Annotated in this window: 109 protein-coding genes, 1 tRNA gene and 1 pseudogene (2 of these 111 cut by a window edge); 42 read left to right on the forward strand and 69 right to left on the reverse strand. The window is 71.3% G+C overall.

The features are described 5' to 3' along the window. The 13 genes from ACBJ32_RS41660 to ACBJ32_RS41720 form a co-directional block, all read right to left on the reverse strand. Positions 1–1180, reverse strand: partial view of a hypothetical protein gene (locus tag ACBJ32_RS41660; protein WP_375131492.1) — the 5' portion only. Its footprint begins 152 nt before the window's first position; the window shows 1180 of its 1332 coding nt (coding positions 1–1180); the start codon lies at positions 1178–1180; its stop codon lies off the left edge, out of view. 98 nt (positions 1181–1278) lie between these two features. Then, on the reverse strand, positions 1279–2844 hold the full coding sequence (locus tag ACBJ32_RS41665) for a hypothetical protein (RefSeq protein ID WP_375131493.1): 1566 nt from the start codon (positions 2842–2844) through the stop codon (positions 1279–1281). A 65-nt stretch (positions 2845–2909) separates the two neighbouring features. Continuing rightward, positions 2910–3302: a (deoxy)nucleoside triphosphate pyrophosphohydrolase gene (locus ACBJ32_RS41670; RefSeq protein WP_375131494.1), complete on the reverse strand. Its 393-nt coding sequence runs from the start codon at positions 3300–3302 to the stop codon at positions 2910–2912. Further along, positions 3299–4393, reverse strand: a complete 1095-nt coding sequence (locus ACBJ32_RS41675) for an NlpC/P60 family protein (protein WP_375131495.1) — start codon at positions 4391–4393, stop codon at positions 3299–3301. Before ACBJ32_RS41675 ends, ACBJ32_RS41670 begins: the two co-directional genes overlap by 4 nt. Continuing rightward, positions 4390–5010, reverse strand: coding sequence for a hypothetical protein (locus tag ACBJ32_RS41680; RefSeq protein WP_375131496.1), 621 nt, complete (start codon positions 5008–5010; stop codon positions 4390–4392). The genes ACBJ32_RS41675 and ACBJ32_RS41680 overlap by 4 nt, the downstream gene beginning before the upstream one ends. Before the next feature lie 2 nt (positions 5011–5012). Then, the gene (locus tag ACBJ32_RS41685; RefSeq protein WP_375131497.1) at positions 5013–7406 is read right to left on the reverse strand and encodes a type IV secretion system protein; all 2394 of its coding nucleotides are present in this window, start codon (positions 7404–7406) and stop codon (positions 5013–5015) included. Then, complete coding sequence (locus tag ACBJ32_RS41690) at positions 7403–9880, reverse strand: ATP-binding protein (RefSeq protein WP_357876970.1); 2478 nt, start codon at positions 9878–9880, stop codon at positions 7403–7405. The genes ACBJ32_RS41685 and ACBJ32_RS41690 overlap by 4 nt, the downstream gene beginning before the upstream one ends. Before the next feature lie 47 nt (positions 9881–9927). Continuing rightward, positions 9928–13089 carry a TcpE family conjugal transfer membrane protein gene (locus ACBJ32_RS41695; protein WP_375131498.1) on the reverse strand — a complete coding sequence of 1054 codons (3162 nt, stop codon included), beginning with the start codon at positions 13087–13089 and terminating at the stop codon, positions 9928–9930. Positions 13090–13143: 54 nt separating this feature from the next. Next, positions 13144–13395, reverse strand: a complete 252-nt coding sequence (locus ACBJ32_RS41700; protein WP_225276234.1) for a hypothetical protein — start codon at positions 13393–13395, stop codon at positions 13144–13146. 81 nt (positions 13396–13476) lie between these two features. Further along, complete coding sequence (locus ACBJ32_RS41705) at positions 13477–14238, reverse strand: conjugal transfer protein (protein WP_375131499.1); 762 nt, start codon at positions 14236–14238, stop codon at positions 13477–13479. Positions 14239–14823: 585 nt separating this feature from the next. Continuing rightward, positions 14824–15123: a hypothetical protein gene (locus ACBJ32_RS41710; RefSeq protein WP_357876961.1), complete on the reverse strand. Its 300-nt coding sequence runs from the start codon at positions 15121–15123 to the stop codon at positions 14824–14826. A gap of 201 nt (positions 15124–15324) precedes the next feature. Beyond that, entirely contained in the window at positions 15325–16401 is a 1077-nt protein-coding gene (gene ychF / locus ACBJ32_RS41715) for a redox-regulated ATPase YchF (RefSeq protein WP_357876958.1), read from the reverse strand. Positions 16402–16412: 11 nt separating this feature from the next. Further along, on the reverse strand, positions 16413–17138 hold the full coding sequence (locus tag ACBJ32_RS41720) for a hypothetical protein (protein WP_375131500.1): 726 nt from the start codon (positions 17136–17138) through the stop codon (positions 16413–16415). A gap of 95 nt (positions 17139–17233) precedes the next feature. Here ACBJ32_RS41720 and rmuC point away from each other — a divergent pair, with 95 nt between their 5' ends. Both rmuC and ACBJ32_RS41730 read left to right on the forward strand, forming a co-directional pair. Next, positions 17234–18490: a DNA recombination protein RmuC gene (gene rmuC, locus ACBJ32_RS41725; protein WP_375131502.1), complete on the forward strand. Its 1257-nt coding sequence runs from the start codon at positions 17234–17236 to the stop codon at positions 18488–18490. Positions 18491–18504: 14 nt separating this feature from the next. After that, complete coding sequence (locus ACBJ32_RS41730) at positions 18505–19017, forward strand: DUF6542 domain-containing protein (protein WP_375131503.1); 513 nt, start codon at positions 18505–18507, stop codon at positions 19015–19017. 10 nt (positions 19018–19027) lie between these two features. Here the strand turns inward: ACBJ32_RS41730 and ACBJ32_RS41735 are convergent, their stop codons facing one another. Next, a complete protein-coding gene (locus tag ACBJ32_RS41735) occupies positions 19028–19993 on the reverse strand; it encodes a 4-hydroxy-3-methylbut-2-enyl diphosphate reductase (protein ID WP_375131504.1) in 966 nt (321 codons plus the stop codon). 101 nt (positions 19994–20094) lie between these two features. Between ACBJ32_RS41735 and ACBJ32_RS41740 the strand changes: the two genes are divergently transcribed. Together ACBJ32_RS41740 and xseA are read left to right on the forward strand one after the other, a co-directional pair. Further along, the gene (locus tag ACBJ32_RS41740; protein ID WP_375131505.1) at positions 20095–21186 is read left to right on the forward strand and encodes a hypothetical protein; all 1092 of its coding nucleotides are present in this window, start codon (positions 20095–20097) and stop codon (positions 21184–21186) included. Between the two features lie 17 nt (positions 21187–21203). Next, complete coding sequence (xseA, locus tag ACBJ32_RS41745) at positions 21204–22415, forward strand: exodeoxyribonuclease VII large subunit (protein WP_375131506.1); 1212 nt, start codon at positions 21204–21206, stop codon at positions 22413–22415. 52 nt (positions 22416–22467) lie between these two features. Here xseA and ACBJ32_RS41750 read toward each other — a convergent pair whose 3' ends face one another. After that, positions 22468–23076 (reverse strand): TetR/AcrR family transcriptional regulator, encoded by a 609-nt coding sequence (locus ACBJ32_RS41750; protein ID WP_375131507.1) that lies wholly within the window; start codon positions 23074–23076, stop codon positions 22468–22470. A gap of 84 nt (positions 23077–23160) precedes the next feature. Between ACBJ32_RS41750 and ACBJ32_RS41755 the strand changes: the two genes are divergently transcribed. Then, positions 23161–23574, forward strand: a complete 414-nt coding sequence (locus ACBJ32_RS41755) for a nitroreductase family deazaflavin-dependent oxidoreductase (protein ID WP_375131508.1) — start codon at positions 23161–23163, stop codon at positions 23572–23574. A 225-nt stretch (positions 23575–23799) separates the two neighbouring features. Here ACBJ32_RS41755 and ACBJ32_RS41760 read toward each other — a convergent pair whose 3' ends face one another. Genes ACBJ32_RS41760 through ACBJ32_RS41770 form a run of 3 tightly spaced genes read right to left on the reverse strand, consistent with a single transcriptional unit; the run spans position 23800 to position 25231 of the window. Then, complete coding sequence (locus tag ACBJ32_RS41760) at positions 23800–24045, reverse strand: exodeoxyribonuclease VII small subunit (protein ID WP_357876932.1); 246 nt, start codon at positions 24043–24045, stop codon at positions 23800–23802. 32 nt (positions 24046–24077) lie between these two features. Further along, positions 24078–24608 carry a DUF4245 domain-containing protein gene (locus ACBJ32_RS41765; protein WP_375131509.1) on the reverse strand — a complete coding sequence of 177 codons (531 nt, stop codon included), beginning with the start codon at positions 24606–24608 and terminating at the stop codon, positions 24078–24080. Between the two features lie 11 nt (positions 24609–24619). Continuing rightward, positions 24620–25231, reverse strand: coding sequence for a TetR/AcrR family transcriptional regulator (locus tag ACBJ32_RS41770; RefSeq protein WP_357876927.1), 612 nt, complete (start codon positions 25229–25231; stop codon positions 24620–24622). Between the two features lie 172 nt (positions 25232–25403). On the opposite strand from ACBJ32_RS41770, the gene glpX reads away from it, so the two are divergent. Beyond that, on the forward strand, positions 25404–26438 hold the full coding sequence (gene glpX, locus ACBJ32_RS41775) for a class II fructose-bisphosphatase (protein WP_357876922.1): 1035 nt from the start codon (positions 25404–25406) through the stop codon (positions 26436–26438). A gap of 111 nt (positions 26439–26549) precedes the next feature. Here the strand turns inward: glpX and ACBJ32_RS41780 are convergent, their stop codons facing one another. After that, entirely contained in the window at positions 26550–27200 is a 651-nt protein-coding gene (locus ACBJ32_RS41780; protein ID WP_375131510.1) for a DUF1707 domain-containing protein, read from the reverse strand. A gap of 54 nt (positions 27201–27254) precedes the next feature. Next, positions 27255–27512 carry a TetR/AcrR family transcriptional regulator C-terminal ligand-binding domain-containing protein gene (locus tag ACBJ32_RS41785; protein ID WP_375131511.1) on the reverse strand — a complete coding sequence of 86 codons (258 nt, stop codon included), beginning with the start codon at positions 27510–27512 and terminating at the stop codon, positions 27255–27257. Between the two features lie 136 nt (positions 27513–27648). On the opposite strand from ACBJ32_RS41785, the gene ACBJ32_RS41790 reads away from it, so the two are divergent. Beyond that, entirely contained in the window at positions 27649–28323 is a 675-nt protein-coding gene (locus ACBJ32_RS41790; protein ID WP_357876913.1) for a DUF998 domain-containing protein, read from the forward strand. Here the strand turns inward: ACBJ32_RS41790 and ACBJ32_RS41795 are convergent. Next, positions 28287–28877 (reverse strand): TetR/AcrR family transcriptional regulator, encoded by a 591-nt coding sequence (locus tag ACBJ32_RS41795; protein ID WP_375131513.1) that lies wholly within the window; start codon positions 28875–28877, stop codon positions 28287–28289. The two genes, ACBJ32_RS41790 and ACBJ32_RS41795, sit on opposite strands and share 37 nt — an antisense overlap. A gap of 95 nt (positions 28878–28972) precedes the next feature. On the opposite strand from ACBJ32_RS41795, the gene ACBJ32_RS41800 reads away from it, so the two are divergent. After that, complete coding sequence (locus ACBJ32_RS41800) at positions 28973–30133, forward strand: MFS transporter (protein ID WP_375131514.1); 1161 nt, start codon at positions 28973–28975, stop codon at positions 30131–30133. A gap of 116 nt (positions 30134–30249) precedes the next feature. Here ACBJ32_RS41800 and ACBJ32_RS41805 read toward each other — a convergent pair whose 3' ends face one another. Together ACBJ32_RS41805 and ACBJ32_RS41810 are read right to left on the reverse strand one after the other, a co-directional pair. Continuing rightward, positions 30250–31188: a Gfo/Idh/MocA family oxidoreductase gene (locus tag ACBJ32_RS41805; RefSeq protein ID WP_375131515.1), complete on the reverse strand. Its 939-nt coding sequence runs from the start codon at positions 31186–31188 to the stop codon at positions 30250–30252. Between the two features lie 51 nt (positions 31189–31239). After that, positions 31240–32652 carry a PLP-dependent aminotransferase family protein gene (locus tag ACBJ32_RS41810; protein ID WP_375131516.1) on the reverse strand — a complete coding sequence of 471 codons (1413 nt, stop codon included), beginning with the start codon at positions 32650–32652 and terminating at the stop codon, positions 31240–31242. 68 nt (positions 32653–32720) lie between these two features. Between ACBJ32_RS41810 and ACBJ32_RS41815 the strand changes: the two genes are divergently transcribed. Together ACBJ32_RS41815 and ACBJ32_RS41820 are read left to right on the forward strand one after the other, a co-directional pair. Beyond that, a complete protein-coding gene (locus ACBJ32_RS41815; protein ID WP_357876898.1) occupies positions 32721–33620 on the forward strand; it encodes a DMT family transporter in 900 nt (299 codons plus the stop codon). Between the two features lie 55 nt (positions 33621–33675). After that, positions 33676–35328 carry a fumarate hydratase gene (locus tag ACBJ32_RS41820; protein WP_357876895.1) on the forward strand — a complete coding sequence of 551 codons (1653 nt, stop codon included), beginning with the start codon at positions 33676–33678 and terminating at the stop codon, positions 35326–35328. 132 nt (positions 35329–35460) lie between these two features. Here the strand turns inward: ACBJ32_RS41820 and ACBJ32_RS41825 are convergent, their stop codons facing one another. Next, entirely contained in the window at positions 35461–35649 is a 189-nt protein-coding gene (locus ACBJ32_RS41825; RefSeq protein ID WP_375131517.1) for a DUF5999 family protein, read from the reverse strand. A gap of 413 nt (positions 35650–36062) precedes the next feature. Between ACBJ32_RS41825 and ACBJ32_RS41830 the strand changes: the two genes are divergently transcribed. From ACBJ32_RS41830 to ACBJ32_RS41845, 4 genes are all read left to right on the forward strand, one after another. After that, on the forward strand, positions 36063–36356 hold the full coding sequence (locus tag ACBJ32_RS41830) for a Fe-Mn family superoxide dismutase (RefSeq protein WP_375131518.1): 294 nt from the start codon (positions 36063–36065) through the stop codon (positions 36354–36356). A gap of 169 nt (positions 36357–36525) precedes the next feature. Next, positions 36526–37641 (forward strand): serine/threonine-protein kinase, encoded by a 1116-nt coding sequence (locus tag ACBJ32_RS41835; protein WP_375131519.1) that lies wholly within the window; start codon positions 36526–36528, stop codon positions 37639–37641. A gap of 35 nt (positions 37642–37676) precedes the next feature. Beyond that, positions 37677–39704 carry a protein kinase gene (locus ACBJ32_RS41840; RefSeq protein ID WP_375131520.1) on the forward strand — a complete coding sequence of 676 codons (2028 nt, stop codon included), beginning with the start codon at positions 37677–37679 and terminating at the stop codon, positions 39702–39704. A 56-nt stretch (positions 39705–39760) separates the two neighbouring features. Next, a complete protein-coding gene (locus ACBJ32_RS41845; protein WP_375131521.1) occupies positions 39761–41146 on the forward strand; it encodes a class II fumarate hydratase in 1386 nt (461 codons plus the stop codon). Here ACBJ32_RS41845 and trpD read toward each other — a convergent pair. Continuing rightward, positions 41136–42194: an anthranilate phosphoribosyltransferase gene (gene trpD / locus ACBJ32_RS41850; protein ID WP_375131522.1), complete on the reverse strand. Its 1059-nt coding sequence runs from the start codon at positions 42192–42194 to the stop codon at positions 41136–41138. The genes ACBJ32_RS41845 and trpD overlap by 11 nt on opposite strands. Positions 42195–42434: 240 nt before the next feature. Between trpD and ACBJ32_RS41855 the strand changes: the two genes are divergently transcribed. The 5 genes from ACBJ32_RS41855 to ACBJ32_RS41875 are packed head-to-tail and all read left to right on the forward strand — an operon-like array spanning position 42435 to position 48505. After that, positions 42435–43187: a 3-hydroxybutyrate dehydrogenase gene (locus ACBJ32_RS41855; RefSeq protein WP_185100824.1), complete on the forward strand. Its 753-nt coding sequence runs from the start codon at positions 42435–42437 to the stop codon at positions 43185–43187. Next, positions 43187–45055, forward strand: coding sequence for a helix-turn-helix domain-containing protein (locus ACBJ32_RS41860; protein ID WP_375131523.1), 1869 nt, complete (start codon positions 43187–43189; stop codon positions 45053–45055). The genes ACBJ32_RS41855 and ACBJ32_RS41860 overlap by 1 nt, the downstream gene beginning before the upstream one ends. Before the next feature lie 31 nt (positions 45056–45086). Continuing rightward, positions 45087–46361, forward strand: a complete 1275-nt coding sequence (locus tag ACBJ32_RS41865) for an MFS transporter (RefSeq protein ID WP_375131524.1) — start codon at positions 45087–45089, stop codon at positions 46359–46361. Then, positions 46358–47359 carry an alpha/beta fold hydrolase gene (locus tag ACBJ32_RS41870; protein WP_375131525.1) on the forward strand — a complete coding sequence of 334 codons (1002 nt, stop codon included), beginning with the start codon at positions 46358–46360 and terminating at the stop codon, positions 47357–47359. Before ACBJ32_RS41865 ends, ACBJ32_RS41870 begins: the two co-directional genes overlap by 4 nt. Continuing rightward, complete coding sequence (locus tag ACBJ32_RS41875) at positions 47360–48505, forward strand: tannase/feruloyl esterase family alpha/beta hydrolase (protein WP_375131526.1); 1146 nt, start codon at positions 47360–47362, stop codon at positions 48503–48505. Here the strand turns inward: ACBJ32_RS41875 and ACBJ32_RS41880 are convergent. Next, positions 48495–50492, reverse strand: coding sequence for a glycosyltransferase family 2 protein (locus tag ACBJ32_RS41880; RefSeq protein WP_375131527.1), 1998 nt, complete (start codon positions 50490–50492; stop codon positions 48495–48497). The two genes, ACBJ32_RS41875 and ACBJ32_RS41880, sit on opposite strands and share 11 nt — an antisense overlap. A 78-nt stretch (positions 50493–50570) precedes the next feature. Further along, positions 50571–51176 carry a lytic transglycosylase domain-containing protein gene (locus ACBJ32_RS41885; RefSeq protein ID WP_375131659.1) on the reverse strand — a complete coding sequence of 202 codons (606 nt, stop codon included), beginning with the start codon at positions 51174–51176 and terminating at the stop codon, positions 50571–50573. Positions 51177–51551: 375 nt separating this feature from the next. On the opposite strand from ACBJ32_RS41885, the gene ACBJ32_RS41890 reads away from it, so the two are divergent. The 3 genes from ACBJ32_RS41890 to ACBJ32_RS41900 are packed head-to-tail and all read left to right on the forward strand — an operon-like array spanning position 51552 to position 54159. Then, positions 51552–52226, forward strand: a complete 675-nt coding sequence (locus ACBJ32_RS41890; RefSeq protein WP_185100819.1) for a response regulator transcription factor — start codon at positions 51552–51554, stop codon at positions 52224–52226. Positions 52227–52246: 20 nt separating this feature from the next. Further along, the gene (locus tag ACBJ32_RS41895) at positions 52247–53659 is read left to right on the forward strand and encodes an ATP-binding protein (RefSeq protein WP_375131528.1); all 1413 of its coding nucleotides are present in this window, start codon (positions 52247–52249) and stop codon (positions 53657–53659) included. Beyond that, positions 53656–54159 (forward strand): hypothetical protein, encoded by a 504-nt coding sequence (locus ACBJ32_RS41900; RefSeq protein ID WP_357876856.1) that lies wholly within the window; start codon positions 53656–53658, stop codon positions 54157–54159. The genes ACBJ32_RS41895 and ACBJ32_RS41900 overlap by 4 nt, the downstream gene beginning before the upstream one ends. A gap of 3 nt (positions 54160–54162) precedes the next feature. Here the strand turns inward: ACBJ32_RS41900 and ACBJ32_RS41905 are convergent, their stop codons facing one another. From ACBJ32_RS41905 to ACBJ32_RS41965, 13 genes are all read right to left on the reverse strand, one after another. Beyond that, positions 54163–55431 carry a PhoH family protein gene (locus ACBJ32_RS41905; protein ID WP_375131660.1) on the reverse strand — a complete coding sequence of 423 codons (1269 nt, stop codon included), beginning with the start codon at positions 55429–55431 and terminating at the stop codon, positions 54163–54165. A 258-nt stretch (positions 55432–55689) separates the two neighbouring features. Then, positions 55690–56451 (reverse strand): isoprenyl transferase, encoded by a 762-nt coding sequence (locus tag ACBJ32_RS41910; RefSeq protein WP_357876853.1) that lies wholly within the window; start codon positions 56449–56451, stop codon positions 55690–55692. Positions 56452–56561: 110 nt separating this feature from the next. Next, complete coding sequence (locus tag ACBJ32_RS41915) at positions 56562–57017, reverse strand: hypothetical protein (protein ID WP_357876850.1); 456 nt, start codon at positions 57015–57017, stop codon at positions 56562–56564. 49 nt (positions 57018–57066) lie between these two features. Further along, entirely contained in the window at positions 57067–57966 is a 900-nt protein-coding gene (locus ACBJ32_RS41920) for a hypothetical protein (protein WP_375131529.1), read from the reverse strand. Positions 57967–58031: 65 nt separating this feature from the next. After that, the gene (locus ACBJ32_RS41925; protein WP_375131530.1) at positions 58032–58487 is read right to left on the reverse strand and encodes a hypothetical protein; all 456 of its coding nucleotides are present in this window, start codon (positions 58485–58487) and stop codon (positions 58032–58034) included. Beyond that, complete coding sequence (locus ACBJ32_RS41930) at positions 58484–59299, reverse strand: DUF692 family multinuclear iron-containing protein (RefSeq protein ID WP_375131531.1); 816 nt, start codon at positions 59297–59299, stop codon at positions 58484–58486. Before ACBJ32_RS41930 ends, ACBJ32_RS41925 begins: the two co-directional genes overlap by 4 nt. A gap of 2 nt (positions 59300–59301) precedes the next feature. Beyond that, a complete protein-coding gene (locus tag ACBJ32_RS41935) occupies positions 59302–60228 on the reverse strand; it encodes a TIGR04222 domain-containing membrane protein (RefSeq protein WP_375131532.1) in 927 nt (308 codons plus the stop codon). A gap of 98 nt (positions 60229–60326) precedes the next feature. Next, positions 60327–61301, reverse strand: coding sequence for a TIGR04222 domain-containing membrane protein (locus tag ACBJ32_RS41940; RefSeq protein ID WP_375131533.1), 975 nt, complete (start codon positions 61299–61301; stop codon positions 60327–60329). 129 nt (positions 61302–61430) lie between these two features. Beyond that, positions 61431–63224 carry a phosphoenolpyruvate carboxykinase (GTP) gene (locus tag ACBJ32_RS41945; protein ID WP_375131534.1) on the reverse strand — a complete coding sequence of 598 codons (1794 nt, stop codon included), beginning with the start codon at positions 63222–63224 and terminating at the stop codon, positions 61431–61433. Positions 63225–63448: 224 nt separating this feature from the next. Next, the gene (locus tag ACBJ32_RS41950) at positions 63449–64006 is read right to left on the reverse strand and encodes a hypothetical protein (RefSeq protein ID WP_375131535.1); all 558 of its coding nucleotides are present in this window, start codon (positions 64004–64006) and stop codon (positions 63449–63451) included. A gap of 69 nt (positions 64007–64075) precedes the next feature. Next, the gene (locus ACBJ32_RS41955; RefSeq protein ID WP_375131536.1) at positions 64076–65230 is read right to left on the reverse strand and encodes a C40 family peptidase; all 1155 of its coding nucleotides are present in this window, start codon (positions 65228–65230) and stop codon (positions 64076–64078) included. Between the two features lie 122 nt (positions 65231–65352). Further along, entirely contained in the window at positions 65353–65853 is a 501-nt protein-coding gene (gene greA, locus ACBJ32_RS41960; RefSeq protein ID WP_043628806.1) for a transcription elongation factor GreA, read from the reverse strand. 108 nt (positions 65854–65961) lie between these two features. Beyond that, positions 65962–66381 carry a DUF4307 domain-containing protein gene (locus ACBJ32_RS41965; protein WP_357876823.1) on the reverse strand — a complete coding sequence of 140 codons (420 nt, stop codon included), beginning with the start codon at positions 66379–66381 and terminating at the stop codon, positions 65962–65964. A gap of 134 nt (positions 66382–66515) precedes the next feature. Here ACBJ32_RS41965 and mca point away from each other — a divergent pair, with 134 nt between their 5' ends. Genes mca through ACBJ32_RS41980 form a run of 3 tightly spaced genes read left to right on the forward strand, consistent with a single transcriptional unit; the run spans position 66516 to position 67896 of the window. After that, entirely contained in the window at positions 66516–67400 is an 885-nt protein-coding gene (gene mca, locus ACBJ32_RS41970) for a mycothiol conjugate amidase Mca (protein WP_357876820.1), read from the forward strand. Positions 67401–67458: 58 nt separating this feature from the next. Continuing rightward, positions 67459–67617, forward strand: coding sequence for a hypothetical protein (locus ACBJ32_RS41975; protein WP_357876817.1), 159 nt, complete (start codon positions 67459–67461; stop codon positions 67615–67617). Beyond that, complete coding sequence (locus tag ACBJ32_RS41980; RefSeq protein ID WP_375131537.1) at positions 67618–67896, forward strand: GNAT family N-acetyltransferase; 279 nt, start codon at positions 67618–67620, stop codon at positions 67894–67896. It begins immediately after the preceding gene. A gap of 48 nt (positions 67897–67944) precedes the next feature. Here ACBJ32_RS41980 and ACBJ32_RS41985 read toward each other — a convergent pair whose 3' ends face one another. Then, positions 67945–69093 carry a hypothetical protein gene (locus ACBJ32_RS41985; protein ID WP_375131661.1) on the reverse strand — a complete coding sequence of 383 codons (1149 nt, stop codon included), beginning with the start codon at positions 69091–69093 and terminating at the stop codon, positions 67945–67947. Between the two features lie 98 nt (positions 69094–69191). Between ACBJ32_RS41985 and ACBJ32_RS41990 the strand changes: the two genes are divergently transcribed. Further along, on the forward strand, positions 69192–71201 hold the full coding sequence (locus ACBJ32_RS41990; RefSeq protein ID WP_375131538.1) for a thioredoxin domain-containing protein: 2010 nt from the start codon (positions 69192–69194) through the stop codon (positions 71199–71201). Positions 71202–71290: 89 nt separating this feature from the next. Here the strand turns inward: ACBJ32_RS41990 and ACBJ32_RS41995 are convergent, their stop codons facing one another. Both ACBJ32_RS41995 and ACBJ32_RS42000 read right to left on the reverse strand, forming a co-directional pair. Then, on the reverse strand, positions 71291–73327 hold the full coding sequence (locus ACBJ32_RS41995; protein WP_375131539.1) for a transglycosylase domain-containing protein: 2037 nt from the start codon (positions 73325–73327) through the stop codon (positions 71291–71293). A 217-nt stretch (positions 73328–73544) separates the two neighbouring features. Further along, a complete protein-coding gene (locus ACBJ32_RS42000; protein ID WP_357876805.1) occupies positions 73545–74027 on the reverse strand; it encodes an Lrp/AsnC family transcriptional regulator in 483 nt (160 codons plus the stop codon). Between the two features lie 103 nt (positions 74028–74130). Here ACBJ32_RS42000 and hppD point away from each other — a divergent pair, with 103 nt between their 5' ends. From hppD to ACBJ32_RS42025, 5 genes are all read left to right on the forward strand, one after another. Beyond that, entirely contained in the window at positions 74131–75240 is a 1110-nt protein-coding gene (hppD, locus tag ACBJ32_RS42005) for a 4-hydroxyphenylpyruvate dioxygenase (RefSeq protein ID WP_375131540.1), read from the forward strand. 34 nt (positions 75241–75274) lie between these two features. After that, on the forward strand, positions 75275–75718 hold the full coding sequence (locus tag ACBJ32_RS42010; protein ID WP_357876799.1) for an RDD family protein: 444 nt from the start codon (positions 75275–75277) through the stop codon (positions 75716–75718). Between the two features lie 46 nt (positions 75719–75764). Then, positions 75765–77177 carry a M1 family metallopeptidase gene (locus ACBJ32_RS42015; protein ID WP_375131541.1) on the forward strand — a complete coding sequence of 471 codons (1413 nt, stop codon included), beginning with the start codon at positions 75765–75767 and terminating at the stop codon, positions 77175–77177. Between the two features lie 74 nt (positions 77178–77251). Beyond that, complete coding sequence (locus ACBJ32_RS42020; RefSeq protein WP_357876793.1) at positions 77252–77797, forward strand: RNA polymerase sigma factor; 546 nt, start codon at positions 77252–77254, stop codon at positions 77795–77797. Positions 77798–77865: 68 nt separating this feature from the next. Then, entirely contained in the window at positions 77866–78465 is a 600-nt protein-coding gene (locus tag ACBJ32_RS42025; protein WP_375131542.1) for a hypothetical protein, read from the forward strand. Between the two features lie 102 nt (positions 78466–78567). Here the strand turns inward: ACBJ32_RS42025 and ACBJ32_RS42030 are convergent, their stop codons facing one another. Both ACBJ32_RS42030 and ACBJ32_RS42035 read right to left on the reverse strand, forming a co-directional pair. Next, positions 78568–79716: an ROK family protein gene (locus ACBJ32_RS42030; RefSeq protein WP_375131543.1), complete on the reverse strand. Its 1149-nt coding sequence runs from the start codon at positions 79714–79716 to the stop codon at positions 78568–78570. A 79-nt stretch (positions 79717–79795) separates the two neighbouring features. Further along, positions 79796–80971 carry an FIST N-terminal domain-containing protein gene (locus ACBJ32_RS42035; protein ID WP_357877424.1) on the reverse strand — a complete coding sequence of 392 codons (1176 nt, stop codon included), beginning with the start codon at positions 80969–80971 and terminating at the stop codon, positions 79796–79798. 198 nt (positions 80972–81169) lie between these two features. Here ACBJ32_RS42035 and ACBJ32_RS42040 point away from each other — a divergent pair, with 198 nt between their 5' ends. From ACBJ32_RS42040 to ACBJ32_RS42055, 4 genes are all read left to right on the forward strand, one after another. Then, the gene (locus ACBJ32_RS42040; protein WP_375131544.1) at positions 81170–82534 is read left to right on the forward strand and encodes a sigma 54-interacting transcriptional regulator; all 1365 of its coding nucleotides are present in this window, start codon (positions 81170–81172) and stop codon (positions 82532–82534) included. Positions 82535–82598: 64 nt separating this feature from the next. After that, a complete protein-coding gene (locus ACBJ32_RS42045) occupies positions 82599–83357 on the forward strand; it encodes a hypothetical protein (protein WP_375131545.1) in 759 nt (252 codons plus the stop codon). 42 nt (positions 83358–83399) lie between these two features. Beyond that, the gene (locus ACBJ32_RS42050; protein ID WP_357876780.1) at positions 83400–85358 is read left to right on the forward strand and encodes a hypothetical protein; all 1959 of its coding nucleotides are present in this window, start codon (positions 83400–83402) and stop codon (positions 85356–85358) included. 68 nt (positions 85359–85426) lie between these two features. Further along, entirely contained in the window at positions 85427–86278 is an 852-nt protein-coding gene (locus ACBJ32_RS42055) for a GNAT family N-acetyltransferase (protein ID WP_375131546.1), read from the forward strand. A gap of 36 nt (positions 86279–86314) precedes the next feature. On the opposite strand, the gene ACBJ32_RS42060 is transcribed toward ACBJ32_RS42055, so the two are convergent. Continuing rightward, positions 86315–87274, reverse strand: coding sequence for a zinc-binding dehydrogenase (locus tag ACBJ32_RS42060; RefSeq protein ID WP_357876776.1), 960 nt, complete (start codon positions 87272–87274; stop codon positions 86315–86317). Between the two features lie 44 nt (positions 87275–87318). Beyond that, positions 87319–88149, reverse strand: a complete 831-nt coding sequence (locus ACBJ32_RS42065; protein ID WP_375131547.1) for a helix-turn-helix transcriptional regulator — start codon at positions 88147–88149, stop codon at positions 87319–87321. Between the two features lie 131 nt (positions 88150–88280). Between ACBJ32_RS42065 and ACBJ32_RS42070 the strand changes: the two are divergent. Further along, positions 88281–89538 (forward strand): annotated as a pseudogene (locus ACBJ32_RS42070) (aspartate aminotransferase family protein). A 41-nt stretch (positions 89539–89579) separates the two neighbouring features. On the opposite strand, the gene ACBJ32_RS42075 reads toward ACBJ32_RS42070, so the two are convergent. Then, positions 89580–89993, reverse strand: coding sequence for a DUF6292 family protein (locus ACBJ32_RS42075; RefSeq protein ID WP_375131548.1), 414 nt, complete (start codon positions 89991–89993; stop codon positions 89580–89582). Positions 89994–90132: 139 nt separating this feature from the next. On the opposite strand from ACBJ32_RS42075, the gene ACBJ32_RS42080 reads away from it, so the two are divergent. Next, a complete protein-coding gene (locus ACBJ32_RS42080; RefSeq protein WP_375131549.1) occupies positions 90133–90258 on the forward strand; it encodes a hypothetical protein in 126 nt (41 codons plus the stop codon). Between the two features lie 10 nt (positions 90259–90268). Further along, positions 90269–90700 (forward strand): DUF2269 family protein, encoded by a 432-nt coding sequence (locus ACBJ32_RS42085; protein WP_357876766.1) that lies wholly within the window; start codon positions 90269–90271, stop codon positions 90698–90700. Positions 90701–90704: 4 nt separating this feature from the next. Here the strand turns inward: ACBJ32_RS42085 and ACBJ32_RS42090 are convergent, their stop codons facing one another. After that, positions 90705–91844 (reverse strand): cystathionine gamma-synthase, encoded by a 1140-nt coding sequence (locus ACBJ32_RS42090; RefSeq protein ID WP_375131550.1) that lies wholly within the window; start codon positions 91842–91844, stop codon positions 90705–90707. A 138-nt stretch (positions 91845–91982) separates the two neighbouring features. Then, entirely contained in the window at positions 91983–92213 is a 231-nt protein-coding gene (locus tag ACBJ32_RS42095; protein ID WP_357876762.1) for a hypothetical protein, read from the reverse strand. A gap of 137 nt (positions 92214–92350) precedes the next feature. Between ACBJ32_RS42095 and ACBJ32_RS42100 the strand changes: the two genes are divergently transcribed. Then, the gene (locus tag ACBJ32_RS42100) at positions 92351–93493 is read left to right on the forward strand and encodes a sensor histidine kinase (RefSeq protein WP_375131551.1); all 1143 of its coding nucleotides are present in this window, start codon (positions 92351–92353) and stop codon (positions 93491–93493) included. 3 nt (positions 93494–93496) lie between these two features. Here ACBJ32_RS42100 and ACBJ32_RS42105 read toward each other — a convergent pair whose 3' ends face one another. Further along, the gene (locus ACBJ32_RS42105) at positions 93497–94867 is read right to left on the reverse strand and encodes a cystathionine beta-synthase (RefSeq protein ID WP_357876758.1); all 1371 of its coding nucleotides are present in this window, start codon (positions 94865–94867) and stop codon (positions 93497–93499) included. Between the two features lie 127 nt (positions 94868–94994). Between ACBJ32_RS42105 and ACBJ32_RS42110 the strand changes: the two genes are divergently transcribed. The 3 genes from ACBJ32_RS42110 to ACBJ32_RS42120 all read left to right on the forward strand — a co-directional run bounded on the left by ACBJ32_RS42110 (position 94995) and on the right by ACBJ32_RS42120 (position 98698). Next, a complete protein-coding gene (locus ACBJ32_RS42110) occupies positions 94995–95978 on the forward strand; it encodes an SGNH/GDSL hydrolase family protein (RefSeq protein WP_357876756.1) in 984 nt (327 codons plus the stop codon). Between the two features lie 75 nt (positions 95979–96053). After that, on the forward strand, positions 96054–97397 hold the full coding sequence (locus ACBJ32_RS42115; protein ID WP_375131552.1) for a PQQ-binding-like beta-propeller repeat protein: 1344 nt from the start codon (positions 96054–96056) through the stop codon (positions 97395–97397). Positions 97398–97480: 83 nt separating this feature from the next. Then, the gene (locus ACBJ32_RS42120) at positions 97481–98698 is read left to right on the forward strand and encodes an acetyl-CoA C-acetyltransferase (RefSeq protein WP_357876752.1); all 1218 of its coding nucleotides are present in this window, start codon (positions 97481–97483) and stop codon (positions 98696–98698) included. A gap of 68 nt (positions 98699–98766) precedes the next feature. Here the strand turns inward: ACBJ32_RS42120 and ACBJ32_RS42125 are convergent, their stop codons facing one another. The 18 genes from ACBJ32_RS42125 to mfd all read right to left on the reverse strand — a co-directional run. Beyond that, positions 98767–99174, reverse strand: a complete 408-nt coding sequence (locus ACBJ32_RS42125) for a PPOX class F420-dependent oxidoreductase (protein ID WP_357876750.1) — start codon at positions 99172–99174, stop codon at positions 98767–98769. Between the two features lie 53 nt (positions 99175–99227). Next, positions 99228–99461, reverse strand: coding sequence for a DUF4287 domain-containing protein (locus ACBJ32_RS42130; protein WP_148437132.1), 234 nt, complete (start codon positions 99459–99461; stop codon positions 99228–99230). 168 nt (positions 99462–99629) lie between these two features. Then, on the reverse strand, positions 99630–100424 hold the full coding sequence (locus tag ACBJ32_RS42135) for a Bax inhibitor-1/YccA family protein (RefSeq protein WP_357876748.1): 795 nt from the start codon (positions 100422–100424) through the stop codon (positions 99630–99632). 543 nt (positions 100425–100967) lie between these two features. After that, positions 100968–101040: transfer RNA gene (locus tag ACBJ32_RS42140), tRNA-Leu, on the reverse strand. Positions 101041–101089: 49 nt separating this feature from the next. Then, a complete protein-coding gene (locus tag ACBJ32_RS42145; RefSeq protein WP_375131553.1) occupies positions 101090–101614 on the reverse strand; it encodes a peptide deformylase in 525 nt (174 codons plus the stop codon). Then, the gene (locus tag ACBJ32_RS42150) at positions 101611–102123 is read right to left on the reverse strand and encodes an ACT domain-containing protein (protein ID WP_357876744.1); all 513 of its coding nucleotides are present in this window, start codon (positions 102121–102123) and stop codon (positions 101611–101613) included. The genes ACBJ32_RS42145 and ACBJ32_RS42150 overlap by 4 nt, the downstream gene beginning before the upstream one ends. Before the next feature lie 80 nt (positions 102124–102203). Continuing rightward, positions 102204–103520, reverse strand: coding sequence for an NAD(P)/FAD-dependent oxidoreductase (locus ACBJ32_RS42155; protein ID WP_375131554.1), 1317 nt, complete (start codon positions 103518–103520; stop codon positions 102204–102206). Positions 103521–103615: 95 nt separating this feature from the next. Further along, complete coding sequence (locus tag ACBJ32_RS42160; RefSeq protein ID WP_357876740.1) at positions 103616–104410, reverse strand: uracil-DNA glycosylase; 795 nt, start codon at positions 104408–104410, stop codon at positions 103616–103618. 18 nt (positions 104411–104428) lie between these two features. After that, a complete protein-coding gene (locus ACBJ32_RS42165; protein WP_375131555.1) occupies positions 104429–105334 on the reverse strand; it encodes a hypothetical protein in 906 nt (301 codons plus the stop codon). Continuing rightward, positions 105331–105657, reverse strand: coding sequence for a PadR family transcriptional regulator (locus tag ACBJ32_RS42170; protein WP_357876736.1), 327 nt, complete (start codon positions 105655–105657; stop codon positions 105331–105333). Before ACBJ32_RS42170 ends, ACBJ32_RS42165 begins: the two co-directional genes overlap by 4 nt. A 117-nt stretch (positions 105658–105774) precedes the next feature. Further along, complete coding sequence (locus ACBJ32_RS42175) at positions 105775–106878, reverse strand: hypothetical protein (protein WP_375131556.1); 1104 nt, start codon at positions 106876–106878, stop codon at positions 105775–105777. 172 nt (positions 106879–107050) lie between these two features. After that, positions 107051–108043, reverse strand: a complete 993-nt coding sequence (locus ACBJ32_RS42180; protein WP_375131557.1) for an exopolyphosphatase — start codon at positions 108041–108043, stop codon at positions 107051–107053. Further along, entirely contained in the window at positions 108034–108522 is a 489-nt protein-coding gene (locus tag ACBJ32_RS42185) for a DUF501 domain-containing protein (RefSeq protein WP_357877422.1), read from the reverse strand. The genes ACBJ32_RS42180 and ACBJ32_RS42185 overlap by 10 nt, the downstream gene beginning before the upstream one ends. Beyond that, entirely contained in the window at positions 108512–108928 is a 417-nt protein-coding gene (locus ACBJ32_RS42190) for a septum formation initiator family protein (RefSeq protein ID WP_357876730.1), read from the reverse strand. The genes ACBJ32_RS42185 and ACBJ32_RS42190 overlap by 11 nt, the downstream gene beginning before the upstream one ends. Positions 108929–108993: 65 nt before the next feature. Next, positions 108994–110271, reverse strand: coding sequence for a phosphopyruvate hydratase (gene eno / locus ACBJ32_RS42195; protein WP_375131558.1), 1278 nt, complete (start codon positions 110269–110271; stop codon positions 108994–108996). A 212-nt stretch (positions 110272–110483) separates the two neighbouring features. Continuing rightward, on the reverse strand, positions 110484–111419 hold the full coding sequence (locus ACBJ32_RS42200) for a MazG family protein (RefSeq protein WP_357876726.1): 936 nt from the start codon (positions 111417–111419) through the stop codon (positions 110484–110486). A 2-nt stretch (positions 111420–111421) separates the two neighbouring features. Next, positions 111422–112021 (reverse strand): SurA N-terminal domain-containing protein, encoded by a 600-nt coding sequence (locus ACBJ32_RS42205; RefSeq protein ID WP_357876724.1) that lies wholly within the window; start codon positions 112019–112021, stop codon positions 111422–111424. Between the two features lie 30 nt (positions 112022–112051). After that, positions 112052–113617 carry the 3' end of a transcription-repair coupling factor gene (gene mfd / locus ACBJ32_RS42210; protein ID WP_375131559.1) on the reverse strand. Its footprint extends 1923 nt past the window's final position, so 1566 of the gene's 3489 nt are visible here — the last part of the coding sequence; the start codon falls outside the window, past its right edge; its stop codon occupies positions 112052–112054.

The following is a 113617-nucleotide window of genomic DNA, read 5'->3' on the forward strand; positions in this document are numbered from 1 at the left end:
CGTAGTCGCGTGCGGGTTGGAACAGCGAGCCCGGCTGCTCCTGCTCCCACGGCACCGAGTCGCCCGCCTCGGCGGCCGACGCTGGGCCGAGCGGCTGCTCGACGCCGCCTTCGTACGGGTCGGCGCCGCCCGGCGGGATGTCCGCCGGCACGGGCGCGGGCGGGACCAGCGGCTCGAACATGTCGCGCTCGCGGGACCTGGGCGGCTCGCTGTAGGAGTCGAACTCGTCGGGGTGCAGCACCACGGGCTCGGGCTCCGTGGCAGGCGGCTCCTGCATGTAGCCCTGCGGCGGGTACGGGTGGTTCGGGTCCTGGTAGCCGTACTGGGGCGGGCCGCTCGGATAGGTCTGCACCGGCACGAAGCTGATGATCGGCGCGTACGCCGTGCCGCCCGGATAGGCCGGAGCAGGGGCGGGGAAGCCGCCCGTGGCGGCGGCGTAGCCGGGCCCCGCCGGGTAACCACCGGTCGGGTGCATCTCCGGCCCCATGGCCGGGCTGGGCATCGGCGAGGTCATCGGCGGGGGCCCCGCCTTCCGGACGGCCGCCGCGTGGGCCATCCTGCGCAGCCTGCCCTCGAAGATCAGGACCGCGAACAGCGCGAGCAGGACCAGCACCAGCGCCGGGATGCTCAGCTTGCGCGTCAGGTCGGTCTGGTCGAACTCCGGCGCGGCCCTGCGCAGTTCCAGCGGAACCTCCTCGGTGGAGGCGGCCTGCGTCTGGCTCGGCAGCGTGTTGGAGGGCGTGTCGGTCGGCGCGATGGCCGGCATCTCCACCGACTGCTCGGGCGTGGGCGTGGTCGGGATGACCGGCGGCACCTCGGCGCTCTGGGTGGGCAGGGGCTGCGGGTTCTGCGCCGGCGTGGTCGGCGTCTGCGTCGGCATGGGGGCGGGCGCGGACGTGGTCTTGGTCGGGGTGGGCGACTTGGACGTCTTGGTGGGGGTCGCGGTGACGGTCTTGGTGACCGTCGTCTCCGGCGCCTCCTCCGGCCCCGTCGGGCTCGGCGAACCTAACGTGGTGGTGACCGTGATGGTGGTCTCGGGCGTGATGTCGCCGCACAGCGTCACGTCGGGATCGCAGGGCTCCACGATCGGGTCGAACGCCACCGAGGCGCTCGCGCTCTGCACGATGAACGGCGTCGCACCGGCGCCCGTCAGTCCGAGCGCCAGGACGATTGCGGACACGGCTGTCGCTCGTGTGCGTGCCACCGGTGCCCTCCGCGTGGTCCCGGAACCATGGTCAAGGGAATACTAGCCGGGTAAAAGTAACAGTAAAGACGGAATTACAACACCTTTCTCCGTTTACGGCCTCGTTGTACCGTGACAACGGCCCACAGGCCCGCCATCAGTAGTCCGATACCCCCGACAACCATGGGCAACGCCTTCGGGCCGTCAATTGGACTGACCCATCGGACAGGCTCGACAGGCTTCGCGGACATGGCCATCCCCCACGGCAACGGCGCCTCCCCTCCAGCGGCCTCCGGCTGGAACGAGACAATCGCCCCTGACGGGCTGGGAACGGCTCCGGGCGCCGTGGCCAAGGGCTGCGGGAACGCGCCGGCCGACGCCTGCGGGGCGCCGCCGGCGGGTGCCGGCCAGAGGCCGCTGGAGGGCGCCGGCGGGGCGGACGCCTGCGGAACGCCACTGGCGGCGGGCTGCGGAGCACCGTCGGCGGAAGGCGCCGGCGCCACGCTCGCCACCGCACCCGAAGTGACGCCCTGCGGCGCCACGCTCGGCATCGCACTCGGCACCACGCTCGGCGCCACGCTGGGGATCGTGCTCGGGATGACGAGCGACCCGGCCGCCGGCGGCACCGTCGCGGCCCGCGCGCGCCGCGACGCGGCCCGCGCCCGTGCGGGCGTGGCTCGGGTGCGTGCGGGCGTGGCCTGCGCACGCGCAGGCGTGGCTCGGGCGGCTCGGGTGCGTGCGGGCGTGGCCTGCGCACGCGCAGGCGTGGCTTGGGCGGGTGCGGGGGAGGCTGGGGCGCGCGCCGGCGTGCTGGTGGCTTGAGCGGGCGCGGTTCCGGCGCGAGGTGGCAGGGCTTGAGACGGGGTGCCCGACCGGGTTTTCGTGCCGTCCGGCCGCACCGCGCCGGGCCGCTGCGGGTGGAGGCGGTGGGCGGGCCCCGCGAACGTCGCCGCGTCGCCCGTGATCACCTCACCCGCGCGGACGGCGGCGGTCCTGCTCATGGTCGTCAGCCCGCCGCTCTCGGCGTCCCGCACCCTGGCCACGGCGGCCAGCACCACTTCCTTCGTATCCGCCGGCGCCTTGAGCGTGATGTCCACGGCCCGCTCGCCGGAGACCTTCCCCAGCGCGCACACCCGGGTCCCGGGCGGCGCCGTCCCCTTCACGCCCGCGCCGCCCACCACGGACAGCGCCCGCATGGTCAGCGTCGCCGCCACACCGGTGTGCGACGTCCCGGTGACCTTCGGAACCGCGCCGATGACGGAGGCCGTACCGACGCGAGAAGCCGTACCGGCATGAGACGCCGTACCGGCACGAGGCGCCGGCTGCGTGCCAGAGGCCGCGGCCGGCGGACCCGTTACGGCCGCTGTCCCGGGTGCGCCGCTCGCCTCGGGGCCGGACCGCGAGGCCCGCCCCGGCGCCGGCTCGCAGGCCACCTTCGTCAGCGCCTCCACAGGGCTGGCCGCCACCGCGACCCGGGCCCCCCGCCCCATCCCGTTGAGCCGCACCCGGAACCGCTGCGTGTCCCCGGTCCTGACCCACTTGCCGACCCCGTCGGCCCCGCCTACCCGCTCCAGCACCAGCGACACCCCAGCCGCCGCCACGGGCACGGAGGGCACCGCCACCAGGATCAGCACACCGGCGACGACCCAGCTCCTCCGCATCGCTCCCCACTCCCCCGCCGCGACAAATTACGCACAGTAATCATTGTGTCACAGAGAGGGATGTCCTAATCACGCAGGAGCAGATTCTCCACGGTCTTCATGATGGGCAGATCCGCTCCCAGCCACTCGACGTCGTAATACTCTCCCGGCCCGAGCCAGCGCAGCGCCAGATGCTCCTTCGCCTCGGGGCGGCCCGACAGCAGGGAGCAGAGCCAGACGCGCATGACGTACCCCTCGGCCAGCGGCCAGTCCCCGCCGACGCGCTCGCCCACGGCGACCTCCACGCCGAGCTCCTCCTGGCACTCCCGCACCAGCGCCGCGGTCTCGCTCTCCCCCGGATCCACCTTCCCCCCGGGGAACTCCCAGCCACCGGCCAGCGTGGCAGGCTCAGCACGCTGGGCGGCCAGCACCCGCCCACCCGGGCCGACGATCACCGCGGCAACGACCACAATGCTCATAGGGAAGGATTCTGCAGCTTCTTGATCTGCTCGACCACGTCGGGGTTCTGCAACGGACGGGTGAAGCCCACGCGGTTGTTGCGCGCCTGGTAGCTCGTCACCTTGATGGGCCCGCACAACCGGCACCGGGCCTCCAGCATCTTGCCCTTCGACACGACCAGCCCGACGTGGCCGGGGTTGTCGGGAGAGGTGCCCGGCCCCGCGTTGAAGAACACCAGGTCCCCCGGCTGCTCCTCACCCTCTAACACCTTCACGCCGAACGGCCACTGCGTGAACGTCGTACGCGGGATCGTCAGCCCCGCCGCCTTGTAGGCCGCGTAGATGACGCCCGAGCAGTCGAAGGAGTCGGGCCCCGTGCCGCCCCACAGGTACGGCTTGCCGCGCTGCGCCAGCGCGTACTGCAGGATCTTGGCCACGAGGTCGCTCGGCGCGGCCTCCACCAGCGGGTCGTCGCAGTCCTCCGACGCCTGCGGCGGCACCTTGACCACGCCGGACTTGGCGTACTGCCTGGCGATCTCCTCGACCTGGTCGACGTACCACCAGGCCCGGTTGTAGACGAACAGCGCCTGCCGGACGTTCTCGGGCGCGCCGTTGCGCTTGAGCATCTTGGCGGCCCCCAGGATGGCGTCCGCCGGGTTGTAGACGTCGGCCACGCCGTCGTCGTCACCGTCGGAGGCGTACCCGTTGAACTCGGACGACGTCGGGATCCTGGCCTTGCCGCCCCACGTGGAGATGAGGAACTGCATCGGCCCGGCCGCGCCCGCGGCGTTGGTGCCGCTGCTGACGCCCGGCAGGGTGGAGCGGCCGTGGTCGGTCTCGCGCTTGCCGACGGCCGCCAGGATGTTCCACTGGACGCCGATCTTCTTGCCGTGCTCCTTGTACAGCTCCAGGTACTCGGCCGGGATGTCGGACGCGGCCGAGTCGGAGACCTCCTCCACCTGGGCGGTGTCCTCGCAGTCGACGGTGATACCGCCGTCGGCCAGGAACGACGGCATCGACATCAGCAGCAGCGGCGAGACGAGGACCGCGACCAGGAGCAGCAGCCCCGCCGCGCCGATGATCAGGGCGAGCCGTGTCCTGGAGAGCTTCACTGGTCACCCTCCTGGCCTTCGGTGGACGGCAGGATGTCGTAGATGCGCCAGTCGGCGCCGAGCTGGCTGACCGTGACCGCGTACTCCTCCTGCGCCAGCTTGTTGCCGCTCTTGGCGGTGACCTGCCGGCTCGCGGTGATGACGAACACGACGGAGGACTTCTCGACCTGCCTGATCTCCTTCAGCCGGGCCGTGGCGGTGGAGACGGTCTGGTCGACGCGGTTCTGCTCGACGAAGCCGGCCGAGGTGACCGTCCTGGTCAGGGTGCCGGCGAGCTCCGGCGTCGAGTACACCTTCAGCCGCTCCGCGTACGCCGCCGGGTCCTCGTCGTAGCGGAAGGTGCCGTACGCGGCGGTGAACCGCTCGGCCAGGTCCGCCGCCGCGGCGAGCTGCTCCTTCTGCATCGGCAGGTACGCGTAGATGTCGAACGGCGCGGCGCTCGCGGTCGCCAGCGGCGTGCTCGACGCCACGGCGGAGCTGGTGGCGATGCTCGCCTCCGGCTCCGGCGTGGCCTGGTCGGACGAGTCCGGCCACATCGTCAGGTAGATGCCGACCGCGGCGATGACCACGACGACGGCGGCGAAGGCCACCCCTCGCCTGTCACCCGGCTGTGCCATGTTCAGTCCTTGTCGGGGTTGCTCGGCTTGAGCCAGAAGGGCACGTCGGGGCTGTCACCGCCGGAGCCGCCGCCGTTGCGGCTGCTGCGCAGCCAGAGCGGGGGCGCCTCGGAGGCGCGGGACGACGGCTCGTCCGAGCCGAAGATCCGGGGGCCGGGCGAGGTGCCGCCGCCTGACCTGGACCCTCCGTTGCCCGACCCGCCACCGCCGAACAGGCCGCCGCGCGAGCCGTTCGACCCGTTCGAGCCGCTGCCTGACCTGCGCGAGCCTCCTCCACCGAACAGACCGCCACCCGAACCACCCGAACCGCCCGAGCCGCCGCCGCCGAACAGACCGCCGCCGCCCGAGCCGCCGCGCGAGCGTGTCCCGCCCGCGCGCGAGCCGCCGGAGCTCGCGGAGCCCCCGGAGCCGCCGAAGCGCGAGGTGCGCGCGCCCGTGCTACGCGAACCGCCCGCCGAGCCGCCCCCGGATCCGCCCGCGGAGCCGCCGCGCCGGGCCCAGCCGCCGCCGGACGCCCCGCCGAACCAGCCGCCGGCGGAGCCCGAGCCGCCGCCCGAGCCAGAACCGCCCGAGCCGCCGGAGCCGCCCGCCGTCGGCGAGGCCGCGCCCATCCTGGGGCCGCCCGCCGCCCCGCCGCGGGTGCGGGCCGGCGCGCCGTTCAGGTTGAGCGGGGGCGCGGTGCCCCTGCGCGGTTCGAGCGTGGCCCGGCCGGCCGCCTTGCCACCCTGCTGGTCGGTGTCGAGCGGGGCCGCCGTGGCCGGGATCCGGGTGCCGGAAGCGGCGCCCTCCCCTTCCTCGCCGCGCACGCGCATCTGCCCGGCCGCCGCCGAGGCCGCCGCCCCCGCCGGGTTGACCGCGCCCGCCGCCCTGATGAGCGGCTCGGCCTTGCGCAGCCCCCAGCGGCCGATCCTGGCCGAGGCGACCGGCGGCAGCGCGCCCGCCGACCGTTCGAGCACGGACGAGCTCGCGGCCTCGCCGAGCATGCGGGTGGTGACCGTGTGGCCGCTCATCGAGGCGAACAGGTGCTGGAACGGCCGCCGGTAGAAGAACACCGCGATCGTCAGCAACGCCATGAACAGCACCTGCATGCCCCATGGCATGGCCGTCGAGATGATCAGCGCGTACCCGTACACGAGCACGCTGAGTACGACCGTCAGCACGGCCTGCCGCAGCAGCGTGCCGATGAGCATCTCCACCCAGCGCATGGCGACGATCCGCCCGCTGCCCGGATGCACGCCGATCAGCAGGAAGATCGGCCCGAGGATGAGCAACAGCAGGAAGCCCACCTTCAGCACCAGCAGCGAGACCGCCACGAGGAAGATGAGCAGCCCCGCGACGATGGCCGCGATGAACGCTCCGACGGCCACTCCGAGCCGGTTCGACCAGTCACGGCCGGAGAAGGTGGCGTAGCGGGGGTCGTTCCTGAGCTTGTCGGCCAGCGAGGCGTACTCCGACTGCCTGGCCCCCACGTCCGGGGCGGGCTGGCCGGCCTGTGGCGCCGGGACCGACTGCATCTCCAGCACCTTGCGGCCCCAGTCGCGGACGATCGGCTGCTGGGGGTCGGAGGTGCCGAAAAGGCCCACCAGCCACGGCTTGCAGACCAGGGTGGACCACAGCGCGTCGGCGTTCTGGTCCACGCCGGGCGTGCCGCTCTGGGCGTACCCACCGGTCGTGACCTGCGGGTTGGCGTTGCCGGGCGGCGGCAGGCAGGACGCGCCGCCCGCGCCGGGCAGGCCGGAGAAGGCGGAGTTGACCACCTCGCCCGTCTTGTCCGTGACGACCTTGCCCAGGCCGGTGAAGTCGCCGGGACGGCTGAAGAACCAGACCGCCACGGTGACCGCCAGCACCATCCAGATGACGCCTTCCGCGGTCGTGGTGGCACGCTTGCGGATCAGCCCGTACCAGGCCAGCCAGATGGCGCCGAGGATGACGATCGGGCGGAGGTAGGGCCAGTACATGGCGTTGGACAGGCTCGTGACGATGTCGTCGACCACGTCCTTGATGGACTGGAGCGGCCCTTCGGTCGCCGCCGCCTGGTACGTGGTGATCGTCAGCCGGTCGACCGCCTTGGCCGCGGTGAAGATGCCGTTGGCCCACATGTTGCCGAGCACGGCCACGTAGTCGGAGCAGGTCAGATCGTGGGTGTGCCAGAACTGGCCGCTCATGCCGAACTGCGTGTAGTTGGTGGTCGCCGCCCGCGGGGGGCCCGCGGTGGCCGGCGGCTGGATCAGGCCGTCGACACCGCTGCCGACCATCTCGGGCGAGAGCGGGCCCGACAGGTCGCAGGGAGCCGCGGCGGCCGGGGTGGTGGTGGCGCCCAGCACGAGCGGCACCACCAGAACGGCGCTGACGAGCGCGAGCACGAGCGCCAGTCGTCGGGATAGCCGGATCTTCATGACCGTACCTCCTGCGCCCTGCCCACGCCCCCTTGATGATCATCATGCCCGGCGGCGCCGGGTTTGTCGTGCGTCGGGTTCGTGTCGAGCCAGCGGAGAAGTTCCTCGGAGATCAGGTCTACTCCGATCCGGCCCGCCCTGCCATCCAGATCGCGGAATACGCATTCGCCGTTGCCCAGCGAGCGCAGCACGGCCTTGTGCTCCTCCGACGGCTCCACCCCGAGCAGGGACATGACGTGGTCCACTTCCACCCGTTCCGTGGACCTGAACGCGAAGACGGACGACAAGCAGTTGGTCACCTGCTCGTTGAGCAGGTCTCCCGCGTTCTGCGAGACCAGCACGAGAGCGGTGTTGCGGGAGCGGCCCATCCGGCTGACCTCCGGCACCAGCTTGGCGCCCTCGGGCGTGGAGGTGATCGCCCACGCCTCGTCCAGGAAGATCGCCTTGGGGGCGCGCCGGTCGAGGCCGTTCATCAGCCTGCGCGCGAACTGCGACACCAGGTAGAGCAGGGCCACCGACAGCCGCTGCTCGTAGGAGTAGTCCTCCCTGCCCGTGGCCACGTCGGGCAGCGTCAGGCCGCCCAGCGTGAACACGGTCGTCCACCCCTCGGAGTCGATCTGGTCGCCGCCCGACGGGTCGAAGCAGAGCCTGGCCAGGTGCATCTCGGACATCGAGCGCAGCACCGCGCCCAGGTTCTTCGAGGCGGGGTCGTCGGCGTGCTCCAGGAAGTCGACGACCTTGCCCAGCGAGGGGTCCTCGCCGTTGGACACCGCCGCCACCGCCTGGATCATCGCCGACTCGCGCTCCTCCGACATGCGGGGCAGCAGCAGCCGCAGCGTCTCGGTCGCCATCGTCTTCTTCGCCGCGATGTCGTCGCCGAACGAGAACGGGTCCAGCAGCCCCGGCGCGGCCGAGCCCAGCGGGATCACCCGGGCCTTGCGGCCCCGCTTCTCCAGGAGCTGCACCAGCGACTCCGCGTCGCCCTTCGGGTCGATCACCGCGACCGTCACGCCGCGCAGCGCCATCTGGTAGATCATCAGCAGCGCGAGCGTGGTCTTGCCGCCGCCCGGCTCGCCGGTGATCGCGATGGCGGTCGGCCGGTTGCGGGTGGCCGCCACCAGCGGGTCGAAGTGCACGATGCTGCGCGCCCTGCCGACGGTCTCGCCGATGTACGGGCCCAGCCAGCCCTCGCTGCCCTCATCCAGCCGGTCGCCCAGATCGACCGTGGCCGTGGCCATGCCGCCCGCGATCGTCCGCAGGGGCTGGCGCTGGGCGTAGGCGTTCAGGCGCACCTTCTCGCCCGGCAGCGACTCGCAGAACAGCGAGAACTGGTCGCCGGTCGAGTTCACCACGTCGATGCCCATGTCGCGGTAGTGCTCGACCACCGCCTCCACCCGCTGCACGCAGATGTCCTCGGTGGGGGCCGAGACGATCAGGCGGTGCCAGCCGTACACGAAGGGCAGCCGCTCCTTGGTGATGCCGTGCTCCAGCATGCGGGCCGCGTCGATCTGCTCGGCCAGCGCCAGCGGCGCCTCCGCGCCCGCCTCGCGGATGTGGTGGTCCATGTCGCGGGCGTGCGCGAGCTTGCGCGCCACGTCCTTGGACGCCTTGACCGGCGGGATCAGCCGCATCCGCGAGGAGACCTCCACCGGGAACGGCAACTGGTCGGCGAAGTGCAGCCACGGCTCGCCGTCGGGGAACGGCATCAGGTCGGGGAACCGCGCGAACGACAGGTAGGCCACGTACGAGTCGCCCTGGGGCTGCACGATCCGCAGCAGCGACCTGCCGTTGTGGATCTCGCCCTCCACCAGCGACTCGATCTCGCCCCTGCCCCAGCGCCTGCGCGGGCTCGCCGACGGCGCCGGATCGCCGACCGAGCCGGCGGCCGCGTGCTGGAACAACCACGCCACCTCGACCGAGGTGGCGTGACGGGCGTACAGCGCGCTCGACGCGAGCGCCCTGCCGAGCCGTTCGGCCTGCTCGGTCCACCGCCCGATCTCGCTGTCGGGCACCTGGTCGTCCTCCATGCCCAGCGTCTTCTCCGTCTTCTGGTAGAAGCCGAGGAGCTGGGACAGCACGCCGCTGCCGAGCTGCTTGCCGCGCGGGCCGAGCCGCACGCCCAGGTAGACCTCCTTGGTCCAGAAGTCCTTGGCCCAGACGTGCCGGTACATCTCCTCCAGGTAGTCGCGCCAGCCAGGCCCCTCGTCGGACGTGGCGTTCAGCGCCATGGCCCACTCCGCGGCGGGGTACGTGCGGTGCGCCACCCTCAGGTGGACCTCGGCGTCGGGCATCCTGATCGCCGCCAGCGCGATCGTGATGTTGGTGGCCAGCGCCTCGCGCTCTTCCGGCGTGACGAACTCGTAGCTGACCGTCGGGAGCCGGAAGTACGCCCATGCGCAGGTGTCCGTGAGCAGGATGCGGTCGTCGAAGTAGCGGACCGCGAGGCGCTGGTGCGCTCGGGACGCCCTGCTCATGCCGCCCCCTCGGCGCATGAACGGGCCAGACCTGCTCGCTTGTTCACTTATCGCTCACCGATTCTCGTGCCCGGGGGGTCACTCGCCAACTCCTCTTCGCTCGTCCGTACGGTCTGTGCCGCGAAGCCCGCGACCACCACACCGGCGAGGGCCAGATAGGCCCGCCGCCCGGCCGCGCGCAACTGCCCGGGATCGACGGTCTCGGCGCCGCCCGGCGCCAGATCGTCCTCCCAGGGGACCCTGACGATGGCCCTGCACCTGCCTCTGGCCACCGACTCCGCCTGCTCGACGTCGGTCATCGAGCGCCTGCTGACGCCGTTGACCACCATCACCGCCCGCCTGCGCAGCTCCGCGCAGCCGTGCCCGTCGAGCCACTCGTACGTCATCGCCACCGCCTCCGGCGCCTCCTCGCTCGCCGGAACCACCAGGACGAGCTGGTCCGCGTACGGCAGCAACCTGGCCGCCAGGGCGGCGGCCGGGTCGATGACGGCCAGCTTGTAGTGGCGGTCGAGCAGGCGCATGGATTCGCCGAGCCGGTGGTCGGAGAAGAAGGACCGGTCCGCGAGGCGCTGCTCGGCGCCCGCGTCGGTGTCCGCGCTGATCACCTCGAGCCCGGAGGCGGTCCGCGTGGTGTAACCCCGCATGGTGAGATAGCCGCTGACCCGGTCGAGCCCTGACAGCAGCGACGTCAGGGTCTCGGGGGTCTCCGGCTGGATCTTGCTGGTCAGCGTGCCGCCGCCGGTGTTGGCGTCGACGGCCACGACCCTGTCGTCGCGTACCTGGGCGAAGGTGTGGCCGAGCATGAGCGCCGTCGTGGTCTGCCCGGCTCCGCCGGTGCAGCCCAGCACGACGATCCGCCGGCCGCCCGGGAAGACGCCCCTGGCCCGCGCCTCGTCGATCTCCGAGCCGTCGGTACGGACCCCGCCGCCGCCCACGACGACCTGCGCGATGCGGCGCCAGCCGCCGGAGTCCCTGCCCACCACGGACTCGACCCTGCGCACCCGGCCCTCGCCCGGCCTGGGGACCGGCACGGGGGCCACGATCTCACCGGGCCGCCCGCCCCGCACCCCGCCAGCGCCACTCCGCCCACCGGCCGCCTCCCGCGGCTCCTGAGCCGCGCCATCATCCGGGTGCTGCGCCGCGCCGCTGCCCGGCCGCTGCGCCGCGCCATTGCTCGGCCCCTGGGCCACGCCGCTGCCCGGCTGCTGAGCCGCGCCACTGCTCGGCCCCTGGGCCACGCCGCTGCCCGGCTGCTGAGCCGCGCCACTGCTCGGCTCCTGAGCCTCGGCGCTGCCCGGGTGCTGAGCCGCCTTGTCGACGGGCTCGCCCGCCACCGGCGCGACGCCGGCATCCGCCGTCGTGGCACCGCGGTCGCCTGTCTCCGCAGCGCTGCCGTCGCCACCTGCCGTCTCGCTGCCGTCGCCCGCTGCCGTCTCGTCACCGTCGCCTGTTGCCGTCTCGCTGCCGTCGCCGGTCACCGCGGCACTCTCGCCGGCCGTCACCGGCTCCGGCCGCTCAGGCACCTCAGCGACGCCACCGTCCTCGGCAACCGCCTGGACCTCGGCGGGCGCCTGTGGCACGGCGTCCGGCAGCGCGGCGTCCGGCCGGGCTTGCTGCTTGCCGTGCGCCCCGTCGCGCGCGCCCACCGCATCGGCCGCGATCGCATCAGCCGAGCCCGTCACATCGCCAGTGCCTGGCACATCTCTGGCGCCGGACACATCGCCGGCGACCGGCGCATCGCCGGCGGCGGGCACATCGTCAGTGCCAGGCACAACGCTCGCGCCCGGCACGTCGCCCCCGGCCGGATCCGCCGGAACGGGTCCCGGTGTGCGGTGGTCGCCGTGGTCCTGGCGGAGGTCCGCGGGAGTGTCCTCCCGGCCCTCCTGCGTCCCGCGGACAGCCGGGCGGGGCAGGGGCTTGGCGTTCGGGTTGATCGGGGGCCAGACCCGCTGGGTGCCGGGCAACTCCAGCCCGGTCCGGGCGAGCCGCGGCGGCTGGCCCTTCCTGTGCTGGTCCCTGGCGACCTCGTCCTCGCCCCGCTCCGACGACCCCCTGCGCGCCACCGTCTCGGCGCGTCCGGGGGCGTCGGCGGGGGCGTCGGCGCTGGCCGCGAGCCGCCGCAACCGCCGCAGCGCCTCGGTGTCGATGGGCTTGCCCGCCGCGGGCTTGCGGCTCTCCGCCGTCTTGATCGGCACGCTCGCCTCGCGCGCGGCCACCGCCTCGGCGCTCGTCTCCCCATGCGCGCCCAGAGGCTGCGCATCGCGAGCCACCGCGGTTTCCTGCCCGGTGGCGGGGCCCTGCTCCGGCGCGCGGCGCGCGGCGCGAGCGTCGTCCGTGGCCTCGTCGTCATGTTCGCCGGCGGTTCCGCCGACAGCGACGGCCTCCTGACCGGCGGCGATCTCACGGCGCGGGCCGCCCTCCGCCTGCCCGCCGGTGGTCTCGATCGCGGGAAGCTCGTCCTGTGCGGGTGGCATGTCCACGTGGTCGGGCCCGGCCGGCGCGTGCGCCGCGCCGACGGCCTCCTCCAGGAGCGACACCGGCCGCTCCGGACGCCGCCCAGAGCCGCCTGAGACCCCCTTCTCGCGCCACACCGGCCCGGCCGTGGCCCCGGGTGCCGGAGACGCGGCTCCCTGGCGTACCCGGCCCTTGAGGGCGGGCGCGGTGCCCCGGCGGCTGCCCCAGCCCGTACGGGAGGGCGGCTCGGCGACGGGAGCCTGGGAGGCGGCGGCAGCGGCGGCGGCGACCGCGGGGCGGACCTGGCGGGGCCCGGTGAGCCGCTGGCCCTCGCGCCTGCGCTGCGGCTGGCGGGCCTTGCGCGGCGCCTTCGACTTGGCGCGGGCGGGGCCGGTGCGCCAGACGCGGCCGGAGAACGTGACGGTCTCGGGCTCCGAGCTGGGCGCCATGCGGTACCACGCCTTCGGCTGGCCCAGGTAGCGCAGCTGGGACTCGAGCAGCTCGGTGAGCCGCTTGCCCTCGATGACCGGACGGGTGGACAACCACGTCACGATGCCCGGCGGCACCAGGAACAGCACGTGCCAGGGCATCTCCACCGGCACGCCCACCAGGACCAGCAGGAGCGACCACGGGACGAACACGCCGACGAACACGCCGATCCAGACGATGGGCAGCGGCATCGGCAGCCGCAGGTCGTACAGCTTGTACAGCCGCTTCTCTATCCGCCAGATGTTCGTATACGTGGGCAGGTCCACACGGTCCTCCTCTCCACCCGCTCGTTCATGACCGCCGCGAAGCGGTCTCAACCCTCATCTGATGCCCAGTGCGCCCGCGATGGCCCGCGCTGTCACCTCGATGATGTTGGGCACGTAGAAGATCACTCCGATGGCCACGGCCAGTATCAGGAACTGCACGAAACGCGTGATCTCACGGGTGAAGAGGAAGAAGAGCGCGACCACTGAGACGACGACCAGGAACAACGGGGCGAAGAACGCGCGCAGGAAGTTGGCGAGCCCTCCGGTGTCGATGCCGGTGGACACCGGGGTCGGTGTCGGCGACATCTCGATCAAGGTGAGCACTACGGTCTTCAAGGTCACTTCTTGTCCTCCCGGGGGGTACCGATCAGCGGCGCGGCCGTGCCTCTATCCAACGACGCGGCCGCCACCGCGGATGTCGGCGACGAACCACTTGTCGCCCTGCTTTTCCACGGTCAGGCGGTAGACCTGCTCCAGCGTGCCGCCGACCGCCGCGGGGTCGGTGGCGTTGGGAGTGGGCGGGGCGTCGCCGCTGGGCACCGCCCACACCACGACCGCCTGAATCTCTCGGGTGGCACCCCCCACAGGCACCACGACTTCCTTGAGCTGCGAGAAGGTGAACGCGCCGCCGAAGCTGGGCAGGCTCTTGCCGGCGGCGACGTAGCGCTGCAGCCCGGCCGCGTCGCCGAACGCGTACTCCTTGAAGAAGCCCTCCAGCTGGGGCTTGAGCTCGGCGGCCGCCGCGTCGTCGGTCTCGGGCGCGGCCACCTGGGGGAGGTCGGCCGGGGCCGGGGCGGGCAGGACCGCCGGGCGGCCCGCCACGACGAAGCGCCGTCCGGCGTCGTCGCCGGAGTAGTAGATCGGCACCGACAGCAGCATCCGGCGCGGGCCGCTCTGGAACGCCACGCTGACCACGGCGTTGTGGGCGTCGGTCGCCTCGATGTCGTACGGCTGGACGGCGACGGCCGCCAGCTTGCCGTAGCCGTCCCAGCCCATCTGCGGGTCCATGCCCTCGGCCAGGAACGCCGCGAGCTTGCTGGACCTGCTGGCCGCGTCTTCCGGGCTGAAATTCAGATAAACCCCAGCGAACTGGGCGGCGAACGCCATGCCGCCGTCGGTGGGGAATCCCTTGTCGACCTGCGCGGCCACATTGGACGAAGCAGGCTCTTGCTGGGTAAACCGCTCAAATGGGGCACGAATCCCATTCACCACGATAACCACGATAAGTGCCCAGAGAATGATGCGGCCGGTCCACACCAGCCATCGTCCGCCGCCACCCGACCAGCCGCCGCGCCGCGGCCTGCGGGGCGGCGGCGCCTCGAAGTCAGCCGTGTCCAGGGTTGCGGAAAGCCCGGGCCCGTCAGCGATCCGAGGATCGTGCTGGACGGTAGACCTACGAGCCATCACGCCTCCGCTCGCGCCGATCCCCCCGGCTGGCGCGGTGTCGTCCGTTGCCGATCCCCATCATCCGCGGTGAAGTAGTCACCCTATCCGGTCTCCGCCATTGTTCCGAGAAAGCCACGCCCATGCTGCGGCATGACCCTCCCCACCGGCAAACCGGGCCCGCATGACAGGCCACAGTGCCGATTCCTGTCAGTTCCCGTTGCAATCGCCTTTTGACCAGGCCAGACGCCTAAAATCGCATAGCGCGGCAGCCACGGATTCCTGTCCAAAATAGGCATGGACCTGTCTCGACCTGCGGAATCGGCATGGGTCGGAATCAGCGACCGCCGGTCAGGCGGGCTCGGGATCCTGGCTCGTCCGCGCCTGACGCCGGCTGTGCAGGTCCACCACCGTCGGCCGCACCGAGCGCTCCAGCGAACCCCGGAGATCGGCCAGCATCTCGGCCGGCTCGCGCTCGCGCATGCGCGTGGCCATCTCGACGCGCTCGTCCACCTTCCTGCGGAGGTACGCCTCGCGGTTGACGCGCAGGCCGTACATGAGCTCGACCCTGATGAGGGCCAGCTCCTCCTCGAGGCTGATGCCCGCGAGCGTGGGCGCCGAGCGCCTCTTCCTGATGATGCGACGGAACATGAGGGCCTCCCGATTCAGCGTGAACGCCGTGACGATTCGACGCGCGGGGGCCCAAAGTGGTTGACGCATCAGTTATCCCTGGAACAAACGTCTGGTCGTTCCAGGGACACCAGACGCCTATGGGGGCTTCGCCGCCGGCCGCCGTCGGTAACCTACCGTAGCGAACGCTCGCTGTCCGTGAGCGCCGTGCCGTCGAAGACGTCAGACGTTGAAGCGGAACTCCACGACGTCGCCGTCGCGCATCACGTAGTCCTTGCCCTCGATGCGCGCCTTGCCCGCCGAACGGGCGTTGGCGATCGAACCGGCCTCCACCAGGTCGTCGAAGGAGACGACCTCGGCCTTGATGAAGCCGCGCTGGAAGTCGGTGTGGATGACGCCCGCCGCCTCGGGCGCCGTGGCACCCTTGCGGATCGTCCAGGCCCTGGTCTCCTTCGGCCCGGCCGTCAGGTACGTCTGCAGGCCCAGCGTCTCGAAGCCGACCCTGGCGAGCTGGCGCAGGCCCGACTCCTCCTGGCCCACCGACTGCAGCAGCTCCAGCGCCTCCTCCTCGTCGAGCTCCACCAGCTCCGACTCGATCTTGGCGTCGAGGAACACGGCCTCGGCCGGGGCCACCAGCGTCGAGAGCTGCTCCCTGAGCGCGGTGTCGGTCAGCTCGTCGGCGTCGAGGTTGAACACGTACAGGAACGGCTTGGCGGTGAGCAGGTGCAGCTCGCGCAGCTCCTCACGGTCGAGGCCGCTCTCGAAGACGGTCTTGCCGGTCTCCAGGACGGCCAGGGCGGCCTCGGCGGCCTCCAGGGCGGCCTTCTTGTCCTTGTTGTTGCGCGCCTCCTTCTGCAGGCGCGGCACGGCCTTCTCGACCGTCTGCAGGTCGGCCATGATCAACTCGGTGTTGATCGTCTCGATGTCGCGCTTCGGGGAGATCTCGCCGTCGACGTGCGTCACGTCGGGGTCGCTGAAGACGCGGATGACCTGGCAGATCGCGTCGGTGTCGCGGATGTTGGCGAGGAACTGGTTGCCCCTGCCCTGACCCTCCGAGGCCCCCTTGACCAGGCCCGCGATGTCCACGAACTCGACCTTGGCGGGCAGGATGCGGGCCGAGGAGAAGATCTCGGCCAGCACGGGCAGCCGGTCGTCGGGCACGCCGACGATGCCCACGTTGGGCTCGATGGTGGCGAACGGGTAGTTCGCCGCGAGCGCGTTGCCGGTCTTGGTCAGCGCGTTGAAGAGCGTGGACTTACCGACGTTGGGCAGGCCGACGATGCCGATGGAGAGACTCACGAACGCAGAGTTTACTGGCTGAGCACGTACAGACAGGTCACCGGACGGTTGCCCTCGTCGGCGCGCAGGTAGCGCCGCGAGCTGGGCGGGCAGCGCGCGGGCGTGACCTCGAACGACAGCACCCTGGCCCAGGCGTGCGGGGAGTCGCAGGGCACCCGGGTGACGGCCGACCGGGCGATCACGTCGGTGGCGGGCTCGGCCACGCAGGCGCCGCGGTCGAGCACCTGGCCGCCCCGGCCCAGGCAGATGACCTGGGAGTCGCCGTCGAGGGTGTCGAGGGTGTCGAGGGTGCCGTCGGGGCAGGCGGCGGGCTCGCCGGCGAGGGCGAGCGCCCTGCCGTACCAGCCGGGCCGCGCGCAGGCCCGCTCGCGGCCGTCCAGCGTGACGCAGTCGCCCGGCCTGAGCAGGCCGCCGCCTCCGCCGGGGGCGCCGGGATGCGGCTCCAGGAAGTTGCGCACGCACGCCGTACGGCCCGCGCCGACCCGCAGGACCTCGTCGGTGTCCACCGGGCACTCGCCGGGCGCCGGCGGGTCGGAGGCCATGGCCACCACCTCGGAGTCGCCACCGTTGCACGCCGTCAGCGCCAGCTCGCCGGTGACGCACGCGCCGGGCGTCCAGCGCAGCACCGGGCGGGGCTGAGTGGCCTCCCCCGAGCCCGCGATGACCGCGCCGCCCAGCGCGACCATGACCGCAGCCACGGCGACGCCCGCGGCGGCGAGCTTCGGTACCGTATCCATCCCCGTACTGTGCGTGACGGGCGATGAGGCGCACAAGCGGAACGCCCAAGCGTGTCGGGAAGATTCGCGCCCCGCATCCTGGGATCATCGCTGGGATGGACGTCGTGTCGCTTCTCATCGGTCTCGCCGTCGGTCTGCTCGTGGGGTTCCTGGTGGCCAGGACACGGGCGGCGGTGCGGGTGGCCGAGGCCGACGCGCGCGCCAAGTCGGCGGCCGAGAAGCTGGTCTACGTCGAGGAGCAGCTCGCCGAGCGGTTCCAGGCGCTGTCCACGCGCGCCCTCGACGTCAACAACATCCGCTTCCTGGAACTGGCCGAGACCAGGCTCGCGGCCAGCCGCGCGGAGGCCACCGGCGACCTGGAGCAGCGCAAGCAGGCCGTCGAGCACCTGGTCGAGCCGCTGAAGGACGCGCTGGCCCGGGTCGAGTCGCAGCTGCGTGACACCGAGTCGGGGCAGCGGGCGGCACGGGCCGAGCTGGCCAAGCAGATGGAGTTCGTCCGCCAGAGCAACGAGCAGCTCCGCTCCCAGACCACCGCCCTGGTCAGGGCGCTGCAGCGGCCCGAGGCCCGCGGCCGGTGGGGCGAGCTGCAACTGCGCAGGGTCGCGGAGATCGCCGGCATGCAGCGCCACTGCGACTTCGACGAGCAGGTCACCGAGGGCTCCATGCGGCCCGACATGGTCGTCAGGCTCGCCGGGGGCAAGAACATCGTGGTCGACTCCAAGGTCTCGCTGGCCGCCTACCTGGAGGCCGCCGAGGCCTCGGACGAATCGCTCGCCTCCGTACGCCTGGACGCGCACGCCAGGCACGTGCGCGAGCACATCGACCGGCTGGCGGCCAAGGCGTACTGGCAGGGGTTCAACCCGTCGCCGGAGTTCGTGGTGCTGTTCATCCCCGGCGAGGCGTTCCTGGCGCCGGCGCTCGAACGCGACCCCGGGCTGCTGGAGTACGCGATGACGCGGCGCGTGCACATCGCCACCCCCACGACGCTGATCACGATGCTGCGCACCGCGCACTACGCCTGGCAGCAGGCCGCGCTGAGCGAGAACGCGCGGGCGGTGTTCGAGCTGGGCAAGGAGCTGTACGAGCGGCTGTCGTCCCTGGGCAGGAACGTGGAGTCGCTGGGCAAGGCGCTGACGCGGGCCGTGGAGGCGTACAACAAGTCGGTCGGATCGCTCGAAAGCCGCGTCCTGGTCACGGCGCGCAAGCTGCACGATCTCGGCGTCGTGGACGGCGAGCTCGACGCGCCCGAGATGCTCGAAGGGCTGCCCAGGCCGCTGGCCTCCCCAGAACTGCTCGAAACCTCATCTCTGATAACCCACGCGAACGGTAAGTTGGCAGGCGGGTCGCAGTAAATGGGGGTGGGCCAGTGGTGGGTGAGAAGGGCAGGCGCTCTGCGGTCAGGTTGACGGCTCGCGGCGCCATCGCGCTCGCCCTGGTGGCCACCCTGGCGGGCTACGTCCTGACGGCCGTGTTCGGCGTGGAGCAGATCGTGGGCGCGGCGTTCGTGCTGGCCAGCGTGCTCGGCGTGGTGCTGGTCAACCGGCGCGAGCTGCTGTCGCTGGTGGTGACGCCGCCGCTGGTGTTCTTCTGCGCCACGCTCTTCGTGGAGCTGGGGCGGGCGTTCGGCTCGGTGTCGATCGTGCAGTCGCTGGCGCTGGGCCTCTACACGTCGATGACGCAGGGGGCGCCGTGGCTGTTCGCGGGCTCGGCCCTGGTGCTGGGGATCGCGTGGCGGCGCGGGCTCCGCGACAACGTACGGGAGCTTCGGGAAGAGCTGAAGGCGGGCGCGGAGATGACGCGCCCGCGCCAGCCGTTCGTGCCGGAGCCCGAAGGGTACTTCGAGCCCAAGGTGTACGGGACCCCGCGCGGCGAGGACTGAGGCCGCGAGGCTACGAGGCGCGCAGGTCCTTGCGCAGCTCGTGGGGCAGGGCGAAGCGCATGCTCTCCTGCACCGGCTCCACCTCCGTCACGTCGCCGAACCCGTGCCCGGCCAGCTTCGCCAGCACCTCCTCGACCAGCTCTTCCGGCACCGAGGCGCCGCTGGTGACGCCGACCGTGGTGACGCCGTCGAGCCACTCGTCGCAGATGAAGTCGGCGTTGTCGACCAGGTACGACTCCTGCGCGCCGTAGTCCTTGGCCACCTCGACCAGCCGCTTGGAGTTGGAGGAGTTCTCCGAGCCGACCACGATGACGAGCTGCGACTCGGCGGCGATCTCCTTGACCGCGATCTGGCGGTTCTGCGTGGCGTAGCAGATGTCGTCGCTGGGCGGGTCGATCAGCGTGGGGAAACGCTCCTTGAGCCGGGCCACGGTCTCGGTGGTCTCGTCGACCGAGAGCGTGGTCTGCGACAGCCACACCAGCCTGCTCGGGTCCTTGACCTGCACCTTGTCGACCGAGTCGAGCCCGTCGACGAGCTGGATGTGGTCGGGGGCCTCACCGGAGGTGCCCTCGACCTCCTCGTGACCCTCGTGCCCGATCAGCAGGATGTCGTAGTCCTTGGCCGCGAACCGCTTGGCCTCGTTGTGCACCTTGGTCACCAGCGGGCAGGTGGCGTCGATGGTGCGCAGGTTGCGCTGCTTGGCCTCCTCGTGCACGGCCGGCGAGACGCCGTGGGCGGAGAAGACCACGATCTCCCCCTCGGGCACCTCCTCGGTCTCGTCGACGAAGATGGCGCCCCTGGCCTCGAGCGTCTTCACGACATGAGTGTTGTGGACGATCTGCTTGCGGACGTAGACGGGGGCGCCGTACTGCTCCAGAGCCTTCTCGACCGCTACCACGGCTCGATCGACTCCGGCGCAGTAACCCCGTGGCTTGGCTACGAGGACTCGGCGGGAAGAGGGGGTCTGGGGCTCCATACTTCTTATGCTACGTGGAGCGGCCATCTGGCCCGCGCGTGCGTGGTTGCCCACGGTTTGCCAGACTAGCCGTCCCATACTGACCTCCCAGGGAGACGTACATGTCCCTCAGCGACGTGATACGCAACATCGCAAGAACCGTCACCAACAAGGACGAGCTCAAGGAGAAGGCGAAGGACCTGCCGCTCATGGTCGTCCAGACCACGCTCAGCGCCGCCGGGCAGGCGCTGCTGCTCGTGGACCGGATGAAGAACTCCATCAAGGGGCTCGGCGGCAAGGAGGAGCGCGAGGAGGAGTACGACTCCCGCCCGTCCGCCGCCGAGCAGGTGGCCGCCGCCCCCGCCGAGTCCTCCGAGTCCTCCGAGGACAAGCCGGCGCGCAAGGAGCCGGTCATCTTCGCTCCCCGCTCCGGGGCGGCCGAGTCCAACGGCGTCGCCAAGGCCAAGCCGGACCCGGTCATCTTCACGCCCGCGGCCAAGACGGAGCCGACCGGCCAGGCGGAGCCCGCCACGGTCACCGAGCCGGCGGAGCAGGTGAAGCCCGCCACGGTCACCGAACCGGCGAACCAGGCGAAGCCCGCGACAGTCACCGAACCGCAGGCCGACGCCACCGCCGCGCCCGCCGCCGCCCCCACCGCGCCTCCCGCCGCGTCCGAGGCCGACCTCAAGGCCGCCGAGCCGCAGGCCGAAGCCGCACCCAAGGTCACCGAACCGCAGGCCGAGGCTGCACCCAAGCCCGCCGAGCCGCAGGCCGCGCCCAAGCCCGCTGAGGCTGCGGAGCAGGTCGCGCCCGCCGCCCCCAAGGCCGTGGCCGAGCCTGCCGTGGAGGCCCCCGCTCCCAAGCCGAAGGCCGCCAGGAAGCCCAAGGCCGAGCCCAAGACCACCAAGGCCGCCAAGACCACCAAGGCCGCCGAGCCCGCCCCCGCGCCGGAGCCCGCCGCCGCCACCGCCGAGCCCGCCGCGGCCCCCGAGCCGGCCGCCGCCCCCGAGCCGGTCGCCGCCGCCGCCGTGAACCTGACCGAGCCGCTGCCCGGCTGGTCCGAGCTGACCGTGGCCTCCCTGCGCGCCAGGATGCGCGGCAAGACGGCCGAGCAGATCGGCGACTTCCTCGCCTACGAGCGGGGGACGACGGCGCGGCCCGAGGTCATCAAGATGTTCGAGAACCGCCTCGCCAAGCTCCAGGCCGGCGAATAGGTCACTAGTCTTCCCCCATGACCTCGAAGACCACCCCTGAGTCCCCCCTGCCGATCCGCACGGTCCTGCAGATGGTGGGCGGCTGGATCGGCAGACTCGGCACGGTCTGGGTCGAAGGAGAGATCACCGACCTGAGCGCGCGTGGCGGCACGGTGTTCCTCACCCTGCGCGACCCGGTCGCCAACGTGTCGGCCAGGGTCACCGCCCCGCGCGGCGTCTATGAGGCGACGGTGCCCAGGCCGTCCAACGGCGCCAGGGTGGTGCTGCACGTCAAGCCCGACTTCTGGGTCAACAAGGGCTCGTTCGCGTTCACCGCGCTGGAGATGCGCCCGGTGGGCGTGGGCGAGATGCTGGTCAGGCTGGAGCGGCTCAGGCAGTTGCTGGCCGCCGAAGGGCTGTTCAACGCCGACAGGAAGCGGCGGCTGCCGTTCCTGCCGGGCACGATCGGGCTCATCTGCGGCCGCGAGTCGGCGGCCGAGCGCGACGTGCTGGAGAATTCGCGGCGCCGCTGGCCGGCCGTGCGGTTCAAGGTCGAGGAGGTGGCCGTCCAGGGGCCGTACGCGGTGACCGAGGTGACGGAGGCGCTGCGCAAGCTCGACGCCGACTCCTCGGTCGACGTGATCGTCGTCGCCCGCGGCGGCGGCTCCCTGGAGGACCTGCTGCCCTTCTCCGACGAGACGCTCGTCCGCGCGGTGGCCGCCTGCCGGACGCCTGTGGTGAGCGCGATCGGCCACGAGCAGGACAGCCCGCTGCTCGACATGGTGGCCGACGTACGCGCCTCCACCCCCACCGACGCCGCCAAGAAGGTGGTGCCGGACGTCGGCGAGCAGCTCACGCTGGTGCGCCAGCTCCGCGACCGCGGCCGCAGGGTGATGAGCGGCTGGCTCGACCGGGAGATGTCCTGGCTGACGTCCGTACGCTCGCGGCCCTCGCTGGCCGACCCGGTACGCGAGCTGGAGCGCCGGGCCGAGCAGGCCGAGGCGCTGCGCGACCGGGCCAGGCGCTCGCTGTCGGGCTCGCTCGACCGCGCCGCCGACGACCTCGCCCACCTGCGTGCCCGCCTCGTCTCCCTGTCCCCGGCGGCGACTCTGGAGCGCGGCTACGCCATCGTGCAGCACCCGTCGGGCGAGGTCGTCCGCCTGGCCAAGGACGTCGCACCCGGCACGCTGCTGACCATCCGCCTGACCGACGACCGCGTCACCGTACGCGCGGAGGACCCGGACGCCTGACCGGTTCCGGGCATGGCCGCCTTCCGCGGCTCGGAGGGCAACCTGCTCGGCCTCATGACGTAGCGCGCGTGACCGCCCCGGCCAGCGCCTCCAGGCCGGACTTGATCTGCTCGACCGTCATGCCGCGCTCCTCCCGCTGGCAGGCGATCAGGTGCGCGTTGACCGGCGCGAGCAGCGCGTCGGCCAGGTACGCGGCGTCCGCGCCCGGGCACGCCCGCGCGAGCAGCGTGGCGAGGTGGATGTGGTGCACCCGGTACGGCCCGGTGAAGCGCTTGGCCGTGCCGCCCTTCTCCAGCAGCAGGAACAGCGCCTCGTCCGCCAGGATGCGATCGACCAGCGCGTGCAGGAACGCCACGATCCGCTCGCGGGCGGGCGCGCCGGGGCCGAGCGGCGGCGGCCCGGACAGGAACGCCGCCTGGAACCGCCGCTCCCGCTCGTCGATCAGCGCCAGCAGCAGCCCGGTACGGTCGCCGAACCGCCGGTAGACGGTGCCCACGCCGACGCACGCCTCGCGGGCGACCTCGTCGAGCGAGAGGTTGTCGGCGCCGCACTCGGTGACCATGCGCGCCGCCACCTCGATGATCTTCTGCCGGTTGCGGGCGGCGTCGGCACGCTCAGGCTGGGGCTGCCCGACGACGGGCAACGATCGACGTTCGCGCACGGGCGCAGCATACCGGTTGTAAACGGAGAGTCCTCCGATTAATCTGTCAACCGGAGAATTCTCCGATTATTTGAGGAGCCGAGGATGCCCAGCGATTTCAACCAGCAGATCATCGACGAGTTCCGGGCCAACGAGGGCCGGGTCGGCGGCATGTTCGAGGGCTCCCCCCTGGTGCTGCTCACCACCACGGGAGCGAAGAGCGGCAGGTCCGTCACCACTCCGGTCATGTACCTGGCGGACGGTGACCGCTACGTCATCATCGCCTCCAACGCCGGCGCCGATCACCACCCGGCCTGGTACCACAACCTGCGCGCCACGCCCGAGGCGACGGTGGAGGTCGGGACGGAGGAGTTCAAGGTGAAGGCGGAGTTCGTCGAGGGTGCGGAGCGCGACGAGCTCTACGCCCGGATGGTGGCCCAGGCTCCGGGTTTCGCCGAGTACGAGGCCAAGACCACCCGCCGCATCCCGGTAGTGGCCCTCCTCCGCACGGCCTCCTGACCGCAGGGACCGTCGGCCGGTGCAGGCGGTCGTTCACACGAGACCATCGGCCGGTGCGGGCAGCCGTTCGTGGGAAATCGTCGGCCGGCAAGGACCGCTGCTCGCGCCACGGTAGGCACCGAGCGGTCCGGCGAGCGCAGCGCGACGGTGCGGGGGCCCGGCGCGCTGGGCGCGAGCGAGCCCGCGAAGGCGCGGCCGAGCCGAGCCCGAGAAAAGGCGCGCCCGCTAGAAGGGGGCGTCGTTCGAGTGGCCGGAGGCAGGGTCGGAGCGGCGGGCCATGGCGGCGGCGAGCTTGACGCGAGCCCCCTGGAGCCACTCCTCACAGACGGCAGCCAGCTTCTCCCCCCGCTCCCACAGCTCGATCGACTGCTCCAGGGTGAGCCCTCCGGTCTCCAGCCGGCGCACCACCTCGGTCAGCTCCTCGCGGGCCTGCTCGTAGGACGGGGTCTTCTCGCCTGATTCCTCTGCCACGGCCACCACCCTAGACGCGCCGGCCGACAACCTCAGCCTTTGGGCCGCTGCTGGAGCTGCGCCGCCAGCTCACCCAGCTCCGCCCAGTCGGCCGTACCGGTGATGACGAGCGTCACGTCGGGCAGCACGCGCACCAGCGAGCGCTGGTTCTTGTCCTCGCGGAAGCGCTGCTCCCACGCCACACCGCCGATCTGCTGCGTGCCCTCCGTCTTGTCGGTGTTGGACATGCGGTTGGCGAAGCCGGCCGCAGGCTGCTCGTTGCTCTGCGCGAACATCGCGTGCTCGCGCTTGGCGGTGGCGTAGCCGAGGTAGAGGACCTGCGCGCCGTTCTCGCCCTTGGCGATCCTGTTGCTGTTGGGCACCCAGCCGGCCGGGTCCTGCCGCGGGGCCCACACGCCGAAGGGCACCGCGTGGCCGAAGTTGGCGACGGTGATGGAGTACTCGAGCCGCGGGATGTGCTCCTCCCGGCTCTGCGGGGTGACCAGCAGGAACAGCCCGGCCCCCGCGAGGCACACGAAAAGGGCTACCGCGTAGCCGTACAGACCTTGGGTGAACCGTCGCACAGTTGGCGAGGTTACCCGCTGGAGGGCGTGGTCGCCGAAGCGGCCGGGCGGATCCGGCCGATGATGGCCAGCACCTCCTCCGCCAGCCCGCGATCGCCGGAGCGCACCACCTCGGACACGGCCGCCGCCAGCGCCCCGGTGACCACCACGACGAGGGCGGGCTCGTCCTCGAACAAGGCCGCGTTGCGCTGGGCCCACACCCGCAGCCGGTCGCGCATCACCACGTCGAAACCGGGCGGCCCGTCCCCGCGCAGGAACAGCGCGGCCAGCTCGCGCTCCTCCAGGCAGCCCTCCAGGTACGCGCGGGCGGCGCCGACGAACACGCGCATGGGGTCGCTCTCGCCGTCGGCGCGGGCCGAACGGACCGCCCGCTTGGTCCGCTGCGTCTGCCTGGCCTGGAACTCCTCCCACAGCGTGAGGTACAGGTCGGCCTTGCCGGAGAAGTGGTGGTAGAGGCTGCCCACGCTGGCGTCGGCCCTGGCCACCACGTCCGTCACGCCCGCCTCGGCGAAGCCCTTCGAGACGAAGATCTCTCTGGCGGCGGCGAGCAGCGAGCTGCGCGTGGCGGCACCACGCTCGGACGTACGCGGCTGGGCGACCGCATTCTCCACATCAGGGCTCATACGGGATCTCCTCCACGGCGGGGGCGCCACGCTCCATGTTGGAGGCAAGATCCTTGGCGCGCACATGGTATGACGCAAAAACCGTTCTCGGTAAGCAGATTAACCCCCTCTGACCGGGAAGAGACCGGCAACTACGATCGAGGCAGTTGTCCCACGAGGAGGGCCAGTCATCATGTCCGACCAGACTTCCGTGCCACCGGCGCTCGCCACCAGCGAGCACGCCCCCGATCGCAACCTGGCGCTGGAGCTCGTCCGCGTCACGGAGGCCGCCGCGATGGCGGCCGCCCGCTGGGTCGGCAGGGGTGACAAGAACGGCGCGGACGGCGCTGCCGTGAACGCCATGCGCCAGCTCATCAACACCGTGTCGATGAACGGCGTGGTCGTGATCGGCGAGGGCGAGAAGGATCACGCCCCGATGCTGTTCAACGGCGAGCAGGTCGGCGACGGCAGCGGCCCCGACTGCGACGTGGCGGTGGACCCCATTGACGGCACGCGGCTGACGGCGCTGGGCATGCCCGACGCGGTGTCGGTGATCGCGGTCAGCGAGCGCGGCTCGATGTACGACCCGTCGGCCGTGTTCTACATGGAGAAGCTGGTCACCGGCCCCGAGGCGGCCGACGTGGTGGACATCGAGGCCCCCGTGGCCGACAACATCAACGCCGTGGCCAGGGCCAAGCACTGCTCGGCGTCCGACGTGACCGTGGTCGTGCTCGACCGGCCCAGGCACGAGCGGCTGGTCAAGGAGATCAGGGAGACGGGCGCGCGGATCAAGTTCATCACCGACGGCGACGTGGCCGGCGCGATCATGGCGGCCCGGACGGGCACCGGCATCGACCTGATGCTGGGCATCGGCGGCACGCCCGAGGGCATCGTGGCCGCGTGCGCGCTCAAGTGCCTGGGCGGGGTGATCCAGGGCAGGCTGTGGCCGCGCGACGACGCGGAGCGGGCCAGGGCCGTCGAGGCCGGGCACGACCTCGGTCAGGTGCTCACGACGAACGACCTGGTCAGGTCCGACGACGTGTTCTTCGCCGCGACCGGGATCACGCACGGCGAGCTCATGCAGGGTGTACGGTTCCGCGCCGGCTCCGCGGTGACGGAATCGCTGGTGATGCGCGGCCGGTCGGGCACCATCCGCAAGATCGAGAGCGAGCACCAGCTCTGGAAGCTGCGCGCGTACAGCGCGATCAACTTCGACACCGCGGGCTGAGGCACAGCACACGGAGGCGGCACCGCGGGCTGGGGCAGCACCGTGGGCTGGGGCGGCACCGCGGGTTGAGGTGCCGCCGGATGAGGTACGGCCGGATGGCCCGGCTGGGCGTCAGCGGCGGCGCTTGCGGCGGGGTGGCTCCTTGACCTTGATCTCGCCCGCGAAGTTCGTCGTGCGCACCTCGACGACCGGTGCCCCCGGCTCGGTGGGCTGTTTGGTCAGGCGGACCGTCTTGTCCTTGGTGACCCTGATCACCTCGAGCCCCTCGGGGACGTGGATCTCCAGCCCGCCGAAGACGAGGGTGGCGTTGATGATGATCCGCCGGTTCTGCAGGATCGCGTCGCGGAAGTCGAGCTTCGTGGTGCCGAACATGGCCGTCACGCCCAGCTCGGCCGGCACCACCCAGCGCCCGCCCCGCTGCTCCTGCTTGAAGATGGCCGAGACCGGCCGGCCGTCGAGGTTGAGCGGCTGCTGGTCGGCGGGCAGCAGGTCGGTCGTGAGCGCGGCCAGCTCGCCGAGCGTACGCGCGGAGTAGAGCACGCCGAGCCGCTCCTCCAGCTCGTCCAGCGTGAGCCGGCCGTCGGCGTGGGCGTCCTGGAGCACCTGGGCGATGCGTTCGCGGTCGGCGTCGGACGCGCGCAGCTCGTGCGGCTGCGGCACGTCGTCGGGCGCCGGGGGACGGCGAGCGGACACCCATTCCTCGGCCAGCCGCTCGCCGACTTCCTGCAGCTTGGGCAACCACGATCCCGCGCGTTCGTTCACACTTCTGACGATATCCGGCTCTCGCCCAGTTCGCTCGTGCCGATTGACCCGGTGTCAGCGGATTCTGGCCAGGAGAGCGGCCATCTCCTCCGCCAGGTTCTCGTTCACTTCGGCGTGGCGGTTGAGCAGCCGGTACCGCGTCGCGCCGAGCAGGAGATCGACGGCGAGCTCCAGGTAAACGTCGGCGGGCAGCGCACCGCGTGCCAGGACGGCGCGGAGCGCGGCGCGGGCCGATGACCCTGGTCCGCAACTCGGCCGGAACGGTCGGGGTCGGACTGCGCCCGAGCGGGCCGGCGGCAGGACCCGAGGCATCGTGGCGGATTTGGCCGAGCTGCGCCAGGTGGAGCGGATGGCGGCGGGGGCGCTGGAGTCCGGCTCGGCTTTCTCATGAATTTCTTAGGAATCTACGCCCACGCATCGCCGTTGTCCCGGCAAAAGGGAGGTGTGCGTGCATCAACCGGCGCGATGGGGTCTCGGCGCGGCAGGCGCGGGCAGCATGGTGATCCTGGGCCTCGACCTGACGAACCTCGACGAGACGAACCCGTTCAGAAGGACCATCAGCGAGCACGGCCTGGGCCCCGACGGGTGGATCTTCGGGCTCGGGGTGGGGTTGCTGGCGGCGGGCTCGCTGGCCATCGGCGTGTCGCTGGCGCGCAAGCGGCTGGCCGGGATCTTCGGCATCGTCGCCCTGCTGGGCTGGAGTGTCGGGCTGTTCCTGACGGCCTGGTTCGAGAAGCACGACTGGTCGGTCGGGCCGAGCCTGAGCGGCAGCATCCATCGGGTGGGTAGCTTCGTGGCCTTCCTCAGCCTGCCGCTGGCGGCCGTGATCATCGCCCGGCCGTGGCGGCACCGGGAGCGGTCGAGGGCCACGCTGGTGGCGTTCGGGCTCGGGATCTGCTCGGTGCTGTGGGTGGCCGGCATCGGCGCCGCGATGCTCATCGGGGCGGGCAACGGGCTGCCGTGGTATCGCGTCATGCCGCTGGGGCTGGTGGAGCGGGGGCTGGCCGTCACCGAGGTGGCGGCGCTGCTGGCGCTCGGCGTGTGGGCCGCCGCCAGGCGGCTGGACGACGCGCCTGAGCCCGCCGGTCAGGGGCGCAGGGTGGCGATGAGGTCGTCCACGTAGCCCTGGAAGACGGCCGCCATGTCCACCCGGTCCGGGTCGATCAGCCACTGCGTCTGCAGGCCGTCCATCATCGCGATCAGCCGGTCGGCGTGCGCCTCGGCGTCGAGGCCGGCTCTGAACTCGCCCCGCTCGACGCCCCTGCGCAGCGCCGTCGCCACCATCTCGCGCAGCCGGCGGTAGCGCCGCCTGGCCCAGTCGTGCCCGGGGTGGCCGGGCGTCACGGCCTCGCCGCTGATCACGGAGAAGAGCTGGACCAGGCCCGGCACCCGGGAGTTGTGCTCGACCACTCCGGCCAGGGCGCGCAGCGCGTCGATCCCGCCGGACGGCTCGAGGTCGAACGTGCGCACGTCCAGCTCGTCGCGGTAGTCCAGCACCGCCACGAGCAGCAGCTCCTTGTTCCTGAAGTGGTGCAGCAGCCCGGCCTGGGACAGCTCGGCGCGCTCGGCGATGCGGGCCAGCGACGCGCCGCGGTAGCCGTGCTCGGCGAACTCCAGCAGCGCGGTGGCCAGGATGCGCTCCCTGCGCGCCGCACCGGTCGCGTAGCCCCGTCTCACTCGCGGCAGCCTATCTCGCCCCTGGCGGAGGGCCTTGGGCAGCCGTTAACCTGACCGCGCCTCACGTTTGATTCCCCCCCGATCAGGAGGCCGCTGTGCCGTCCGCACGTGATCGCCAGGCCCGCGTCGCCACGTACGTCGTCTACGCCGTGCAGGGCCTGTCCTTCGCCTCGTTGCTCATCCAGGTCGCGAACCTCCAGGCCAAGCACCAGCTCGACGAGGGCTCGCTGACGATGTTGCTGCTGGTCGTGCCCGTGTTCGCGGGCGTCGGCAGCGTGGCGGCGGGCGCGTTCGCCGCGCGGTTCGGCAGCAAGCTGCTGCTGCGGATCGCCCAGCCGGTGGTGTCCGGCGCGGTGGTGCTGGCCGGGCTCGCGCCGAACGTGCCGCTGCTGCTGTCGGCGCTGCTGCTGTTCGGGGTGGCGGTGGGCGCGGTGGACGCGGGCATGAACATGCAGGGCGTGGCCGTCGAGCGCAGGTACGGCGTGGAGGTGCTGAACGGGTTCCACTGCGTGTGGAGCGTGTTCAGCCTGGCCGCGGCGCTGTGGGCGTCGGGAGCCGCCGGGCTGCCACTGCCGGTGATTATGGCCCTGCCCATGGTCCTCGCGGTGGCCGGCTCGCTCTACGCCGGGCGGGACCTGTGCACGCGCGAGGAGGAGAAGGTCGAGGCCGCGGGCGCGCCCGCCGCCGGCCGCTTCCCGTGGCGGCCGATCATCCCGCTCTGCCTGGCCATGGGCTTCCTGTACGTCGGCGACGCCGCCGTGTCCAACTTCAACACCGTCTTCATGAAGGACGTGCTCGGCGCGAGCCCCGCCGTGGTCCCGCTGGCGTACGCCGCCTACCAGGCGACCACCCTGGCCGTCAGGCTCGGCGGCGACTTCGCCGTCAGGCGGTACGGCCCCGCCGCCATCGTCAGGATCGGCGGGGTGATCGCCACACTCGGGTTCGTCGGCGTGGTGCTGGCCCCGACGCAGCCGCTGGGCATCGTCGCGTTCGGGCTCACGGGCGTGGGGCTGGCGGTGGTGGCGCCCCAGTCGTTCTCGGCGGCGGGCAAGCTGGACCCGGCGGGCACCGGCGTGGCCATCGCCCGCGTGAACCTCTTCAACTACGTCGGCTTCATCGTGGGCGCCGCCCTGGTGGGCGGCATCGCCGACGCCGCCGACATGCGGGTGGCGTTCGCCGCGCCGCTGGTGCTGGCCGCCGCGATCATCGCCCTGGCCGCGGGCTTCGAGCCGAAGCGCGCCCCCGCGATCAAGTAACCCCCAGCCCGAGCCGCGCCCCCGCGATCAAGTAACCCCCAGCCCGAGCCGCGCCCCCGCGATCAAGTGACCCCCTGACCCGGAGCGCGCCCCCCGCGACCAAGAGGCGCACCCCGCTATCGCCGCACCTCGGTGACCTCGACGGGGCGGCCCTCGCGCAGCGACAGGTCGGCGGCCTCGGCCACGTAGAGCGCCTCCAGCGCGTCCTCGATCGGGCACGGGCTCCGGTCGCTGCGCAGGAAGGCGTCGAGCTCCGCGCGGTAGGCGGTCTCGAAGCGGGCCACGAAGTCCGGCCAGGGCTCCTCCGGGCCGGGCAGGCCCTCGGTGGTGTGCAGCGGGGCTCGCGGGCCGAGGCCGACGGCCTGCGTGCGCCTGGTGCCCGCCAGCTCCATGCGCACGTCGTACCCGCCGCCGTTGTACCGCGAGCCCTGCAGGGTGGCCAGCGTGCCGTCGTCCAGCGTCAGCAGCGCGGCGCTGTTGTCCACGTCGCCCGCCTCGGCGAAGAACGCGGCGCCGCGGTTGGCCCCCCTGGCGTAGACCGACACCACCTCCCGGCCGGTCACCCAGCGCAGGATGTCGAAGTCGTGGATGTGGCAGTCGCGGAAGAGCCCGCCGGACAGCGGGATGTACGCGGCGGGCGGCGGCGCGGGATCGGCCGTGACCAGGTGCACGCGGTGCAGCTCCCCCAGCTCACCGGCCCGCAGCGCGTGCGCCGCCGCCACGTAACCGGGGTCGAACCTGCGCTGGAACCCGATCTGCACCCGGTTGCCCGCGGCGGCCTCCAGCACCTTGACGGTGTCGGCCACCGTGCCCGCCACCGGTTTCTCGCAGAAGGCCGGGATGCCCAGCCGGCACGCCTTCATGATCAGCTCCGCGTGGGTGCTGGTCGGGGTGGCGATGACGACGGCGTCCGCCTCGAACGGGTCGCCCGCCCTGCCGTGCGGTGACGTGCGTACGGGATCGCTCACGATCAGCTCGTCCACCAGGGGGTGCGCGGCCAGGGTCGCGGCGTGGAAGGCCCCGATCCGGCCCAGACCCAGCAGTCCCACACGCATGGCGCCTCCCGTTCGCACGTCTGGCTCTCTTTCTAAGCGAGCACTTCTCCCTCAGTCAACAGTTTGTCCTGACATGCGGACCTTCAATCCGCGTACGACCTCGGCCGCCTTGTGCGCGGGCAGCCGCGCGAACCCCGCCACCACGGCCGCCGGCCCCGGCAGCTCCCGCATCGGCCCCACCGGCTCGGCGGACAGGCCGAGCTGCCGGGCGGCGAGCACGGTACGCGACTCGTCCCACCCCCGGGGCAGCTCCAGGTACACGTGCAGCCCGGCCTCGATGCCCCTGACCCGGATCGCCGGCAGCTCCTCGGCCAGCGCCTCGACCAGGGCGTCCCGGCGGCGCCGGTACTCCCTGCGCATCCGCCGCAGGTGCTTGTCGTAGCCCCCGGTACGCAGGAAGTGGGCCAGCGCGTACTGCTCGATCACCGGGGAGCCCAGGTCGAGCTCGCCCCGCGCCCGCCGGATGGCCTCGGCCAGGTCGGGCGGCGCGGCCACCCAGCCGAGCCGCAGCCCGGGCGCGAGCGCCTTGCTCACGCTGCCGGACAGGATCACCCGGTCGGGCGCCAGGCCCTGCAGGCAGCCGACGGGGTCGCGGTCGAAGCGGAACTCGGCGTCGTAGTCGTCCTCCAGGACGACCCGGTTCCCCGCGTACGCCCACTCCATCAGCGCCGCCCGGCGCGCCGGCGAGAGCACCACCCCGGTCGGGAACTGGTGGGCGGGCGTCACCAGCACGGCGTCCCCGTTCAGCCTGCGCACGTCGAGCCCCTGCTCGTCCACCGGCACCGGCACCAGGTGCGCGCCCGCCCGGCGCAGCAGCGGCACCTGCCGGTGGCTGGTCGGGTCCTCCACGGCGAGCCGCAGCGGGCGGTGCTGGGTCAGCACGTGCAGGGCCAGGCTGAGCCCCTGCGCCACGCCGCCGACGATGATCAGGTGCTCGGGGCGCACGTCGGCCGCCCTGACCCGCCTGAGGTAGGCGGACAGCTCTTCGCGCAGCTCGGGCACGCCGCCAGGGTCCCCGTAATCGAAGGCGTCCGAGGGTACGGTGGTCAGGACGTGCCTTACGGCCGCGAGCCAGCGTTCACGGGGGAAGTGGCCGAGGTCGGGGGAGGTGGGGCGATGACCGTAGTACGAGGGGGACGCCTGGGCGCTCGGTGCCCGGCGGCCCGGATCGGACCGGGCGGGGGCCGAGCCGCGCGGCTCGGGGGCGGCGCGGGTGGCGTTCTGGGGGGTGACCTGCGTGCCGACACCCACCCTGGAGACCAGGAAGCCCTCGGCGACCAGTTGCTCGTACGCCTCCACGACCACTCCCCTGGAGACCTGGAGGTCGGTGGCGAGGTCGCGGGTGGCGGGCAGGCGGGTGCCCGGCGTGAGCCGCCCGCCCCGGATGGATTCGCGCAGCTCAGCCGCGATCTGTCCGGCAATGCCTCCCTTCCCGCGATTTATCTGGATATGGAGGTCGGCCATATTGGTCCTGTCTCCCAGCGGGACATTGGACTGTTTCTGCGAACCATTGTCTCCCTAGCATCCTTCGCATGACAAACGGCATGAAAAACGGCACGAGAAACGGCATCGTGGGCGCCGCCGCGGCGATGTTCCTGGTCGGAACGCTGGCGGGGGTCTCCGGACTCGTGGGCGCATACCCCATATACGGCGGCCAGGCGGTTCGGTATCTCGTGGCTTCGGTCATCCTGCTTGTCATCACGAGAGTGCTCGGCCTGCGGTTCGTCCGCATGACGTGGCGCGAGACGCTCTGCCTGCTCGGGCTGACGCTGCTGGGCCTGGTGTTCTTCAACGTGGCCGTGGTGGAGTCCACCCGCGCCTCGGGGCCCGCGCTGGTGGGCACCGTGCTGGGCACCGTGCCGCTGGCCCTGGCGCTGGCCGGCGGGCGGCCCGCGCCCCGGCTGCTGCTCGGGGCCGGCGTGGTGGTGGCCGGCGCGACGCTGGCCACGGGGCTCGGCAGCGGCACCCAGGAGAGCCTGCTGTGGGCGCTGGGCGCACTGGTGGGCGAGGTGAGCTTCTCCCTGCTGGCCATCCCCCTGCTGCCGAAGCTGGGGCCGATCCGGGTGTCGGCGTACTCGACGACGCTGGCCGTGCCCATGCTGGCCACGGTCGGGCTGCTCGACGCGGGGACGGACATGCTCAGGGTGCCGACGCTCGCCGAGGCGCTCGGGTTCGCCTACCTGGCGGTCGTGGTGACCGTGGTGGCGTTCTTCCTCTGGTACACCTCGCTGCCCAAGCTGGGGCCGGGGCGGGCCGGGCTGTTCGCGGGGCTCATCCCGGTGGCGGCCATCGTCACGGGGGCCGTGCTCGGGGTGGCCATGCCGACCACGTACGACCTGCTGGGGGCGGGGCTCGTGGTCGCCGGCATCCTGATCGGCCTCAGCGCGGAACGCGCGGGCGCGAAGGCGGCCGTGCGGCCGTCCGAGGCCTGACGGCCGTCCCCTCCTTTCGGTGCGCGTAATCTCTTGAGCGACCGAAAGGATGGACATGGCCGAGTTCGACTACACCGACCTGCTGCCGCTTGGAGCCGACGAGACGGAATACCGGCTGATCACCTCGGAGGGGGTGCGGAAGGTCGAGGCGGCCGGGCGTACGTTCCTCGAAGTCGACCCCGAGGCGCTGCGCCTGCTCACCGAGACGGCCGTCCACGACATCTCCCACTTCCTGCGCACCTCGCACCTCGCCCAGCTCAGGAAGATCGTCGATGACCCCGAGTCCAGTGGCAACGACCGCTTCGTCGCTCTCGACCTGCTGAAGAACGCCTCCATCTCGGCCGGCGGCGTGCTGCCCATGTGCCAGGACACCGGCACCGCCATCGTCATGGGCAAGCGCGGCCGCCACGTGCTGACCGACGGCCGCGACGCCGAGCACGTCTCGCGCGGCGTGTACGACGCCTACACCAAGCTCAACCTGCGCTACTCGCAGATGGCCCCGCTGACCATGTGGGAGGAGAAGAACACGGGCAACAACCTCCCCGCCCAGGTCGAGCTGTACGCCGAGGACCCCCACGGGCACCCCGACGAGTACAAGCTGCTGTTCATGGCCAAAGGCGGCGGCTCGGCCAACAAGTCGTTCCTGTACCAGGAGACCAAGGCCGTGCTCAACGAGAAGCGCATGATGGCCTTCCTGGAGGAGAAGATCCGCTCGCTCGGCACGGCGGCCTGCCCGCCGTACCATCTGGCCGTCGTCGTGGGCGGCACCTCCGCCGAGTACGCGCTCAAGACCGCCAAGTACGCCAGCGCCCGCTACCTCGACTCGATCCCCACCGAGGGCTCGCCCTCCGGGCACGGGTTCAGGGACCTGGAGATGGAGGCCAAGGTCTTCGAGCTGACGCAGAAGCTGGGCATCGGGGCACAGTTCGGCGGCAAGTACTTCTGCCACGACGTGCGCGTCATCCGCCTGCCCAGGCACGGCGCCTCCTGCCCGGTCGCCATCGCGGTGTCCTGCTCCGCCGACCGCCAGGCCCTCGCCAAGATCACGCCGGAGGGCGTGTTCCTGGAGAAGCTGGAGACCGACCCGGCCCGCTTCCTGCCCGAGACCACCGACGAGCACCTCTCGGACGACGTCGTCTCGATCGACCTCAACCGGCCGATGCCCGAGATCCTGGCCGAGCTCACCAAGTACCCCGTCAAGACCCGCCTGTCCCTCACGGGCCCCCTGGTGGTCGCCCGCGACATCGCGCACGCCAAGATCGCCGAGCTGCTGGACAACGGCGGCGAGATGCCCCAGTACCTCAAGGACCACGCCGTCTACTACGCCGGTCCGGCCAAGACCCCCGAGGGTTACGCCTCGGGCTCGTTCGGGCCGACGACGGCCGGGCGCATGGACTCGTACGTGGAGCGCTTCCAGGCGGCGGGCGGCTCGATGGTGATGCTGGCCAAGGGCAACCGGTCCAAGCAGGTCACGGAGGCCTGCCAGAAGTACGGCGGCTTCTACCTGGGCTCCATCGGCGGCCCCGCGGCGCGGCTGGCGCAGGACTGCATCAAGAAGGTGGAGGTTCTGGAGTACCCCGAGCTGGGGATGGAGGCGGTGTGGAAGATCGAGGTCGTCGACTTCCCCGCGTTCATCGTCGTGGACGACAAGGGCGACGACTTCTTCACCGACAGGACCGGCCCCGTCCTGTCCATCGGCCGGCGCTGACGCCGGCGCCGGGGAGTCAGGCGCCGACGGGCGTCACGCAGGCGATCGTGCCGCCGCGCGCGTGTGCGGGAAGGGCGGCACGATCGGCCGCGGGGGTGAGCGAGGCGGCGGGCCCGGTGACCCGAGAGATGCTCAAGCGGCCACCGGGGCCCGGTGCGGCGCCACGACGGAGCCGTCGGGCAGCAGCAGACCCGTGTCGTCGAACAGCACGACGCCGTTGCAGAGAAGGCTCCAGCCCTGGTCGGGGTGGGCCGAGATGACGTGCGACCGCTCGCGGTCGAGGGAGTCGGCATTAGGGCAAACGGGGTTGTGACTGCACATGGCGCACCTCTCAGATTGCGCTCCGGGTTGCGGGTCCTCAAAAGGGCAACGTGCGCCCTGACGGCGTGCGGAGGTCCAGTGCGGCTCTGGTCGGCTTCTTCGGCCGGCGGCGAACCTGGGTCTGGCGCATCCTCATCACGTCCTTAGTGGTCTGGCTTCATCGGTGGGACCTCGGGCGTTCTGCTCTCAGTCTGACCTTCGACACCGACAGTTTCCTGGATGACGGTCAGCGAGAGAGCTCGCCTTCTTTCCTGGTCCTAACCATGCCCCCGTCTCCTTACGGCACCCTTACAAGTCGCTGACGGCGCCCCGTGGATCCCTGTCAGTCAGCCTGCCGTACGCCTGAATGTCCCCTACCAGGCATCATGCACAAATATTCGGCAAGTCGTTGTGCCGATGGGCACAAGCGCCCGGTGAGCTGCGCAAACGCGCTGAGAGTGGTCGCGGGTAAAACGCTCCCGGGGACGGCGCGAACCCGCCCGCGCGGCGGGGCCGATCCGCCGTCACCGGCGAGATCCCGGAGCCACGCCACGCACCTGCCGCGCCCGGCCTTCCGGGAGAACCCGTCACCGGACGGCGGCGACCGTCCCGACGGGCCGCTCAGGGACGCGATCGACGAGCATTTCGGCCATCGCGGCGGCGCCGGGACGAACACCACGCCACTGCTCGCGCTCGACGCGTGGGAGCACGCGTACTACCTTCGGTAGCGCAACGTCCGTCCGGACCACGTCGAGAAACTGTGTGGCCCCATCAACTGGGAGGATGTGGCCAGGAGGTTTGCTGACGTGACGAGTCAGGCGGCATGACTTAAGTTCGCAACAAATTATCGGCCCCGCCTCTACTGGTCGGTTTACACAAATAGGTAAGCTGCCTGGCATGCGTGCGCCCTCCGGTTACCTACTCGCCGCGCGCTATCGGCTCGTGGAGCCGGTTGGTCGCGGCGGCATGGGCACCGTTTGGCGGGCACATGACGAGCTGCTCGACCGGGACGTGGCGGTCAAGGAAGTACGGCTGCCCACGGTCCTCGACGAGGAGCTGCGTGCCGAGCTGTGCGCGCGCACCGAGCGCGAGGGCCGGGCGACCGCGATGGTCGCGCACCCCTCGGTGATCACCGTCTTCGACGTGGTCACCGAGGACGACCGGCCGTGGATCGTGATGGAGCTGCTGCGGGCCAGGTCCCTGGAGCAGCTCATCCAGGAGAACGGACCGCTCCACCCCCGCAAGGCCGCCGAGATCGGCCGGCAGATCCTGGGGGCGCTGCGCGCCGTGCACGCCAAGGGCATCCTGCACCGCGACGTGAAGCCGAGCAACGTGCTGGTGACGGAGGACCGCGCGGTGCTCACCGACTTCGGCCTGGCCGCGCTGGAAGGTGACGTTTCCATCACCCAGGCGGGCATCGTTCTCGGGTCCGCCGGATACATCGCTCCAGAGCGGGTGCTCGGCTCGAAGGCCAGCCCCGCCGCCGACCTGTGGTCGCTCGGCGCGACCCTCTACACCGCCGTCGAGGGCAGGGGCCTGCACGGCAGGCGTACGGCCGCCGCCGCGCTCGCGGCCCTGACCAGCGGCGAGCCGATCCCGATGACCAAGGCGGGCCCGCTGGCGCCCGTGCTCGACGCGCTGCTCAGGATCGACCCCGCGACCAGGCTCGACTCCGTACGGGCCTCGCTCATGCTGACCAGGGTCGCCGCGGGCGGCTCCGCGGAGGAGCCGCTGACGCCGCGCAAGCCCAGCCGTCCCACCTCGGCGATTCCCATCCCGCAGACCCCTTTCGTACGCAGGCCCGCGCACCGCGGGCTGCACCGGGCGGACCCGCCGGCGGGCACCGTGAACGTGCCCTCGCCACGGCAGGAACGCAAACCGGGTGAGGGCGTGCACAGGAAGCGCGTCGAACCACGTCCAGCGCCGTCGGCTTATGCCCGTTTCAAAGCGACGGTGATAAAGTTGTGCCTTCCTCGGCGGTTCTGGCCAAGAGAACTTCGCAAGCGAGGGTAAAGCACTTCCCAAGCGAGAATCGATATCTTCTTCTCATGCCGGAACAGCAGACACGCCTGCTCGCGGAGCGCTACGAGCTCGTCACCCCGCTCGGGCGGGGCACGATGGGCACAGTGTGGCGGGCCCGCGACCGCGCGCTCGGGCGCGAGGTGGCGGTCAAGGAAATCCGCCAGGACCCGGGTCTCACCGAGGAACAGCGGGCCGAGCTGCGCGAACGTATGGTGCGCGAGGGCCGCATCGCGGCCCGGATCAGCCACCCGTCGGTGGCCTCCATCCACGACGTGCTGATCCAGGACAACAGCCCCTGGATCATCATGGAGCTCATCGAGGCCCGCTCGCTGGAGCAGGTCATCGAGCAGGAGGGGCCGCTGCCGCCGCGGCTGGTGGCCGAGATCGGCGTGGACCTGCTGGGGGCGCTGCGCGCGGCGCACGCCCAGGGCATCACCCACCGCGACGTCAAGCCCGGCAACGTGCTCATCACCGAGAGCGGGCGCGTGGTGCTGACCGACTTCGGCATCGCCAAGGCCGAGGGCGACTCCCGGCTGACGAAGACCGGCATGGTGATCGGCTCGCCCGGCTACACCGCCCCGGAACGTGCCAGGGGCGAGTACACCGGCCCCGAGTCCGACATCTGGTCGCTCGGCGCCACGCTCTACTTCGCCGTCGAGGGGCGGCCCGCGTACGAGCGCTCCACGATCGCGGAGACGCTGGCGGCGCTGCTCACCGAGAGCGCCGACCCGCCCACGCAGGCGGGGCAGCTCCGGCCCGTGCTGAACGGACTGCTGAACAAGGATTACCGGCAGCGGCTGAGCGCTGCCAAGGCGGAGACCCTGCTGCGCATGGTCGCCGACACCCCCACGAGCGAGATGCCGGTGCTGACGGCCGAGGCTCTTATGGCGCAGGAGGCCGCTTTGCCCGATCCGTTCGCCACCCCCGAGAACCCCGCCGGCGCCGCCCCTGGCGGTCGAGGGCCGGCCGGCCAGCCGCCTTACGGGCCTCCTGCCCAGGGGCCTGGCGCGCCTGGTCATACGCCGGGCGGCCCGCAGGTCCGTGGCCCGGTGCCCGCCGGTGCCGGGGGGCCCGGGGCGCAGGGCCCCGGCGGGCCGGGTGGCTCCGGTGTGGGCCACGCGATGCAGGGCATGAGCGGGCCTCAGGCGCCCACCGGGCCGAACGCCTTCAGCGGGCCTCCCGGCGCTCACACCCCGCCCGGGCAGCGGCCGGCGGGAGCACCGGGAGCCCGGGGCCCCGTGTCAGGGCCCGGCGCGCCGTCAGGGCCACAGCCGGCGCCAGGACCTCGTGGCGCGTCAGGACCGGGGCAGGGCGGCCAGCCAGGGCCTGGCGGCGCGGCAGGGCCTCGTGGCGCAGCGGGTCCGCAGCCCGCGTCCGGGCCGCAGCCCGCGCCAGGACGTGGCGGCCCGTCAGGGCCGCAGCCCGCGCCCGGGCGTGGCGGTCCCTCAGGGCCGCAGCCTGCCTCGGGACCCGGCGGACCGTCCGGACCGCGTCCCGCCTCGGGGCCCGGTGCCCCGTCAGGACCGCACGCGGCGGGGCCGCAGGGCCCGGCGCACGGCCCGAACACGCCCACCGTGCCGCAGGGGCAGCAGCCCTTCGCCTCGCACGCCCCGAACGCGGGCCAGGCCACCGGGCCGGAAGGCGACTACGACCCCGAGCGGACGGTCAGCATCTCGCGCCCCAAGGGCCCGTTCCCCGCGGCCCAGGAGCAGGGCGGCCGGCCGCAGCGCCCCGCCGACGAGGGCTCCTTCGCCACGACCCGCATCCCGAAGGGCTCGCCGGGCCAGCAGGTCTACCCGGTGCCCGCTCCCCCGCCCGGCCAGCCCCAGCAGCAGTCCGGGCCCCCGCAGATGATGCCCCAGCAGCCCCAGCAGGGCCCCCAGGGGCAGCAGTTCGGCGGGCACGGCCTGGGCACGGACCTGTTCGCGATCGCGGGCCCGCCGGAGGAGAAGCGCCCCACGGGCAACCGCAACGGCATGCTGGTGCTCATGGCCGTGGCGGCCGCGGCCGCCGTGGTGATCGCCGTGCTGATCGTGGCCCTGTTCTCGAGCTGAGCCCCGCGGGGGGTGGCTTCGGCCCGTTCTGAGCGCCGTGGGTCAGACTGGAAGTCATGAGTGAGTTCCGGATCGAACATGACTCGATGGGCGAGGTACGCGTGCCGGCAGGCGCCAGGTGGCGCGCACAGACCCAGCGGGCAGTGGAGAATTTCCCGATCTCAGGCCGGCCCCTGGAGCCGTCGCACATCGCCGCGCTGGGCCTGATCAAGGCGGTGGCGGCCGAGGTCAACGGCGAGCTCGGCGTGATCGACAAGGACCTGGCCGAGGCGATCGCGCAGGCCGCCGCCGACGTGGCGGAGAACGAGCACGACGCCGAGTTCCCGATCGACGTCTTCCAGACCGGCTCGGGCACCTCGTCCAACATGAACGCCAACGAGGTGATCGCGACGCTGGCCGAGGAGCGGCTGGGCCGTCCCGTGCACCCCAACGACCACGTGAACGCCTCGCAGTCGTCCAACGACGTGTTCCCCACCTCGATCCACGTGGCGGCGGCCACCGAGGTGACCTTCCACCTGCTGCCCTCGCTCAGGCACCTGGCGCAGGCGCTGAGGGAGAAGGCGATCGAGTTCGACGGGGTGGTGAAGTCGGGGCGTACGCACCTGATGGACGCGACGCCGGTGACCCTGGGGCAGGAGTTCGGCGGCTACGCCACGCAGGTCGAGCACGGCGTCGTACGCGTCTCCGCGGCCCTGGAGCACGTGCTGGAGCTGCCGCTGGGCGGCACGGCCGTGGGCACGGGCATCAACACGCCGCAGGGCTTCGCCCAGGAGGCCATCGCCAAGCTGCGCGAGGCGACCGGCATCCCGTTCCAGGAGGCCGCCGACCACTTCGAGGCCCAGGGTGCGCAGGACTCGATCGTGGAGCTGTCCGGGCAGCTCAAGGTGGTCGCGGTGTCGCTCACCAAGATCGCCAATGATCTGCGCTGGATGGGCTCGGGGCCGCGCGCGGGACTCGGCGAGATCAACCTGCCGGACCTGCAGCCGGGCTCGTCGATCATGCCCGGCAAGGTCAACCCGGTGATCCCCGAGGCCACGGCCATGGTCGCGGCCCAGGTGATCGGGAACGACGCGGCGATCACGTTCGCCGGCGCGTCGGGCAACTTCGAGCTGAACGTGCAGCTCCCCCTCATCGCGCGCAACATCCTGGAGTCGATCAGGCTGCTGGCGAACGTCTCGCGCCTGCTCGCCGACCGCTGCGTCTCCGGCATCACGGCCAACGTCGAGCGCCTGCGCGAGTACGCCGAGTCGTCCCCGTCGATCGTCACCCCGCTGAACAAGTACGTCGGCTACGAGGAGGCGGCGAAGATCGCCAAGCAGGCCCTGGCGGAGCGCAGGACGATCAGGGAGGTCGTCATCGAGCGCGGCCACGTGGCCGCTGGGAAGCTCACGGAGGAGCAGCTCGACGCCGCGCTCGACGTGCTCTCCATGACTAGGCCCTGACCGTCCGGGCGGCGGCCTGCTGCGTGGCGTGGGCCCAGCGGGTGAGCAGGGAGAGCGCGGCGCCGGAGTCGACGGCGTCGGCGGCCCGCTTGTAACCGGCCGCCAGCGCGGGCGTGAGCTCGGCCGCCGGCGGGGTGCCGTCCGCGGCCACCAGGGCGGCGGCCGCGTTCAGCAGGACGATCTCGCGCACGGGTCCCTGCTCGCCGGAGAGCACGGCGCGCGCCACGCCGGCGTTGTGCCGCGCGTCGCCGCCGCGCAGGTCCTCGGCGCGGGCGCGCGGGATCGACAGGTCGAGCGGATCGAAGCCGACCTGGGTGACCCTGCCCCTGCGTACCAGCCAGATCGTCGAGGGGCCGCAGGTCGTCAGCTCGTCGAGCCCGTCGTCGCCCCTGAAGACGAGCGCGGAGCAGCCGCGCTCGGCCAGCACGCCCGCGATGGTCGGCGCCATGGTCGGGTGGAAGACCCCGACGGCCTGAGCGGAGGGCAGGGCGGGGTTGGTGAGCGGCCCCAGGAAGTTGAAGACCGTGGGCACGCCCAGCTCGCGGCGCGGCTGGGAGGTGCGTCTCAGCGCCGGGTTGAAGGCGGGCGCGAAGCAGAACGTGATGCCCACCTCGTCCGCCACCCGCACCACGGCGGCGGGCGGCAGCTCGATGGCCACGCCGAGCGCTTCGAGCACGTCGGCCGCGCCCGCCGTGGAGGAGGCGGCCCGGCCGCCGTGCTTGACCACCTTGGCCCCCGCGGCGGCGGTCACGATGGCGGCCATGGTGGAGATGTTCACGGTGTTCGCCCGGTCGCCGCCGGTGCCGACCAGGTCGACGGGGTCGCCGGGCACCCGGATCGCCGAGGCCTTGGCCAGCATGCCGTCGGCCAGCCCGGCCACCTCCGCCACGCTCTCGCCCTTGGCGCGCAGCGCGACCGCGAACGCGGCGATCTGGGCGTCGGTGGCCATGCCGGACATGATCTGGTCCATCGCCCAGGTGGCCTGGCGGGCGGTGAGCGAGGTGCCGTCGAGCAGCGTGGTGAGGATCCGTGGCCAGGTGGTGGTCATGAGTGCCCCTTCATGTCTGTGCTCGACGGGGGGCACCCACTGCAACGGTGACGGCCGCCTCGTCGAGGCGGCCGTGTGCGTATCGCGCCGGAGGTCCGCCTAGGAGGCGGGCCACCACTGGGACGAGTACGCGATCATGCCCTCACCTTAGCAGACGCCCTTGATCCACATATGCGGTCATCCATCTATGTCGTCAGCACCCATGCGGTGCGGCGGGGCGAGAGCTTAGGGTGGCGAGGTATGGCGAAGGAGCTGACGGGGCGCACCGCGCTGGTGACGGGGGCCGGGGGCGGCATCGGGGCGGCGTGCGCGCGGCGGTTGGCCGCGGCGGGGGCCAGGGTGCTGGTCGTGGACCTGCGGGCCGAGTCCGCCGAGAAGGTGGCCGCCGAGGTGGGCGGCGCCGCGGTGGTGGCCGATCTGAGCGAGCCCGGTTTCGTGGCGGCGCTGCCCGACGAGCCGGTGGACATCGTGGTGAACAACGCCGGGTTCCAGCACGTGGCGCCGATCGAGGAGTTCCCGCCCGAGGTGTTCGCCACGATGCTCAAGGTGATGGTCGAGGCGCCGTTCCTGATCGCGCGCCGGGTGCTGCCCGGCATGTACGCCAGGGGCTGGGGGCGGTTCGTGAACATCTCGTCGGTGCACGGGCTGCGGGCCTCGCCGTACAAGTCGGCGTACACGACGGCCAAGCACGCGCTGGAGGGCTTCTCCAAGGTCGTGGCGCTGGAAGGGGCCCCGCACGGGGTGACCTCGACCTGCGTCTGCCCGGCGTACGTGCGTACCGGGCTGGTGGAGGCGCAGATCGCCGACCAGGCCAAGGTGCACGGCATCCCCGAGGACGAGGTCGTGCGCGACATCATGCTGGCCCCCGCGGCGATCAAGCGCCTGATCGAGCCCGAGGAGGTGGCCGAGCTGGTCGCCTACCTGTGCGGCCCGGCAGGGGCGTTCATCACCGGCGTGTCGCTGCCGGTGGACGGTGGCTGGACGGCCCACTAGTGAGCATCCGGTTCCTGGAGTTGCTGGCCAGGGAGGCGTCCGCGGTCGAGTTCGAGGGGCCGATCATCCAGGCCAGGGCCGCGGGCGCGGACGCGGCCACGATCGAGGAGCTGGAGCGGGCCAAGGTCGAGGCGCTCAAGGTGCGCGACCTGCTGAAGCGGCGGGCCAGGCGCGAGGCGGAGCTGTCGGCGCTGTACGACACGGCCGGCGACCTGGCGGCGCTGCGCGACCTCGACGCCGTGCTGGAGGCCATCGTGCACCGGGCCAGGCAGTTGCTGGCCACCGACGTCGCGTACATGACGCTGCACGACCCCGAGCGGGGCGACACCTACATGCGGGTCACGGACGGGTCGATCTCGGCCAAGTTCCGGGCGTTGCGGCTGGCCATGGGGGCGGGGCTGGGCGGGCTCGTGGCGCAGACGGCGGTGCCGTACGCGACGGCCGACTACTTCGCCGACGCCAGGTTCCGGCACAAGGAGCACATCGACGAGGCCGTCAAGGAGGAGGGCCTGGTCGCCATCCTGGGCGTGCCGCTGCGGCTGGGGCAGCGGGTGATCGGCGTGCTGATGGCGGCCAACCGCAGTGCCAGGCCGTTCCACCAGGAGGAGGTGTCGCTGCTGGCCAGCCTGGCCGCGCACGCCGCCGTCGCGATCGACAACGCCAGGCTGCTGCAGGAGACCAGGAACGCGCTGGAGGAGCTCTCCCACGCCCACCGGACCGCCAGGGAGCACGGCGAGGCCGTGGAGCGGGCCGCCATGGCGCACGACCGGATGACCTCGCTGGTGCTGCGCGGCGGCGGGATCGAGGACGTGGCGGCCGTGGTGACCGACGTGCTGGGCGGCTCGCTGGCCGTGCTGAACGACCTGGGGCGGCCCATCAGCGGTGACGTGGGCGAGCTGGACGCGGGCGTGTTCGAGGCGGCGCAGGCGTCCAGGGCGCTCGGGCGCACCGTGCGCAGGGGCGATCTGCTGATCGCGTCCGTGGACGTGGGCGGGGAGCCGCTGTGCACGCTGATCCTGCGCAGCGACGACGCCGACGAGCGCATCCTGGAGCGGGCGGCGCTGGTGTGCGCGTTGCTGCTGCTGTTCCGCAGGAGCGTGGCCGAGGCCGAGGGGCGGGTCAGGGGCGAGCTGCTCGACGACCTGATCTCCCGGCCGGGCTCGCCCGGCCTGGCCGACCGGGCGCGGCGGCTCGGCATGGACCTGGGCGCCCCGCACGTGGTGGTGGTCGCCAGGCACTCGGGGCAGCGCGAGCGGGCGGCGTTCTGGGCCTCCTCGCAGGCGACGCTGCGGCACGGGCTGGCGGCGGGGCGGGGTGACGAGGTCGTGCTGCTGCTGCCCGGCGACGATGCCGGGGGGCTGGCGCAGCGCGTGGCCCGCGAGCTGACGTCGTCGCTGCAGAGCCCGGCGACGGCGGGCGCCTCACGCGCGGGCGAACCGGAGGACGTGGCCGCCGCCTACCAGGAGGCGCGCAGGTGCGCGGAGGCGCTGATCGCGCTCGGCCGGGCCGGTGACGGGGCGAGCGCGGCCGAGCTGGGCTTCGTGGGGCTGCTCGTCGGCGACGGCCGTGACGTGCCCGGCTTCGTCGGCAGGACGCTCGGCGCGGTCATCGACTACGACGCCCGCAGGGGCACCGCCCTGACCGGCACGCTGGCGGCCTACTTCGGCACCGGCGGCTCCCCCTCGCGCACGGCCGAGGCCATGCACATCCACGTCAACACCGTCACGCAGCGGCTCGACCGGATCGGCAAGCTGCTCGGCGAGGGCTGGCTGGAGCCGGAGCGGGCGCTGGAGATCCAGCTCGCCCTCCGCTTGCACCGGCTCGGCCACACAGACACGCCCGACACTATGGGTCCCAACGCTATATGAGTGACTCCGGTCACAACCTACGGTGACCGGCATGGCCACTTCCATCAAGAAGATCGTCGCCGCGAGCCTGATCGGCACCACCATCGAGTGGTACGACTTCTTCCTGTACGGCTCGGCAGCCGCCCTCGTGTTCAACAAGCTCTTCTTCCCCGAGTCCGACCCGCTGACCGGCACGCTGCTGTCGTTCCTCACCTACGCCGTCGGATTCGTCGCCCGCCCGCTCGGCGGCCTGGTCTTCGGCCACTTCGGCGACCGGATCGGCCGCAAGACGCTGCTGGTCGTCAGCCTGCTGATGATGGGCACGGCGACCTTCCTGATCGGCTGCCTGCCGACGTACGAGACGCTGGGCCCGGCGGCGGCGCTGGTGCTGACGGCGCTGCGGCTCGTCCAGGGCTTCGCGCTCGGCGGCGAGTGGGGCGGCGCGGTGCTGATCGTCTCCGAGCACGGCGACACGGCGCGGCGCGGCTTCTGGGCCTCCTGGCCGCAGGCGGGCGCCCCCGGCGGCAACCTGCTGGCCACCGGCGTGCTGGCGGCGCTGGCCGCCTGGCAGTCGGACGAGGCGTTCCTGTCGTGGGGGTGGCGGGTGCCGTTCCTGCTGTCGGGCGTGCTGGTGCTGATCGGGCTCTGGATCCGGCTGTCGATCAGCGAGTCGCCGGTCTTCAAGGAGGCCCCACCGGAGCCCAGGGCCCCGATCGTCGGGGTGCTGCGTCACCACTCCAAGGACGTGCTGGTCGCGATCGGCGCCCGCCTGGCGGAGAACATCTCGTTCTACCTGCTGACCGTCTTCGTCATCACCTACGCCAAGCAGACCGGCATCGACAACTCGACCGTGCTGAACGCGGTGCTGATCTCCTCGGCCATCCACTTCGTGACGATCCCGGTGTGGGGCGCGCTGTCCGACCGGGTCGGCCGCCGCCCGATCTACCTGGCGGGCGCCGCCGGCATCGGCGTGTGGATCTTCGCGTTCTTCCCGCTCGTGGACACCGGCAACTTCCTGGCCATCACCCTGGCCGTCACGGTCGGCCTGCTCTTCCACGGCATGATGTACGGCCCGCAGGCGGCCTTCTTCTCCGAGCTGTTCGGCACCAGGACCCGCTACACCGGCGTGTCCATCGGCGCGCAGCTCTCGGCGATCGTGGCGGGGGCGCTGGCCCCGATCATCGCGGTGGCCCTGCTCCAGCAGTTCGGCAGCAGCGTGCCCATCTCGGCCTACCTCGGGGTGGCGGCGCTGCTCACCCTGGTCTCGGTCTACGCCGCCCGGGAGACTCGGGGCACCGACCTGGCCGAGAGGATCTACGCGAAATGAAGGTCACCACGCCGAGGCTCACCCAGCACGTCCTGACCGTCGAGGGCAGGAACACCGGCGAGCCCGTGCTGTTCGTGCACGGGAACGTCTCCTCCGCCGCCTTCTGGCGCGACGCCATGGCCGCGCTGCCCGAGGCGTACCGTCCGCTGGCGGTGGACCTGCGCGGGTTCGGCGGCACCGACCCGGCGCCCGTGGACGCCACGAGGGGCCTGCGCGACTACTCGGACGATCTGATCGAGCTGGTCGACGCGCTGGGCCTGGAGCGGGTCCACCTGGTGGGCTGGAGCCTGGGCGGCGGCATCGTGCTGCAGTTGCTGCGCGACCGCCCGAGCGCCGTCAGGAGCGTCACGCTGGTCAACCCGATCTCCCCCTACGGCTTCGGCGGCACGCAGGGCCCGGAGGGGCGGCTCACGCACCCCGGCGGCGCGGGATCGGGCGCGGGCGCCGCGAATCCTGATTTCGTGACTCGGCTCCGGGCGGGCGACATGTCGGATGAATCTCCCACCTCTCCGCGCAACGTCTTCCGCTCCGCCTACGTCAACAACCGCCCCGTCCCCGACGAGGACTTCTACGTCCGCGCGATGCTCACCACCCGCGTCGGCGAGGTCCACTACCCCGGTGACGCCGCCACCTCCGACGCCTGGCCGGGCGTGGCACCGGGCAAGACCGGCGTGCTCAACGCCGCCGCGCCCACCCAATTCCGACTCGACGACCTCCACAGGATCGACCCCAAGCCGCCGATCCTGTGGATCAGGGGCGCCGACGACGTGATCGTCTCGGACGCCTCGCTGTTCGACCTGGCCCACCTGGGGGCGCTCGGCGTCGTGCCCGGCTCGCCCGGCACCCCCGCCCAGCCCATGGTGAGCCAGACCAGGGCCGTGCTGGAGCGGTACGGGAGATACCGCGAGTCCGTCCTGGACGACTGCGGCCACAGCCCGCACCTGGAGCACCCGGAAGAGTTCCAGCGCCTGCTGGCCGAACACCTGAGGGAGGCGTAGATGCTGGTCGCGCTCACGCTCGTGGCGAGCTTACTGACGCCGGCGGGCCAGATCACGGTCCCGGGCGCCGAGCACGCGCGGATCGCCGCGCTCGACGACCTGACCACGGCCGGCACGGCGCGGACCGGCCACACCGACCCCGCGGACTGGGCCGGGCTGCACTCGGCCGCCACGGTCAACCCCACCGGCGTGCCCGGCCTCCAGATCGACGGCTACTTCCCCGACACCTCCACCGGCAACGCCACGCACGGCTGGAACCACGACTCCCAATTCGTGATCAGGCTGCCGAAGGAGTGGAACGGCGGCCTGGTCGTCTCCGGCACCCCCGGCAACAGGGAGCAGTACGCCAACGACTACACGATCTCCGACTGGGTCCTGTCGAAGGGATACGCGTTCGCCTCCACCGACAAGGGCAACGTGGGCGTGAACTTCCACGAGGACGGCCGCCGCCCCGGCGACGCCATCGCCGAGTGGAACCACCGCGTCACCCAGCTCACGGTGGCCGCCAAGGCCGTGGTCAGGCAGCGGTACGGCAGGCAGCCCGAGCGCACGTTCGCCGCGGGCATCTCCAACGGCGGCTACCTGGTGCGCTGGCAGCTGGAGAACCGCGGCCGGCTCTACGACGGCGGCGTGGACTGGGAGGGCACGCTCTGGCGGGTCAAGGGCGACAACCTGCTGAACTTCCTGCCGCCGGCGCTGAAGGCGTACCCGGACGAGGCCGGGGTGCGGGCGGCCGGATTCGCGGCGGGCTCGGAGTTCCTGTGGCCGTTCCACCGGCAGTACTACTGGGAGCTCACCCAGCAGCTCTACCAGAAGGAGCTGGACCCGTCCTACCAGGGCGCCGCGGCGGACTACGACTACGACGAGCGCAAACCGTACGCCGCCGTGGCCAGGATCGCGCTGACCGGCAGGATCACCAAGCCGCTGATCACCCTGCACGGCACGCTGGACACGCTGCTGCCGATCTCGCGCGACTCCGACGTGTACGCGAAGATGGTCGGCCCGCACCGCCCGTTCCGCTACCACCGGGTCGAGGGCGGCAACCACCTCGACAGCCTGGTGGACCTCTACCCCGACCGGCTCAAGCCGATGCTCCCGGCCTTCAGAGGCGCCTTCGAGGAGCTGGAGGGCTGGGTCAGTCCATGAGGTAGCGGTGCCTGCCCGCGCGCGCCAGACGCACGATGTGCCGCGCGCCGGGCAGCCTGCGGCCGAGCCGGTGCAGCGCGGTGTCGCGGCCCATGGGCGAGCGGCGCTCGGGATCGGCGGCGGCGGCAGGGCGGGCCACGATCCTGCCCCTGCGCATCTCCAGCGCGAACCGCAGCCCGACCTCCTCGTCGGGGGAGCGCAGCGTGCACAGCCAGCTTCCCGGCCCGAAGTGCTCGGCGCTGGGCAGCAGGCGCTTGACCGGCACCTTGGCCACGAGCTGGCCGGCGAGCCTGCCCGGCACCCCGGCCTCGACCAGGGCGGGGGCGCTCACCTCGCGGGCGCGCCTGCCGGTGCTGCGCATGACCAGCTCCAGCGGCGGGCCGCCGCTCGGCGGCACGTACGGCACCGGCAGCACGACGTACAGATGCCGCCCGAGGTGCTTGACCGTCACGCCCGGCGACACCAGCTTGATCGACTCGGAGAACGTGCGCGGCTCGATGGCCAGCCCCAGCTCGCCCGAGTCGCTCCAGCACGGCACGACCAGCCGCATCCTGGGCCGCTGGGCCAGCACGCCGAGACAGTTGAGCGGGCCGTCGGGGTGGCTGACGCGGCTCCTGGCCTGGTTGGCCCCGCTGAACATGCGTACGTGCACCTCCCACACCCCCGGCCGCAGCGGCTCGCCCAGGGCCGCCGTGGTGATGTCCAGCCGGGTCTCGCCCTTGATGCGGACGCGGACCCTGCGGCGGCCCGCCGGGACGCGCTCGACGTGCTGGGTGAGCGGCAGGAAGTGCACGACGCCCGTCTCGGCGTGGCGCACGTAGAGCTCGATGCGGGCCCGCTCGACGTCGCTGGTGATGTCGGTGACGTCCGCGGGCAGCTTCCTGGTCTCCAGCGAGCGTGGCGGGATCCAGTGCAGGCTGTCGCCGTCCACCTGGTACTTGTCGGGCGTGCCGTCGCCGGCCAGCACCTCGGCGGTCAGCCCGAGCACGAGGACGTCGGCGTCCCAGCGCACCTCGGTGAGGTCGGCGCGCAGGCCCGCGCGCTTGGAGGAGTTCGACATGAGCACGATCTGGTCGAGGCGCCCCATGCGGACGTACGCGGCCACGACGCGGAGCTGGACCGGCAGGTGGCGGTCGAGGCGCTCGGGGAAGCGCTGCTCCATGAGCTCCTGCACGACGCGGAAGTGCATGCCCCGATCGACGGACGAGTCGGCGAACTTGCTGGTCAGCAGCGGGCGCAGGAGGGCGTACCGGAGCCAGTACGCGTACATGCGGTCGCGCTGGCGCCCCTCGCCCACGTAGGTGTCGATGTCGTCGAGCAGCTTGTGCAGCTCCTTGACGATGGCCCGCGGCTCCTCCTCGACGCCGGGACGCTCCCCGAGGTGGCAGCAGACGTGATCGGCCAGCACCGCGATGACCTTGGCCTGCAGGTAGGCACGCAGCACGAACGCCTGCTCCCCCATCCGGCTGCCCGGCACGGAGAAGCCCAGCTCGTGCTCCTCCAGGAACGCGCGCCGGTAGAGCTGCTGCGGGTGAAGCAGGGTGAGCAGCCGGTCGCGCAGGATGTCGGCCCGGCCGGTGCTGCGCGCGAAGGCGGTCATCGGCGGGCCGAAGTCGCGGACCAGGCGGCCGACCAGCACGTCCGCGTCGGTCTCCACGGCCCGGTCGTGCATGCGCTCGACGGCGTCCCGCTCCAGCCGGTCGCCCGGCTCCAGGAAGTACACGTAGTCGCCGGCGGCGGCCGCCAGGCCGACGTTGCGGGCGCGCGAGGGTGAGCCCGTGTACGGCAGGTGCAGCGCCCGGACGTTCTCGCGAACGGTCGCGATGATGTCCAGGCGCTCGGCGGTCCCGTCCGTGGACCCGTCGTCCACGACGATCACTTCGTACTCGTCCGGGGGCATCGTCTGCTCCAGCGCGGAGCGGACGCACGCGTCGGCGGTGTCACCCGGATTGTGGACATTGATGATCACACTGACCTTCACACCCATGCGGCCAGCGTGCGCCCGTATACAGGATCGGGCGTGACGGCTTGCCGATTGGGGAAGGAAAGTTGACCCGCTCCCGACTTAATACCAACCGACGCGCTGCGAGTGGCCCCAGGCGGCGCAGGGCGTGCCGTAGCGGCCCTTGATGTAGCCCAGACCCCACTTGATCTGGGTGGCGGCGTTGGTCTGCCAGTCGGCGCCGGCGCTGGCCATCTTGCTGCCGGGCAGCGACTGCGGGATGCCGTACGCGCCGGAGTAGCGGTTCATGGCCCGCTCGTTCCAGCCGCTCTCCTTGTGCCAGAGCCGCTCCAGGCAGCCCCACTGGTCGGCGCCGAACCCGAACGAGGCCAGCATCGACTTCGCGGTGGCCTTGTTGGAGCCCGGCGAGGGGTCGCTGCCCGGCGGGAAGTTCTGGGCGGGGAAGCCGTCGCCGCCGGGGGCCTGCTCGGGCACCACCCAGTCGAGGCCCTTGCCGGCCGCGCCCGTGCGCCCCTTCTTGAGCTGGTCGGCCTTGTACGCCTGCTCGGCCTCGGCCTTGAGCAGGTCGGCCTCGGGGTCGGGCGCGTACAGGTCGCCGCTGGCGATCTTGCCGAGGTCGGTGAGCGACATCGGCGGCTTCGGCGGCTCGCTGGCGTTCTGCACGGCGCGGTAGGCGGTGTAGCCGCCGCCGCCGAGGACGATCACCAGCGACAGCACGGTGATGATGATGCGCTTGGGAGTGAAGCGCGAAGGCCGGCGCGCCGAGGGGAGGTCTTCCTTCGGGGGGCGCTCACTCAACTGCGGACCGGGGCTCACGAAGCATGAGCTTGCCCTGTCCTGGGGGGTGGTCCGCAACCGAAACGCGGGAATCGCTTGACGTAAATTTCACCAAGCAGCAGGTTAGCCCTGCGTTTCCGAAAAATTGTGACATTCGTCACATCATGGACGGCTTCCCTTCGGGCGCCCGTTCTCCGAAGGGAAGCCGCTTTCAGGGTCGCGGCCCTTCTTCCGGATCACATCTGGGCCGTGTCACAGTTTGGTGACACATACCGGGTATTCGAGACATGGAATAATAATGTGCGCGTGGCTGGCATCCTCCTCGTAGAAGACGACCCCTCGGTCCGTACGGCTCTAGAGCTGGCGCTGACCAGGCAGGGGCACTCCGTCACGTCGTACGCGACGGGTGAGGAGGCTCTCGACCACATCAGAGCCCGCCGCCCGGAGATCGCGATCCTCGACGTCATGCTCCCGGGGATCGACGGCGTCGAGGTGTGCCGCCGCGTCCGCAAGCTCGACCAGCTCCCCGTCATCCTGCTCACGGCCCGCGGCGACGACCTGGACGTGGTCGTCGGGCTGGAGGCCGGCGCCGACGACTACGTGGTCAAGCCGGTCGAGCCGCGCGTCCTGGACGCCCGCATCCGCGCCGTGCTGCGCCGCGCCGAGTCCGCCGCCTCCGACCGCATCACGTTCGGCGACCTCGTGATCGACCGGGGCGCGCTCAAGGTCACGCTGGCCGGCAAGGAGATCCACCTGACCCCGACGGAGCTGCGGCTGCTGCTGGAGCTCGTCCGGCACCCCGGCCAGGTGCTCAACCGCCGCTACCTGCTGCGCGCCGTCTGGGACCACACCCACATCGCGGACTCCCGCCTGGTGGACGCCTGCGTGCAGCGCATCCGCGCCAAGATCGAGCCCAAGCCGGCCGAGCCCGTCTTCATCCACACCGTGCGCGGCTTCGGCTACCGGTTCAGCCCTCCGTGATCCGCCCCGCGATCCTCCGGGTGATCCCCCGTCCCACAGGGCTGCGCGCCCGCCTGGTCATCACCTTCACCCTCGTCGCCGTCACCGCCTCCCTGCTGGTCGCCACCATCGGCTACGAGCTGGCCAAGACCGCGCTGCTCACCAGGACCGAGGCCGCCTCGCTGGACCTGGTGACCAAGGAGCTCGCCACCATCGACTTCCCGATCGGCAAGCTCAGGCCCGGCGAGGCCGCCCCCACCTCCAGGGAGCTCGACCGCGTGGCCCACGCGCTGGCAGGGCCCGGCCGCAGCGCGCTGGTCGAGTACGGCACCCTCGTCGCCACCGAGGGCCCCATGTCGCTCAGCGACGTGCCCAACGAGCTGCACGGCAGGGCCAAGCAGAGCGTCGTCACCCAACGCAAGATCATTGACAACGAGCTCTACCTCATCGTCGGCGCCGAGGTCTACCGCGACAACGCGGGCCGGCCCGAGTCCACCGGCCTGCAGGCGTTCGTCTTCTTCCCCCTGCGCGACGACGAGCGCCAGCTCGACACGCTCAGGACGGCCCTGGCCCAGACCGGCCTCGTCATCGTGCTGAGCGCCCTGGGCGTGGCGCTGCTGTCGGCCCGTCAGGTGCTGCTGCCGGTGCGCCGGCTGAGCGCCGCGGCCCAGGCGCTCGGCCAGGGCAGGCTGGACACCCGGCTGCCCGTGCACGGCCACGACGAGCTGGCCGGGCTCACCGCCCGGTTCAACGACGCGGCGGCCGCGCTGGAGCTGAGCGTGTCGGAGCTGCGCTCGCTGGAGGCCATGTCGCGCAGGTTCGTGGCCGACGTCTCGCACGAGCTGCGCACGCCGCTGACCGCGATGACGGCCGTGGCCGACATGCTCTCCGACGAGGCCGACCACCTGCCGGAGGCGCCCGCCCAGGCCGTGCGGCTGGTGCTCAGGGAGATCGAGCGCCTGCGCGAGCTGGTCGAGCACCTCATCGAGATCAGCCGCTTCGACGCGGGCACGGCCACCCTCAACCTGGAGCCGGTGAACGTGGCCGACTCCATCCAGGACTGCCTGGAGGTACGCGGCTGGAGCGACCAGGTGACGGTCACCGCATCCCAGGGACTGACCGCCAACCTCGACCCCAGCCGGTTCGACGTCATCGTGGCCAACCTGGTCGGCAACGCGCTCAAGCACGGCCTGCCCCCGGTCGTGGTCACGGCCAGGACCACGGAGAACGGACTGGAGGTGAAGGTGCGCGACCACGGCAAGGGCATCCCGCACGAGGCGCTGCCGCACGTCTTCGACCGCTTCTTCAAGGCCGGCGCGGGCCGGGCGCGCAGCCAGGGCAGCGGCCTGGGCCTGGCCATCGCCCGCGCCAACGTCCAGCTCCACGGGGGCACGATCTCCGTACGCCCCCAGCACCCGGGCACCCTCTTCACGGTCTGGCTCCCGCACGTATGAAGGCCCTCACGAGCATCGCCGCCCTGCTGCTGCTGGCCACGACGGCCTGCGGCATCTCGCCCACCGACGTGCAGGACAGGGGCAGCGCCCCCACCGTCAAGATCCCGCCGCCGACCAAGACGATCTACCTGGTCAGGAACGGCAAGCTGGCGCGGGAGCCGGCCGACGTCGAGGACGACACCGTGGAGAGCGTGCTCGGCGCGCTCTTCGAGGCCTCCTCCCGCCCGCTCGGCGACCGGGACACGGCGTTGCGCGGGTTCACGTACCTGCGGACCAGGAACTCGATCAATCCGCCGCAGCGCGACGAGATCCAGCTCCCCCGCACCTCGACGCTGACCGTCTACATCAGCGGCGACGGCACGCTGACCAAGCTCGGCATGGCGCAGATCGTCTGCACCGCGCAGCAGGACGCGGCGTACGAGGTGGTGCGGATCGTGCGGGAGCGGGCGGGCCGCCCCCCGAAGGACGAGGGGCGGCACACGTGCGGTGAGCTCAAGTGAGCGTCACATGGTGATGTCCTCGAGCATCTCCGTCACCAGCGCGGCGATCGGGGAGCGCTCGGACCTGGTGAGCGTGACGTGGGCGAACAGCGGATGACCCTTCAGCTTCTCCACCACCGCGACCACGCCGTCGTGCCGGCCGACGCGCAGGTTGTCGCGCTGGGCCACGTCGTGGGTGAGCACCACCCGCGAGTTGGCGCCGATCCGGCTCAGCACGGTCAGCAGCACCCCGCGCTCCAGCGACTGGGCCTCGTCCACGATCACGAACGCGTCGTGCAGCGACCGGCCGCGGATGTGCGTCAGCGGGAGCACCTCCAGCATGCCCCGGTCGAGCACCTCCTCGATCACCTCGGGTGAGGTGATCGCGCCGAGCGTGTCGTAGACCGCCTGGCCCCACGGGCCCATCTTCTCGCCCTCGGTGCCGGGCAGGTAGCCGAGCTCCTGCCCGCCGACGGCGTAGATGGGACGGAAGACGATCACCTTGCGGTGCTGGCGGCGCTCCAGGACCGCCTCCAGGCCCGCGCACAGCGCCAGCGCCGACTTGCCGGTGCCGGCCCGGCCGCCGAGCGAGACGATGCCGATCTCCGGGTCCATCAGCAGGTCGAGCGCGATGCGCTGCTCGGCGGAGCGGCCGTGCAGGCCGAAGACCTCGCGGTCGCCGCGGACCAGGCGCACCGACTTGTCGGGCTGCACCCGGCCGAGCGCCGAGCCCTTGGCCGACAGCAGGCGCAGGCCCGTGTGCGCGGGCAGCTCCCTGGCCTCCTCCAGGTCGGCGGTGCCGGACTCGAAGAGCGTCTCGACGTCGTCCGTGGTGACCTGGATCTCGGCCATGCCTGTCCAGCCCGACTCGTGCACCAGCTCGGCGCGGTACTCCTCGGCCGCCAGGCCGATCGAGGCGGCCTTGACCCGCATCGGCAGGTCCTTGGAGACCAGGACGACGTCGCAGCCCTCGCTGGCCAGCGAACGGGCCACGGTCAGGATGCGCGTGTCGTTGTCGCCGAGGCGGAAGCCCACGGGCAGAATGGACGGATCGCTATGGTTGAGCTCGACCCTGATCGTGCCGTCCCCCGTCGGCATCGCCTCGTCCAGCCTGCCGTACTGGACCCGTAGGTCGTCCAGGTAGCGCAGGGCCTTGCGGGCGAAGTAACCGAGCTCCGGGTGGTGACGCTTGCCTTCCAGCTCCGTGATGACCACGATCGGAAGGACCACGTCGTGCTCGGCGAACCGGGTCATCGCCGCCGGGTCGGCTAGCAGGACCGAGGTGTCCAGCACGTACGTGCGCTTGGCCGACTGGTGAGTAGGGTTGCTCGAGGACACTGCCACACGTTCTCCCCCGGGTGCCCCTTGGTGCGGGCACCCTGCAGACGAGGTGGGAATCGGACCGGACCCGCGTCCCCGACCGCGAGCTGCCGTCGGCGCCGGAGTCCGGCCCCCCTCGGCAAGTGTTGGTGCAAAGGCGGGCCCTCTCCGAAATGTCCGACCTGTGACCGGACACTTCCAACGTTACGTCCTGGATACCCGATTGTCGTGTCAGGAACCGTAACGCCGGTGTCTCGCAGCGTAATCGCGCAGCGCCCGAAGGAAGTCCACCCTGCGGAAGTCCGGCCAGTAGGCCTCGTGGAAGTAGAACTCGGAGTGAGCACTCTGCCAGAGCATGAAGCCGGACAGACGCTGCTCGCCCGAGGTCCGGATGAGGAGGTCCGGGTCGGGCTGGCCGCGAGTGTAAAGATGCTCCGCGATGTGCTCGACATCGAGTACCTCGACCAGGTCCTCGATGCTCGCTCCCCTGCTCGCGTGCTCCTGGAGCAGTGAGCGCACCGCATCGGCAATCTCACGTCTTCCTCCATACCCAACTGCAACGTTCACAATCAGGCCTGGACGGTGTGATGACGCTTCTTTTGCATTTTTTAGGACATTAGCCGTCCGGTCAGGTAGCAGATCGAGCGCGCCGACCGGGCTGATCCGCCAGCCCTCCGCCACGAGCTCCTGCGTCACGTCCTCGATGATGCGCAGCAGCGGCTCCAGCTCTTCCCGCGGCCGGTTGAGGTTGTCGTTGGACAACATCCAGACCGTGACCACCTCGACGCCCAGCTCGCGACACCAGCCGAGCAGCTCGGAGATCTTGTCCGCCCCCTTGCGGTGCCCCGTGGACACGTCACGCATGCCCATGGCACGCGCCCAGCGGCGGTTGCCGTCGATGATGACCCCGACATGCCGGGGAATGCTGTCCTTCGACAGCTTGGCCTCCAGCCGGTGTTCGTACAGCCGGTAGACCAGATCGCGCAGGCCCACGGAGTGCCTCCCCAGCGGTGCTGATGCCCCATTGGTCGTTTGCTCCAACAGGCAATTATCACCGCGAATCGCCCGTGCCCGCTCCGTCTACGCCATTCCTGCGCAGACTCTCAACCTTTCAGACACCCTTCCGCCTCATCCACGAGCTGCCGGACGAACACCGACAGCTCCGCGGAGGTGAGCACCGCGCGCATGCCCACGCCGGTGGCGCCCCAGGCCTCCACGTAAGCCCTCCTGGTCAGCCGCCACTCGCCGGGGCCCGGCTGCCACACGGGGATGGTGCGCAACTGGCAGCGCAGCTCGCCCCCGCCCAGCCCGGCCCTGGTGAGGTAACGGAAGGAGAACAGCTCGCTGTCGGGCTCGTCGCAGGGGAAGCGGTCGTCGGGATCCGTCCAGCGCCTGGCCGCGCCCCTGCCCTGGCGGGCCTCGTCGACGCCGCGCGCCAGGCGCGCCAGCAGGTGTCCGCAGCGCTCGCCCACGGTGCCGTACGGGGTGCCGTCGCGGTGCAGCTCCAGGGTGATCTCGTACGGCGCGCCGACGCTGTCGGTGCACGCGACCGGCGTCACGGTCAGATAGGACCCGTCGACGCAGCGTAGACCCCCCACTCCCTCCCCGTTACCCCCCGCGTCCCCGCTGAACCCTCGGCTCCCAGTCGTGCCCCCGCCAGCCCGGCGGCTGGTGCCACTCCGTCCAGCCGTGCCCCGTGCGCCCGTCCTCGGTCTCGTACGCGCACAGCGCCCTCCGGAACTCGGCCACCACGCCCTCGGGCGAGGTGAGCGTCACCGGGGCGAACGCGATGGGGCGCACCGTCGTGGCGCAGCCGGGGAAGTCCAGCACGGTCCGGGCCGGCCGGTCACCGTCGAAGGCGGTGGCAGCCGAGAAGCCCTCGACGTGGGCCAGGCTCCCCTTGCTCGCCATGAACGCCGGCCAGGGCAGCTCCATGCCCAGGTTGGCGCGCATGCCGTGCAGGTACGTGCCGTCGTCCAGGCGGGCACTGCTCCACGACCACGAGATCGACCACCAGTCACGCACGCCCCAGCTGTGGTCGCGCTCGCCGTGCCCGTGGAAGGGCACGCCGCCGATCGTGCCGGTGACCTCGCAGGGGATCTCGTAGCGCGGGGTGATCGCGTAGCCGTAGACGCCGGCCGCCGTGCGGAACTCCAGGTCCAGGGTGAGCTCGGCGGAGCTCAGACGGATCTCGGCGCGCTCGAAGGGGCCGGCGGTGCGGTGGGAGGCCGTGTAGCCGGGACCCGACACCGCCAGGTCCGGGCCGGGGAGGGCCGCCTCGTGGTCGAGCACCGTGACCCGGTCGCCGCCGGCGGTGACCAGGCAGGCCCAGTACCAGGCGCGGTCCCAGCCGGGGTAGAGGCCGAGGCGGACGTAGCCGCCCGTCCGGCCGTCCTCGGAGACGAAGTCGTAGTACCAGGACTCGTTCCACAGCGGCTCGCCGCCGGGGTCGTGCCGCCGCTCGTCCTCCTGGCCCAGGGGCCACTCGCCCATGTTGACGATCCGCATGCCGCCTCCCAAGCGCTTGCTGCGATCAGCGTATGCCAGGAAGGGGCGGGGTGATCAATGGCCGATCAGCGCATGCCGGGCAGGCGGGACCACCAGCGGCGCCTGGGGGCCGGGGCGTCGGGCATCCGGCCGCGCTCGCGCAGCCAGGCGGCGAAGTCGTCGGCGTCGGTCCGGTAGTCGGGCGGCGGCGTGGCGCGGGCCCTGGCGTACGCGGCGAACTCGGCGGCCAGGTCGGGGCCGGCCGCCTGGGCGGTGTCCGGGCGGATCCTGGCCACGATGGCGCGGCGCTTGGAGATCAGGCTGACGCTCTGGGCCCGCATGCGCTCCGGGTCGAAGCCCTCGGGCACCTCCGCCCCGGCCACCAGGGCCGCCACGACGCGCCCCTGAGCCTCGGCCAGCCGCCTGCGCCGCTCCTCATCCAGCCCTCGCTCCTCGCCGAGCTTGTGCGGGGCGGCAGGCCGCGGCGGCTGCGCCGACGGCCCCTGTGCGTCGGCGAGCCGCCGCGCCTCCTCCGGGCTCATCCGGCCTCTCCGGCCACCGCCATCGCGGCCCTGATCCTGGACAGCTCGTTCGCCAGCACGGCGTCGCTCGGGTACTCGTCGTCCCACTCCAGCAGCACCCCGGGCGGGGTGACCCGGGAGCACAGCTCGGTGAGCAGGTCGAGCACGGGCTGGGGCGCCGCCATGGTGTGGGTGTCGTGCCAGATGCCGTGGTGCTCGTAGCCGCCGGCGACGTGCACGTACGCCAGGTGCTCCAGCGGCAGCGTGTCCAGCGCCGCCACCGCCGGCAGGCCCAGGTTGAACTGGTTGGTGTAGAGGTTGGCCACGTCGATCAGCAATCCCACGCCGGTGGCTTCCACCAGCTCGGCCAGGAACTGCGCCTCGGTCAGCTCGTCCTCGGGCCAGCCGAAGATGGCCGCGACGTTCTCCAGGGCCAGCGGGACGGGCAGCGCGTCCTGGGCCCGGCGCACGTTCTCGATGACGACCTTCAGCGACTCGCGCGTGCGTGGCACGGGCAGCAGGTGCCCGGCCTCGATACCGCCGCCGCGTACGAACGCCAGGTGCTCGCTGACCAGCGGCGCCTCCAGCGCCTGCGCGCACGCGGCCAGGTGGGCCAGCCGGGCCGGGGAGGGCGGCTCCGCGCCGCCGACCCCGAGCGACACCCCGTGGGGGATCACCGGCAGGCCCCTGGCCCGCAGCACTCGCAGCGACTCCGGCAGGTGGGCGGGCTTGATGTTCTCGGCGACCACTTCGACGAAGTCGACGCCCGCCATGCGCTCGATGGTCAGGTCCAGCTCGGACCGCCAGCCGATGCCCACTCCCAGCCCCGCCATGGTCAGCTTCCTCCTCCGCAACCACCGCCGCCGCAGCCGCCGCCCCCGCCGCAGCCCGACGATCCGCTTCCGCAGCCGGCGGTGCCGTGGGAGCTGCCGTGCGAGACCCCGCCGCCGCAGCCCGCCGAGCCGTTCCCAGCGTAGGAGCCCCCGCGCCGCCGCCCCCGCCGGGGCTCCTGCTTGCCGAGCTCGGCCCGCAGATCCGGGTCGCGCAGCGACTCGACGCCGTAGAGCGCGAGCGAAACGGGCCCCTCGGCGACGCCCCGGGCGTACGCCTGCCTGGCCGAGTCCAGCGCCTCCCTGCCGGACCTGGTGAGCGTGGCCCGGACTCCGGACCGGTGGCCGCGGAGCACGACCTCCGCGCCGATCACCGTGCCGAGGAAGACCAGGGTGGCGAGCACGGCGTGCGGGTTCGGGGCCAGGGCGAGGGTCAGGCCCTCGATCACGAAGCCCGCGTACGCCGGCAGCGACAGCAGCCGCAGCCGCAGGCTCAGCCTCCGGACCTGGGTGAAGGCGCCGTCGGGCAGGAGCAGCCCCCGTGCTGTGAGGTGCTCCTTCATCCGCTGCATCGTCAGGCTCCTGACGACCTCGATCCTGAGCGACCTCAGCGGCAGGCCCGAGTCCTCGGCCACCCGGCCCAGGACCGTCTCCTCGACGGGCTCCGCCGCGAGGGTGCTCGTGATGACCCGGTGCACCCGCCCGCCGCGTGACACCCGGATGTCGCCGCGTTCGGCGAGGATGGCGATGGCCGTGTCGGCCACCCGGTTCGGGCCACCTTCCAGATAGGCCAGGTCGTAGTGGCCGAGATCCCCGAGACTGGTTCCCGCGGCGGCCGACCTGATCGCGGCGTGCGCGCGGGTGATGGCGGAGGTGGTGGCGGCGGCATAAGCCGCGATGGCCACCGATACGATGAGCAGGAACAGGTCCATGTGCGGCCTCCCCTCGTGCGGCCGATCAGCCTGCGTGCCGGAAAGACACTTGTTCGCAAGGTAGAGGCCCGGCCCGCGCGGGCCCGGGTTTTGCTCGTTTAGCTCCCGCCGGATCCGCCCCCGCAGCTCGATCCGCCGCCACAACTGGATCCACCGCCACTGCTCGACCCTCCGCCACAGCTCGACGAGCCGCCGCCGGAGTCGAACCCGCCGTGGGAGTCGCTGCCGAAGGTCGCGCCGTCGCCGCCGTACGAGCCGCAGGAGCCGGCGCAGTCACCGCGCGGGTCCCCGGCCGACAGCCCGTCGCACAGGGTCTGGTCGCCGAGATCGTGCAGCCCGTACAGGGCGACGGGGATGCCGACGGCCAGGACCAGCGAGCTGTCGTCGCGTACGCCCCTGCGGTGGTAGGCGCGGGCCGAGACCAGGACGTCGCGGCCCTCGCGGGTGACGACGTTGCGCAGCCGCCGCTTCTGCCGGTGCAGCGCAGCGGCGCCGCTGATCACCGCGAACCCGGAGATCAGGAACGTCCCGACGACGTAGCCCTCCTGGCCCGCCACGCCGATCGCGGCCAGCACGGCCACCAGCACCAGGTATCCCACGGCCACGGCCACGGCGAGCTGGGCCCGGTCCCTGAGCCGCCACGCCGTCGCGAACGCCCCCTCCCGCACGATCAGCCCGCGGGCTTCCAGCCCGCCGGCCAGGGCGCGCAGCGCGGGATGCGGCTCCAGCTCCCGCCGCAGCTCGCTCGCCCGGCAGCCGCCCGGCCTGGCCGCCAGCGCGTCGAGCACGGCCTGCTCGATCGGCACCGCCGACGGCCGCGCCCCGTGCACCGGGGTGACCTGGGAGGACCGGGACACGCGAACGGCGCCGGCCGTCGCGAGGACGGCCAGCGCCGTGTTGATCGCCCGCCGCGGGCCACCGGAGAGATAGGCCAGCTCGTAGTGGTTGAGCTGGTGCCCCGTGCCGCTCGGCGTGGCCTCGCCGACGCGCCTGCGCTCCCGCTCGACGCGCTGCTCGGCGCTGCCGACCAGAAAGAACACCGCGAAGGCGGCGATGAGCAGGACGAGATCCACGGCGGCACTCCCGAGCAGCGGTACGGCGTCCGGCCAAGCTAGACGGCCGGGCCGCACCGCACAAGGGAGCGACGCTCAGACTCTCCGACCCCCGCCGCACCGCGCGCGGGAGCTTCGCTCAGCGCAGGCTCAGCCGAGGCGGTCGAGCAGCGCGTTGTACTCGTCCCACAACTCCTTCGGCAGGTGGTCGCCGAACGTCTCGAAGTGGCCCGGGATCAGCGCGGCCTCCTCCCGCCAGACCTCCCGGTCGACGGTCAGCAGCATGCGCAGGTCGTCCTCCGACAGGTCGAGACCCTGGGTGTCGAGGTCGGCCGGCAGCAGGCCGATCGGCGTGGGCACGGCCTTGGCCTCGCCGTTGAGCCGCTCCACGATCCACTTGAGCACGCGGCTGTTCTCGCCGAAGCCGGGCCAGACGAACTTGCCCTCGTCGTTCTTCCTGAACCAGTTGACGTAGTAGATCCTCGGCAGCCGGGCGCCCTCGCGGCGGCCGATCTCCAGCCAGTGGCCGAAGTAGTCGCCCATGTTGTAGCCGCAGAACGGCAGCATGGCGAACGGGTCGTGGCGCAGCTCGCCGACCTTGCCCTCGGCGGCGGCGGTCTTCTCGGAGGCGACGTTGGCTCCGAGGAAGACGCCGTGCTGCCAGCTCAGCGACTCCGTGACCAGAGGCACGGCGGTGGCGCGGCGACCGCCGAACAGGATCGCCGAGATGGGCACGCCCTTGGGGTCCTGCCATTCGGGCGCGATGGTCGGGCACTGCGCGGCAGGCGTGGTGAAGCGCGCGTTGGGGTGGGCGGCCGGCTCGTCGCTGTCGGGCGTCCAGGAGCGGCCCTTCCAGTCGGTGAGGTGCGCGGGCGGCTCCTCGGTGAGGCCCTCCCACCACACGTCGCCGTCGTCGGTGAGCGCGACGTTGGTGAAGATGCTGTTGCCCCAGAGCGTCTGGATGGCGTTGGCGTTGGTCACCTGGCCGGTGCCGGGGGCCACGCCGAAGAAGCCGGCCTCCGGGTTGATGGCGTAGAGGCGGCCGTCGTCGCCGAAGCGCATCCAGGCGATGTCGTCGCCGATCGTCTCGACCTTCCAGCCCGGGATCGTGGGCTTGAGCATGGCGAGGTTGGTCTTGCCGCAGGCGCTGGGGAAGGCGGCGGCGATGTAGCGGGTCTCGCCCGACGGCGGCGTGAGCTTGAGGATGAGCATGTGCTCGGCCAGCCAGCCCTCGTCGCGGGCCATCACGCTGGCGATGCGCAGCGCGTAGCACTTCTTGCCGAGCAGCGCGTTGCCGCCGTAGCCGGAGCCGTAGGACCAGATCTCGCGGCTCTCGGGGAAGTGGCTGATGTACTTCGTGGAGCTGCACGGCCAGGGCACGTCCACCTGGCCCGGCTCCAGCGGCGCCCCGACGGAGTGGACCGCCTTGACGAACTCGCCCCGCTCCTCGATCAGCCGCAGCGCCCGCTCCCCCATCCGGGTCATGACGCGCATGGAGACGGCGACGTACGCGGAGTCGGTGATCTCCACCCCGAGCTGGGAGATCTCGCCGCCCAGCGGCCCCATGCAGAACGGCACCACGTACATGGTGCGGCCGCGCATGCAGCCCTTGAACAGCTCGCCGAACGTCTGCCGCATCTCGCCGGGCGCGATCCAGTTGTTGGTGGGACCGGCGTCCTCGCGGCGCTCGGAGCAGATGTAGGTACGGTCCTCGACCCGCGCCACGTCGGTGGGGTCGGACTTGGCGTAGAAGCTGTTGGGCCTGGCGGCCAGGCGGGTGAGCGTGCCCTGCTCCACGAGGAGGTTGGTCAGCCGAGTCCACTCCTCCTCCGACCCGTCGCACCACTCGACCCGGTCCGGCTGGGTGAGGGCGGCGATCTCGTTCACCCACGCGACCAATTCGCGATTGCTGGTGGGCGCTTCTACTTCCACGGAAACGGACACGACTTGACTCCTCCACTCTCTCAGGGCCCAGTCATCATTAACGACGAGGCGCCCCGAAAGCCAATTGGCATAGACCTATTGACGGGTGCGTCGCCGCAGGCAGCGGCCCTGACGATTGGGGGAGCCTACCCAGGCGGAGAGGATTTAAAAGAGGAATTTTTCACACGTCCGGAGGCGAGTGGTCCAGTCCAATTACGCTGGTCTAAACCAATTCCGCAAGTGGTTTAGTCCTTTCCCGGAGCCGTTTCCGCTGGCCGCTCTCCGGAATTGACGTCGGGCCCCGCGGAGCGAACGCGGTCGACGTGCTGCAGGGCGTCGCGCAGCTCGGCGAGCCACTCGTCGGTGTTCTTGCCGACCAGGCGCACGCACCAGGCGAGCGCGTCGCTCCGGCTCCTGGCCACACCGGCGGCCACGAGCGTGTCGAGGACCTGGCGCTCGGCCTGGCGCAGGCGCGTCATCACGGGCACGGAGAGTGTGGTGAACATCACAGTCTGGCCGCCGCAGACCACGCCCCAGGACACCTTCTGCCGGAACCTGTGCTCGGCCTCCCTGGCGATCTCGATCCGCCGCTCGCGCGTCTCCTCCCTGAACCTCCTGGCGAGCCCTTCGATCAGGGCCTGCCGCTCGGCTTCCGGCGTGTCGGCCGGCGGGTCGGGCAGCGTGCCGAGCACCGCGATCTCCTCGCGGTCCCTGACGATCTCGGGCGCCCCGGTGAACCACCCCTCGGGCAGCCGCCCGGTGAACCAGCCGCGTACCTGCGCGGTCGCGTCGTCTGTAGACATGTAATCAACATTACATTCTTGCGCCCAGAATGCACGCGCAGGTAGGAGGTCCTGTCCATGAAGGGAGGGTCAGCGGACCTTGGCCGCCGCGATGGGGCTCACCCGGACGACCCCGGCCAGGTTTCTGGTGCTCACAGGGGCGATCTTGACCACGTCACCGGTACGCGGCGCGTGCAACATCTTCCCGTCGCCCCAGTAGATCGCCACATGCGAGATGTAGTCGGGGTTCGTCGGGTCGTTGCGCCAGAAGAGCAGGTCGCCGGGCTGCGCCTGCGAGTACGGCACCTGCGGCCCCGTCACCCACTGCTGGTGCGTCACCCGGGGCATCCGCACCCCCGCCTGCGCGAAGGCCCACTGGACCAGGCCGGAGCAGTCGAACGTGCTGGGCCCTTCCGCGCCCCACACGTACGGGCGGCCCAGCTTGGAGACGGCCGCCTTCAGCGCCACCGTGAGCTGCTCGCCGGTCATGAACGAGCCCGCCGGCCAGTTCCGCTGGGTCACCTTCTGCTGCGGCTGGGGCAGCACCGGGTTGACCATGGCCACCTGCGTGCCCTTGCCCAGCGCCCTGATGATTCTCTTGCGCAGCGTGTCGGAGTTCGCCTTGGGCGCGCTGACGATGAGCGCGTTGTCGCGGGGCAGCCCCAGCGAGCGGCCGACCTCCTTGGACACCACGGCGTCCACGGCGCCGAAGCCCGTCGTGGCGTACGCGCCGATGCGCAGTTGCCCGGCCGAGCCCGCCGACACGCGGCTGTGCAGCGACAGCCCGCCGTCGTTGCCGAGCACGAACGAGACCGCCACGTCTCCGGCCGCGACGTTCTGCCACAGCGCGTCGGACGAGGCGGTCACCTTGGGGGTGTACGACCGGAACGTCGAGGGGTTGACGGCCAGCGTCTGCACGCGCTTGCCGTCGAGCGTGACCGAGGCCGCGTCGGCCAGCTCCAGCGCCCGCACGCCGGACAGCCTGGCGACCTTCTGCAGCATCTCGTTCGTGAACGGCTTGCTCGTGAGCACGAACAGGTTGGGCTTGTGCAGCTTGCTCAGCGGCGCCACCGGCTGCGTCGTCACGGCGGGCTGCTGCTGCACCGGCCGCTTCTGCGCCAGCGGCGTCTGCCGGGGCGTGGCCCGCACGACCTCGTCGACGGGCGCCATGGCGGCGTCCGGCTGGGTCAGTAACAGCACGTCGGCCGTCAGCACCGCGACCAGGGTCACCACGATGAACGGCACCAGCTTGTAGGTGTTGCGCCGTTTACGGGTCTTGACTAAGAAACTGAGGTCTTGCCGGATTCCGGACCCATGCGAAAATTCCGCCGGGCCAGCGTGGGCCCGGCGGTCGTGGTCCAGGGGGGTCAGTTGCCGATGTACGGCACAGCCTCGAGGATCTCGACGGTGTTCTGCCGTCCGTTGGGCAGGGAGTAGGTGGCCTTCTCTCCGATCTTCTTCCCGTTGATCGCCGCCCCGAGCGGGGACTTGGGCGAGTAGACGTCGATCGGTGCTCCGCTCTCCTCGCGGGAGGCGAGCAGGAAGGTGACCTCGTCGTCGTCACCGACGAACCGGATGGTCACGGTCATGCCGGGGCCCACCACGCCCTCGGCCTTGGGGGCCTCTCCCACCTGGGCGTTGTCGAGAATCTGCCGGAGGTGGAAGATCCGGGCCTCCATCTTGCCCTGCTCGTCCTTGGCGGCGTGGTATCCGCCGTTCTCGCGCAGGTCGCCCTCTTCACGGGCGGCCTCGATCTTCTTGGCGATGTCGACGCGCCCGGGGCCAGAGAGATACTCGTACTCCGCCTTCAGGCGGTCGTACGCCTCCTGCGTCAGCCATGTGACGTTCTCATCGCGAGAGTCGGCCACGGGTTCTCCTTGCTTGCCTAGGGGGCCCTGAGATCACTTGAGGTTGCGTACGGTTGAATTGCGAAAGGCTAACAAGTTAACCGCTCGAACGCTTCCCCAAATGTCTCACTATACGAGATTGCAGTACTGGATGTGGACGGAAGTCGCCTGACCGCTCGTGTCGAGGCTTTCCTTGAGCTGCTTACTACCCTCACCAGCCGCGATTCTTACTTCCTTGCTGCCCACTTCCGCATGATTGACGTCCAGAGCCCTGATCCGGCAGACGGCCACCCTATCGTCTGGCTTGTAGACCTCAAAGGTGATCTCCGCCCTGCTGGGCCCGTTCACCTTGAACGTCACGACCTGGGCCGGCGCCTCCGACCCGCCGGCCGTCATCGACCACATCACGTAGCCCCAGCCACCTGCGATGATGGCCACCAGCACGCCGATCACCACGTGGACGACCAGCCGGCCACCTCGCTTGGGTCGGTCCGGAAAGTCGTCGGGCGTGCCGAGAACTGGCCCGTTCCCGGCATCTTTGGTGACCATGGCGGAATCTCCCTGCACTCCCTCAGCGTTATCCGAGACAATTGTCGCCCGCGGGGGGTGTGCCCTCGCGACCGCCCAGCAGAAACTAACCTCTCTGGGCGACTGACCGGTCCCAACTGAGGAGCATCGAGCCCGTGAGTGCACCGCTGAGGCTGATGGCCGTCCACGCCCACCCCGACGACGAGTCGAGCAAGGGTGCCGCCACCATGGCGCGTTACGTGCGTGAAGGCGTGGAAGTACTGGTCTGTACCCTCACGGGCGGCGAGCGCGGATCCGTGCTCAACCCGAAGATGGACCGGCCTGAGATCGTCGCCAACATCGCTGAGGTGCGCAAGGCCGAGATGGCCAGGGCGCGCGAGATCCTCGGCGTCGAGCAGCGTTTCATGGGGTTCGTGGACTCCGGGCTGCCGGAGAACGAGGACGAGGCGCTGCCTGAGGGCTGCTTCGCCCTGCAGAAGCTGGAGGACGCCGCGGCGCCGCTGGTGGCCGCCGTCCGCGAGTTCAGACCGCATGTGATCATCACCTACGACGACGACGGCGGCTACCCGCACCCCGACCACATCATGACCAACAAGGTCTCCGTGGAGGCGTTCGAGGCGGCCGGCGACCCCGACCGTTACCTCGGCACCGGCGACCCCTGGCAGCCGCTCAAGCTCTACTACCAGATGGGCTTCACCAAGGAGCGCTTCGAGGCGCTGCACGAGGCGATGACCGAGCGCGGCCTCGGCTCCCCGTACGCCGACTGGATCTCCCGCTGGGAGGACCGCCCCGCCAAGTGGCCGGTGACCACGCGGGTGCCGTGCGGCGACTACTTCGAGATCCGCGACGAGGCGCTGAAGGCGCACGCCACCCAGGTCGACCCCGACAGCTGGTGGTTCGTCTGCCCGCGCGAGCTGCAGCAGGAGATCTGGCCCACCGAGGACTACCACCTGGCGCGCTCGCTGGTCGACACCGAGCTTCCGGAGGACGACCTGTTCGCGGGCATCCACGCCGACGAGGTAGAGCCCGCCTGCCACTGAACGGACCACGGCACCTCGGTGGCAGACTGGAGGGGTGATGGTTCTAGCAGCAGGTGAAGTGAGCCCGGGTCTGCTCGGGTTCGTCGTCGTGGCCCTCCTCGGGCTCGCCCTGTACATCCTGATCAAGTCGATGAACAAGCAGATGTCGAAGATCCAGGTGCCGCACGAGAGCGAGATCGAGGGCGCGGCCCGCGACGACGAGAAGGCCAAGAAGTAGATGCCGATCGAAATAGTCGACAACTCGACGGAGAGCCGGTTCGAGATCCTCGTGGACGGCAAGGTCGCCGGGTTCGCCGACTATCTGCTGCTGCCCACGAAGGTCGTCTTCACGCACACCGAGGTGCTGCCCGCGTACGAGGGGCAGGGGCTGGCGGGCAAGCTGGTCGGGCACGCCCTGCAGGCGAGCGCCGACACCGGCCTGCGCGTCGAGCCACGCTGCCCCTACGTCGCCAAGTACATCGAGCGCCACCCCGAGTTCCAGGAGCTCGTGGCCTGAGCCGCCGGTCGGCGGCCGGTCACGTCGGGGAGCCCGTGGGCCGGCCGGTCACTCGGCGGCGGGCGACCAGGCGCGTTCCAGCGCCTTGGGCAGCCCCCACCAGCCCAGCGGCGTGAGCACGTCGTCCTTGTCCACGACGCCGAGCAGCCGCCACAGGCTCACCACCGACTCGAACAATCCCTCCGTCGCGCCGAGGTCGTCGTCGTCATGCTCGTCGATGTCGATGTCCTCCGACTCGGCGATGAGCCGCGCCATGCGCTCGGGCGAGGCCAGCACCCCGGGGCCCATGCGCACCAGCGCCGCCACCCCGGCCAGCCAGTCGGCGTGCTGGATCGCGCAGAGGTTGGCCAGCGCGGTGTCCTCCTCGCTCAGGTCCCTGTCGAGGTCGGCGAACTCCTCCAGCACGTCCACGCCGTCCGACAGGTCCGAGATCGGCCCCGCCACGCCGGCAGCCACCGCCAGCCACAGCTCCGCGTCGCCGTCCGGCACCGGCCGGTCGTCGAACCCGGCGCAGGCCCGCAGCACGTTGGCGGGATAACCGGGCAGGGCGAGCAGCGCGCGCAGCCGCGCCGCGGCGGCCTCCAGCTCCGCGACGGGCAGCTCGGGCTGCTTGGGCAGCTGCGCCATGATCCGGCGCAGCTCCTCCAGCGCGAAGGCCTCCTCCTCGTCCCAGGCCGCGAACAGCTCCTCGTCCTGCTCGTCGCTGACCGCGAACCCGGGCACCCGGCCGTCGGGCAGCGGCGTGCCCAGCCAGCGCTCCTGCAGCTCCTCGTAGGCCGTGCGGGCGTCCTGGTCGCCGCTGACCAGCGCGTCGGGATCGATCTCCCCCGACGCCACCCGCTCCTCCAGGTACGCCACTAGCCGGGCGAACATCTCGCTCGCCACGGGCCCGCGCTCGTCCTCCTCCGGCCAGACGAAGTAGCTGGGCGTCATGAGGATCGGTTCCGTGCCCGTGGACTCCACCCACCGCTGCACGTCGCCCACCGTGGCCACCCCCGCCTCGATCAAGCTGAGCGTCGCCTTGGCGGAGTCCCAGAAGGCGAGCGAGAGCGGGTTGCCCGCCGACATCATGGCCCGCCGCAGGTCGGGCAGCGCCACGAGCGCCACGCCCGACGGCACGGCGAGCAGCGCGCGCGCCACGTCCCTGCGCGTGAGGGCCGACGCCGGACGACCGGCCTGGGCGCAGACGAAGTCCATATCCACGCCCGTAACCTACGCCGCGTCCTGTTCCGACCGCACCCCCTGATCCCCGGCCGGGCGGCCGCCGCCGTCTAGGCTGGGCTGGGGAGGTCCTGATGAACCGCTTGAAAGACGCGACGAGCCCCTATCTGCTCCAGCACGCCGACAATCCGGTCGACTGGCACCCGTGGGGCGAGGAGGCGTTCGCGGAGGCCCGCCGCCGTGACGTGCCGCTGCTGATCAGCGTGGGCTACTCGGCGTGCCACTGGTGCCACGTCATGGCCCACGAGAGCTTCGAGGACGCCGAGACCGCGCGGCTGATGAACGAGCACTTCGTCAACGTCAAGGTCGACCGCGAGGAGCGGCCCGACGTGGACGCCGTCTACATGGGCGCCACGCAGGCCATGACGCACCAGGGCGGCTGGCCGATGACGGTGTTCGCCACGCCCGAGGGTCACCCGTTCTACTGCGGCACGTACTTCCCGCGCCCCAACTTCCAGCGCCTGCTCACCGAGGTGCACAACGTGTGGCGGGGCGACAGGGAGTCGGTGCTGAAGCAGGGCGCGAAGGTGGTGGAGGCGCTCAACACGCACACCACGCTGCCGAGCGGGCCGCGGCCGGGCGAGGAGACGCTGCGGCAGGCCGAGGACAACCTGCGGGAGTCGTTCGACGCGGCGAACGGCGGGTTCGGCGGGGCGCCCAAGTTCCCGCCGTCGATGGTGCTGGAGTTCCTGCTGCGCTCCGGCGAGCGCGAGATGAGCGGCAGGACGCTCGACGCCATGGCCCGTGGCGGCATGTACGACCAGCTCGGCGGCGGCTTCGCGCGCTACAGCGTGGACGCGCGGTGGGTCGTGCCGCACTTCGAGAAGATGCTCTACGACAACGCCCTGCTGCTGCGCGTCTACACGCACTGGTGGAAGGCGGGCGGCGGCGACCTGGCCCGGCGGGTGGCGCTGGAGACGGCCGGCTGGCTGCTGCGCGAGATGCGTACGCCGGAGGGCGGCTTCGCCTCGGCGCTCGACGCCGACAGCGAGGGCGTGGAGGGCAAGTTCTACGTCTGGACGCCCGATGAGCTGCGCGAGGTGCTCGGCGAGGACGACGGCCGGTGGGCCGCCGGGCTGTTCGAGGTGACGCCCGCCGGCACGTTCGAGCACGGCGCGTCCGTGCTGCAGCTCCTGCGCGACCCCGAGGACCCCGCGCGGTACGCGGACGTGCGGGCGCGGCTGCTGGCCGCCAGGGAGCGCCGGGTGCGCCCCGGGCGCGACGACAAGGTCGTGGCCTCCTGGAACGGCCTGGCCATCGCCGCCCTGGCCGAGACCGGCGTGGTGTTCGAGCGCCCCGACCTGGTGGCGGCGGCCACGCAGGCGGCCGAGCTGCTGGCCGGCACGCACCTGGGCGGCGGCAGGCTGCTGCGCACGTCCAGGGACGGCAGGGCGGGCACGAACGCCGGCGTGCTGGAGGACTACGCCGACCTGGCCGACGGCCTGATCGCCCTGTACGGCGTGACCGGCGAGGCCCGCTGGCTGCGGCAGGCGGGCTCGCTGCTGGACACCGTGCTCGACCGCTTCTCCGACGGGGAAGGCGGCTTCTACGACACCGCCGACGACGCCGAGCGGCTCTTCCAGCGCCCGCAGGACCCCACGGACAACGCCACCCCCTCCGGCCAGTACGCGGCCGCCGGCGCGCTGCTCTCCTACGGTGCGCTGACCGGCTCCATGCGCCACCGTGACGCCGCCCTCGCCGCGCTCGGCACCGTGTCGGTGCTGGCGGCGGGGCACGCCAGGTTCGCGGGGTGGGGGCTGGCCGTGGCGCGGGCGGCGCTGTCGGGGCCGGTGGAGGTGGCGGTCGTCGGGCCCGCCGACGATCCGCGCACGGCGGCGCTGCACCGGGAGGCGCTGCTCGCGGACACTCCGGGGCTCGTGGTCGCGCTCGGCCGGGGCGACACCGCCGACCGGGGCAGCGGCGACCCGCTCGTGCCGCGGGAGAGCACCTTCCCCGCCCTGCTGGAGGGGCGCGGCCTGGTCGGCGAGGCGCCTGCCGCGTACGTGTGCAGGGGATTCACCTGCCGCATGCCCGTGACAACGGTCGAGGCCCTGCGCGCCGAACTCGCCTCGGACGGGCGCTAGCGGGCCGGTTGCTCGTCGCGGAGGCGGTCAGCGGCCCGGCTGCTCGCTCCGGCCGGGTGGTGCGCCCCGGTTGCTCGTCGCGGAGTGGATTAGCGGCCCGGCTGCTCGTCGCGGCCGCCCCTGCCGCCGTCCACGCCGCTCTCCTGCACCGACGGCTGGTCGGGGACGTCCGTCTCCGGCGGGGACGTCTGCTCCGGCTGCTCGTCCGGCCCGTCGTTCTCCGGGGCCTGCGTCTGCGGCGGGCCGTCGGAGAACGGCGGCGGGCTGAAGTCGGGCTCCGGCCGGTCCCAGTCGTCCTGGCTCGGCGGCGGGGTGTACTCCTGGTCGGGCACGTCGCTGTCGCGGTCGGGCTCGGAGTAGCCGGACGACCAGCCGAACTCCGACGGCTCGGGGAACTCCTCGACCGGCTTGCCCGCCATCGCCTCGGTCATGAACGCCCGCCAGATCTGCGCGGGGAGCTGGCCGCCGAACTGCGTGCCGTACCCGGGGATGCTGACCGTGGCGTTGTCGTCGCGGAACATGTCCACCGCCACCGCGAGCTGCGGCGTGAAGCCGTTGAACCAGACCGACCTGGAGTCGTCGGTGGTGCCCGTCTTGCCGGCCACCGGGCGGTCGTAGAGGCGGGCGGCGGTGCCGGTGCCGTACTTGACGACCTGCTCCATCGCGTAGATCGTGTCGGCCGCGGCCTGCTCGCTGACCACCTTGGTCTCGACGGGCTTGACCACCTCCTTGCGGCCCTCCGCGTCGGTGACCGACCTGACCACGTGCGCCTCCACGTGCACGCCCTTGTTGGCGAAGGTGGAGAAGCCGGAGGCGTTCTGGACGGCGCTGACGGAGGAGACGCCGAGCGGGAAGGAGGCGGCCTCCTTCTGCTTCTCGAGCTGGGCGGCGGGGATGCCGGCCGCCTCGGCGGTCGCGGCCACCTTGTCCAGGCCGACCTTCTGGCCGAGGTCCACGAAGGCGGTGTTGACGGAGTTCTGGGTGGCGCTGACCAGGTTGATCTGGCCGTAGGAGCGGTCGCCGTCGTTGGGGATCGCCTGGGACGCCGAGGCCACGCGCAGCGGCGAGTTGCCGTCGACCCTGGTGGACAGGTCGAAGCCGTTGTTCAGCGCCGCGGCCAGCGTGTACGGCTTGAAGGTGGACCCGGCCATCACCTTGGCGGAGAACGCGCTGTCGTAGTACTTGGACTGCGACGGCTTGCCGCCGTAGAAGGCGACGACCTCGCCCGTGGCGGGATCGACGGCCGCCAGCCCCGTACGCACCTTCTTGGGCGTGCTGTCCGGCAGCGTCTCCTCCACCGCCCGCTGGGCGGCCTGCATGAGCTTCCTGTCGAACGTCGTGACGATCTTGAGGCCGCCGCTGTTGATGTCCTCGTCGGTGTAGCCGCGGCGGTTCAGCTCGGCGGTGACCTGCTCCAGCATGTACTGGGCCTGGCCCTTGAGCTCGAACGGCTTCTTCGGCACCTGCAGCTCGGGGAACCGCTGCGCGGCTACCTGCTCTGCCGCCAGCGTGCCGGTCTGCCCCATGGCGTTGATCACGGACTGCCAGCGTTCCCTGGCCGCGGCCAGGTCGGAGCCCTTGGGGTCGGCGAAGCGGCTGGGCTGCTGGATCACCGCCGCCAGGTACGCGCCCTCGGACACGGTCAGGTCCTCGACGTCCTTGCCGAAGTAGGCGCGGGCGGCCGACTGGACGCCGTTGGCGCCGCGGCCGAAGTAGATCGTGTTGAGGTACTGCTCCAGCACCCAGTCCTTGGACTTGGACTGGTCGACCTTCATCGCGATGAGGATCTCCTTGAACTTCCGGGTCACGGAACGTTCCTGGCTCAGCCCGCTGTAGTAGTTGCGCACGAGTTGCTGGGTGATGGTGGAGCCGCCCTGGAGCTGCTGCCCGGTGAGGGTGGACCAGACGGCCCGGCCGGTGCCCTTGAGCGAGACGCCGGCGTCCTCGTAGAACGAGCGGTTCTCGGCGGCGATGACCGCGTCGCGCACGTGCTTCGGCACCCGGGCGAGCTCGACCTTCCTGCGGTCGATGCCCTGCCTGGCGAGCACGCTCTTGCCGTCGCGGTAATAGATCACCGAGCCCTGCGCGGTCGCCTGTTTCTGGGTCGTGTCGGGAATGGGAGTCAATGCCCAGGCAATGGCGAAAAGCCCGGCCAGTACGACGATTCCCGTGCCGATTGAAACCAGGAGAACCCGGAGAATCCGCCGCCTCTTCCGCATTCCGCTACCACCGCCACTCCGCACCCTCGACCCCCTCGTCAACCTTCGTCCAACCCCCGCAAGCTGGGCGAATGGTAAGGGTAAACGATCGACAATGGTGCCTAGTCCCTCAGCGATAGTACGTCTACCGGACCTCGCGACGCGGAACATCGGCGACCAAAGGCAGCACGCGGTAGGGAACCGGAGTGTCCAGTGCGATGATCGAATTAGTCCGGAGTACGCCCTGTACGTCGACGATGCGATCGATAACCCGCTGTAAATCGGCGTTCGTTCTGGCGACCACGCGGCACAGCAGATCGCTGTCGCCGGTGATCGTGTGCACCTCCAGCACCTCCGGAATGCGGGCCAGCCGGTCGGCCACCGGGTCGTGCCCGGCCACCTGCCTGATCTCCATGCTGACGAACGCGGTGACGTCGTAGCCGAGCGCGGCGGGCGACACGTCGGGGCCGAAGCCGGTGATCACTCCCCTGTCCATGAGCCGGTCGAGCCGGGCCTGGACCGTGCCACGGGCCACGCCGAGCCGCCGCGAGCACTCCAGCACGCCCAGCCGGGGCTCGGCGGTCAGCAGGGCGATCAGCCGGGAGTCGAGCTCGTCGATCGTCGTCATGCTGTACAGAAATACCCCACCGAGCGCCTGATGACTAGGCAGATTGTCCACTCATTGAGGTAACTGTTGCGCAACTCGTCCAGGAAAATAAACAGTTAACGGTATGAGTGATGTCTTTCCGGTCAACGGCATGGACGCCGTGGTGTTCGCCGTGGGGAACGCCAGGCAGGCGGCCCACTACTACTCGACCGCGTTCGGCATGCGGCTCGTGGCCTACAGGGGGCCGGAGAACGGCAGCCCCGACGTGGCCGCGTACGTGCTGACCTCGGGCAGCGCCACCTTCGAGCTGCGGGCCTCGATCCGGCCGGGCACCGACCTGGCGCGGCACGTTGCGGAGCACGGTGACGGGGTCATCGACCTGGCCATCGAGGTGCCCGACGTGGAGGCCGGCTACGCCTACGCCGTCGCCCACGGGGCGAAGGGGCTGGTGGAGCCGCACACGATGGAGGACGAGCACGGCAAGGTGGTGCTCGCGGCCATCGCCACGTACGGCGAGACCCGGCACACCCTGGTCGACAGGTCCAACTACGGCGGCCCCTACCTGCCCGGCTACGCGCCCGCCGAGCCGCTGGTCGCGCCGCCCGCGACGAAGAACGGGCGGCTGTTCCAGGCGGTCGACCACTGCGTCGGCAACGTCGAGCTGGGCAAGATGGACGAGTGGGTGGAGTTCTACCGCAAGGTGATGGGCTTCACGAACATGGCCGAGTTCATCGGCGACGACATCGCCACCGAGTACTCGGCGCTCATGTCGAAGGTGGTGGCCGACGGCACGCGCAAGGTCAAGTTCCCGCTCAACGAGCCGGCCGTCAGCCGCAAGAAGTCGCAGATCGACGAGTACCTCGAGTTCTACGGCGGGCCCGGCGTGCAGCACATCGCGCTGGCCACCAACGACATCCTGACCACGGTCGACCACATGCGGGCCGCCGGGGTGAGCTTCCTGCGGACGCCCGACTCGTACTACGACGACCCCGAGCTGCGCGCGCGCATCGGGCAGGTGCGGGCCCCGATCGAGGAGCTGAAGAAGCGGGGCATCCTCGTGGACCGCGACGAGGACGGCTACCTGCTGCAGATCTTCACCCAGCCCGTGCAGGACCGGCCCACGGTCTTCTTCGAGCTCATCGAGCGGCACGGCTCGCTCGGGTTCGGCAAGGGCAACTTCAAGGCGCTGTTCGAGGCGATCGAGCGGGAGCAGGAACGCAGGGGCAACCTTTAGTTTGTCCCGACTTAGTGGTGGTCATCCAGACAACATGGGATTGCCGCCACCGGGGCTGGCGGGACGCTGGCGGCGGCTGTTCGCCGGCGTCCTCGACTGGCTCGTGATCAACATCGCCGCCGCGCCGTTCAACTGGACGAGCTGGGACTACGTCTGGAACGAGAACCGGGGCGACTGGGAACGCTACCCCGTCGAGCACACCTTCGTGGCCGGCCTGGTGGCGTTCCTGTACTTCTGGCTGCTGCACGCCTTCTGGAACGGTCAGACCCTGGGCAAGAAGCTGTTCGGTCTCCGTGTCGTGTCCGAGTACGGCGGGAGGATAGGGGTGGGCCAGGCAGCGGTCAGGCAGGCCGTGTTCACCGTGCTCGGGTGGTTGTGCTGCGTCGGCATCCTGGTGGATCTCGGCTGGATCCTCTTCGACCCCCGGAAACAGGCCGTACACGACAAGGCGGCGAGGACGGTCGTCGTGAATGCCTGACTCAGCGTAATATTCAGGTCACGAAGTGAAGGGGGCTCGTACGCTCATGCGTTCCGACAGGCGCGGGGTGGCCATGCTGGCGACGCTCATCAGCGTGCTGGCCTGCTCGCCCGCCGACGAGCCCACCCCGCCCGCCGCCGGGCAGGGCGTCGTCGACCGGCGCGCGGGCGCGCCCGGCATCGGCGACCCCGACTTCCCCGGCGACGGCAACGGCGGCTACGACGTCTCCCACTACGACCTGGTCGTCGACTACACCCCCGCCACCAGGCGGCTCGACGGCGTCACCACGATCCGCGCCTCCGCCACCCAGGAGCTGTCCAGCTTCAACCTCGACCTGACCGGGCTCGACGTGCGCGACGTCGCCGTCGACAACGCACCCGCGACGTTCACCAGGAAGGGCGACGAGCTGACCGTGCGGCCCGCCAGGGCGATCGCCGACGACACGCCCTTCACCGTCAAGGTCGCCTACGCCGGGCTGCCCAAGCCGGCCAAGGACAACGCCAACCTCGGCACCTACGGCTTCATCCCCACGCCCGACGGCGCGTTCGTGGCCTCCGAGCCCAACGGCTCCAAGACCTGGTTCCCCAACAACGACCATCCCGCCGACAAGGCCACGTTCGACTTCACGATCACCGTGCCCGCCGGGGTGACCGCGCTGGCCAACGGCGAGCTGGCCGGGCAGCCCACCACCTCGGGCGGAAAGACCACCTACCGCTGGCGCGAGCGCCACCCGATGGCGACCTACCTGGCCACGGCCACGGTGGGCAAGTTCGACCTGCGCCAGGGCAGCACCGCCGCCGGCATCCCCAACCTGGCCGCCGCCGACCCCAGGTTCAAGGGCTCGCTCGATCCGCTCTACACGCTCTCCGGGCAGATCACCGACTACTGGGCGACGGTGTTCGGCCCCTACCCGTTCTCCTCGACCGGCGGCGTCGTCGACGACTACTCCGCCGGCTACGCGCTGGAGAACCAGACCAAGCCGCTGTACGGCGGCTTCCAGCCCGACGAGACGATCATCGCGCACGAGCTGGCGCACCAGTGGTTCGGCAACAGCCTGACCATCAAGCGCTGGAAGGACCTCTGGCTCAACGAGGGCTTCGCCACGTACGCGGAGTGGCTGTGGGCCGAGCACAAGGGCACGAAAACGGCGGAGGCCACGTTCAAGGAGCTGCTCAACCGGCCCGCCACCGACCCGATGTGGACCTATCCCCCCGGCCGCGCCAAGCCCGACGACCTGTTCAACCAGTCCGTCTACACCCGCGGCGGCATGACCCTGCACGCCCTGCGCAGGGCCATCGGCGACCCCACGTTCTTCACCCTGCTCAAGGCCTGGGCCGCCGAGCACCGCTACGGTCATGTGACGACGGAGGAGTTCGTCGCGCTCGCCGAGCGGCTGTCCGGCAAGAACCTCGACGCCCTCTTCGACGCCTGGCTCTTCCAGCCACGCAAACCCGCCTGACCTGCGGGGAAACGCTTCGCGTCGCCCGGCCCAAGTACAGGGTGCAAGGGCGAACGACGAAGGGAGCGAGGCCTGTGCGCCTCAACGAGGACCCTGTGGCCTTCGAGGCCTTCTATCGCCGCCACGTCGATGCCGTGCTGAAGTTCGTGGTCCGGCGGGTGAGTGATCCTCACCTCGCCGCCGACCTGACGGCGGACATCTTCCTGGCGGTTCTGGACTCCGCGGACACGTACGTGCCGGGGCGCGGCAGCGAGATCGCCTGGCTGTACGGCATCGCGCGCAACGTCGTGTCGGCCCAGTACCGCAAGGCGACCCGGGAGGCGCGGGCGACCGGCCGCCTCGCAGGCCGTCGCCTGATGGACGACGACGACCTCACGCGGATGGAGGAGCGGATCGACGCCGAGCGCCAGATGCGCAGCGCTCTGGAGGCCATGGAGGGCCTGCCGGAGGGCGAGCGCGCGGTGCTGGAGCTCGTGGCGATCGACCAGCTCACCGTCACCGAGGCCGCCAAGGCGCTGGGCATCAGGCAGGTGACCGCGCGGGTCCGGCTGCACAGGGCCAGGCGTGCCCTCGAACACTTCACCTCGCCCTCGGCTGTGTATTCGGAAGGACGGGCATGAGCGACTTCGAAGATCGTCTTCTCGGTGCACTCAAGGAAGAGATCACGACGAGGAAGGCGGAGAACAGGATGACGACTGTTGCACCGGCCGGCAGGCGCCGCTGGGTAGGGCTGTCCGCCGCGGTGGCGGGGGTCGCGGCGGCCGCCACCGCTGCGGTGGTGGTGGCGACCGGCGTCACCGGCGGCCCGGCGTACGCGGTGACCAGGGGCGCCGACGGCGGGGTCGGCGTGGAGATCAACGCGTTCACCGATCCCGAGGGGCTGGAGGCCGACCTGGCCGGGGCCGGGATCAAGGCGGTGGTGGACTACCTGCCGCAGGGGCAGGTCTGCAAGCAGCCACGGGGCACGCACGGGGGCGGCTCCGGGCAGTTCTCCGGGAGCATCGGCCGGCAGGGCGACGGGATCAGCTTCAGGATCGAGAAGGGGCAGGTGCCGGCGGGGTCCACGCTGGTGCTGACCGTCTCGAAGAGCAAGGACGGCGACGACCGGCCGCCGTTCGCCACCACGCTGGAGATCGTCCAGGGCGCGGTGTCGGAGTGCGAGCCCACCTCGATGCCGGTGCCGGCTGACGGTGGCGGCACCACGGAGAAGCAGGACCAGGGGCCCGGCTTCGACACGGGCACGGAGCAGCGGGACGAGGGGCCGAGCCTGGACAGCAAGACCGGCTGACACCCCCTGCACCCGGGCCCGGCGGCCCTCCCGAGCAGCCTCGGGGCCGCCGGGCCCGGGTCATGCATCGACGACCACCGGGCGCGCGCCACGCATGGGCTATCAGGCGTCCTGGGCGGGCCAGTAGGTGTCGCCCGACAGGAGCAGCGCCGCGGCGCCGATGAGGCCGGCCTCCTGTCCGAGGGCGGCGGGCAGCACCTTCACCCGGCGGGCGAACCCCATCCTGGCGTGCTCCCGCAGCGCCTCCTCCAGCGGGCCGAACAGCGGCTCGCCCGCCTGGGACAGGCCGCCGCCGATCGTGATGACGTCGAGGTCGCACAGGTGGGTGGCGGAGGCGATGGCCACGCCGAGCGCCCGCCCGGCGCGGCGCAGGGCCCGCGACGCGATCGGATCCCCTGCTCGCGCGTCGGCCGCCAACTGCCGCGCCGTCACGACCCGATCCTCCGGGTACGCCCCGCTTCCATCCTCCGGGTACGCCCCACTTCCCGCCGCACCGCCCCCAGCAACGCCATCCCCCACCACCTGCGGCACCGCCACACTGGCCACCGCCACATCACCGGCGCCAGGGATCGCGCCGGCCACCGCCACCTCATGGGCCACATCACACGCCACATCACGCGCCACCGTGCCTGGCACCACGCCAGGCACCGCGCCAGGCACCGCGCCAGGCACCCACCCCTGCTCCAGAGCCCATGCGACCAGCGCCGGCCCCCGGGCTACGGCCTCCAGGCAGCCGTGGCCGCCGCACCCGCAGCGCGGGCCGCCCGCAGGCTCGACCACCACGTGCCCGATGTGCCCGGCGTTCCCGGTGCGCCCGTGGAGGAGCCGCCCGTTCAGGATCAGCCCGCCGCCCACCCCCGTGGACACCACCATGCCGAGCATGTCGTCGCTTCCCCGCCCGGCCCCCAGCCAGTGCTCGGCCACGGCCAGGCAGACCGCGTCGTTGTGGAGGCGTACCGGCACGGAGGGGAACAGCGCGGCCAGCCGGGCACGCAGCGGGAAGCCGCGCCAGCCGGGGATGTTCAGCGGCGAGACCTCCCCGTCGGGCCAGGTCAGCGGCCCGCCACAGCCCACACCCACCCCCTCGGCGGAGGACGCCAGCGGTGAGACGAGGCCGGCGAGCGTCCGCCACAGGGTCTCGGCGTCCGCGCCCTGCGGCGTGGCGGCACTGCGGGCCGCGGCCACCGTGCCGTCGCGGGTCACCAGGCCGGCAGCCATCTTGGTGCCCCCGACGTCGATGGCCAGGATCACGGGCGGCGGCCGTCCGGGATCGAGATCCGGCCGCGGCCCCCGTCCAGGACCGAGGCCCGCCCGCAGCGGCCGTCCGGGATCACGAGCCGCCCGGGGCGCTGGAGAACACCAGGACGGACGCCGTGAACCCGTGCACGTGGTTGTGCCCCGCCACCGGCCCCACCTCCCCGGCCGCGAAGAAGCCGGCCACGCCGATGGGCCCCAGCGTGTCGCGCAGCGCGACCGGGTCGTGGTCGGCCGTGCCGAACATCGCCGACCCCCGCCCGTTGCAGGAGAACAGCAGCGCCCCGTCCACCTTGCCGAGCTCCTCGCGATGGGCGTCGAGCAGGTCGTACAGGTCCTCGTCGGCGGTGGCCGCGTCACGCACCTGGAAGCGCACGGTCCTGCCGACCTCCACGATGTCGCCGATCGCCACGGCCTCGCGGTCCGGGTCGATGCCGATGACCCCCCTGATGAGGAAGTCGCCGCGTTCGTGGCGTTCTGCGTACTCGTCCATGGCCAGCCCGATCTGCAGCCCGGACGCGACCAGCTCGCGATCGTCCTCGTCCAGCTCGCTGACGATGTCCTCCAGCCGGGCCAGCGCGGGCTGCCCTGCCAGCTCCAGCAGCAGGTTGTCCTCGGACGCGGTGACCACCATGCTCGGCCCGATCGGCCGGCAGCCCTGGCTGACCACGGTGCTCACCTTGATCGGCCCGCTGAGCAGCACGCCGATGGCGCCCTCGGTGTAGATCTCGCCGTCGGCGAACAACCGTACGGAGCCCCGTCCCTGCAGCCCGTTGGCCAGCCCGCCGATCAGCGGCAGGTCGCCCAGCACGTCGACCGAGCGCTCGACGAAGGCGTCGGTCGGGAAGCTGTACGGGTCGGCCAGCAGGATCGCCACATGATCGTCGCCGCCGCGCTCCGGCAGCCCGACCACCACGAACCGGTCCTCGGCCGCCAGCGTCTCCAGCGCGAACGTGGTCAGCCGCGCCCCGTCCAGGGTCGCCGCCCACGCGCTCACGGCAGGCGTCAGCTCCACCCCTTGCCCGTCGCCGATCACCCCTGTCGCGCTGCATCCGATCACGTGCGCCTCGGGCGCGAGCTTCATCGCGGCCTGGCCGGCCCGCGCGACGTCGTCGGGATCGTCGCCACAGATGAAGAAGCAGACCAGATCTGCTTGGCCGCTGAGCCTCGACAGTGCCTGACCGACGGCATGCTCCGCGGCCTCCACCAGGTCGGAACCCACGGCGAGGCCGTCGGCGAAGCGGCTTGTCATCAAGGCCACGGATCTCGCCTCCCTCGACATGTCCAAGTTCCCTAGGCCCGATTCTCCCCACTAAAGGGACAAGCACGCACACGAACCGTCACGCAATAGTCAAGATCCGAAATCTCCGCCAGATGCGAAAGTCTCTGCCACATTCCTCGCGGGGGACGTAGTCTCGATCCCGTGCATCAGCCACGTATTCTCCGCGAGTTGCGAGAGAGCGGCCACGTTCATCGCACCGTCAAGGCCGAGATCCGGGAAAACCTGCTGGCCAGGCTGCGCGCGGGAGAGCCGCGCTTCCCCGGCATCGTGGGCTTCGACGACACCGTCCTGCCACATCTGGAGCGGGCCCTGCTCGCCGGGCACGATCTGGTCCTCCTCGGCGAGCGCGGGCAGGGCAAGACCCGGCTCATCCGCACCGTCACCGGCCTGCTCGACGAGTGGACGCCGGTGGTCGAGGGCTGCGAGATCAACGACCACCCGTACGCGCCGGCCTGCACGCGCTGCCAGAAGCTGGCGCGCGAGCTGGGCGACGAGCTGCCTGTGGCGTGGAAGCACCGGGACGAGCGCTACGGCGAGAAGCTCGCCACGCCCGACACCTCCGTGGGCGACCTGATCGGTGACGTCGACCCCATCAAGATCGCCGAGGGGCGCACGCTGGGCGACCCCGAGACGGTCCACTACGGCCTGGTGCCGCGCACCAACCGGGGCGTCTTCTCCGTCAACGAGCTGCCCGACCTGGCCGAGCGCATCCAGGTGTCGCTGCTCAACGTCCTGGAGGAGCGCGACATCCAGGTACGCGGCTACAACCTGCGGCTGCCTCTCGACATCCTGCTCATCGCCAGCGCCAACCCCGAGGACTACACCAACCGCGGCCGGATCATCACGCCGCTGAAGGACCGGTTCGGCGCCGAGATCCGCACCCACTACCCCTTGACCGTCGAACACGAGCTCGCGCTCATCCGCCAGGAGTCCATGCCGGACATCGGGGCCGACGTCCCCGAGCACCTGGTCGAGGTGATCGCCCGCTTCACCCGGCTGGTCCGCGAGTCGACCGCCGTGGACGCCCGTTCCGGCGTGTCGGCCCGCTTCGCCATCGCCGCGGCCGAGACCGCGGCCGCCTCCGCCGTGCGCCGGGCGGCGATCGCCGGCGAGGAGCAGGCGGTCACGCGCGTGGTGGACCTGGGCTGCGTGGTGCACAGCCTGCGGGGCAAGGTGGAGTTCGAGGTCAGCGAGGAGGGCAGGGAGACCGAGATCCTGGCCCACCTGCTGCGCCGGGCGACGGCCGAGACGTTCAGGAGCCGGTTGGGCGGCATGGACCTGTCGGCGCTGACCGACAAGTTCGCCGAGGGCAACCAGGTGGAGTCCGGCGAGCTGGTGCCGGCCGGCGAGCTGCTGCACCGCGTCGGCCCCGTGGCCGGGCTGGCCAAGGTCATGTCGCGGCTGGGCATGGGCGCGGGCGAGGAGTCGCCGGGGCACGCCGCGGCGGCCCTGGAGTTCACCCTTGAGGGGCTTTACCTCATGCGGCGGCTGTCCAAGGAAGACCTTGACGGCATAACTGTTTACCGGACGTGAACAGATCGGCGGTCTCCCGCGTCATAGTGGTTAGCTGATCACGTTTGTTCGGGGGAGACCGTCCATGCGCCTGCTCGTCGCCTGTGCCACCGCCGCCGCCACCGTTTCCCTGAGCACGCCCGCCGAGGCCGCCGTTCCCCTGAGTACGCCGGCCGAGGCCGCCACCGCCGTGTACGGCTTCGCCTGGGCCGACGGCAAGGGGCACCTGCGGCTCGTGCCGAAGTCCGCCACCCGGGCCTCGAAGAGGTCCTACACGTTCAAGACCCTCCACCGGGCCTTGGAGCTGCGGCTCGACTACACCAAGGCCGCGTACGGGCGGGTCACGGTCGCGTGCGACCTGGTGGAGACCGAGGGCAGGATCGCCGTGGACGGCAGGGGCCTGGGGCGCACGAAGTGCGGGCCGGGCGACCTGACCGAGACGCTGGCGCGCGGCCCGGTGCCCGTACGGGTCGAGTACCGGGGCGGGAAGGCCACGCGCGTCAACGAGATCCTGATCGCCGACTGGGGCAGCCCGCGCACGGCCCGCGGCACCGTCAAGCGGGTCAACGACACGGCCGTGCTGTTCACGGCGGGCGGCAGGACGATCAAGCTCGGCTACACGTACACGACGGCCTTCCACCGCACCACCGCCAGGTGCGGTGACGGCTGGCTGACCGGCAGGCCGGTGAACGCGGACAGGAACGGCCTGGGCAAGAAGCCGTGCACGTGGACGGATCTCACGAAGGCGCTCAAGGGCACCCGGCACCCGGTCTTGGTGAAGGTCGACTACACGCCGGGCGTGGACGCGCTGAACGAGGTGTGGGAGGTCTTCGGCGACGCCTGAAACGACCCGCCAGGGGATTTCTCGGGTTAGCGTGGGTTTGTGATGGCCTTTCGCTATGGCGAGTACCACGACGGCCCCGACCCCCTGGCCCCTCCCTATGACGTACGGGCGGCGCTCGACGAGATGGGCGACGCCATCCTGTCGGGCTCGACGCCGGTCCACGCCCTGCGCGACCTGCTCAAGCGCGGCCTGCCCGGCGCGCAGGAGCGCCGCGGGCTCGACGACATGCTCAGGGAGGTCCGCAAGCGCCGCCGTGACCTGCGCGAGCGCGGGCGGCTCGACGGCACGCTGGAGCGGGCCAGGGCCCTGCTGGACAAGGCGATCGGGCAGGAGCGGGCCGAGCTGTTCCCCGACCCGTCCGACGACGCGCGGCTGCGGGAGGCCGGGCTCGACGCGCTGCCCGAGGACACGGCCAGCGCGATCCAGGAGCTGAGCACCTACGACTGGCGCTCGCCGGCGGCCCGCCAGACCTTCGAGGAGCTGCGGGACCTGCTGCGCAGGGAGGTGCTGGACAGCCAGTTCAAGGGCCTGCGCGACGCGCTGGCCAACCCCGACCCGCAGGCGATGGAGCGCATCCGGCAGATGATGTCGGACCTCAACGACATGCTCGACAAGGACGCCAGGGGCGAGCACACCCAGGCCGACTTCGATGACTTCATGGCCAAACATGGGGACCTGTTCCCCGAGAAGCCCCGCAACCTGGACGAGCTCGTCGACATCCTGGCCCGCCGCGCCGCCGCCACGCAGCGCATGCTGGCCTCGATGACCCCGCGCCAGCGCGAGGAGCTGAGCAACCTCATCAACCAGACCCTCGACCAGGCGGGCCTGTCCGACCAGATGCGCCGCCTCGGCGAGGCCCTCTACGCCCGCCGCCCCGACCTGGCCTGGAACGCCCCCGAGCGCCTCACCGGCGAGGAGCCCCTGGCCATGGGCGACGCCGTGACGGCGCTGGAGGAGCTGGCCGACCTCACCCAGCTCGAGACCGCCCTGCGCCAGGACTACCCGGGCGCGCGGCTCGACGACATCGACGAGGACGCCGTACGCCGCGCGCTCGGCCGCTCCGCGGTGGACGACCTGGAGGCGCTCAAGCGCATCGAGCGCGAGCTGGAGGAGCAGGGTTACCTGCTGCGCCGGCGCGGCAAGCTGGAGCTCACCCCGAAGGCCGTGCGCCGCCTGGGCGAGACCGCGCTGCGCCGGGTCTTCTCCTCGCTCGACGGGGGCCGCCGGGGCGACCACGACCAGCACGACGCGGGCTCGGCCGGCGAGCTGACCGGCTCGTCGCGGCCGTGGCGGTTCGGCGACGAGCAGCCGATCGACGTCGTGCGCACGCTGGTGAACGGGGTGCGCAGCGGCGGCGTCACCCTCGGCGATCGGGTCGGGGTGCGGCTGTCGGTGGACGACTTCGAGGTGGCCGAGACCGAGCGCCGCAGCGCCGCGGCTGTCTGCCTGCTGGTGGACCTGTCGTACTCGATGGCCCTGCGCGGCACCTGGGCCGCCGCCAAGCAGACGGCGCTGGCCCTGCAGGCGCTGGTGGCCTCCAAGTTCCCGCAGGACGCCGTGCAGATCATCGGCTTCTCCAACTACGCCAGGGTCCTGCAGCCGGACGAGCTGGCGGGCCTCGACTGGGACATGGTCCAGGGCACGAACCTGCACCACGCCCTGCTCATCGCCGGCCGCCACCTCGACCGCCACCCCGACTTCGAGCCGGTGGTGCTGGTGGTCACCGACGGCGAGCCCACGGCGCACCTCATGCGCAACGGCCAGTCGGCGTTCGAGTGGCCGCCGTCGCACGAGACGCTGGAGCTGACGCTGGCCGAGGTGGACAAGATGACCCGGCGGCGGGCGACGATCAACGTCTTCATGCTGGCGGCGGACGACCGGCTCAAGGAGTTCGTGGACGAGGTGGCCCGCAGGAACGGCGGCCGGGTCTTCTCACCGAGCGCGGAACGGCTCGGCGAGTACGTCGTCAGCGACTTCCTGCGCCTGCGCCGCTCCCGGTGAGGCCGGCCACCTCGGCGGCCGGCTGATCCCGGAAAAACTGTCGGTGCCGGGTGGCAGACTCGCCGGTCATGGATGACATCGTGCTGCTCAGGGACGTGACCGAGGCCGACCTGGAGGTGCTCTTCGAGCAGGAGCACGACCCGGAGGCCGTGCGGCGGTCGCGGTTCGCTCCCCGGGAGCGGGAGGCGTTCATGCACCACTGGAAGACGCGCATCCTCGGCGACCCGACCGTGTTCGTGCAGGCCGTCATGGTGGGAGGCGAGCTGGCGGGCAACCTGGTGGCCTGGTGGGAGGGGGATCGGCGCTTCATCGGCTACTGGTTCGGCCGGGCGTTCTGGGGGCGCGGCATCGGCACCCGCGCGCTCGGGCTCTTCCTGGACAAGGAGCCGGCCCGGCCCCTGTACGCCGATCCGTTCCACGGCAACACCGCGTCGGTGCGGCTGCTGGAGAGACACGACTTCGAGCGGGCGGGGACGGTGCGGCACGGCGACGACGAGCACGTCCTGCTGGTGCTCCACCCGTCGCGGGCCCGCCGCACGGACGAGACCTCCGGCAACCGCCGGACCGCGCACGCCTACGTCGACAGCGCGGAGCGACGCGACTGGGAGGCGTTCGCCGCCCTGCTCGCCGAGGACGTGGTCTACGAGATGCCGCAGACCCGGGAGCGCATCCGCGGCAAGCGGCCCTTCCTCCGGTTCAACATGGAGTATCCAGGCGACTGGCACCTGAAGGTCAGGCGGATCGTCGCGGACGGCCGCCATGCCGCGGCCTGGCTCGACACCCGGGTCGGCGACGAGCAGCAGGACGCCTGCGTGTGGTTCGAGTTCTCGGACGAGGGCCTGATCAGCCGGGTCACCGACTTCTGGCCCGAGCCGTACGAGCCGCCCGCCGGCCGCGAGCACCTCGTGGAGCGCTGGTAGGCCGGTCGCCGCTCGGCGCGCACCCGGAAACCTCGCTCAGTGCCCCACTTCGAGCACCAGCTTGCCGGTGGTGCGGCCGGACTCGATGCGGCGGTGCGCCTGCGCGGCCTGCTCCAGCGGCAGCGACTCGACCCGCACCCGCAGCTCCCCGCTCGCGGCCCCGGCCACGACCCGGCGCAGCGCCTGCCCCGCGGTCTCCGGGAAGGCGGCGGAGAACGCGGCCAGGTTGAACCCGGAGACCGTCTTGTTGGTCAGCCACAGCTCGTTGGCCGGGATGCCGACGTCCTCCGCGCCGGAGGCGTTGCCCATCACGACCAGCCGCCCCATCGGCGCGAGCAGGTCCAGGCTGCCGCGGCGGGCCGCGCCGCCCACCATGTCCACCACGACGTCGAACCGCCCCGCCCCGGCCGCCTCCTCCCGCAGCACGACCTCGTCGTACCCGAACGCCCTGGCGGCCTCGATCTTGGCCGGGCTGCCCACGGTGCCCACCACGCGGCCCGCCCCCAGCAGCCGGGCGGCCTGCCCGAGCTGGCTGCCCACGCCGCCGGCCGCCGCGTGCACCAGCACGCTCTCCCCCGGCTCGATGCGAGCCACCCGGTCGAGCACCAGGAACGCCGTCGTGCTGTTGGACGGCAGCGCCGCCGCGACGCCCAGCTCCAGCTCGTAACCGTCCAGCGGGGCCACCAGCTCGGCGGAGGTGACCACCACCTCGGCGTACCCGCCGCTGTCCACGATCGTCAGCGCGGCGACCGGCTGCCCCGCGCGCAGCCCCTCGACACCGGGGCCCAGCGCCCGGACGCGGCCGGACACCTCGATCCCGGGCACGAACGGCAGCGGCACGTCCGCCAGCCCCTGCCGGTAGAGGATCTCGGCGAAGTTGGCGCCCGCGTACGCCACGTCGATGGAGACCTGCCCCGGCCCTGGCTCGGGGATCTCGACCTCGTCGAGCCGGAGGACGTCGGCGCCGCCGAATTCGGGAATCGTGATTGCCTTCATGCCGTCCATCGTGCTGGGACGGCTGCGGGCGAGGCAGTGTCAGCTCATCCTGGGTGTACGGCCACCAGGCTCTCCACCTTCTCCTTCGTGTCGGTGTCGGGGTCGGGCGTGTGCAGCACCACGTTCAGATCCGCCCGGTCCGGCAGCCGGAACAGCGAGTACTCGAAGACGAGGTTCCCGGCCTCGGGGTGGGTGATCGCCTTGATCCCCTGCGAGCGGGAGCGCACGTCGGGCCGTGCCCACAACTGGGCGAACTCCGGGCTGGCCGCGCGCAGCCCTTCGGCGATCTCCCCGAAGACCGGGTCGTCGGGATACCGGGCGGCTCCGGCGCGGAAGTCGGCCACCATGTCCGGCGCGAACTCGTGCCACGCGGTGAACCGGCCCCGGTAGATGGGATGGGTGAAGAACGCCACCATGCAGTTGCGTACGTCGTCGTCGTAGCCGAACACCCACCGGGAGGCGTCGTTCATGGCCACCAGGTTGTAGTGCCGGTCCAGCACGTGCGCCGGGTTGGGCATCCACGCCTCCAGCACGGCCCTGAGCTGGTCGTTCACCGGCGCACCCGGCTGCCCGGCCGGGTCCGGCGGGTTCAGCCCGGCCAGCACGTACAGGTGCGTGCGCTCCGCCTCGTCCAGCAGCAACGCGCGGGCGACCGCGTCGAGCACGGCGTCGGAGACCTTGATGTCGCGCCCCTGCTCCAGCCAGGTGTACCAGGACACCCCGACCCCGGCGAGCACGGCCACCTCTTCCCGCCGCAGCCCGGGTGTACGGCGGCGGCCTCCGGCGGGCATGCCGACGTCGGCGGGTGTGAGCGCTTCGCGCTTGGCCCGCAGGAACTCCTTGAGCTGGTCGCGGCGGCGTTGACTGGCAGTCACGAAACACACCATAAGCGACAATCAACCTCAAGCATCCGCTTGCGCCGCGTCCCTTGTAACGGTTGTCGCCATCGATCGAAGATGACATTCAGCCCGACGTCTCGGGCGAGGCCAGAGATGATCGGTTGGCGATGGACAGGACGTTCTGGGACGAGGCGGACCGGCTCCTCATCCGCTACGGAGCCGGCTTCACCCCACGAGTCATCGAGCGCGCCTCCGGTGCGTACGTCTTCGACCACCACGGCACGCCGATCCTCGACTTCACCTCCGGCCAGATGAGCGCCATCCTCGGCCACGCGCACCCGGACATCGTGACCACGGTCTCGTCCGCGACGGCGTCGCTGGCCCACCTCTACAGCGGCATGCTGAGCACCCCGGTGCTGGAGCTCGCCGGCAGGCTCACCGCCACCCTGCCTCCCGAGCTGGCCAAGATGCTGCTGCTCACCACGGGCGCCGAGGCGAACGAGGCCGCGATCAAGATGGCCAAGCTCGCCACCGGCCGCTGGGAGATCGTCTCCTTCGACCGCTCCTGGCACGGCATGACCCAGGGGGCGGCCTCCGCCACCTTCTCGGCCGGCCGCCGCGGCTACGGCCCGCCGACCCCGGGCAACCTCGCGCTGCCCGCCCCCAACGCCTACCGCTCGCCGTTCCGCTCCCCCGACGGATCGCACGACTGGGAGAGCGAGCTCGCCTACGGCTTCGCCCTGGTCGACCAGCAGTCCGCGGGCAGCCTCGCCGCCTGCCTCGTCGAGCCGATCCTGTCGTCGGGCGGCATCATCGACCTGCCGCCCGGCTACCTGCGCCGCCTCAAGGAGCTGTGCGACGAGCGCGGCATGCTGCTCATCCTCGACGAGGCCCAGACCGGCCTCGGCCGCACCGGCACCATGTACGCCTTCGAACGCGACGGGGTCACCCCCGACATCCTGACCCTCTCGAAGACCCTCGGCGCCGGCCTCCCCGTGGCGGCCGTCGTCACCACCGCACGTCTCCGACCCGCTGGCCGCCGCCGTCGCGCTGACGGTCCTCGACGTCATCCACCGCGACGGCCTCGTCGCCCGCGCCTCCTACCCGAGCGACCAGCTCAGCACCCGCCTGGCGGCACTGCGCGACGGCTACGAGGTCGTGGGGGACGTCCGCGGCCGGGGCCTGCTGCAGGGCCTGGAACTGGTGAAGGACAAGCAGAGCAGGGCGCCCGCGGACGCGCTGGGCCAGGCGGTCACCTCGGCCTGCCTCGAACGGGGGCTGCACATGAACATCGTGCAGTTGCCCGGGATGGGGGGAATCTTCCGCATCGCCCCGCCTCTCACGATCAGCGAGGACGAGCTGCACACCGGCCTGGACATCCTGGAGGCGTCCATCAAGGCCGTGCTCGACGGCGCCGCGAGTTGACCGGGCCGGGGCGGGCCGCAGCCCGGGGCTTTCGTCCGGGTTCAGGCGAGGGCGTAGAAGTCGAGGGCGACGTCGAAGCCGTCACGGCAGTTGCGGTGCGAGCGGTAGCAGGGTCGCCAGGCCGAGCTGGCGCCGACGCCGGCCCGCGCGTCCTTCAGGGCCGAAGGGACGCGTTCGGGGCGGGGGAGCAGGCCGTGGCCCAGGTAGCGGATGCCCGTCAGCTCCGTGTGCCGGCCGCGGTCGCCGGAGATGAAGGCGCCCAGGCGCCAGCCGCTCTCCTCGTCCCACACCAGCGCGGTGTCGTCGGTGAGCCTCACCGTGGCATCTCTGGGATCGCACGGGCCTTCCCACCAGTCCGCGACTTCAGCCCCGAGCAGGTCGACGACCTGCTGGACGTAGCTGATCGGCTGCTGCAGCCACTCGTCGGTGTACGGCTCGACGTGCCTGATGGCCACGGACGGCACCTCCCTGTGCCCAGACGGTAAGGAAAGAACGGCGACACGCAACAATACCCGCGACGAACTTATTCCGTTGCACGTCCGTCTAGTCATTACGGACGATATTTACGTCCGACACGGGGAAGGAGGGGTGACCATGATTGCCACGGTTCTCCTCTTGGTGCTGATGGTCGTCGCGGTGGCGACCTCGGAGCTGTGCATGCGTTGTTCTGGTGACGGCAAAGAGAGTGTCGAGTCCCCCAGCGAGATCACCGGGGACTAGTCTCTCTGCCATGCCGTCCCTGCTTCTCTGGCTGCACATCGGTTTCGCGATCTTCACGATCGGGCCGGTGACCGCCGCGACGATGTCCGCGCCGCGCGCCATCCGCACCAAGAACGTGCCCGCGCTGCAGTTCATCCAGCGCATCACGAGGATCTACAGCCTCGGGAGCCTGGGTGTGTTCGTGTTCGGGCTGGTGCTCGGCATCGTGCTCGGCGACGGGCTGCTCGGGCGGTGGTACATGACGGCGTCGATGACGCTGTTCATCGTGGCCGCCGTCATGCTGGTGATCATCGACCGGGACCTGCGCACCGCCGTGCAGGCGCTCTCGAGCGAGAGCGCCGACGACGACGCCAAGATGCAGAAGGGGCGGATCGCCGCGATCAGCGGGCTGCTGTCCGTGATCTGGCTGGTGATCCTGTTCCTGATGGTCGTGCCTGAATAAGCGATCAGCCCAGTGCCTGGGTGAGGTCGGCGAGCAGGTCGTCGATGGTCTCGATGCCGACCGAGAGCCGCACCAGGTCGGCGGGCACCTCCAGCGGCGAGCCCGCCGCGGAGGCGTGCGTCATCCTGCCCGGGTGCTCGATGAGCGACTCGACCCCGCCGAGCGACTCGCCGAGCGTGAACAGCTTCGCCTTGTCGCACACCGCGACCGCCTCGGCCTCGCCCCCGGCGACGCGGAACGACACCATGCCGCCGAACCTGCGCATCTGCTTGGCCGCCACCTCGTGCCCGGCGTGCTCGGGCAGCCCGGGGTAGAGCACCTCGGTCACGCGCGGGTGGGCGAGCAGCAGGTCGACGACGCGTTCGGCGTTGTCGCAGTGGCGGTCCATGCGTACGCCGAGCGTCTTGAGCCCCCGCATCGTCAGCCACGCGTCGAACGGCCCGGCCACCGCCCCCATCGCGTTCTGGTGGTAGGCCAGCTCCTCCCCGAGCCCGGCGTCGGCGGCCACCAGCGCGCCGCCCACCACGTCGGAGTGCCCGCCGACGTACTTGGTGGTCGAGTGCACGACCACGTCGGCGCCCAGCGCGAGGGGCTGCTGCAGGTACGGCGAGGCGAAGGTGTTGTCCACGACCAGCAGCGACCCGTTGTCGTGGGCGAGCTGCGCCAGCGCGGCGATGTCGGCGATGCCGAGCAGCGGGTTGGTGGGCGTCTCGACCCAGACCACCCTCGTCTTCTGCGTCATGGCCGCGGCCACGGCGTCGAGGTCGTGCAGCGGCACGGGGTCGTAGTGCAGGTCCCAGCGCTCGTGCACCTTGGCGAAGAGCCGGTAGGTGCCGCCGTACGCGTCATTCGGGATGATCACGTGGTCCTGCGGCTTGCACACCGTACGCAGCAGCGTGTCCTCGGCGGCCAGCCCCGACGCGAACGCCAGCCCCCGCGCCCCGCCCTCCACGGCGGCCAGCGCGGCTTCGAGCGCGGTCCTGGTGGGGTTGGCCGAGCGGCTGTACTCATATCCGGAACGCAGGCCGCCCACGCCGTCCTGCTTGTAGGTGGACGTGGCGTAGATCGGCGGGACGACCGCGCCGGTCAGCGGGTCGGGCTCCTGACCTGCGTGGATGGCCAGAGTTTCAAAACCGTTGCTCATACAGGTCACGTTACAGGCCGCTGTCACGCGGACGGCCCGCGATCCGGTCCCCTCCGGATCGCGGGCCGCTCACGGGAGCCCGTCCCCACGAAGCTCCCGTGCGGGCTCGCGCACCATGCCCGCGCGAGCCGGACCTGTTCAGGCCGCCTTGGGCTCGTGACGGTCCCCGCCTGACCGGGGCGGGAGCCGTACCACGTCCGCCTTGACGAACGGGTCGCTGCCGCCTTCCGCGTCCACCTTGATGAACCGGCCGCTGCCGCCCTCCGCCCGCTCCCCGTTGATGCGGGAGAGCAGCACGGGGTCGGCCAGCGCGAGCAGCACGCCCACGACCAGCCCGACACCCAGCAACGCGAACCCGATGGCAACCATGTCCTCTCCCCTTCCGACACATCCAGCATCGGTGACACGCCCCGCCCGCCGCCTCCGCTGAAGGGCTGGTCTCCGTCAGGCCCTCTCGGCCGAACGGTTGATACGACATGTCCGACTTCCGGCTTAGGCTCGACGCCGTGGGGGATTCGAAGCGCATCGTGTACTGGCTACGCCGGCTGAGCGAGATCGCGATGTACGGCTGGCTGGGCATGCTCCTGCTGCTCGACCTCGTGCTGGCCGGCGTCGTCAGCGGCGTGCAGTGGCTGGTGCTGGCCTGCGGCGTGTGCGGCATCGCGGCCGTGGTGCTGCGCCGCAGGTACCGGGTGGAGGGGTTCGCCATCATGCTGGCCCTGTCGTTCGGCATCTCGCTGCTGGCCGGCTGGTCCGGTGCCTCCGCCGCGCCGGGCATGGCGGAGACGGGCTCGCTGCTCATCCTGATCATCGGGGTGCTGCGGCACGTCGAGCCGGTGCGCCGGGCGGCCGTGCTGGCGTGTGCGGGGCTGATCGTGCTGATGAGCGAGGCGAGCGGGCGCGACTACCAGAGCTCGGGGCTGGCGTTCGCGTTCCTGCTGTTCGCGGGCTGGTCGACGGCCGCCGGGGCCGGCGGTTACCTGCGCTTCCAGCAGGAGCGCCGCACGGAGGCCGTGCATTCGGTACGGCGGGCCGAGCGCCTGGAGCTGGCCAGGGAGCTGCACGACCTGGTCGCCCACCACATCACCGGCATCGTCGTGCAGGCCCAGGCCGCCCGCACGGTCGCCGAGACCAGGCCGGAGGCGGTGGCTCCCGCCCTGGACGCGATCGCCACGGCCGGCTCGGACGCGCTGACCTCGATGCGCCGCATGGTCGCGGTGCTGCGCACGGAGGACGGCGCCGACCGCAAGCCGGGCACCTCGCTGGCCGACCTGCGGATGCTGGCCGACAGGTTCTCCGCGGACGGGCCCAAGGTGGCGTTCGAGATCGGCGCCGGCCTCGACGATCGCACGCTGCCGCCCGAGGTCATGACCACCCTGCACCGGGTGCTGCAGGAGGCGCTGACGAACATCCGCAAGCACGCCGCCCGCACGGCCTGGGTGGAGGCCGACCTGCGGCGCCACGAGCGGGTCGTGGTGTTGCGGGTGCGCAACTTCGGGGCCGGCTCCGATCCGCGGGTGTCACGGCTGGGCGGCGGGTTCGGGCTGGTCGGGATGGCCGAGCGGGTGGAGGCGCTGGGCGGCCGGCTCTACGCCGGCCCGTCCCGGCAGGGCGCCTGGGAAGTGGTGGCCGAGTTCCCACTCCCCTGACGCTCAGTGGTTGGCCAGGAAGGCGAGCAGGTCCTGGCGGGTGATCAGCCCGGCCGGCTTGCCGTCCTCGAGCACAACCGCCGCATCCGCCTTCTCCAGCGCTTCAACCGCACGCGCCACAGGTTCACCATTGCCGATCGTGGGTAGCGGCGCGGACATGTGATCGGAGATCGGATCGTCGGAGGAGAGCCTGCCGTGGTAGAGGGCTTCGAGGAGGTCGCGCTCGACGATGGAGCCGATCACCTCCGCCGCCATGACCGGCGGCTCCTCCTTCATCACCGGAAGCTGGGACACCGAGTACTCGCGCATGATCGAGATGGCGGTGCCGACCGACTCGTGCGGGTGGGCGTGCACGAACTCGGGCAGCCCCGGCCCCTTGCGCGCCAGCACGTCACCGACCAGCCCCTCGTCGGAGGAGGTGGTCAGGAAGCCGTAGTCGGCCATCCAGTCGTCGTTGAAGATCTTCGACAGGTAGCCGCGGCCGCCGTCGGGCAGCAGCACGACCACCAGGTCGTCGGGCGCCGCCGCGGACGCGACGCGCAGCGCCGCCACGACCGCCATGCCGCACGAGCCGCCGACCAGCAGCCCCTCCTCGCGGGCCAGGCGGCGGGTCATGTTGAAGGACTCCTTGTCGGACACCGCGATGATCTCGTCGCAGATCTCGGTGTCGTACGTGGCCGGCCAGATGTCCTCGCCGACGCCCTCCACGAGGTACGGACGGCCGGACCCGCCGGAGTAGACCGAGCCCTCCGGGTCAGCACCGATGATCTTGACCCGCCCGCCGGAGACCTCCTTGAGGTAACGGCCGGTGCCGCTGATCGTGCCGCCGGTGCCGATGCCGGCCACGAAGTGCGTGATCCTGCCGTCGGTCTGCTCCCACAGCTCGGGGCCCGTCGAGTGGTAGTGGGAGTCGGGGTTGTTGACGTTGGAGTACTGGTCGGGCTTCCAGGCGTTCGGCACCTCGCGGGCCAGCCGGTCGGAGACCGAGTAGTAGGAGTCGGGGTGGTCGGGCGAGACGGCGGTCGGGCAGACCACGACCTCCGCGCCGTACGCGCGCAGCACCGCGATCTTGTCCTGGGCCACCTTGTCCGGCACCACGAACAGGCACCGGTAGCCCTTCTGCTGGGCCACGATGGCCAGCCCCACCCCGGTGTTGCCGGAGGTGGGCTCCACGATCACGCCTCCCGGGCGCAGCTCGCCGGACTTCTCCGCGGCCTCGATCATCCGGACTGCGATGCGGTCCTTGACCGATCCGCCCGGGTTGAAGTACTCGACCTTGGCCAGCACCTGAGCGGGCACTCCCGCGTTGACTTTGTGCAGCCGGACGAGCGGAGTGTTCCCCATGAGGTCGACGAGGGAATCGTAAACGCGCACCGAGGTGTTCACCTTCTTCACCGAAGCTTGGTCAGCTTGCCAACGGCCGAGATCCAGTGGGGGTGGCAGGCCCTCGGCTAGTTATCAAGCAAACGCTACCGCCGAGTTGGACCGAGGAGGCACGTACGTGGTCTGGGCAGCTGGCATGGCGCGCGCGGCGCGGAGGATCGCTACAGCGGCGGCGCTCGGAGGTGGCGGGCTGACGGCTCTGGGAGCCACGGCGTACGGCCTGCTGATCGCCGAGGGCCTGCTCGCCCGCAAGGTCATCGGCCAACCGCACGGCCTGGACGGGCCGCCCTCCGACGGCGTGTACGGCGAGTTCCCCGGCGAGCCGATCAAGATGGCCATGCTCGGCGACTCCACCTCCGTGGGCCTGGGCGTGACCGACCCCGCCAAGACCCCCGCCGTGCTGCTGGCCAACGGCCTGGCCGCCGTCGCCGAGCGGCCGGTGCGCCTGGTGGTGGCGGGCAAGTCCGGCGCCCCCTCGGCGGAGCTGGCGGAGCAGGTGGACGTGGCGCTCGCCATGGAGGCCGACGTGGCGGTGATCTTCGTGGGCGCCAACGACATCATCACGCAGACGCCGCCGGCCATCGCCGTACGGCACCTGACCAAGGCCGTGCGGCGGCTGCGGGACGCGGGCGCCGAGGTGATCGTGGGCACCTGCCCCGACCTCGGCACCGTGCGGCCCATCGCGCAGCCGCTGCGCTGGGTGACGCGGCGGTGGAGCCGGCAGCTCGCGGCGGCGCAGACGGTCGCGGTGGTGGACGCGGGCGGCCGTACGGTGGCGTTCGCCGACGTCCTGGGCCCCGAGTTCGCTACAAATCCGACAGAAATGTTCGGACCCGATCGTTTCCATCCATCTGACCGAGGTTACGCGCAGGCCGCTTACGCGGTGCTACCGTCGGTGTGCGCTGCGTTGGGGCTGTGGCCTGAGCCGCGGCCCGCACGGGGCGAAGCTCTGCAACCGATCTACCTCGCGGCGGCTACGGCCGCGGAGGAGCCCGGCACCGAGGTCACCGCGACCCGGGTCGACGGGCGGGCGACGGGCCTGCACGGGAAGTGGGCGACGTTGTTCCGCCGGCGACTCGGCGAGGCAGTCAACGACACCTGACGGCCGCACGCCTCCAGCCGGTCACTCTTCGCGCCGGAGCCGTCACTCCCCCATTCTCTTTGGAGTGAATTGCCCGTGCTCCGGCCCCTCTGGAAAACGTCCATCGCTCTCGCCGGAACTCTTGCCGCCACTGCCTGCTCCGGCAGCGACGCGGCCACCTCGAAGTTCCCGACCTGGCACAACACCCAGGTCAACGCCGTCAGCCGGACGGCGGTGGCGGGCGGGGTCGTCGCCGTCACCTCCATGAGGCCCGACGGCGCCCTGGAGACGGTCGCCGTCAACCTGCGCGACGGCAAGCGTCTGTGGGCCTACCCCGCCACGATGGCCGGCCGCCTGCCCGGCATGGGCGTCTCGGCTCCCGCGATCGTGGAGACGCCCGGCGGCCAGGGCGTGGTGGTCGCGCTCGACCCGGGCAAGAAGGGCAGGTGGAACGCCACGCTCGTGGCCCGCGACGCCCACTCGGGGGCGCAGCGGTGGACGCGGCCGATCCACTCGACGTTCGGTCCGCAGCGCTGCGGACCGTACGTCTGCCTGTCCGAGCACACCGCCCTGGCCAAGGCCCGCATGGTGGTGCTCGACCCGGCGACCGGCAAGCAGCTGTGGAGGCTGCCCGGCATCTCCGAGGTGGAGTGGTCGGATCCGAGCCGGGTCGTGCTGCTCAGGCTGGCCGCCAACCCCATGGTGGAGTCGTACGAGGTCAAGACCGGCAAGCTGCAGTGGCAGCAGCCGATCGAGCAGGCGCTCGGGCCCGGGATCGACCTGTCGGGCGGGTGGGCGTTCGGCGCGGCGGGGGACGACCTGGTCGGGTACGTCGCCCCGTACACGAACCCGCAGAGCAAGAAGGTCTCCACCTTCGGCCTGTTCTCCGTCAGCATCGCCGATGGGACGATCAACTGGATGCGGCCCTCGGTCGTACGGGTCTACCCGAGCGGCTCCCCCGGCTTCGCGCCGGTCGTCCGGCCGGTCGACCCGCAGGGCGCCTACGGCGGGTTCGCCCGGCTCGACCCGGCCAGCGGGCGGGTGGTCGGCCAGATCAGCGCCACCGACGTGCCCGGCTCCGGCTGGTGGCTGGCCTTCCCCGACCGCATGGACAAGCTGGGCTTCCTCAAGCACAACTCCAAGGGCACGGCCTTCGACGTGGCCGGGGGCAAGCCGGTGCCGGTCGAGGAGGCGCGCGGCTGGTCCTTCTGCGTCACCGACCCCAAGCCGCTGCCGCTGAAGGGGCAGCCTCCCGGCTTCTACTCGACGGCGGCCCTGTGCGAGTACGACCTCGGCACCGGCAAGCGCGTCTCCCCCGTGACGGTCCCGCCGCCCTGGTTCACCGGCAGCCAGGAAGGCTGGCGCCTGTGGCGCGACGAGAAGGGCGCCCTGCACGCCGTCAACGACCACGCGGCGACGGCGCCCGGCATGTACGGCTGACTCTCCCGAGGACCGGGGGGCGGCGGGCCTTGCGCGGAGAACTGGAATATAGTTCTACTATTAGCGCCGACAAAGGAGGGGCCATGCCCGAGGCAGTCATCGTCGCAACCGCGCGTTCCCCGATCGGACGAGCCTTCAAGGGGTCGCTCAAGGACATCCGCCCCGACGACCTGACCGTGCAGATGATCAAGGCGGCGCTGGCCAAGGTGCCCCAGCTCGACCCCGCCTCGATCGAGGACATCATGCTGGGCTGCGGCCTGCCCGGCGGCGAGCAGGGCTTCAACATGGCCCGGGTGGTGGCGGTGATGCTCGGGCTCGACAACGTGCCCGGCACCACGGTGACCCGCTACTGCTCCTCCTCGCTGCAGACCACCAGGATGGCCTTCCACGCCATCAAGGCCGGCGAGGGCGACGTGTTCGTCTCCGCGGGCGTCGAGACCGTCTCGCGCTTCGCCAAGGGCAACTCCGACTCGCTGCCCGACACGCACAACCCGCTCTTCCTGGAGGCCCGCGACCGCACCAAGGCGTACGCCGAGGGCGGGAAGACCTGGCACGACCCCCGCGAGGACGGCGCGGTCCCCGACGTCTACATCGCCATGGGGCAGACGGCCGAGAACCTGGCCCAGATCAAGGGCGTCTCGCGCCAGGAGCAGGACGAGTTCGGCGTGCGCTCCCAGAACCTGGCGGAGAAGGCGCTGGCCGACGGGTTCTGGCAGAAGGACATCACGCCCGTGACGCTGCCCGACGGCACCGTGGTCGCCAAGGACGACGGGCCGCGGGCGGGCACGACGTACGAGAAGGTCTCCAGCCTGCAGCCCGTCTTCCGCCCGGACGGGACCGTCACGGCCGGCAACTGCTGCCCGCTGAACGACGGCGCGGCGGCGGTCGTCGTGATGAGCGACGTCAAGGCCGCCGAGCTCGGCATCACGCCGCTGGCCAGGATCGTCTCCACCGGCGTCTCCGGCCTGTCGCCCGAGATCATGGGCCTCGGCCCCGTGGAGGCCTCGACGCAGGCGCTGGCCAGGGCCGGGATGGCGATCGACGACATCGACCTGGTGGAGATCAACGAGGCGTTCGCGGCCCAGGTGATCCCCTCCTACCGGGAGCTGGGCATCGACCTCGACCGGCTCAACGTCAACGGCGGCGCGATCGCGGTCGGGCACCCGTTCGGCATGACCGGCGCGCGGATCACCTCGACGCTGATCAACAGCCTGCAGCACCACGACAAGAACATCGGCCTGGAGACGATGTGCGTGGGCGGCGGCCAGGGCATGGCGATGGTCATCGAGCGCCTGAGCTGACCGCTCTACCAAGCTGAACGCACGGCGAGCCGCGGCCGGGGTCCTCACCGCGGCTCGCCGAACCCCCGCTACCCGTGCCGGGTCGGTCCCACACGGGTCGGGGTGATGCGCATGATGACGCGGCGGTCACGGACCATGGCGGCGCGGTAGTCGTCCCAGTCGGGGTGCTCGCCGGAGATGTCGCGGTAGTAGGTGACGAGCGGCTCCATGGCCTCGGGCAGGTGGATGATCTCCGCCGTGCCGTCGACCTGGATCCACTCCCCGAAGAACCCGTCCGTGAACGCGCACAGCGACACCTGGGGATCGCGCAGCGCGTTGCGGACCTTGGCCGCCGTCTCCCTGGAGCTGATGACCACGCGGCCGTCCTGAACCCCGACCGTGATCGGGGACATCTGCGGGCGCCCATCGCGATGCCTGGTCAGCAGGACCGCGCGGTGATGGCTGCGGAGAAAGTCGAGTGCCTTGTCGAGATCCATGACCTCATGATGACGCGCCCGCGCTTGGGGCGCGGGCGCGGGGATGGCTGGGCCTAGATGTAGCCCATCCGGTTACGGCGATGCCGCTCGTGCTCGTGGACGATGGCGGCGGCGTAGCCGTGGGTCAGCCCGTGCTCGTCGGCAAGCCAGTTGGCCCGCTCGTCACACCGTAGGAAAGCCGGGCCGTTGTCGATGGCTTGGAACCACTCGGGGAGTTCGCGTCCCGTGATCGTTGGGACCCTTGCGATGAGCTTCGTCTGCGTCTCCGGTGAGTGGTTCAAGGACATGGGCACCTCCGCGGATTAAGGTCCTTTGCTCGACACTGCAACACGGACACGCGAATGGCAAGCCCCAAGTCCGGCATCATTCTGTGACGGCAGGTAGATTTTCGGTCGCACAGCGAGAGGGCCCCGCCTGAACGGCGAGGCCCTCCTGCATGTCGCGGCGTTGAACGGCTAGTCGCTACTGGTGAAATAGCTGACGAACCGGAGGATCTCCAGGTAGATCCACACCAGGCTCAGCGTCAGGCCGAACGCGCACTGCCAGGCGAACTTCTCCGGAGCGCCCTGCTTGACGCCCTGCTCGATCGAGTCGAAGTCCAGCAGGAGGAAGAAGCAGCCGAGCAGGATCATCGCGACGCTGAAGATCCAGCCGAGCGGGCTGTCGGTGCGCAGGCCCAGGCCGACGTCGTTGAAGAGGCCGACGAGCAGGTTGACGAGCATGAGCCCGACGGCCGCGATCGCGGCGGCGACCACGAACTTCACCAGCTTGGGTGTCACCCTGACGATGCGCAGGGCGTAGACCGCCAGCACCGCTCCGAACGCGAAGGCCGTGCCCAGCACCGCTTGCAACACGATGCCGCTGGCCATGCCGTTGAAGACGAAGCTGATCTTGCCCAGGAAGACGCCCTCGGCGACCGCGTAGCCCAGGATGAGCGCCGGGTTGGTGCTCATCGTGAACGAGACGATCAGGCCCAGCACCAGCGCGACGACGGCGGCGCCGATCGCGACCATGGGCGGCACGTTGAAATACCAGGCCGCAGCGGCGGCCAGGACGAGTGTCCCGAGGGTCAGGAACCCTCGGACCACGACGTCGTCGAGCGTCATGGTCCGATACGCCGGCCGGGACGGTGGTGCGTACGACGGCGCGTCGTACATGTTCTGCAGCTGGTCGGGGGACGGGGTGGGACCGGCCCAGCCCGCTGCGGCCTGCTGCCGCGACCTGCTGAATACGGGGTTCTTGCTCTCCATCGCTGCCTCCTGTGACGCCGAGCCTACGGGGCGCGGCGGCACCTTGGTCAACTGACGCTCAGATCGATGTTCATTCGGGACTTCGGCAGCGTTCACAACGAACGTGCCCGCCGCGAAGTTCCCCAGGTCATCAGGCGACAGGGAAATCTTCCCACGGGCGGCGCCCGAGGGCCACGGCACGCGCCGCCCGGACCCGGTCTCGCACTATGGACGTTTCCCCGGCGCGGAAAACTTCGGTTGTAAGGCGTAGCCGACCATTCACGGAAAGAAACTCCCGCAAAGGTGAAGGCAGAGAACCAGCGGCTTGTCAATATCCGTCAGAGCACGAAAACTTTTCGAGCAGGCGAACAGGAGGCTACCGCGGCGAAGTTCGCTCTCCCGTCACGGGCGGCGCCGGGACCACCCATCCACCAGCAGTGATCGCCCGGTCACAGGGCAACTCCATAACAACTCGATATCGGCTGCGGGAGTCCGGCGGGAGCCCATCCGGCGGTTGCGGTAAACCCCCAGGTCAGAGACCTAAATTGGGTATAAGTTGGCAAGTGCCCCCGGCGGGATTCGAACCCGCACGTCAACCCTTTTAAGGGGTTTGCCTCTGCCATTGGGCTACGGGGGCGCCGCAATCATACGAAACGGACCATGCTTCCGAGGAGCACAACTTCGCATCAGGCGTCACAAGTGTGAAGTCTGCGGTGAAGTGATAGCACTCCGGGGACTCTGTCCAAGAAGAGTAGACCGTCCAGATGGTCGAGTTGGTGCTGAATGCACCGAGCCTCGATGGCATCCGCTTCGATGGTGACGGCCTCGCCCGTGCCTGGCAAATGCCCATGTACGGTGATACGCGTCGCACGGCGTACGTCGGCCGTGAGCCCGGTGATCGACGCGCACCCCTCGCGGCCCTCGTCCCAGTGGGCCGCGCTGGCGAGCCGTGGATTGGCCACCACGAGCTCCCCGGCCCATGACCTACTCCGAGGGTGGCGCCGGGCGTCAAAGGCGATCAGCCGCAAGCTCAGGCCGATCTGGGGGGCCGCCAGACCCGTCGTGGCGGGCGCGCGGCGCAGGGTCGCCAGCAGATCCGCCGCGGCGGCGACGACCTCGGGGGCGGTGGGGTCCACCGGCTCGGCCACGGCGGACAGGAGGGGGTGCGGGGCGCCGAGCACCTCGCGAGCCGTACCCCCTGGCCTGGTCACAACAAGTCCGGTTCGACAGGCCGGAAGGTGATGTCCGAGTCGAGGCTGGCGCCGACGGCCGCCAGCCTGCGCATGAGAGCCGCCACGTCCACCTGCTTCGGCAGCTCGACGTCGGCGATCAGGACGTAGAGCCGGCCGGTGAGCCTGGTGCTCATCCCGGTGATGTTGCCGCCGTCCGCGGCGAGCACGGCGCTGACGGCGGAGATGATCCCGGGCCGGTCGGGACCGTGGACGGTGAGCACGTAGCCGAGCCCGTCGCCCTCCTCGCAGAAGTGCCGCTGGGCCTCGATGGCCGAGGCGGTGACCACCAGGTCGGGCGCCCCCACCCGCTTCATCAGCTCCGCCGGGTCCAGCTCGCCGGAGACGAGCAGCATCATCGCGACATGGCCGCCGAGCAACGTCATGGTCGAGTCCTGGATGTTCGCCCCGCAGTCGGCGAGCGAACCGGTTACTGCGGCGATCACGCCGGGCCGGTCGACGCCGAGCACGGTCACCGCTGATAGACCCACCCGTGGTACCCCTTCCGCTTGCGACCGGGGGCGCCGAGAACGCCCCGGCAGTGGCTCGCCGGGGCGTTGCCGTACCTGGGCTAGCGGCGGGTCGTCGCCACCGCAGCCCTGAAGCCCTCACGCGGGTGCTCCATCTCACCCAGAGAGATCGTCTCGCGCTTGAAGAACAGGGCCAGGGTCCAATCGACGACGACACGGACCTTGCGGTTCAGCGTCGGCACCCGCGACAGATGGTAGGTCCGGTGCATGAACCACGCAGGGAATCCGCGAAGCTTGACGCCATAGACATTGGCGACGCCCTGATGCAGGCCCAGGCCGGCCACCGATCCGACATACTTGTGGCGGTATTCGACCAGTTCCTGCCCGCGCAGGTGGCGGACGATGTTGTCGGCCAGCACCTTGGCCTGGCGGACCGCGTGCTGGGCGTTGGGCGCGCAGTACTGCCCGGGGTTCGTGACGTCGGGCACCCCGGCGGCGTCACCGGCGGTGAAGGCGCCCGGCGTGCCCGCCACGGTGAGCATGGCGGTGGCCTTGATCCGGCCGCGCTCGTCGAGCGGCAGGTCGCTGTCGTTCACCACGGGGCTGGGCTTGACGCCTGCGGTCCACACGAGCGTCTCGGCGTCGAACTCCGCGCCGTCCGACAGCACCACGTGCCCGCCCTCGCAGGACTCCAGCCGGGTGTCGAGCCTGACGTCGATGCCGCGCTCGCGCAGCTGCTCCAGCGTCCACTTGCCCATCTCGGGGCCGACCTCGGGCAGCACCCGGTTCGTGGCCTCCACCAGCACCCAGCGGATGTCCGACGGCTTGATGTTGCGGTAGTAGCGCGTCGAGTCCTTGGCCATGTCCTCCAGCTCGGCCAGCGCCTCGACGCCCGCGAAGCCGGCCCCGACCACCACGAACGTCAGCGCCCTGCGCCGCACCTCCGGGTCGTCGGTGGACTCGGCCACGTCGAGCAGGTGCAGCACGCGGTTGCGCAGCGCGATGGCCTCGCCGACGGTCTTGAACCCGATGCCGATGTCGGTCAGCCCGGGGATGGGCAGGGTGCGCGAGATCGAGCCGGCGGCCATGACGATCACGTCGTAGGCCACCTCCCGCGGCTCGCCCTCGGCGGGCTGGAAGGTGACGGTGCGGCCGGCGTGGTCGACCTTGGTCACCGTGCCGTTCAGGATGTGCACCTTCGGCAGGATCCGGCGCAGCGGGGCCACCATGTGGCGCGGCGAGAGGTTGCCCGCGGCCGCCTCAGGCAAGAACGGCTGGTAGGTCATGTAGGACTGGGGGTCGATGATCGTGATGCGGGCTTCGCCGCTGCGCAGCTCGCGGTGGAGCTTGCGCTGCAGCCGGAGCGCTGTGTACAGGCCGACGTATCCGCCGCCGACGATCAAAATGTGCTTGTTCATCCTGAGGCCCCATCCCTCGTGGAATGCTTGTGAAAGCATTCACAAGCTTACGTCAAAGGCTCTCGGCGAAGCCAATCCTGGGGTGGTGGGACGCGTCACACAGCCAGTGACCTGGCCCTGATGAAGATGTCGTCCAGCATCCGGGCGGTGACGCGGCCGGTGAACGTGTTCTGCTGGCTGGGGTGGTAGCAGCCGATGAGCGTGACGGGCGCCTCGCCGTACGACACCTCGGCCTCGGCCCCGTGGCCGAACGGCGGGCGGCTGCGCGGCAGCGCGTATCCCGCGTCCTTGAGCGCGGGCCACATGGCCTGCCAGGCGTACCCGCCGAGAGCCACGATCACCCGCACGTAGGGCGCCACGAGCGCCATCTCCCGCGCCATCCACGGGAAGCACGCGGCCTTCTCCGACGGCAGCGGCTTGTTCGCTGGCGGGGCGCAGCGCACCGACGCCAGCACGCGGGTGCCGAGCAGCTCCTGCCCGTCGCCCGCGCGCGTGCTCGTCTCCTGCGCGGCCAGGCCGCAGCGGTGCAGCGAGGCGAACAGCCAGTCGCCGCTGCGGTCGCCGGTGAAGATGCGCCCGGTCCTGTTGCCCCCGTGGGCGGCGGGGGCCAGCCCGACCAGCAGGATCCGCGGCTGCTCCGCGCCCCAGCCGGGGACGGGACGGCCCCAGTACGTCTCGTCCGCGAACGCGCGCCGCTTCACCCTGGCGACGTCCTCGCGCCACTCCACCAGGCGGGGGCAGGCACGGCAGACCGACTGCCCTGCCGTGAGCTCCGCGAGGGTGCTGCTGGCGGCGGCGAGGCGGCGCACGTCCGCGGGGTCCAGCGCGACCGGGGTGTCAGGGGTCGCGGGGTCGTCGGGCCAGCCGGTGCCAGGAGGTACGAAGCTCATGACACCGATGGTGCCCGATCAGTCACGGGGCTTCGTGTCCGGGCGCTCGCGCTCGGGCGTCGCCGTGGCCATCGGCTCCGCCTCCGGCGTCGCGGTGGGGCAGGCGGACGCCGCGGCGGCGGGCAGACCGTCGTCGCCGGTCATGGGCTCCTCCTCGACCAGGGGCAGCGGGTAGCGGTTGAGCACCGGCTCGCCGCACGACCTGTCGACCTTGTAGCCGTAGAACTCGGGGTTCGTCACGAACGGCTTGCCGTCCTGGTCGTAGAGGTAGACGTCGCTCAGTGGCTTGCCGTCCTTGGCGTAGGGCCGCAGGTTGTAGACGCCGTCGGACGAGGCCGGCTGCATCCACACCGCCTGCTCCTGCTCGGGGTTCGGCGTCATCGCGTCGCCGGCCTCCACCATGCCCACGAACAAGGCCAGCGCGGCCACCCCGTTCGCCGCCGCGGCCGCCAGCACCACCACCCGCCGCCTGCTCCGCCGGCCGAACCAGACCGAGGCCCAGATCCCCGCCGCGACGGCGACCCAGGCGGGCGGCGTCATGGGGACGAGCGCGGGCTCGGCCGTGACCGACACCAGCACCATGGCCAGCACGTAGCCGCGCAGCACCCACCATCCCGGCCGCAGCTCCGGCAGGAAGGCCAGGAAGCTCCTGGAGGGCGCCTGACGCATCAGAGCGGCCCTCACCTTCGCCGCCCACGCCCGCGCGTCCACCCGCCGCTTCCCGGCGCTCTGCGGACGCTCTCCGTAGGCGGAGGCCAGTTCCTCCGCGTACGCCTCGGGCGGGCCGAGCCGCTCCTCCAGGGCGAGGTCCGACTCGGCGGCGATCTCGGCGAGGTGGTCGTCGAGGTCCTCCAGCAGCTCCTCGCGCTCGGGATGGTCGGCCAGGGCATCCCGTACGGCCTGCGCGTACTGTTCGGGGGTCATGCTTGTCCCTCCTTGAGCAGGGCCGCCATGGTGGCCGAGAAGGCGGCCCAGGTCTTGGCCGAGGCGGCGTACATCTCCCTGCCGACGTCGTTGAGCCCGTAGTACTTGCGGTGCGGCCCCTCGTCGGAGGCCACCACGTACGAGGTCAGGGCGCCGGCCCTGAACAGGCGGCGCAGCGTGCCGTAGACCGAGGCGTCGCCGACCTCCTGCAGCCCGGCCTCCCTGAGCCGGCGCACGACGTCGTAGCCGTAGCCGTCACGGTCGTTGAGCACGGCCAGGACGGCCAGGTCGAGGACGCCCTTGAGAAGCTGGCTGCTGTCCACGCGAAGCACACTACTGTGCAAAGCACAGTAGTGGCAACAGAAAAACCGGGTGGCACCCGAAGGAGCCACCCGGTTCAACCGGTCGATGTCGTACCGCTCAGACGCGCCTCACGCGGCCTAGCTGCAGACGTAGGACCTGGTCTCGGTGTCGCTGCCACCGGCACCCGAGACCGAGAGGGTCACGGTGCCACTCTTGATCTCCGACGTGGTCGAGAAGCCGTTGATGGGCTTCGAGCCGCCGTCAGCGCCGAACTCGACCGAGCCGGTGCTCAGCACGGTGCCGTTCAGCGCCCAGTTGTAGGTGACCGTGCCGGCCTTGGCCGAGGTGACCGAGCCCGTGGCGGTGACCGAGCAGCCGGCGCCGGTCGTCACCGAAGCGGTGGCGGAAAGCGCGCCGGCGTGCGAGTCAGGGCCCTTGTGGTCGCCCTTGTGATCGTCGTGGTGGTCGTCCCTGCGGTCGTCCTTGCACCAGACCTTGTAGTAGGCCCGGTTGGAGGAGGTCGCGTCGGGGCTCAGCACCTGCAGCTGCGCCCAGCCACGCTGGCTGTGACGGGGGTTGATGCCGAAGCCGACCTTGCGGGCGTCACGGACCTTGATCTTGCCGTAGTCGACCACTTCACCGTTGAGGACCCAGCGGTAACGCACCCACGAGGGGCGGTTGGTCTTGATCACGCCGGTGAAGTCGATCTTGTCGCCGTAGGTGTCGCAGCGGCCGGCGTACGAGCTCGGGCTGGCCCACGCGCGGGCCGAGACCGACACGTCGAGGTGCGTGCGCACGTCCTCCTGCGGCTTCTGGCAGGAGACGGAGAAGTAGCCCTTCTTCGAGGTGACCTTCTTCGGGCCGAGGACCTGAATGGCCTCCCAACCCTTGACGTCGTCCTTGAAGGTGATGGACTGCTTGACCGTCACCGTCTTGGTGCCCCTGCCCGAGAGCTTGATCACGTTGACCTTGCTCTTGGAGCCGTCGCCGTGGAGCCAGCGGTAGGCCAGCTCCGTCTTGCCCTTGAGCGGCACCTTGATCTGGGCCGAGAAGTTGATCTTGGTCGGGCAGGAACCGTCGTAGTCGCCCGGCGTGGCCTTCGGCGCGGAGACCGACACCTTGGGGGCCGGCTTGGAGGCCGCCTGGGCGGGGCTGGACATCAGACCCGCGGACAGGCCGGCCAGCACCGCGGCCGACGCGCCGAACGCAGCGGCCTTACGTGCTAACCCAACAGACATCATGTGAGAGTGCTCCATTCCGTGAGGGAAGAGACGCGCTCGGGAACGGTCGCCACGCCGGCGCCTTTCGCGCACAGCGATATGGCAAAGCCCCCGTAATGCCCCTTTACCTAATCACAATACTGAATGCACGCTCAACACGACCCGCAGATCGGAAATGTCCGGATTTCTTCAGCTAACCGGCGAGGGACCAGGCGATTCCATCGAGGATGTCGTGTTCGCTCACCACGACCTGGGAAAACGCGAAACGGCGAACGATCCGGTCAAGAATTAGCGCACCGGCGCCAATCACGTCAACCCTCCCCGGATGCATCACCGGCAGCTCGGCCCGCTCACCATGGGTCATCGCCAGCAGCCGCCGCGTCACGTCGTGGACCTGCTCGGCCGAGATCCGCGAGTGGTGGATGCGCCGCGAGTCGTACTCGGGCAGGCCGAGCGCGATGCCCGCGACCGTCGTCACCGAGCCCGCCAGGCCCACGAGCGTGTGCGCCTCGCGGACGGGGACCTCGGCCTCCACCCGGTCGAGCGCGGCCTCGATGTCGGCCACCACGGCCTCCAGGGCCGCCGCCGGCGACGGGTCGCCCGCATCGCGCAGGTGCCGCTCGGTCAGGCGCACGCAGCCGATGTCCACCGACAGCGCCGCCTGGGCGTGCTCGGCGCCGACCACGAACTCCGTGGACCCCCCGCCGATGTCCACCACCAGGTACGGCGGCAGCGGGCCCTGCGGCACCTCCGTCTCGGGCGACAGGCGCACCAGCCCCCTGGTCGCGCCCGTGAACGACAGCTCCGCCTCCTCGGCCCCCGACACCACCTCCGGCTCCACGCCGAAGATCTCGCGGACGCCCTCGACGAACTCGTGCCGGTTGGCCGCGTCCCTCGTCGCGCTCGTGGCCACCACGCGCGTGGCGGTGGCGCCGTGGCGCTCGATCAGCTCCTGATAGGAGCGCATGGCCTTGAACGTGCGCGCCAGGGCGTCGGGCGCGAGCCTGCCCGTCCTGTCGACGCCCTCGCCCAGGCGGACGATCTCCATCAGCCGCTCGACGTCCGCCAGCTCGCCCGTGCCGAAGCCCGGGCCGCCCGCGCCGGCGCCCGGATCGGCGCCCGGGCCGACGTCGGCGATGAGCAGTCGCACGGAATTGGTGCCGCAGTCGATGGCGGCTACACGCATGGTCCGTCACTCCACCAGTCGGGGAGGGCGTCGAGCGCCTCCCTGCCGAACGGGTTCACCCCGGGGGCCGCCAGCTCGTGCGCCACCAGCGCGTGCAGGCACTTGACCCGCTCCGGCATGCCACCCGTGCTCTGCATGTCACGCGGGAGCGGCGTCAGCCCCTCCTGCTTGGCGGCCTCGTCGCGCCTGGCGACGTAGTCGTCGTGCGCCGCCTGGTAGGCCGCCGCCAGCTCGGGCTCGGTGGCCAGCCTGGCCTGCATCTCCCGCATCAGGCCCGAGCCCTCCAGCGTGCCGATGGCCGAGGCCGCCTTCGGGCAGGTCAGGTAGTACAGGGTCGGGAAGGGCGAGCCGTCGGGCAGCCGGGGCGCGGTCTCCACCACGTCGGGGTTGCCGCACGGGCAACGGTGCGCCACCTCGCGCAGGCCCCTGGGCGGCCGCCCGAGCTGCTTCTCGACGACCTCGACGTCCTTACTGTCCAACACTTTCCTTCCCTGTCACCGCCCGGCGCCCGGTGCCCTTGTCGGCGGCCTCCACCGACTCCCAGAGCGTCTCGTACCACGGCGGCACCGCCACCGGCTGCTTGACGACCGTCTTCTCAGTGCCCTGATCCGGCTCCATCACCACATAGCACTTCTCGCCGGGCCCGCAGTAATGCAGCCGTTCCTTGGCCGTCTTCTTGATCCAGTTGGGGTCGTCGGCCTGCTTGTCACGTGCCAGCAGGGCCTGCCTCTCCGCCTCCACCCTGGCCTTCTCCGCCTCCAGTTCGGCGATGCTGCGACGCCCGCTGATGTACTCGCGGACAGGGTAGGCCAGGCTCATCGCGATCGCGCAGACCACGACGGCCAGGATGGCGGCCCGCCCGGTCAGCTGCGGCCTCTTCGCCAATTGCTGCACACCCCCTCAAGTACGGCTCGCGGGAGATCTCGGGGACCCGCGAGCCGTACTCGAAACTAGCGCCGGAAACGCGGGAACGCCGCGCGACCCGCGTAGCGGGCGGCGTCGTCGAGGAGCTCCTCGATGCGCAGCAGCTGGTTGTACTTGGCCACCCGGTCGGAGCGGGCGGGCGCGCCGGTCTTGATCTGACCGCAGTTGACCGCCACCGCGAGGTCGGCGATCGTCGTGTCCTCGGTCTCGCCGGAGCGGTGGCTCATCATGCAGCGGTAGCCGCTGCGGTGGGCCAGGTCCACGGCGTCGAGCGTCTCCGACAGCGTGCCGATCTGGTTGACCTTGACCAGCAGGGCGTTGGCCGCGCCCTCCTTGATGCCGCGCTCCAGCCGCTCGGGGTTGGTCACGAACAGGTCGTCGCCGACGAGCTGCACCTTGTCGCCGAGCGAGGCGGTGATGGCCTTCCAGCCCTCCCAGTCCTCCTCGTCGAGCGGGTCCTCGATGGAGACGAGCGGGTAGTTGGCGACCAGGTCCTCGTAGAACGCGATGAGCTCCGGCGCCGACAGGCCCTTGCCGTCGATCGTGTAGACGCCGTCCTTGTGGAACTCGGAGGCGGCCACGTCGAGCGCCAGCGCGACGTCCTCGCCCGGCACGTAGCCGGCCTTCTCGATGGCGACCAGGATCAGGTCGAGCGCGTCGCGGTTGGAGGGCAGGTTGGGCGCGAAGCCGCCCTCGTCGCCCAGGCCCGTGGCGTAGCCCTTCTCCTTCAGCACGCCCTTCAGCGCGTGGTAGACCTCCGTGCCCATGCGCACGGCCTCGCGGAACGTCTCCGCCCCGATCGGCGCGATCATGAACTCCTGGATGTCCACGTTGGTGTCGGCGTGCGCGCCGCCGTTGAGGATGTTCATCATCGGCACGGGCAGCACGTGCGCGTTGGGGCCGCCGAGGTAGCGGAAGAGCGGCAGGTCGGCGCTGTCGGCGGCGGCCTTGGCCACGGCCAGCGAGACGCCCAGGATGGCGTTGGCGCCGAGCTTGGCCTTGTTGGGCGTGCGGTCCAGATCGATCATGATCTGGTCGATGATGCGCTGGTCCTCGGCCTCGATCCCGCTGATCTCCTCCTGGATCTCATCGGTCACGGCGAGAACGGCCTTCTCCACGCCCTTGCCGCCGTAACGCTTGCCGCCGTCACGCAGCTCGACCGCCTCGAACTGGCCGGTGGACGCCCCGCTCGGCACGGCCGCGCGGCCGGTGCTGCCGTCGTCGAGCACGACCTCGACCTCAACCGTGGGGTTGCCCCGGGAGTCGAGGATCTCGCGGGCGTATACGACCTCGATGGTAGCCACGGGATGCGCTCCTAAATCGAAAGGTGATATGCCATCAGAGCCTATCGGTACGGCCCCGCACCGAGTGGGCACGGTCCGCCGTCGCCGAGCCCGCCGAGCAGGCGGTGACCCACCACGTGCCGCGGCTCCCCCGAATGCAGCGGTCTTGGCTCCACCGGGCAAGTCACCCTGGTCTCACCGGTCGTGACATCTCGCGGCCTGTCGCGCCGGACTCAGTCGGTGGCGGACTCCCACGCATGGACCCGGTCCCGATACGAGCGCGCCGCGGCCCGCAGCTCGGCCTCGGCGTCCAGCCCGGCCTCGGCGGCCCGCCGTACCAGGTCGAACAGCTCCCGCGCCACGCCCTGCCCGACCGCCGCCGACAGCGACTCCGGCGCCCCGGCCCGCTCGGCCCTGCGCACGAGCTGCGCGGCCAGCGACAGCGCCGGCTGCCCCATCGGGACCCCGTCGAGCACCGACTCGCGGCCCTTGGCCGCCCGCTCGGCCGCCTTGATCGCTTCCCAGTTGTCGTTGACCTCGTCGGCGCTCTCGGCCCGCACCGAGCCGAACACGTGCGGATGCCGCCGGACGAGCTTGTCCACGATCCCGGCCGCCACGTCGTCCATGTCGAAGCCCTCGGCCACCCGCGCGTGGAAGACCACCTGCAGCAGCAGGTCGCCCAGCTCCTCGCGGAGCGCGGGGTAGTCGCCCTGCTCGATCGTCTCCAGCACCTCGTAGGCCTCTTCCAGCAGGTACGGCACCAGCGTCGTGTGCGTCTGCTTGCGATCCCACGGGCACTCGGTACGCAGCCGGTCCATCACCGCCACCAGGTCGAGCACCCGAGCCCCCGGCAGGTCGTACGACCCGGGCACGACCTCGATCAGCGGCGGCTCGTCGAGCGCGACGGCGGCGTGCCCGACGGCGCGCATGAAGTCCTCGCCGTCCTGGTCCGACAGCCACACCACGCTCTCGCCCACCGCGCGCACGGCCAGCGCCCGCGGGTCGGGCTCGACGACCTCGACCTCGATCCCGGCCTCGGCCAGGTAGGGAAGCTGCGGGTGCGAGCCGGAGCCGGTAAGCACGGGGCCCGAGCGCAGCGCCTGCCATGCCTGGTGGCTCAGCAGGCCCGGCGCGACCCTGGGCGAGGTGGTGACGACGATCAGCGGCACGATCAGCCCTGGGCCGGCTGCTGCGCCTGCTGGGTGAGCTTGCCGAACCTGCCGGTGTCGACGAACAGCGACGGGTTCTGCTCCGAGCGCTGGGCGTTCAGCGTGCCGAAGCGCGGGTTGAAGACGGGCTTGATGGAGGTGAACTCCTGGATCAGCCGCTCCTGCCCGGCCTGGCCGCCGAACTGCTGCTGGAGCTTGGTCAGGCCCACCATGGCGCGCGCGTAGTCGCGGGCGTCGGCCGGCGCGACGCCGTTGGCCAGCAGGTTGATCTCGGGCGACTGGAACTGGCCCGGATCCTTGAGCGCGGCGTCGATCTCGGTCTCGCTCACCTGCACCTTGTGGCGGTCCATGAGCTGCCTGGACACGCTCACGTTGACCAGGCGCTGCAGCACGGCCTGGTTGGCCGGCACGCCCAGCGCCGACTCGTCGAGCTGAGCCTTCTTCAGCGCGGCCAGGTAGGCCTGCGTGTCGTTGTTGAGCTTGCTCATCGAGATGCGCTCGCTCCCGACCACGGCCGCGGCCCCGGCCTGCATGGGCGAGGAGCAGGCGGTCACCGCCGCGACCACCGCAGCGGCGGCCACGGCCACTCGTATCGATTTCACGTACGTCCCTTTCCGACCAGAAAACCGCCGCTAGCTTACCCGTGCGGGCTCGAGGAACATCGCCTCGACCAGGTCGCCGCACCATTTGAGCAGGTCGAGGTCGCGCAGCGGCTGCCCGCCCAGCGGCTTGGTCTTGGGGATCGGCACCAGCAGGGTCTCGGCCGCCTGCTTGTAGACGGCCTTCTTGTAGAGGCGGTCGAGGCGTACCTGCTGCGACTCCCTGAGCCTGGCCGGGCCGAACTTGATGTTCTGGCCCTGCAGCGTGACGTCCGTGAGCCCGGCCGCGCGCGCCCTGATCCTGAACCTGGCGACCTCCAGGAGGTTCTCCACCTCCACCGGCGGCTTGCCGTAGCGGTCGGTCAGCTCGTCGCGGACCTCCTCGATGTCGATCTCGGCGTTGATGGCCGCGATCCGCTTGTACGCCTCCAGCCGCAGCCGCTCGGAGGTCACGTAGTCGTGCGGGATGTGGGCGTTGATCGGCAGCTCGACCTTGACGTCCGGCTGCTCCTCCTCGACCTCGGCGCCCGACAGCTTGGCCTTCTGCTCCTTGACCGCGTCGGCCATCAGCCGGACGTACAGGTCGAAGCCGACGCCCGCGATGAAGCCGGACTGCTCGGCGCCCAGCACGTTGCCCGCGCCGCGGATCTCCAGGTCCTTCATCGCGACGTACATGCCCGCGCCCATCTCGGTGTGCTGCGAGATGGTGGCGAGCCGCTCGTGCGCGGTCTCCGTCAGCGGCTTCTCCGGCGGGTAGAGGAAGTACGCGTAACCGCGCTCCCTGCCTCGCCCGACGCGCCCGCGGATCTGGTGGAGCTGCGACAGGCCGTAGTTGTCGGCCCGGTCCACGATCAGCGTGTTGGCGTTGGGCACGTCGAGCCCGGACTCGACGATCGTGGTGGAGACGAGCAGGTCGTACTCCCGCTCCCAGAACCCCACCATGATCTTCTCCAGCTGGTGCTCGTTCATCTGCCCGTGCGCCACCGCGATGCGCGCCTCCGGCACCAGCTCGCGCAGCCGCGCGGCGACCTTGTTGATCGAGGCCACCCGGTTGTGCACGAAGAAGATCTGCCCGTCGCGCATCAGCTCGCGCCGGATCGCCGCCGCGATCTGCTTCTCCTCGTACGGCCCCACGAACGTGAGGATCGGATGCCGCTCCTCCGGCGGCGTGAGGATCGTGGACATCTCGCGGATGCCGGTCAGCCCCATCTCCAGCGTGCGCGGGATCGGCGTGGCCGACATGGCCAGCACGTCCACCTGCGTGCGCAGGTGCTTCATGGCCTCCTTGTGCTCGACGCCGAACCGCTGCTCCTCGTCGATGATGATCAGGCCCAGGTCCTTGAACCGGACCTCGGGGCTGAGCAGCCGGTGGGTGCCGATCACCACGTCCACCGCGCCGGAGCGCAGCCCTTCGAGCGTGCCCTTGACCTCGCCGTCGGTCTGGAAGCGGGAGACGGGCTTGACCGAGACGGGGAAGCTGGAGAAGCGCTCGGCGAAGGTGGACATGTGCTGCTGCACCAGCAGCGTCGTGGGCACCAGCACCGCGACCTGCTTGCCGTCCTGCACCGCCTTGAACGCCGCCCGCACCGCGATCTCGGT

It is taken from the genome of Nonomuraea sp. GTA35 (assembly GCF_041950525.1).
Taxonomy (GTDB): domain Bacteria; phylum Actinomycetota; class Actinomycetes; order Streptosporangiales; family Streptosporangiaceae; genus Nonomuraea.

Coding starts and splice junctions, on each gene's coding strand:
- ACBJ32_RS41665 (WP_375131493.1), bottom strand. CDS start 2,844: ATGCGGAGGAGCTGGGTCGTCGCCGGTGTGCTGATCCTGGTGGCGGTG.
- ACBJ32_RS41670 (WP_375131494.1), bottom strand. CDS start 3,302: ATGAGCATTGTGGTCGTTGCCGCGGTGATCGTCGGCCCGGGTGGGCGG.
- ACBJ32_RS41680 (WP_375131496.1), bottom strand. CDS start 5,010: ATGGCACAGCCGGGTGACAGGCGAGGGGTGGCCTTCGCCGCCGTCGTC.
- ACBJ32_RS41685 (WP_375131497.1), bottom strand. CDS start 7,406: ATGAAGATCCGGCTATCCCGACGACTGGCGCTCGTGCTCGCGCTCGTC.
- ACBJ32_RS41690 (WP_357876970.1), bottom strand. CDS start 9,880: ATGAGCAGGGCGTCCCGAGCGCACCAGCGCCTCGCGGTCCGCTACTTC.
- ACBJ32_RS41700 (WP_225276234.1), bottom strand. CDS start 13,395: ATGTCGCCGACACCGACCCCGGTGTCCACCGGCATCGACACCGGAGGG.
- ACBJ32_RS41710 (WP_357876961.1), bottom strand. CDS start 15,123: ATGTTCCGTCGCATCATCAGGAAGAGGCGCTCGGCGCCCACGCTCGCG.
- ACBJ32_RS41720 (WP_375131500.1), bottom strand. CDS start 17,138: ATGGATACGGTACCGAAGCTCGCCGCCGCGGGCGTCGCCGTGGCTGCG.
- rmuC (WP_375131502.1), top strand. CDS start 17,234: ATGGACGTCGTGTCGCTTCTCATCGGTCTCGCCGTCGGTCTGCTCGTG.
- ACBJ32_RS41735 (WP_375131504.1), bottom strand. CDS start 19,993: ATGGAGCCCCAGACCCCCTCTTCCCGCCGAGTCCTCGTAGCCAAGCCA.
- ACBJ32_RS41740 (WP_375131505.1), top strand. CDS start 20,095: ATGTCCCTCAGCGACGTGATACGCAACATCGCAAGAACCGTCACCAAC.
- xseA (WP_375131506.1), top strand. CDS start 21,204: ATGACCTCGAAGACCACCCCTGAGTCCCCCCTGCCGATCCGCACGGTC.
- ACBJ32_RS41755 (WP_375131508.1), top strand. CDS start 23,161: ATGCCCAGCGATTTCAACCAGCAGATCATCGACGAGTTCCGGGCCAAC.
- ACBJ32_RS41770 (WP_357876927.1), bottom strand. CDS start 25,231: ATGAGCCCTGATGTGGAGAATGCGGTCGCCCAGCCGCGTACGTCCGAG.
- glpX (WP_357876922.1), top strand. CDS start 25,404: ATGTCCGACCAGACTTCCGTGCCACCGGCGCTCGCCACCAGCGAGCAC.
- ACBJ32_RS41785 (WP_375131511.1), bottom strand. CDS start 27,512: ATGCCTCGGGTCCTGCCGCCGGCCCGCTCGGGCGCAGTCCGACCCCGA.
- ACBJ32_RS41805 (WP_375131515.1), bottom strand. CDS start 31,188: ATGCGTGTGGGACTGCTGGGTCTGGGCCGGATCGGGGCCTTCCACGCC.
- ACBJ32_RS41810 (WP_375131516.1), bottom strand. CDS start 32,652: ATGGCCGACCTCCATATCCAGATAAATCGCGGGAAGGGAGGCATTGCC.
- ACBJ32_RS41815 (WP_357876898.1), top strand. CDS start 32,721: ATGACAAACGGCATGAAAAACGGCACGAGAAACGGCATCGTGGGCGCC.
- ACBJ32_RS41820 (WP_357876895.1), top strand. CDS start 33,676: ATGGCCGAGTTCGACTACACCGACCTGCTGCCGCTTGGAGCCGACGAG.
- ACBJ32_RS41825 (WP_375131517.1), bottom strand. CDS start 35,649: ATGTGCAGTCACAACCCCGTTTGCCCTAATGCCGACTCCCTCGACCGC.
- ACBJ32_RS41835 (WP_375131519.1), top strand. CDS start 36,526: ATGCGTGCGCCCTCCGGTTACCTACTCGCCGCGCGCTATCGGCTCGTG.
- ACBJ32_RS41840 (WP_375131520.1), top strand. CDS start 37,677: ATGCCGGAACAGCAGACACGCCTGCTCGCGGAGCGCTACGAGCTCGTC.
- ACBJ32_RS41845 (WP_375131521.1), top strand. CDS start 39,761: ATGAGTGAGTTCCGGATCGAACATGACTCGATGGGCGAGGTACGCGTG.
- trpD (WP_375131522.1), bottom strand. CDS start 42,194: ATGACCACCACCTGGCCACGGATCCTCACCACGCTGCTCGACGGCACC.
- ACBJ32_RS41855 (WP_185100824.1), top strand. CDS start 42,435: ATGGCGAAGGAGCTGACGGGGCGCACCGCGCTGGTGACGGGGGCCGGG.
- ACBJ32_RS41865 (WP_375131524.1), top strand. CDS start 45,087: ATGGCCACTTCCATCAAGAAGATCGTCGCCGCGAGCCTGATCGGCACC.
- ACBJ32_RS41870 (WP_375131525.1), top strand. CDS start 46,358: ATGAAGGTCACCACGCCGAGGCTCACCCAGCACGTCCTGACCGTCGAG.
- ACBJ32_RS41875 (WP_375131526.1), top strand. CDS start 47,360: ATGCTGGTCGCGCTCACGCTCGTGGCGAGCTTACTGACGCCGGCGGGC.
- ACBJ32_RS41880 (WP_375131527.1), bottom strand. CDS start 50,492: ATGGGTGTGAAGGTCAGTGTGATCATCAATGTCCACAATCCGGGTGAC.
- ACBJ32_RS41900 (WP_357876856.1), top strand. CDS start 53,656: ATGAAGGCCCTCACGAGCATCGCCGCCCTGCTGCTGCTGGCCACGACG.
- ACBJ32_RS41920 (WP_375131529.1), bottom strand. CDS start 57,966: ATGCGGATCGTCAACATGGGCGAGTGGCCCCTGGGCCAGGAGGACGAG.
- ACBJ32_RS41925 (WP_375131530.1), bottom strand. CDS start 58,487: ATGAGCCCGGAGGAGGCGCGGCGGCTCGCCGACGCACAGGGGCCGTCG.
- ACBJ32_RS41930 (WP_375131531.1), bottom strand. CDS start 59,299: ATGGCGGGGCTGGGAGTGGGCATCGGCTGGCGGTCCGAGCTGGACCTG.
- ACBJ32_RS41935 (WP_375131532.1), bottom strand. CDS start 60,228: ATGGACCTGTTCCTGCTCATCGTATCGGTGGCCATCGCGGCTTATGCC.
- ACBJ32_RS41950 (WP_375131535.1), bottom strand. CDS start 64,006: ATGTCTACAGACGACGCGACCGCGCAGGTACGCGGCTGGTTCACCGGG.
- ACBJ32_RS41965 (WP_357876823.1), bottom strand. CDS start 66,381: ATGGTCACCAAAGATGCCGGGAACGGGCCAGTTCTCGGCACGCCCGAC.
- ACBJ32_RS41980 (WP_375131537.1), top strand. CDS start 67,618: ATGCCGATCGAAATAGTCGACAACTCGACGGAGAGCCGGTTCGAGATC.
- ACBJ32_RS41985 (WP_375131661.1), bottom strand. CDS start 69,093: ATGGACTTCGTCTGCGCCCAGGCCGGTCGTCCGGCGTCGGCCCTCACG.
- ACBJ32_RS41990 (WP_375131538.1), top strand. CDS start 69,192: ATGAACCGCTTGAAAGACGCGACGAGCCCCTATCTGCTCCAGCACGCC.
- ACBJ32_RS42000 (WP_357876805.1), bottom strand. CDS start 74,027: ATGACGACGATCGACGAGCTCGACTCCCGGCTGATCGCCCTGCTGACC.
- hppD (WP_375131540.1), top strand. CDS start 74,131: ATGAGTGATGTCTTTCCGGTCAACGGCATGGACGCCGTGGTGTTCGCC.
- ACBJ32_RS42010 (WP_357876799.1), top strand. CDS start 75,275: ATGGGATTGCCGCCACCGGGGCTGGCGGGACGCTGGCGGCGGCTGTTC.
- ACBJ32_RS42015 (WP_375131541.1), top strand. CDS start 75,765: ATGCGTTCCGACAGGCGCGGGGTGGCCATGCTGGCGACGCTCATCAGC.
- ACBJ32_RS42025 (WP_375131542.1), top strand. CDS start 77,866: ATGACGACTGTTGCACCGGCCGGCAGGCGCCGCTGGGTAGGGCTGTCC.
- ACBJ32_RS42035 (WP_357877424.1), bottom strand. CDS start 80,971: ATGACAAGCCGCTTCGCCGACGGCCTCGCCGTGGGTTCCGACCTGGTG.
- ACBJ32_RS42045 (WP_375131545.1), top strand. CDS start 82,599: ATGCGCCTGCTCGTCGCCTGTGCCACCGCCGCCGCCACCGTTTCCCTG.
- ACBJ32_RS42050 (WP_357876780.1), top strand. CDS start 83,400: ATGGCCTTTCGCTATGGCGAGTACCACGACGGCCCCGACCCCCTGGCC.
- ACBJ32_RS42055 (WP_375131546.1), top strand. CDS start 85,427: ATGGATGACATCGTGCTGCTCAGGGACGTGACCGAGGCCGACCTGGAG.
- ACBJ32_RS42060 (WP_357876776.1), bottom strand. CDS start 87,274: ATGAAGGCAATCACGATTCCCGAATTCGGCGGCGCCGACGTCCTCCGG.
- ACBJ32_RS42080 (WP_375131549.1), top strand. CDS start 90,133: ATGATTGCCACGGTTCTCCTCTTGGTGCTGATGGTCGTCGCGGTGGCG.
- ACBJ32_RS42085 (WP_357876766.1), top strand. CDS start 90,269: ATGCCGTCCCTGCTTCTCTGGCTGCACATCGGTTTCGCGATCTTCACG.
- ACBJ32_RS42090 (WP_375131550.1), bottom strand. CDS start 91,844: ATGAGCAACGGTTTTGAAACTCTGGCCATCCACGCAGGTCAGGAGCCC.
- ACBJ32_RS42095 (WP_357876762.1), bottom strand. CDS start 92,213: ATGGTTGCCATCGGGTTCGCGTTGCTGGGTGTCGGGCTGGTCGTGGGC.
- ACBJ32_RS42120 (WP_357876752.1), top strand. CDS start 97,481: ATGCCCGAGGCAGTCATCGTCGCAACCGCGCGTTCCCCGATCGGACGA.
- ACBJ32_RS42125 (WP_357876750.1), bottom strand. CDS start 99,174: ATGGATCTCGACAAGGCACTCGACTTTCTCCGCAGCCATCACCGCGCG.
- ACBJ32_RS42130 (WP_148437132.1), bottom strand. CDS start 99,461: ATGTCCTTGAACCACTCACCGGAGACGCAGACGAAGCTCATCGCAAGG.
- ACBJ32_RS42135 (WP_357876748.1), bottom strand. CDS start 100,424: ATGGAGAGCAAGAACCCCGTATTCAGCAGGTCGCGGCAGCAGGCCGCA.
- ACBJ32_RS42155 (WP_375131554.1), bottom strand. CDS start 103,520: ATGAACAAGCACATTTTGATCGTCGGCGGCGGATACGTCGGCCTGTAC.
- ACBJ32_RS42160 (WP_357876740.1), bottom strand. CDS start 104,410: ATGAGCTTCGTACCTCCTGGCACCGGCTGGCCCGACGACCCCGCGACC.
- ACBJ32_RS42165 (WP_375131555.1), bottom strand. CDS start 105,334: ATGACCCCCGAACAGTACGCGCAGGCCGTACGGGATGCCCTGGCCGAC.
- ACBJ32_RS42175 (WP_375131556.1), bottom strand. CDS start 106,878: ATGATGTCTGTTGGGTTAGCACGTAAGGCCGCTGCGTTCGGCGCGTCG.
- ACBJ32_RS42180 (WP_375131557.1), bottom strand. CDS start 108,043: ATGCGTGTAGCCGCCATCGACTGCGGCACCAATTCCGTGCGACTGCTC.